Annotated in this window: 92 protein-coding genes and 4 pseudogenes (2 of these 96 cut by a window edge); 55 read left to right on the top strand and 41 right to left on the bottom strand. The window is 62.4% G+C overall.

Annotated elements, in window-relative coordinates; genetic code table 11:
• Positions 1–213: the beginning of a M16 family metallopeptidase gene (locus REH59_RS27225; protein WP_003249076.1), read on the bottom strand. 1,278 nt of this gene lie to the left of the window's left edge; 213 of the gene's 1,491 nt are visible here — the first part of the coding sequence; the start codon lies at positions 211–213; its stop codon lies beyond the left edge, outside the window.
• The gene (locus tag REH59_RS27220) at positions 206–1,561 is read right to left on the bottom strand and encodes a M16 family metallopeptidase (protein WP_004575476.1); all 1,356 of its coding nucleotides are present in this window, start codon (positions 1,559–1,561) and stop codon (positions 206–208) included. Before REH59_RS27220 ends, REH59_RS27225 begins: the two co-directional genes overlap by 8 nt.
• Before the next feature lie 231 nt (positions 1,562–1,792).
• On the opposite strand from REH59_RS27220, the gene ftsY reads away from it, so the two are divergent.
• The 4 genes from ftsY to rpoH all read left to right on the top strand — a co-directional run bounded on the left by ftsY (position 1,793) and on the right by rpoH (position 5,939).
• Positions 1,793–3,277: a signal recognition particle-docking protein FtsY gene (ftsY, locus tag REH59_RS27215; protein WP_003249078.1), complete on the top strand. Its 1,485-nt coding sequence runs from the start codon at positions 1,793–1,795 to the stop codon at positions 3,275–3,277.
• Positions 3,278–3,279: 2 nt separating this feature from the next.
• A complete protein-coding gene (gene ftsE / locus REH59_RS27210) occupies positions 3,280–3,951 on the top strand; it encodes a cell division ATP-binding protein FtsE (RefSeq protein ID WP_003249079.1) in 672 nt (223 codons plus the stop codon).
• Entirely contained in the window at positions 3,948–4,973 is a 1,026-nt protein-coding gene (gene ftsX / locus REH59_RS27205; protein WP_003249081.1) for a permease-like cell division protein FtsX, read from the top strand. Before ftsE ends, ftsX begins: the two co-directional genes overlap by 4 nt.
• Positions 4,974–5,084: 111 nt before the next feature.
• Positions 5,085–5,939 (top strand): RNA polymerase sigma factor RpoH, encoded by an 855-nt coding sequence (rpoH, locus tag REH59_RS27200; RefSeq protein WP_003249083.1) that lies wholly within the window; start codon positions 5,085–5,087, stop codon positions 5,937–5,939.
• Between the two features lie 204 nt (positions 5,940–6,143).
• Here the strand turns inward: rpoH and mtgA are convergent.
• Positions 6,144–6,889, bottom strand: a pseudogene (gene mtgA / locus REH59_RS27195) (monofunctional biosynthetic peptidoglycan transglycosylase).
• Positions 6,890–6,918: 29 nt separating this feature from the next.
• Here mtgA and REH59_RS27190 point away from each other — a divergent pair.
• The 4 genes from REH59_RS27190 (at position 6,919) to trmB (ending at position 9,192) form a co-directional block, all read left to right on the top strand.
• Positions 6,919–7,290 (top strand): DUF423 domain-containing protein, encoded by a 372-nt coding sequence (locus REH59_RS27190; RefSeq protein ID WP_010955645.1) that lies wholly within the window; start codon positions 6,919–6,921, stop codon positions 7,288–7,290.
• Between the two features lie 102 nt (positions 7,291–7,392).
• Entirely contained in the window at positions 7,393–7,593 is a 201-nt protein-coding gene (gene thiS, locus REH59_RS27185) for a sulfur carrier protein ThiS (RefSeq protein WP_003249090.1), read from the top strand.
• A 54-nt stretch (positions 7,594–7,647) separates the two neighbouring features.
• Positions 7,648–8,460: a thiazole synthase gene (locus tag REH59_RS27180; RefSeq protein WP_014861492.1), complete on the top strand. Its 813-nt coding sequence runs from the start codon at positions 7,648–7,650 to the stop codon at positions 8,458–8,460.
• A gap of 9 nt (positions 8,461–8,469) precedes the next feature.
• Positions 8,470–9,192, top strand: a complete 723-nt coding sequence (gene trmB / locus REH59_RS27175; RefSeq protein ID WP_004575478.1) for a tRNA (guanosine(46)-N7)-methyltransferase TrmB — start codon at positions 8,470–8,472, stop codon at positions 9,190–9,192.
• 208 nt (positions 9,193–9,400) lie between these two features.
• Here trmB and REH59_RS27170 read toward each other — a convergent pair whose 3' ends face one another.
• The 9 genes from REH59_RS27170 to REH59_RS27130 all read right to left on the bottom strand — a co-directional run bounded on the left by REH59_RS27170 (position 9,401) and on the right by REH59_RS27130 (position 15,970).
• On the bottom strand, positions 9,401–9,727 hold the full coding sequence (locus REH59_RS27170; RefSeq protein ID WP_003249095.1) for a DUF3392 domain-containing protein: 327 nt from the start codon (positions 9,725–9,727) through the stop codon (positions 9,401–9,403).
• A 9-nt stretch (positions 9,728–9,736) separates the two neighbouring features.
• Complete coding sequence (hemW, locus tag REH59_RS27165) at positions 9,737–10,912, bottom strand: radical SAM family heme chaperone HemW (protein ID WP_003249098.1); 1,176 nt, start codon at positions 10,910–10,912, stop codon at positions 9,737–9,739.
• Complete coding sequence (rdgB, locus tag REH59_RS27160; protein WP_003249101.1) at positions 10,909–11,505, bottom strand: RdgB/HAM1 family non-canonical purine NTP pyrophosphatase; 597 nt, start codon at positions 11,503–11,505, stop codon at positions 10,909–10,911. The genes hemW and rdgB overlap by 4 nt, the downstream gene beginning before the upstream one ends.
• Positions 11,502–11,936: a DUF4426 domain-containing protein gene (locus REH59_RS27155; RefSeq protein WP_012053961.1), complete on the bottom strand. Its 435-nt coding sequence runs from the start codon at positions 11,934–11,936 to the stop codon at positions 11,502–11,504. Before REH59_RS27155 ends, rdgB begins: the two co-directional genes overlap by 4 nt.
• A gap of 22 nt (positions 11,937–11,958) precedes the next feature.
• A complete protein-coding gene (metW, locus tag REH59_RS27150) occupies positions 11,959–12,579 on the bottom strand; it encodes a methionine biosynthesis protein MetW (RefSeq protein WP_003249106.1) in 621 nt (206 codons plus the stop codon).
• Between the two features lie 7 nt (positions 12,580–12,586).
• On the bottom strand, positions 12,587–13,726 hold the full coding sequence (gene metX / locus REH59_RS27145) for a homoserine O-succinyltransferase MetX (RefSeq protein ID WP_003249108.1): 1,140 nt from the start codon (positions 13,724–13,726) through the stop codon (positions 12,587–12,589).
• A gap of 99 nt (positions 13,727–13,825) precedes the next feature.
• A complete protein-coding gene (locus REH59_RS27140) occupies positions 13,826–14,416 on the bottom strand; it encodes a YggT family protein (protein WP_012053960.1) in 591 nt (196 codons plus the stop codon).
• A 10-nt stretch (positions 14,417–14,426) separates the two neighbouring features.
• Positions 14,427–15,245 carry a pyrroline-5-carboxylate reductase gene (proC, locus tag REH59_RS27135; RefSeq protein WP_004575483.1) on the bottom strand — a complete coding sequence of 273 codons (819 nt, stop codon included), beginning with the start codon at positions 15,243–15,245 and terminating at the stop codon, positions 14,427–14,429.
• A gap of 38 nt (positions 15,246–15,283) precedes the next feature.
• Positions 15,284–15,970 (bottom strand): YggS family pyridoxal phosphate-dependent enzyme, encoded by a 687-nt coding sequence (locus REH59_RS27130; RefSeq protein WP_004575484.1) that lies wholly within the window; start codon positions 15,968–15,970, stop codon positions 15,284–15,286.
• Between the two features lie 65 nt (positions 15,971–16,035).
• Here REH59_RS27130 and REH59_RS27125 point away from each other — a divergent pair, with 65 nt between their 5' ends.
• Entirely contained in the window at positions 16,036–17,034 is a 999-nt protein-coding gene (locus REH59_RS27125) for a type IV pilus twitching motility protein PilT (protein ID WP_265536565.1), read from the top strand.
• A 127-nt stretch (positions 17,035–17,161) separates the two neighbouring features.
• Here REH59_RS27125 and REH59_RS27120 read toward each other — a convergent pair whose 3' ends face one another.
• On the bottom strand, positions 17,162–17,788 hold the full coding sequence (locus REH59_RS27120; RefSeq protein ID WP_014859105.1) for a C40 family peptidase: 627 nt from the start codon (positions 17,786–17,788) through the stop codon (positions 17,162–17,164).
• A 166-nt stretch (positions 17,789–17,954) separates the two neighbouring features.
• On the opposite strand from REH59_RS27120, the gene REH59_RS27115 reads away from it, so the two are divergent.
• Positions 17,955–18,374, top strand: coding sequence for an NINE protein (locus REH59_RS27115; RefSeq protein ID WP_003249120.1), 420 nt, complete (start codon positions 17,955–17,957; stop codon positions 18,372–18,374).
• Between the two features lie 91 nt (positions 18,375–18,465).
• On the opposite strand, the gene REH59_RS27110 is transcribed toward REH59_RS27115, so the two are convergent.
• The 3 genes from REH59_RS27110 to REH59_RS27100 all read right to left on the bottom strand — a co-directional run bounded on the left by REH59_RS27110 (position 18,466) and on the right by REH59_RS27100 (position 23,309).
• Entirely contained in the window at positions 18,466–19,164 is a 699-nt protein-coding gene (locus REH59_RS27110; RefSeq protein WP_014859104.1) for an SPOR domain-containing protein, read from the bottom strand.
• Position 19,165: 1 nt separating this feature from the next.
• A complete protein-coding gene (gene argS / locus REH59_RS27105) occupies positions 19,166–20,902 on the bottom strand; it encodes an arginine--tRNA ligase (RefSeq protein WP_003249124.1) in 1,737 nt (578 codons plus the stop codon).
• A gap of 187 nt (positions 20,903–21,089) precedes the next feature.
• On the bottom strand, positions 21,090–23,309 hold the full coding sequence (locus REH59_RS27100) for a primosomal protein N' (protein ID WP_004575486.1): 2,220 nt from the start codon (positions 23,307–23,309) through the stop codon (positions 21,090–21,092).
• A gap of 167 nt (positions 23,310–23,476) precedes the next feature.
• On the opposite strand from REH59_RS27100, the gene rpmE reads away from it, so the two are divergent.
• The 3 genes from rpmE to REH59_RS27085 all read left to right on the top strand — a co-directional run bounded on the left by rpmE (position 23,477) and on the right by REH59_RS27085 (position 25,962).
• Positions 23,477–23,692, top strand: a complete 216-nt coding sequence (rpmE, locus tag REH59_RS27095; protein ID WP_003249127.1) for a 50S ribosomal protein L31 — start codon at positions 23,477–23,479, stop codon at positions 23,690–23,692.
• Between the two features lie 2 nt (positions 23,693–23,694).
• Positions 23,695–24,516 (top strand): thermonuclease family protein, encoded by an 822-nt coding sequence (locus REH59_RS27090; RefSeq protein ID WP_004575487.1) that lies wholly within the window; start codon positions 23,695–23,697, stop codon positions 24,514–24,516.
• Positions 24,517–24,693: 177 nt separating this feature from the next.
• Complete coding sequence (locus REH59_RS27085) at positions 24,694–25,962, top strand: malic enzyme-like NAD(P)-binding protein (RefSeq protein ID WP_004575488.1); 1,269 nt, start codon at positions 24,694–24,696, stop codon at positions 25,960–25,962.
• 181 nt (positions 25,963–26,143) lie between these two features.
• Here REH59_RS27085 and REH59_RS27080 read toward each other — a convergent pair whose 3' ends face one another.
• Entirely contained in the window at positions 26,144–28,594 is a 2,451-nt protein-coding gene (locus REH59_RS27080; RefSeq protein ID WP_405124604.1) for a penicillin-binding protein 1A, read from the bottom strand.
• 206 nt (positions 28,595–28,800) lie between these two features.
• On the opposite strand from REH59_RS27080, the gene pilM reads away from it, so the two are divergent.
• From pilM to REH59_RS27025, 11 genes are all read left to right on the top strand, one after another.
• On the top strand, positions 28,801–29,682 hold the full coding sequence (gene pilM, locus REH59_RS27075) for a type IV pilus biogenesis protein PilM (RefSeq protein WP_014859128.1): 882 nt from the start codon (positions 28,801–28,803) through the stop codon (positions 29,680–29,682).
• Positions 29,679–30,215 carry a PilN domain-containing protein gene (locus REH59_RS27070; protein ID WP_014859127.1) on the top strand — a complete coding sequence of 179 codons (537 nt, stop codon included), beginning with the start codon at positions 29,679–29,681 and terminating at the stop codon, positions 30,213–30,215. The genes pilM and REH59_RS27070 overlap by 4 nt, the downstream gene beginning before the upstream one ends.
• An 11-nt stretch (positions 30,216–30,226) precedes the next feature.
• On the top strand, positions 30,227–31,228 hold the full coding sequence (locus REH59_RS27065; protein WP_004575491.1) for a pilus assembly protein PilP: 1,002 nt from the start codon (positions 30,227–30,229) through the stop codon (positions 31,226–31,228).
• Positions 31,152–32,414 carry a type IV pilus secretin PilQ gene (locus REH59_RS27060; protein WP_128573554.1) on the top strand — a complete coding sequence of 421 codons (1,263 nt, stop codon included), beginning with the start codon at positions 31,152–31,154 and terminating at the stop codon, positions 32,412–32,414. The genes REH59_RS27065 and REH59_RS27060 overlap by 77 nt, the downstream gene beginning before the upstream one ends.
• 4 nt (positions 32,415–32,418) lie before the next feature.
• The gene (gene aroK, locus REH59_RS27055) at positions 32,419–32,937 is read left to right on the top strand and encodes a shikimate kinase AroK (protein WP_003249147.1); all 519 of its coding nucleotides are present in this window, start codon (positions 32,419–32,421) and stop codon (positions 32,935–32,937) included.
• 96 nt (positions 32,938–33,033) lie between these two features.
• Complete coding sequence (gene aroB / locus REH59_RS27050; RefSeq protein ID WP_003249149.1) at positions 33,034–34,131, top strand: 3-dehydroquinate synthase; 1,098 nt, start codon at positions 33,034–33,036, stop codon at positions 34,129–34,131.
• 15 nt (positions 34,132–34,146) lie between these two features.
• Positions 34,147–35,748, top strand: coding sequence for an SPOR domain-containing protein (locus REH59_RS27045; RefSeq protein WP_003249151.1), 1,602 nt, complete (start codon positions 34,147–34,149; stop codon positions 35,746–35,748).
• Between the two features lie 373 nt (positions 35,749–36,121).
• Positions 36,122–40,567 (top strand): glutamate synthase large subunit, encoded by a 4,446-nt coding sequence (gene gltB, locus REH59_RS27040; RefSeq protein ID WP_014859123.1) that lies wholly within the window; start codon positions 36,122–36,124, stop codon positions 40,565–40,567.
• Positions 40,568–40,690: 123 nt separating this feature from the next.
• Positions 40,691–42,109 (top strand): FAD-dependent oxidoreductase, encoded by a 1,419-nt coding sequence (locus REH59_RS27035; RefSeq protein WP_003249156.1) that lies wholly within the window; start codon positions 40,691–40,693, stop codon positions 42,107–42,109.
• A gap of 194 nt (positions 42,110–42,303) precedes the next feature.
• A complete protein-coding gene (hemE, locus tag REH59_RS27030; protein ID WP_014859121.1) occupies positions 42,304–43,368 on the top strand; it encodes a uroporphyrinogen decarboxylase in 1,065 nt (354 codons plus the stop codon).
• Positions 43,369–43,484: 116 nt separating this feature from the next.
• Positions 43,485–43,832, top strand: a complete 348-nt coding sequence (locus REH59_RS27025) for a YgiW/YdeI family stress tolerance OB fold protein (RefSeq protein ID WP_014859120.1) — start codon at positions 43,485–43,487, stop codon at positions 43,830–43,832.
• Between the two features lie 67 nt (positions 43,833–43,899).
• Here the strand turns inward: REH59_RS27025 and REH59_RS27020 are convergent, their stop codons facing one another.
• The gene (locus REH59_RS27020) at positions 43,900–45,087 is read right to left on the bottom strand and encodes an MFS transporter (RefSeq protein ID WP_227743112.1); all 1,188 of its coding nucleotides are present in this window, start codon (positions 45,085–45,087) and stop codon (positions 43,900–43,902) included.
• Positions 45,088–45,252: 165 nt separating this feature from the next.
• Between REH59_RS27020 and REH59_RS27015 the strand changes: the two genes are divergently transcribed.
• Both REH59_RS27015 and REH59_RS27010 read left to right on the top strand, forming a co-directional pair.
• On the top strand, positions 45,253–46,152 hold the full coding sequence (locus tag REH59_RS27015; protein ID WP_003249165.1) for a LysR family transcriptional regulator: 900 nt from the start codon (positions 45,253–45,255) through the stop codon (positions 46,150–46,152).
• A gap of 76 nt (positions 46,153–46,228) precedes the next feature.
• Positions 46,229–47,002 carry a ParA family protein gene (locus tag REH59_RS27010; RefSeq protein WP_003249168.1) on the top strand — a complete coding sequence of 258 codons (774 nt, stop codon included), beginning with the start codon at positions 46,229–46,231 and terminating at the stop codon, positions 47,000–47,002.
• Here REH59_RS27010 and trxC read toward each other — a convergent pair.
• The 4 genes from trxC to REH59_RS26990 all read right to left on the bottom strand — a co-directional run bounded on the left by trxC (position 46,999) and on the right by REH59_RS26990 (position 54,294).
• On the bottom strand, positions 46,999–47,433 hold the full coding sequence (trxC, locus tag REH59_RS27005) for a thioredoxin TrxC (RefSeq protein ID WP_003249170.1): 435 nt from the start codon (positions 47,431–47,433) through the stop codon (positions 46,999–47,001). The two genes, REH59_RS27010 and trxC, sit on opposite strands and share 4 nt — an antisense overlap.
• Positions 47,434–47,563: 130 nt before the next feature.
• On the bottom strand, positions 47,564–49,024 hold the full coding sequence (selO, locus tag REH59_RS27000) for a protein adenylyltransferase SelO (RefSeq protein WP_014859118.1): 1,461 nt from the start codon (positions 49,022–49,024) through the stop codon (positions 47,564–47,566).
• A gap of 183 nt (positions 49,025–49,207) precedes the next feature.
• Positions 49,208–52,516: a mechanosensitive channel MscK gene (gene mscK / locus REH59_RS26995; RefSeq protein ID WP_014859117.1), complete on the bottom strand. Its 3,309-nt coding sequence runs from the start codon at positions 52,514–52,516 to the stop codon at positions 49,208–49,210.
• A 35-nt stretch (positions 52,517–52,551) separates the two neighbouring features.
• The gene (locus REH59_RS26990) at positions 52,552–54,294 is read right to left on the bottom strand and encodes a potassium/proton antiporter (RefSeq protein WP_014859116.1); all 1,743 of its coding nucleotides are present in this window, start codon (positions 54,292–54,294) and stop codon (positions 52,552–52,554) included.
• A 177-nt stretch (positions 54,295–54,471) separates the two neighbouring features.
• Between REH59_RS26990 and REH59_RS26985 the strand changes: the two genes are divergently transcribed.
• A complete protein-coding gene (locus REH59_RS26985) occupies positions 54,472–56,628 on the top strand; it encodes a dermonecrotic toxin domain-containing protein (protein ID WP_014859115.1) in 2,157 nt (718 codons plus the stop codon).
• A 32-nt stretch (positions 56,629–56,660) separates the two neighbouring features.
• Here REH59_RS26985 and betA read toward each other — a convergent pair whose 3' ends face one another.
• The 3 genes from betA to betI all read right to left on the bottom strand — a co-directional run bounded on the left by betA (position 56,661) and on the right by betI (position 60,604).
• The gene (betA, locus tag REH59_RS26980; protein ID WP_014859114.1) at positions 56,661–58,358 is read right to left on the bottom strand and encodes a choline dehydrogenase; all 1,698 of its coding nucleotides are present in this window, start codon (positions 58,356–58,358) and stop codon (positions 56,661–56,663) included.
• A gap of 77 nt (positions 58,359–58,435) precedes the next feature.
• The gene (betB, locus tag REH59_RS26975; protein ID WP_003249182.1) at positions 58,436–59,908 is read right to left on the bottom strand and encodes a betaine-aldehyde dehydrogenase; all 1,473 of its coding nucleotides are present in this window, start codon (positions 59,906–59,908) and stop codon (positions 58,436–58,438) included.
• Between the two features lie 39 nt (positions 59,909–59,947).
• Entirely contained in the window at positions 59,948–60,604 is a 657-nt protein-coding gene (gene betI / locus REH59_RS26970; protein ID WP_014859113.1) for a transcriptional regulator BetI, read from the bottom strand.
• A gap of 532 nt (positions 60,605–61,136) precedes the next feature.
• Here betI and REH59_RS26965 point away from each other — a divergent pair.
• From REH59_RS26965 to REH59_RS26955, 3 genes and pseudogenes are all read left to right on the top strand, one after another.
• A pseudogene (locus REH59_RS26965) lies at positions 61,137–62,671 on the top strand (BCCT family transporter).
• On the top strand, positions 62,619–63,083 hold the full coding sequence (locus REH59_RS26960) for a hypothetical protein (RefSeq protein ID WP_177331254.1): 465 nt from the start codon (positions 62,619–62,621) through the stop codon (positions 63,081–63,083). Before REH59_RS26965 ends, REH59_RS26960 begins: the two are co-directional and overlap by 53 nt.
• Positions 63,084–63,200: 117 nt before the next feature.
• Entirely contained in the window at positions 63,201–67,886 is a 4,686-nt protein-coding gene (locus REH59_RS26955) for a dermonecrotic toxin domain-containing protein (RefSeq protein WP_014859111.1), read from the top strand.
• 39 nt (positions 67,887–67,925) lie between these two features.
• On the opposite strand, the gene REH59_RS26950 is transcribed toward REH59_RS26955, so the two are convergent.
• From REH59_RS26950 to gpmI, 4 genes are all read right to left on the bottom strand, one after another.
• The gene (locus REH59_RS26950) at positions 67,926–68,693 is read right to left on the bottom strand and encodes a divergent polysaccharide deacetylase family protein (protein WP_014859110.1); all 768 of its coding nucleotides are present in this window, start codon (positions 68,691–68,693) and stop codon (positions 67,926–67,928) included.
• 8 nt (positions 68,694–68,701) lie between these two features.
• Positions 68,702–70,018 carry a S41 family peptidase gene (locus REH59_RS26945; protein ID WP_004576741.1) on the bottom strand — a complete coding sequence of 439 codons (1,317 nt, stop codon included), beginning with the start codon at positions 70,016–70,018 and terminating at the stop codon, positions 68,702–68,704.
• A 234-nt stretch (positions 70,019–70,252) separates the two neighbouring features.
• Positions 70,253–71,569, bottom strand: coding sequence for a murein hydrolase activator EnvC family protein (locus REH59_RS26940; RefSeq protein WP_012053937.1), 1,317 nt, complete (start codon positions 71,567–71,569; stop codon positions 70,253–70,255).
• 140 nt (positions 71,570–71,709) lie between these two features.
• On the bottom strand, positions 71,710–73,245 hold the full coding sequence (gene gpmI, locus REH59_RS26935) for a 2,3-bisphosphoglycerate-independent phosphoglycerate mutase (RefSeq protein WP_014859109.1): 1,536 nt from the start codon (positions 73,243–73,245) through the stop codon (positions 71,710–71,712).
• Between the two features lie 207 nt (positions 73,246–73,452).
• On the opposite strand from gpmI, the gene REH59_RS26930 reads away from it, so the two are divergent.
• The 3 genes from REH59_RS26930 to secB are packed head-to-tail and all read left to right on the top strand — an operon-like array spanning position 73,453 to position 74,647.
• Positions 73,453–73,866, top strand: a complete 414-nt coding sequence (locus REH59_RS26930) for a rhodanese-like domain-containing protein (RefSeq protein WP_003249200.1) — start codon at positions 73,453–73,455, stop codon at positions 73,864–73,866.
• 1 nt (position 73,867) lies between these two features.
• Complete coding sequence (gene grxC / locus REH59_RS26925) at positions 73,868–74,122, top strand: glutaredoxin 3 (protein WP_003249204.1); 255 nt, start codon at positions 73,868–73,870, stop codon at positions 74,120–74,122.
• Between the two features lie 39 nt (positions 74,123–74,161).
• A complete protein-coding gene (gene secB, locus REH59_RS26920; RefSeq protein ID WP_003249206.1) occupies positions 74,162–74,647 on the top strand; it encodes a protein-export chaperone SecB in 486 nt (161 codons plus the stop codon).
• 155 nt (positions 74,648–74,802) lie between these two features.
• Here secB and trmL read toward each other — a convergent pair whose 3' ends face one another.
• Positions 74,803–75,264: a tRNA (uridine(34)/cytosine(34)/5-carboxymethylaminomethyluridine(34)-2'-O)-methyltransferase TrmL gene (gene trmL, locus REH59_RS26915; RefSeq protein ID WP_003249209.1), complete on the bottom strand. Its 462-nt coding sequence runs from the start codon at positions 75,262–75,264 to the stop codon at positions 74,803–74,805.
• Here trmL and REH59_RS26910 point away from each other — a divergent pair.
• Entirely contained in the window at positions 75,263–75,700 is a 438-nt protein-coding gene (locus REH59_RS26910) for a hypothetical protein (protein ID WP_003249211.1), read from the top strand. The genes trmL and REH59_RS26910 overlap by 2 nt on opposite strands.
• A gap of 460 nt (positions 75,701–76,160) precedes the next feature.
• On the opposite strand, the gene ntrC is transcribed toward REH59_RS26910, so the two are convergent.
• From ntrC to glnA, 3 genes are all read right to left on the bottom strand, one after another.
• The gene (gene ntrC / locus REH59_RS26905) at positions 76,161–77,597 is read right to left on the bottom strand and encodes a nitrogen regulation protein NR(I) (RefSeq protein WP_003249213.1); all 1,437 of its coding nucleotides are present in this window, start codon (positions 77,595–77,597) and stop codon (positions 76,161–76,163) included.
• A complete protein-coding gene (glnL, locus tag REH59_RS26900) occupies positions 77,594–78,679 on the bottom strand; it encodes a nitrogen regulation protein NR(II) (protein ID WP_003249215.1) in 1,086 nt (361 codons plus the stop codon). The genes ntrC and glnL overlap by 4 nt, the downstream gene beginning before the upstream one ends.
• 365 nt (positions 78,680–79,044) lie before the next feature.
• Positions 79,045–80,451, bottom strand: coding sequence for a type I glutamate--ammonia ligase (gene glnA / locus REH59_RS26895; RefSeq protein WP_003249219.1), 1,407 nt, complete (start codon positions 80,449–80,451; stop codon positions 79,045–79,047).
• A gap of 450 nt (positions 80,452–80,901) precedes the next feature.
• Between glnA and thiI the strand changes: the two genes are divergently transcribed.
• Together thiI and typA are read left to right on the top strand one after the other, a co-directional pair.
• A complete protein-coding gene (gene thiI / locus REH59_RS26890; protein ID WP_003249221.1) occupies positions 80,902–82,356 on the top strand; it encodes a tRNA uracil 4-sulfurtransferase ThiI in 1,455 nt (484 codons plus the stop codon).
• 128 nt (positions 82,357–82,484) lie between these two features.
• A complete protein-coding gene (gene typA, locus REH59_RS26885) occupies positions 82,485–84,305 on the top strand; it encodes a translational GTPase TypA (protein ID WP_003249222.1) in 1,821 nt (606 codons plus the stop codon).
• Positions 84,306–84,487: 182 nt separating this feature from the next.
• On the opposite strand, the gene REH59_RS26880 is transcribed toward typA, so the two are convergent.
• Positions 84,488–84,892, bottom strand: coding sequence for a YkgJ family cysteine cluster protein (locus REH59_RS26880; protein ID WP_003249225.1), 405 nt, complete (start codon positions 84,890–84,892; stop codon positions 84,488–84,490).
• 184 nt (positions 84,893–85,076) lie between these two features.
• On the opposite strand from REH59_RS26880, the gene REH59_RS26875 reads away from it, so the two are divergent.
• From REH59_RS26875 to REH59_RS26855, 5 genes are all read left to right on the top strand, one after another.
• Entirely contained in the window at positions 85,077–87,527 is a 2,451-nt protein-coding gene (locus REH59_RS26875; protein ID WP_012053932.1) for a glycogen/starch/alpha-glucan phosphorylase, read from the top strand.
• A 237-nt stretch (positions 87,528–87,764) separates the two neighbouring features.
• Positions 87,765–88,775: a class 1 fructose-bisphosphatase gene (locus tag REH59_RS26870; RefSeq protein ID WP_003249230.1), complete on the top strand. Its 1,011-nt coding sequence runs from the start codon at positions 87,765–87,767 to the stop codon at positions 88,773–88,775.
• A 3-nt stretch (positions 88,776–88,778) separates the two neighbouring features.
• Positions 88,779–89,375, top strand: a complete 597-nt coding sequence (locus tag REH59_RS26865; protein WP_003249232.1) for a DUF924 family protein — start codon at positions 88,779–88,781, stop codon at positions 89,373–89,375.
• Between the two features lie 227 nt (positions 89,376–89,602).
• Positions 89,603–89,857 (top strand): outer membrane protein assembly factor BamE domain-containing protein, encoded by a 255-nt coding sequence (bamE, locus tag REH59_RS26860; protein ID WP_003249234.1) that lies wholly within the window; start codon positions 89,603–89,605, stop codon positions 89,855–89,857.
• Positions 89,854–90,426, top strand: a complete 573-nt coding sequence (locus tag REH59_RS26855) for a lipocalin family protein (RefSeq protein WP_004576931.1) — start codon at positions 89,854–89,856, stop codon at positions 90,424–90,426. Before bamE ends, REH59_RS26855 begins: the two co-directional genes overlap by 4 nt.
• Before the next feature lie 149 nt (positions 90,427–90,575).
• On the opposite strand, the gene REH59_RS26850 is transcribed toward REH59_RS26855, so the two are convergent.
• On the bottom strand, positions 90,576–91,940 hold the full coding sequence (locus REH59_RS26850) for a formimidoylglutamate deiminase (RefSeq protein WP_014861511.1): 1,365 nt from the start codon (positions 91,938–91,940) through the stop codon (positions 90,576–90,578).
• Positions 91,941–92,084: 144 nt separating this feature from the next.
• On the opposite strand from REH59_RS26850, the gene hutC reads away from it, so the two are divergent.
• From hutC to REH59_RS26780, 14 genes are all read left to right on the top strand, one after another.
• Positions 92,085–92,795: a histidine utilization repressor gene (gene hutC / locus REH59_RS26845; protein WP_173881450.1), complete on the top strand. Its 711-nt coding sequence runs from the start codon at positions 92,085–92,087 to the stop codon at positions 92,793–92,795.
• Positions 92,792–93,364: a HutD family protein gene (locus tag REH59_RS26840; protein WP_014861510.1), complete on the top strand. Its 573-nt coding sequence runs from the start codon at positions 92,792–92,794 to the stop codon at positions 93,362–93,364. Before hutC ends, REH59_RS26840 begins: the two co-directional genes overlap by 4 nt.
• A 439-nt stretch (positions 93,365–93,803) precedes the next feature.
• Positions 93,804–95,477 (top strand): urocanate hydratase, encoded by a 1,674-nt coding sequence (gene hutU / locus REH59_RS26835; RefSeq protein WP_004577162.1) that lies wholly within the window; start codon positions 93,804–93,806, stop codon positions 95,475–95,477.
• 108 nt (positions 95,478–95,585) lie between these two features.
• Positions 95,586–97,118 (top strand): histidine ammonia-lyase, encoded by a 1,533-nt coding sequence (gene hutH, locus REH59_RS26830; protein WP_014860368.1) that lies wholly within the window; start codon positions 95,586–95,588, stop codon positions 97,116–97,118.
• 158 nt (positions 97,119–97,276) lie between these two features.
• On the top strand, positions 97,277–98,680 hold the full coding sequence (locus REH59_RS26825) for an amino acid permease (protein ID WP_003249253.1): 1,404 nt from the start codon (positions 97,277–97,279) through the stop codon (positions 98,678–98,680).
• A gap of 15 nt (positions 98,681–98,695) precedes the next feature.
• Positions 98,696–99,901 (top strand): imidazolonepropionase, encoded by a 1,206-nt coding sequence (hutI, locus tag REH59_RS26820; RefSeq protein ID WP_014860367.1) that lies wholly within the window; start codon positions 98,696–98,698, stop codon positions 99,899–99,901.
• 10 nt (positions 99,902–99,911) lie between these two features.
• On the top strand, positions 99,912–100,715 hold the full coding sequence (gene hutG, locus REH59_RS26815) for an N-formylglutamate deformylase (protein WP_003249258.1): 804 nt from the start codon (positions 99,912–99,914) through the stop codon (positions 100,713–100,715).
• 169 nt (positions 100,716–100,884) lie between these two features.
• Positions 100,885–101,856, top strand: coding sequence for a prolyl aminopeptidase (gene pip, locus REH59_RS26810; RefSeq protein WP_003249260.1), 972 nt, complete (start codon positions 100,885–100,887; stop codon positions 101,854–101,856).
• Positions 101,853–102,290: a D-aminoacyl-tRNA deacylase gene (gene dtd / locus REH59_RS26805; protein WP_320450372.1), complete on the top strand. Its 438-nt coding sequence runs from the start codon at positions 101,853–101,855 to the stop codon at positions 102,288–102,290. Before pip ends, dtd begins: the two co-directional genes overlap by 4 nt.
• Positions 102,291–102,553: 263 nt before the next feature.
• Complete coding sequence (locus tag REH59_RS26800; protein ID WP_003249263.1) at positions 102,554–104,293, top strand: glucan biosynthesis protein G; 1,740 nt, start codon at positions 102,554–102,556, stop codon at positions 104,291–104,293.
• Positions 104,286–106,859 (top strand): glucans biosynthesis glucosyltransferase MdoH, encoded by a 2,574-nt coding sequence (mdoH, locus tag REH59_RS26795; RefSeq protein WP_012053925.1) that lies wholly within the window; start codon positions 104,286–104,288, stop codon positions 106,857–106,859. The genes REH59_RS26800 and mdoH overlap by 8 nt, the downstream gene beginning before the upstream one ends.
• Before the next feature lie 426 nt (positions 106,860–107,285).
• Positions 107,286–108,083: a transporter substrate-binding domain-containing protein gene (locus REH59_RS26790; protein WP_029380729.1), complete on the top strand. Its 798-nt coding sequence runs from the start codon at positions 107,286–107,288 to the stop codon at positions 108,081–108,083.
• A gap of 79 nt (positions 108,084–108,162) precedes the next feature.
• Positions 108,163–109,125 (top strand): amino acid ABC transporter permease, encoded by a 963-nt coding sequence (locus REH59_RS26785; RefSeq protein ID WP_014860363.1) that lies wholly within the window; start codon positions 108,163–108,165, stop codon positions 109,123–109,125.
• Positions 109,118–109,852 carry an amino acid ABC transporter ATP-binding protein gene (locus tag REH59_RS26780; protein ID WP_003249271.1) on the top strand — a complete coding sequence of 245 codons (735 nt, stop codon included), beginning with the start codon at positions 109,118–109,120 and terminating at the stop codon, positions 109,850–109,852. The genes REH59_RS26785 and REH59_RS26780 overlap by 8 nt, the downstream gene beginning before the upstream one ends.
• Positions 109,853–109,961: 109 nt before the next feature.
• On the opposite strand, the gene REH59_RS28935 is transcribed toward REH59_RS26780, so the two are convergent.
• The 6 genes and pseudogenes from REH59_RS28935 to tatC form a co-directional block, all read right to left on the bottom strand.
• Entirely contained in the window at positions 109,962–110,666 is a 705-nt protein-coding gene (locus tag REH59_RS28935; RefSeq protein ID WP_370588338.1) for a methyl-accepting chemotaxis protein, read from the bottom strand.
• A gap of 198 nt (positions 110,667–110,864) precedes the next feature.
• Positions 110,865–111,905: pseudogene (locus tag REH59_RS28930) on the bottom strand (methyl-accepting chemotaxis protein); the annotation flags it as partial.
• Positions 111,906–112,230: 325 nt separating this feature from the next.
• Positions 112,231–112,935 (bottom strand): methyl-accepting chemotaxis protein, encoded by a 705-nt coding sequence (locus REH59_RS28925; protein WP_416236978.1) that lies wholly within the window; start codon positions 112,933–112,935, stop codon positions 112,231–112,233.
• 198 nt (positions 112,936–113,133) lie between these two features.
• Positions 113,134–114,030: pseudogene (locus tag REH59_RS28920) on the bottom strand (methyl-accepting chemotaxis protein); the annotation flags it as partial.
• A 217-nt stretch (positions 114,031–114,247) separates the two neighbouring features.
• A complete protein-coding gene (locus tag REH59_RS26765; RefSeq protein ID WP_014860360.1) occupies positions 114,248–114,955 on the bottom strand; it encodes a 16S rRNA (uracil(1498)-N(3))-methyltransferase in 708 nt (235 codons plus the stop codon).
• A protein-coding gene (tatC, locus tag REH59_RS26760) for a twin-arginine translocase subunit TatC (RefSeq protein WP_003249278.1) crosses the window boundary here: on the bottom strand, positions 114,952–115,343 show its end. 397 nt of this gene lie beyond the right edge of the window; 392 of the gene's 789 nt are visible here — the last part of the coding sequence; the start codon falls outside the window, past its right edge — the gene reads right to left on this strand; it ends in the stop codon at positions 114,952–114,954. Before tatC ends, REH59_RS26765 begins: the two co-directional genes overlap by 4 nt.

The raw sequence follows: 115,343 nt of genomic DNA, 5'->3' as shown, positions 1-115,343 counted from the left end.
GGTGTTCCAGTGCTGGATGTTCAGCTGACGCCGGCTGGGTGCCTTGCCATTCAGTTCGGCCAGCGACTGCAAGGTGTTGGCCGGGCGGGCTGCGCTGCTGTCGGCCTTGGCAGCGTTATCGGCCATGGCCGGAGCGGCCAGCACTGCCGCCAGCGCCAGGGCACGAATGCCCGTGGCCAGCAGGGTTGGGCGTGGTGCGCGGCGATCACTCATGGGCGGACTCCTCGGGCAGTACATGGGCAACGCTCAGGCGTTCGCGGGTGAAGTAGGTGCGCGCGGCGTTCTGGATGTCCTGCGGGGTGACGCGCTTGAGCTCGTCCAGTTCGCTGTCGATCAGCTTCCAGGACAGGCCGACGGTTTCCAGCTGGCCGATGGTGGTGGCCTGGCTGCTGATGGAGTCGCGGTCGTAGACCAGGCCGGCGATGACCTGGGCGCGTACGCGTTCCAGCTCTTCGGCGCTGGGCGGCGTGCTCTTGAGTTCTTCAAGCAGCTGCCAGATGCCTTTCTCGACGTCGGCGAGGGTTTTCTGCTTCTGCACATTCGGCGTCGCCGAGATCAGAAACAGGCTGTCGCCGCGGGTGAAGGCGTTGTAGCTGGACGACGCGCCGGCCACCAGTTCCTGGCCACGCTCCAGGCGGGCCGGCATGCGGGCGCTGTAGCCGCCGTCGAGCAGTGCCGAGATCAGGCGCAGGGCATGTACCGTCCGAGGGTCCTTGGCGGTGGGCAGACCGGGCACGTTGAAGCCGTAGATCAGGCTTGGCAGCTGGGTTCGCACGTGCAGGGTCAACTGGCGCCAACCAGGTTCGGCCAGCTCCAGAGGCAGCTTGGCTGGCGGTACGGCGCGTTTGGGAATATTGCCGAAATACTTCTGCGCCAGGCCCTTGACCTCGTCGGCGGTGACATCACCGACCACCACCAGGGTGGCGTTGTTGGGGGCGTACCAGGACTCGTACCAGTGGCGCAGTTCCTCAACTTTCATGCGCTCCAGGTCGGCCATCCAGCCAATGGTCGGCGTGTGGTAGCCGCTGGCGGGGTAGGCCATGGCGCGGAACAGCTCGAATGCCTTGGCATTGGGCTGGTCGTCGGTGCGCAGACGGCGTTCTTCCTTGATGACCTCGATTTCGCGGCTGAACTCGTCGGCAGGCAGGCGCAGGCTGGCAAGGCGGTCCGCCTCCAGTTCCAGGGCTACCGGCAGGCGGTCGCGGGCCAGCACTTGGTAATAGGCGGTGTAGTCGTCGCTGGTGAAGGCGTTTTCATCGGCGCCGAGGTCACGCAGAATGCGCGAGGCCTCGCCGGGGCCGACCTTGGCGCTGCCCTTGAACATCATGTGTTCCAGCGCATGGGACAAGCCGGTCTGGCCCGGGGTCTCGTAGCTGGAGCCGACCTTGTACCAAATCTGCGAGACCACCACCGGGGCGCGATGGTCTTCGCGGACCACGACCTTCAGGCCATTGTCGAGGATGAATTCGTGGGTGGGTTGCACATCGGCGGCAAAGGCCGCGAGCGGCAGGCAGAGCGTGCCGAGCAACAGGCCAGCGGCGCGGCGGGCTAGAGCGTTCATACGGTGTTTAACCTGTTCGGCGGCCCGCTGGGTTTAGCGTCGGCGGGCCAGGAGGTGCTAGGATACTGATCCGGTTGCCTGGCGACCATGCCTGTCGCCGTTCTGGCCCACAGGACACTAAGTCAAAACGTTGCGCATGAACCAGCCGGCTTCAAGATAGTCTGTTCTGCGTAGAGAGAATTCCCGATTGGCCATAGCTGGCCTATCGCTACCCTGAGATAGCCGTCTTCCATGTTTGGTTCCAACGACGACAAAAAAGCGCCGGCCGAGGCTGGTGAGAAGAAAGGCCTGTTCAGCTGGTTTCGCAAGAAGCCGCAGCCACCTGCGGGAGCGGGCGTGCCCGCGCATGAACCCCCCGCTGTCGAGCAGTCTGCAGCCGCTCCGGTCGAGGGATCTGCCGCCGAAGCGCCACAGGCCCCCGAACCCGTTCAGGCCCCTGCTGCCCCACAGCTGGCTGAGCCGCAGCCGGTCGCCGCACCGGCCCGGCCCCCGGTAGTCGAGGCCCCCGTCCCTGAGCCGGTTGCGTCGCAGCCGTTGCAGGCGCCTGAGCCAGAGCCGGTCGCATCCCAGCCGCTGGTGGCACCTGCACCTCAGCCGGTTGCGTCCATGCCCTTGCAGGCGGCCCCTGTCGAGTCTGCCCCTGTCGAGGCCGCAGCGCCGGTCAGCAACCTGGTGCTGCCGGTTGCCGAAGAGCCCGTGGCCCTGGTGCCGGACCTGGAGCCGAAGGCACCGCCCGCAATCCCGGAACGCGCGGCACCCGCCCCTGTTGCTGCACCCGTCGAACAGGCCAAGCCCGGCTTCTTCGCGCGCCTCAAGCAAGGCCTGTCCAAGACCAGTGCCAGCATCGGCGAGGGCATGGCCAGCCTGTTCCTCGGCAAGAAGGTCATCGACGACGACCTGCTCGACGAAATCGAGACGCGCCTGCTGACTGCCGACGTGGGTGTGGAGGCTACCTCGGCCATTGTCCAGAATCTGACCCAGAAGGTCGCGCGCAAGCAGTTGGCCGATGCCGATGCCCTGTACAAATCGTTGCAGGAAGAACTGGCTGCGCTGCTGCGCCCGGTCGAGCAGCCACTGAACGTACAGGCCCAGAACAAACCCTATGTGATCCTTGTGGTTGGCGTGAACGGCGCCGGCAAGACCACCACCATTGGCAAGCTGGCGAAAAAGCTGCAACTGGAAGGCAAGAAGGTCATGCTGGCTGCCGGTGATACCTTCCGCGCCGCCGCGGTCGAGCAGTTGCAGGTGTGGGGCGAGCGTAACCAGATTCCGGTGATCGCCCAGCACACGGGGGCCGACTCTGCTTCGGTCATCTTCGATGCCGTGCAGGCCGCCAAGGCCCGTGGCGTCGACGTGCTGATCGCCGACACTGCCGGCCGCCTGCACACCAAAGACAACCTGATGGAAGAGCTGAAGAAGGTCCGCCGGGTCATCGGCAAGCTCGACGTTGAGGCGCCGCACGAGGTGCTGCTGGTGCTTGACGCCGGCACCGGCCAGAACGCCATCAGTCAGGCCAAGTACTTCAACCAGAGCGTCGAGCTGACCGGCCTGGCCCTGACCAAGCTGGACGGCACTGCCAAGGGCGGGGTGATCTTCGCCCTGGCCAAGCAGTTCAACATCCCGATCCGTTTCATCGGCGTCGGTGAAGGCATCGACGACCTGCGTACCTTCGAAGCCGAGCCGTTCGTCAAGGCTCTGTTCGCCGAGCGAGATTGACCATGATCCGATTCGAGCAGGTTGCCAAGCGCTATCCCAACGGTCATGTGGGGTTGCATGAGCTGAGTTTCCGGGCGCGCCGGGGCGAATTCCTGTTCGTCACCGGCCACTCGGGCGCAGGCAAGAGCACCCTGCTGCGCCTGTTGCTGGCCATGGAGCGCCCGACCAGCGGCAAGCTGATGCTGGCAGGGCAGGACCTAGGCCAGATCAGCAATGCGCAAATCCCGTTCCTGCGCCGGCAAATCGGCGTGGTGTTCCAGAACCACCAGTTGTTGTTCGACCGCACCGTGTTCAACAACATTGCCTTGCCGTTGCAGATTCTCGGCCTGTCCAAGGTCGAGATCGCCAAGCGCGTGGACTCGGCGCTGGAGCGCGTGTCGCTGTCCGACAAGGGCGAGCTGTTCCCGGCCGACCTTTCCACCGGGCAGCAGCAGCGGGTGGGTATCGCCCGCGCCATCGTTCACCAGCCGGCTCTGCTGCTGGCCGACGAACCCACCGGTAACCTCGACCCGCGCCTGGCTGCAGAGATCATGGGCGTGTTCGAGGACATCAACCGCCTGGGCACGACGGTATTGATCGCCAGCCACGACCTGGCACTGATCGCGCGCATGCGCCACCGCATGCTGACCTTGCAACGCGGCCGCTTGATCGGCGATGGGGAGGCCGGGCAATGAACACTACACGCACGCCGAAGGTTTCCGAGCGGGTCGCACCGAAACCGGCCGATCCGCAACCTGCGAAGAAAAAGCGCGGTGAAGACGATGATGGCCCGGACTTCCGCACCCTGCTGCATGCCTGGCTGGAAAGCCACCGTGCCAGCTTGGCCGACAGCCTGCGCCGCCTGGGCAAGCAGCCGATCGGCAGCTTCTTCACTTGCCTGGTCATGGCCGTGGCGCTGAGCATGCCGATGGGCCTGTCCTTGTTGCTGAAGAACGTCGAGCAGCTGGGCGGTTCGTGGCAGCGCGCTGCGCAGATTTCGCTGTACCTCAAGCTTGATGCCGGCAGCCGCGATGGCGAAGCGCTGCGCGACGAGATCAAGGGCATGCCTGGCGTGGCGGACGCCCAGTATGTCAGCCGCGAGCAGGCCCTGGAGGAGTTCCAGCAGCAGTCCGGCCTGGGCGAGGCCTTGCGCGAACTGCCAGACAACCCACTGCCGGGTGTGGTGGTGGTAACCCCGACCGAGGTCGACAAGCCGGCCCTGGACGCCTTGCGTCAGCGCCTGGCGGAGCTGCCGCGGGTGGACGTGGCGCAACTGGACCTGGTCTGGGTCGAGCGCCTGGCAGCCATCCTCAAGCTGGGTGACCGCTTCGTCTTCGGCCTGGCCGTAATGCTGATTTCTGCCCTGCTGTTAGTAATCGGTAACACAATTCGTCTACACATTGAAAACCGTCGTATCGAGATCGAAGTGATCAAGCTGGTCGGCGGCACCGACGCCTACGTGCGCCGGCCGTTCCTGTACATGGGCGCCCTGTATGGCCTGGGCGCAGGCCTGCTGGCGTGGGGCATCCTGGCGTTTGGCCTGAACTGGCTGAACGAGGCGGTGGTAGGGCTTTCCGGGCTGTATGGCAGTGACTTCGCCCTGGGCGGCGTTCCGGCTTCCGATGGTCTGTCGCTCTTGATCGGAGCAGTGTTGTTGGGGTATATCGGTGCATGGATTGCAGTCGCCCGCCACTTGAACGAGCTGGCGCCGCGATAGTTTTTACGTGCCAGCATTGACATTTTCTTCACTGCGGAACTTGTACCGTCGTTCCAGGTCAATGTTGGCAGCGCCCACAAGGTGCGAGTTTTGTAAGTCGGAGGTTCTTGAATGACCACATCGTTGCAACCTGCCTATGCCCTGGTACCCGGTGCAAACCTGGAAGCCTATGTGCACACGGTCAACAGCATCCCGCTGCTGACGGTCGAGCAGGAGCGTGATCTGGGCGAGCGTCTCTATTATGAGCAGGATGTCGAGGCCGCTCGTCAGATGGTGATGGCCCACCTGCGTTTCGTCGTACATATCGCCCGTAGTTATGCCGGCTACGGGTTGGCCCAGGCTGACCTGATCCAGGAAGGCAATGTCGGCCTGATGAAAGCCGTCAAGCGCTTCAACCCTGAAATGGGTGTGCGCCTGGTGTCGTTCGCTGTGCACTGGATCAAGGCAGAGATCCACGAGTTCATTCTGCGCAACTGGCGCATCGTCAAAGTGGCTACCACCAAGGCTCAGCGCAAGCTGTTCTTCAACCTGCGTAGCCAGAAGAAGCGCCTGGCGTGGCTGAACAACGACGAAGTGCATCGCGTGGCGGAAAGCCTTGGCGTCGAGCCGCGCGAAGTGCGCGAGATGGAAAGCCGCCTCAGCGGCCAGGACATGGCTTTCGATCCGGCAGCGGAAGCTGACGACGACAGCGCCTTCCAGTCGCCTGCGCATTACCTGGAAGACCACCGTTACGATCCGGCGGTGCAGTTGGAGGATGCCGACTGGAGTGACAATTCCACCAGCAACCTGCACGAAGCGCTGCAAGGTCTGGACGAGCGTAGCCGCGACATTCTCTATCAGCGTTGGCTGGCGGAAGAGAAGGCCACGCTGCATGAACTGGCAGACAAGTACAGCGTATCGGCTGAGCGTATTCGCCAGCTGGAGAAGAATGCGATGAACAAGGTCAAGGCACTGATCGCTGCCTGATCGAGTCTGGGTTGTAAAGAAAAGCCGCTGGCCCGAATGGGGTGAGCGGCTTTTTTGTTTGTGCTGGCTTTGCCGGCCTCTTCGCGGGTAAACCCGCTCCTACAGGGGATGCGGTTGCCTGTACGCGCGGGTTTGCCCGCGAGGAGGCCGGGCACGCGGTTGCCCGTAGGAGCGGGTTTACCCGCGAAAGGGCCGGGCCTGCATTCAAAGCTTTCTGGATGAGTCCAGCTGCATCAGGTAGCTGGGCCCGCCCAGCTGGCTCATCTGCCGGCGAATCCAGCCGGCCCGGCTGGCCACGTAGGCACTCGGCCGGCTGGCACTCCATTTGATGGGGCTAGGCAGCACCGCAGCCAGCTGCGCCGCCTGCTGGCGGCTGAGCCGGCTGGCGTCGACACCAAAGTGATAACGCGCCGCCGCCTGGGCACCAAACACGCCCTTGCCCCACTCGGCGCTGTTCAAATAGACCTCGAGAATCCGCTCCTTCGACCAGAACAGCTCAATCAGTGCGGTGAACCAGGCCTCCAGCCCCTTGCGAAACCAGCTGCGGCCTGACCACAGAAACAGGTTTTTGGCCACTTGTTGGGTCAGGGTGCTGGCGCCGCGAATGTTGCCACCGCGCTCGTTGTGGGCCAACGCCGCCTGAATGGCCGGGAGGTCGAAGCCCCAGTGGTTGGCGAACTTCTGGTCCTCGCCAGCAATGACTGCAACCTTGAGCTCATCGGAGATGTTCTCCCATGGCTCCCAGTCGCGCTGCAGGTCGATCGGTTCACCATTCACCCAAGACTGTACCTTGCGCTCGACCATCAGCGCCGTGCCGGGCGGTGGTACCCAGCGGAACACCAGCACCAGCACGATGCTGCCGGCAACGAACCAGAGCAGGGCGCGGGAGAGGCGACGGATAAGCGTTGACAGCATGTCGATGGCTTGGCCCTAAGGGTGGAAGGGGCCATTATACAGACCCGATACAAGGAGTCGTCCCATGCTTCGCAGCTTCCTGATGCTTGCCGCCTTTTTTGGCTTTACCGGTGTCGCCTTGGGCGCCTTCGCCGCTCATGGCCTGAAAAACCGGCTGACGGCTGACTACCTGGCAATCTTCCATACCGGCGTGACTTACCAACTGGTCCATGCCTTGGCGATCTTCGGCGTTGCGGTGCTCTCGGCGCACCTGCCCGGGCGCCTGGTCGGGTGGGCTGGCGGCCTGTTTGCGTTGGGCATCGTGCTGTTCTCCGGCAGCCTGTACCTGCTGACCCTCAGTGGCCTTGGCAAGCTTGGCATCATCACCCCGATTGGTGGCTTGTGCTTCCTTGTCGGCTGGCTGTGCCTGGGCCTGGCAGCCTGGCGGCTGGGCTGACCGAGTGGTCCACAATCACGACTAATGGCGCGCACCGCCCTTGGGTTGCAGGGCGGTTCGGCGCTAGAATGCTGGCCCCAAAGAACAATGGTGGCCGTGCGCATGCGCATTAAATTGAACGGTGAACCTTACGAACTGCCTGCCGGCGAAAGCGTTGCAGCCCTGCTGGCGCGCCTGGAACTGACCGGGCGCCGTGTTGCAGTGGAACTGAACCTGGATATCGTGCCGCGTAGCCAGCACGACAGCACGCTGCTGAATGACGGCGACCAGGTAGAAGTGGTCCACGCCATCGGTGGCGGCTGACAGCAGCCCGGCGGTTCACAAGCAAGCCCTGCAACCTTTTCCCGAGGAACAACGATGAGCAACGTTCGTAGCGACAAGCCCTTCACCCTGGCCGGGCGTACTTTCCAGTCGCGCCTGCTGGTCGGTACCGGCAAGTACCGTGACATGGAAGAAACCCGCCTGGCCACCGAGGCCTCGGGTGCCGAAATCGTCACTGTCGCTGTGCGCCGCACCAACCTTGGCCAGAACGCGGGCGAGCCGAACCTGCTCGATGTACTGTCGCCCGACAAGTACACCATCCTGCCGAACACTGCAGGCTGCTTTGACTCGGTGGAAGCGGTACGCACTTGCCGTCTGGCCCGCGAACTGCTCGATGGGCGCAAATCGCACGAGTCCCGGACGCTGGTGAAGCTGGAAGTGCTGGCCGACCAGAAAACCCTGTTCCCCAACGTGATCGAAACCCTCAAGGCCGCCGAAGTGCTGGTCAAGGAAGGTTTCGATGTCATGGTCTACACCAGCGACGACCCGATCATCGCCCGTCAGCTGGCCGAAGTCGGCTGTATTGCTGTCATGCCGTTGGCTGGCCTGATTGGCACCGGCCTGGGTATCTGCAACCCCTACAACCTGCAGATCATCCTGGAAGAATCCAAGGTGCCGGTGCTGGTCGATGCTGGCGTGGGTACCGCATCCGACGCCACCATCGCCATGGAAATGGGCTGTGAGGCAGTGCTGATGAACTCGGCCATCGCCCACGCCCAGCAGCCGGTGCTGATGGCTGAGGCCATGAAACACGCCATTGTCGCGGGTCGCATGGCCTACCTGGCCGGCCGTATGCCGAAGAAACTCTATGCCAGCGCCTCTTCGCCGCTGGATGGTCTGATCAAGTAAGAGCAACTGATGACTGAATCGCACGATACGCCGATCACCCCCGACGGCGAAGCCCGCCCACACCGCCGCATCAAGAGCTTCGTGATGCGTGCCGGGCGCATGACCGAAGGCCAGCAACGCGGCCTGGACCAAGGCGGCCCGCTGTACATCCTGCCACTGGCTGACAGCCCGGTGGACTACGACCAGGTGTTCGGCCGTTCGGCCCCGCGCACCTTGGAGATCGGCTTCGGCATGGGCCATTCCCTGTTGGAAATGGCGGCCGCCGCCCCTGAGCAGGACTTCATCGGTGTGGAAGTGCACCGCCCAGGTGTTGGTGCGCTGCTCAATGGCGTGCTGACCCAAGGGCTGAAAAACCTGCGGGTGTATGACTGCGATGCTATCGAAGTGCTGAACCGCTGCGTGGCGGATAACAGCCTCGATCGGTTGATGCTGTTCTTCCCAGACCCTTGGCACAAGGCGCGTCATCACAAGCGCCGCATTGTCCAGCTGGAGTTCGCCGAGCTGGTACGTCGCAAGCTCAAGCCCGGTGGTGTGTTCCACATGGCCACCGATTGGGAGCCGTATGCCGAGTACATGCTGGAAGTGATGAGCGCAGCTCCTGGCTATCGCAACCGTGCGGCAGACGGCACCTATGTGCCGCGCCCCGAAGAGCGCCCGATCACCAAGTTCGAACGCCGCGGTGAGCGGCTGGGGCACGGGGTGTGGGACTTGAAGTTCGAGAAGGTCGATTGAGCGGCTGATACGGCTTCTCGATGTGCCGATGCTTGCAGGAATGCAGGCGAAAAAAACCGCCTTGAGAAGGGCGGTTTTTTCTTTGTAGGAGTGGGTTCACCCACGAATACGGTAGTGGCGGCAACGGTGAACGGCGGGTGGAGATTGGCCAGCACGGCCGGCCCTTTCGCGGGTGAACCCGCTCCTACAAGGGCCCGGGGCCATTGGCTCAGCCTCGGCGATCCGCCACCACGCCAATCAATACCAGCACCACCAGCAACACAGGCGCCAACGCATAGTTGTTGAACTGGCTGAGCCCCTTCACCACCCACGGTGTGGCATAGATCAGCGCAGCACCGCTGCCGATCATGACCATCAGCGCCATGAACGGCACGCGCAGGGCGCCCGCGAGGCCGCCCAGGCGCTGCTCGGCCCAGGCTTTGACATCGGTGCCGAACAGCACCAGCAGGCAGCCTACCAAGGCCAGTGAAATCTCCGACAGGTTGCTGCGGCTCCAGCGGGAAACCGTCGCGAGCAGATCAAGTACCAGATCCATGGGTCATCCTTAGGTCAAGAAATACTGCAGCAGGTCATTGAGGAACAACTGGCCCCTCGGCGTGGCTACCAGTCGATCCGGTTCGACCTGCAATAGGCCCTTTTGTTCGGCGGCACGGCGTGCTTCCTGCAGCTGTGACAGTGGCAAGCCGGTGCGTTGGGTGAACAGTTCGGCTTCCACGCCATCGGTCAGGCGCAGGGCGTTCATCAGGAACTCGAACGGCAGTTCATCGACTGGCAGCAGCTTCTCGCCGGCCTTGAACGGCTTGGCCAGGTTCAGGTAATCCTTGGGCAGGCGGGTCTTCCAGGTACGCAGGATGCGCCCGTCGGCAAAGGTGAGCTTGCCGTGAGCGCCAGCGCCAATGCCGATGAAGTCACCGAAGCGCCAGTAGTTGAGGTTGTGGCGGGCGGCGCGGCCTGCCTGGGCGTAGGCCGATACCTCGTACTGGCGGTAGCCGTGCTCGGCCATCAGCGCTTGGCCGGCTTCCTGAATATCCCAGAGGATATCGTCTTCGGGCAGCTCTGGCGGCTGGTTCCAGAACACCGTGTTCGGCTCCACGGTCAGCTGATACCACGACAGGTGTGTCGGCCCCAGATCGATGGCCTGGCGCAGGTCACCCAGCGCGTCGTCCAGCGACTGGTCGGGCAGGCCGTGCATCAGGTCCATGTTGAAATTGTCGAAACCGGCCGCGCGCGCCATGTCGGCGGCCCGCACCGCTTCGTCGCCATTGTGGATGCGCCCCAGTGCCTCCAGCTTGGCTGGCTGGAAGCTCTGCACGCCGATCGAAAGACGGTTGATACCGGTCTGCCGGTAGGCCTTGAACTTGTCCTGCTCGAAGGTGCCCGGGTTGGCTTCGAGGGTGATCTCGATGTCTGGCGCGAACGGAATACGTTGCTCTATGCCACGCAGTAGCCGGCCAAGGGCGTTGGCACTGAACAGGCTTGGCGTACCGCCACCGAAGAAGATCGAGCTGATCGGGCGACCTTGTACGGCAGCCAGTTCCTGGTCGAGGTCGTCGAGCAGGGCTGTGACGTAGGCATCTTCCGGTAGTTCAGGCCCGGCTGCGTGGGAGTTGAAGTCGCAATAAGGGCATTTGCGTACGCACCACGGAATGTGGATGTACAGCGCCAGCGGCGGCAGGCTGCTAAAGCCTGCCGCGCCGGGGGGCGACAGCATTTCGATCATGCCAGGCCCAGACGTTTGCGCAGCAGGGCCATGGCACGGGCGCGGTGGCTGAGCTGGTTCTTGTCTGCTGGGGCTAGATCGGCGCTGGAGCAGTTGCGCTCCGGTACCCAGAATAGCGGGTCGTAGCCAAAGCCCTGCTCGCCGCTGGCCTCGAACAGGATGCGCCCGTGCCACAGGCCTTCGCACAGGATCGGCAATGGGTCGTCGGCGTGGCGCACCAGCGCCAGAACGCAGACGAACTGTGCACTGCGCTCAGCTTCAGGCACGTCTTTCAAGGCTTCGAGCAGCTTGGCATTGTTTGCCGCGTCACCTTTGCCGTCGGCATAACGCGCCGAGTAGATGCCCGGCGCGCCGCCGAGGAAGTCCACTGCCAGGCCAGAGTCATCGGCCAGGGCCGGCAGGCCGGAAATGCGGGCGGCGTTGCGCGCCTTGAGGATGGCGTTCTCGACGAACGACAGGCCGGTTTCTTCCGGCTCCACCTGGCTGAACTCACCAATCGAGTGCAGTTGCACGGAATGGCCGAGCATGGCCTGGAGTTCCTTCAGTTTGCCGGCATTGTGGCTGGCCAATACGAGTTGCTGGAAATTCATCATTCGCCTGGGAACACTTCCTGGTTGAAGCTGAGAGAGTTGCTGATGCCGCCGGTTTCGATGGTCAGGTCGAAGGTGACGGTTTCTGGTTGTTCGATCTTGAACTGGGCGATGTAGTACACCGCGCCCGGTTCGGTAATCTGCTTGAACGACAGCGGGCTGATGCGCCCGGTCAGGTCTCTGACCTTACCGCTGACCAGTGCTGGGGTGGGTTTGCCGGCCTTGAGCACGGCAATGTTGAGCACGCCCTGGTTCTTGCTGCGAACCAGGCCGGTGGCCGCGGCCACCTCGGGTGTGAGCATGCTCGAGGTGAATGCGCTGTAGTGCACCGTCACGTCGCCAAATACCTCCTTGCGCTCGGGGCGTGCGGCATCGGCAGCCAATACTGGCAGGGCCAGGCACAGGCTGATCAGGAACAGGGCTAGGCGACGCATGGTGCGATTCCTCCGGTGGGCGTCAGACCGCGAGCTGATGCTCTTGCAGGCCCGGACTGCTGACGCGGTAGATGCCGATCTCACCTAGAAGATTAGGCCATAGCCGGCCACCCCACCCGTTGCGGTGCAAGTGGTCGACCGCCAGGCGGTCGAGTACCTTGGCTCGGCGTTCGTGCACAAGTTCTTCGAAGTCGGCGAAGGTGCAGAAGTGGATGTTCGGCGTGTTGTACCAGGTATACGGCATGAAGTCCGATACCGGCATGCGGCCTTTGGTCGCCAGGTACCAGCGGCAGCGCCAGTGGCCGAAGTTCGGGAAGGTGATGATGCACTGACGGCCCACTCGCAGCATTTCGTCGAGGATGCGGTCGGGGTATTCCACGGCCTGCAGGGCTTGGGTCATGATCACCACGTCGAAGCTGTTGCTGGCGAAGTTGCCCAGGCCTTTGTCCAGGTCCTGTTCGATGACGTTGACGCCCTTGGCCACGCAGGCGGCGATATTGTCGGCGTCGATTTCCAGGCCGTAGCCGGTGACCTGTTTGCGGTCACGCAGCGAGGCCAGCAGTTCGCCGCTACCGCAGCCCAGGTCGAGTACCCGGCTGCCGGCGGGGATCCAGTCGTGGATGATTTCCAGATCGGCTCTCATGCTGTCCTCAGATGGCAATGCGGTTCATGTAGTTCGAGAAACCCTGCATGTAGCGAGGTGTGGGGATCAGGAAGGCATCGTGCCCGTAGGGCGAATCGATCTCCAGGTAGCAGACGTTCTTGCGCGCGGCCATCAGCGCGTCGACGATCTCGCGCGAACGGGCCGGAGAGAAGCGCCAGTCGGTGGTGAACGACATGATGCAGTAGTCTGCCTTGACGTGGGCCAGGGTGGCGGCCAGATCACCACCGTGCGTGGCGGCCGGGTCGAAATAGTCCAGTGCCTTGGTCATCAGCAGGTAGGTGTTGGCGTCGAAACGGCCGGAAAACTCCTCGCCCTGATAGCGCAGGTAGCTTTCGACCTGGAACTCGACGCTGTGGAAGTCGTAGTTGAGCTTGTCGCTTTTCAGCTCTCGGCCGAATTTTTCACCCATCGAATCATCGGACAGATAGGTAATGTGGCCGACCATGCGTGCCAGCATCAGGCCGCGCTTGGGGATCACGCCCTGGTCCTGGAACGAGCCTCCATGGAACTCAGGGTCGGTAAGAATGGCCTGACGCGCCACCTCGTTGAAGGCGATGTTCTGCGCCGACAGCTTGGGTGCCGAGGCGATGTCGACGCAGTGGCGTACGCGCTCGGGGTAGGTCATCGTCCATTGCAGCGCCTGCATGCCACCCAGGCTACCGCCGACGATAGCTGCCCACTGCTGGATGCCCAGGCGGTCGGCCAGCCGTGCCTGGCTGTGCACCCAGTCTTCCACGGTCAATACCGGGAACTCGGCGCCATAGGGTTTACCGGTGGCTGGGTTGACACTGCTGGGGCCGGTGCTGCCGTTGCAGCCGCCGAGGTTGTTCAGGCTGACCACGAAGAAGCGGTTGGTATCGATCGGTTTTCCGGGGCCGATGCAGCTGTCCCACCAGCCCGGCTTGCGGTCGGTGGCGGCATGGTAGCCAGCGGCATGGTGGTGGCCGGACAGGGCATGGCAGATCAGCACGGCGTTGCTCGCGCTGGCGTTCAGGGTGCCATAGGTCTCGTAGACCAGTTCGTAACTGGCCAGTGAACGGCCACAGGCCAGTGCCAGCGGTTCATCGAACCGGGCGGTTTGCGGTACTACCAGACCGACGGAATCTTCGGGAAAGACAGTTGACATCGACCCTGCTCACGCTTGACGGAGGCGTAAGTCTAAAGAGCGCTACCCCCAGCGGCAAGCAAAGGCTTGCGACTGGGGGCACGCTGGCTCTGGCGAGCCTCAGATCATTCGCCACAGCTCTTGAGGCATGCCCGCGTAGGCGGCCAGCGGAGGCATGACAAACGACTGGATCACCTGGATCGCCAGGAAGGCGAAGATCGGCGAGATGTCCATGCCGCCCAGGTTTGGCACCAGGCGGCGGAACGGCGCCAGCACGGGCTCGCTGATCTGGTAGGCCAGTTCGGCCGCCGGGTTGTGGCTGTTGGGGGCAACCCAGGAAACGATCACCATGACGATCATCGCCACCCAGAAAATCTTCAGGAACAGCGAGGTGATGCCGATGATCGCCCACATCAGCAGGTGCAGGACGTCGCCGAAGGTACCGTAGGTGACCATCAGCACAAAGCCCATCAGCAAGGCCTGGATGACCACCGCCAGCAGTAGCGACGAGGTATCCAGCCCGCCAACGCTAGGGATGATCCGGCGGATCGGCTTGAGCAGCGGTTGGGTGGCACGAACGGCGAACTGGCACAGCGGGTTGTAGAAGTTGGCCTTGACCAGTTGCAGCACGAAGCGCAGCAGGACGATGACCAGGTAAAGGCTGACCAGGGTTTGCACCACGAAAATCGCGGCGCCTGACAGTGCATTCATCTAAAGCTCCTTATTTGCCCAGTTGTTCGGCCAGCTCGGCGGAGCGCGTGGCTGCAGCCTGCAGCGCCTGCTCGACGATGGCTTCGAAGCCGCTGGCCTGGAACGACTTGATCGCCGCTTCCGTGGTGCCGGCGGGCGAAGTGACGCGGCGGCGCAGTTCAGCGGCATCGACATCGCTTGCAACTGCCATGCGCGCGGCGCCCAGGGCCGTCTGCAAGGTCAGTTGGGAGGCCGTTTCGCGTGGCAGGCCGAGTTTTTCGCCTGCCGCGGTCATGGCCTCGATCAGCAGGAAGAAGTACGCTGGGCCACTGCCGGACACAGCTGTCACGGCGTCCAGTTGCTGTTCCTGCTCCAGCCACAGGGCGGTGCCCACGGCCGACAGCAGTTGTTCGGCCTGCTGACGCTGTTCGCCGGACACTTCAGCGGTGGCGTACAGGCCGCTCACGCCTTGGCGCAGCAATGCCGGGGTGTTGGGCATGCAGCGCACCACCGGGCGAGCACCCACCCAGCTTTGCAAGCTGGCGCACGTGATGCCGGCGGCGATTGAAACGATCAGCTGGCCATCCTGCAGGTTGGGTTGCAGTGCCTGACATACGGTTTTCATGACTTGTGGCTTGACCGCCAGCACGATGACGTCAGCGCCATCGATGGCCTGGGCGTTGTCCTCGAAGGCTTCAATGCCGTGCTCGGCCTGGATGCGACTGCGGGTCTCGGCGCCCGGGTCGCTGGCGCGGATCTGCGAGGCGTCCAGGCCCTGGGCACGCAGACCACCGATCAGGCTGGCGGCCATGTTGCCGGCGCCGATAAAGGCAATACGTGTCTTGCTCATGTCAGGTCCTTGTGGAAAAGAGTGAGTGAAGCATGGAATCAGGTGTTGCCGTAGTCGCGGGCGCCGAACAGGGCCGTGCCAATTCGTACCCACGTCGCGCCCTGGGCGATAGCCGCTTCCAGGTCGTGGCTCATGCCCATGGACAGGGTGTCCAGGCCAAACCCCAGGCCTTCCTGCAACTTGCGCAGGCTGGCGAAGGCGGCCTCCTGGGTGGCGCGGTCTTCGGTGGGTTCCGGGATTGCCATCAGCCCGCGCAGGCGCAGGTTGGGCAGTGCGGCTACGGCTTTGGCCAACGCGGGTAGGTCGGCCGGGGTGCAGCCGGATTTACTGTCTTCGCCGCTGACGTTTACCTGCAGGCAGATGTTCAGCGGCGCCAACCCGGCAGGGCGCTGTTCCGACAGGCGTTGGGCAATTTTCAGGCGGTCCACGGAATGCACCCAGTCGAAATGCTCGGCGATGGCTTTGGTCTTGTTCGACTGAATGGGGCCGATGAAGTGCCAGATCAAGGGCAAGTCGCTGAGGGCCTGCTGCTTTGTCAGTGCTTCCTGTAGGTAATTCTCCCCGAAGTCGCGCACACCGGCGGCATGGATCTCGCGGATAGCGCTGGCGGGCTTGGTCTTGCTCACGGCCAGCAACTGGACGCTGGCCGGATCACGCCCGACTGCCTGGGCAGCACTGGCGATACGGGCGGAAATCGCGGAAAGGTTGTCTGCTAGGGTGGACATGGATCGATGCCGGCAGCTGTAGGGTCTGCGGCATTCTACCTGCTTGAAGGCCTTTGGGGAGTCTCATGGATGTGACCGACCTGTTGGCCCGAGCTGTGGATGCGGGGGCTTCAGACCTGCACCTGGCGACGGGCCAGATTCCGATGCTGCGCCTGGATGGCGAGTTGCAGCGTATGGGCTTGCCGCCCTTGAGCCAGGGTGCCTTGATCCAGGGCATGGCGAGCGTGCTGGATGACGATCAGCGCCGGCAGTGGGCCCAAGGCGATGAAATGGACCTTGCGCTGGAGTTGCCGGCGCTTGGGCGCTTTCGGCTGAACCTGTTTCGCCAGTTGAATGGCCCGGCGGTTACCTTTCGGTTGATTCCGGGGCGCATTGCGACGGTGAGTGAGCTGGACCTTGCGGATGTGTTTCAAGCTGTTGCGCAATGCCGGGATGGCTTGATCCTCGTAGGCGGGCCGACCGGCAGTGGCAAGTCCAGTACCCTGGCAACGCTACTCGACCAGCTGAACCGCGAGCAAGCGCTGCACATCATCACCCTGGAAGACCCTGTCGAGGTCATCCATGCCAGCCAGCGCAGCCTGGTCAACCAACGTGAGATGGGGCGCCATAGTCGCGGCTTTGCTCAGGGGCTGCGCAGTGCGCTGCGCCAGGACCCGGACGTGATCATGATCGGCGAGTTGCGCGACCTTGAAACCATTCGCCTGGCCCTGCGCGCGGCCGAAACCGGGCACCTGGTGCTGGCAACCGTGCATGCGCGTTCGGCGACCAGCAGCATCGACAGGTTGGTGGAGGTTTTTGCTGCCGAGGAAAAGCCGTTGGTGCGGGCGATGCTGGCCGAGTCGCTGCGCCTGGTGGTCGCGCAGGTGCTGGTCAGGTGCGTGGGGGGTGGGCGGGTGGCTGCGCGGGAAGTGCTGGTGGCGACGCCGGCGGTGCGTAACCTGATTCGGGAGGGGCGGTTGGCGCAGTTGTCTTCGGTGATGCAGGGCGGGGCGGCGGAGGGGATGCTGACGATGGAGGGGGCGTTGCGGAGGCTGAGGGAGCGAGGGTTGATCAAAGGCTTGTAGTACCTGCAAAGGCCCCTTGGCGGGCGCGCCCGCTCCCACAGGTATGGCGCTGCCCGCGAGAGCGACGCGGTGGCTGTGGGAGCGGGCGTGCCCGCGAAGGGGCCGGTACCGGATAGCGCCGATCAGATTAACGCTTGGCCAGACTCAGCTGTTGCTGCTCTTTCGGCAGCACCCGTTTGGCCACCACGTAGTGCTTCTGCCAGTAAGGCTTGCTCAAGGTGTCGATACTCACCCGCTTGCCACGGCGTGGCGCGTGGATGAAGCGGTCGTTACCCAGGTAGATGGCGACGTGATTGACCCGACGGCTCTTGATGTTGAAGAAGATCAGGTCGCCAGGCTTCAGATCACCCTTGGCCACCTTCACCCCATGGCCCTGGGCCATGGCATTGGAGGTGCGCGGCAGGTCGACGTCGGCGACGTCGTTGAAGGCGTATTTGACCAGCCCGCTGCAGTCAAAGCCTTTTTTCGGGCTGCTGCCGCCCCAAACATAAGGGGTACCGAGCACATTTACCGCACGGCTCAGCACATCGCTGCTTTGCTTCGGCGACATGGCGGCGACACTCGCACCGCGGTTGCTGACGGCATTGCTTGGGCGGGCGCGCAGCGCGGTCTGCTTGGCGGGTGCGTGTTTCACCGACGCGTTGGTCGTGTAGCCGGTGAAACCATTGGGAAGACGTTGCTCACGATTGGTGGCGTGGGCGGCCAGGGGCAATAATAGGCAGAGGGTCAGCCATGTCTTGATCAAAGGCGGCATAGATGAAGCTCTTATGAATAGTTATGTGTTGGGCGCGCAACTTTATAACAGCTTTTTGATCAGTTATTGATCCGTTGGTCGATTGCCTAGGCGCCGTATGTCGGGTAGCGACGAGAAAGTCACATTTTTTCTTAGAAAATTTTCGGATAACCCACGGGGGCTATGAATGAACAGTTATCAACAGGGGGTGCCCTTTCACGACACCCACAGCAAAACCATTGGCTACCTGCTGTGGATTTTCGGCTTCACCGGGTCCCATCGTTTCTATTACGGCAGGCCGATTACCGGGACCATCTGGTTCTTCACCTTCGGCTTGCTGGGCATTGGTTGGTTGATCGACCTGTTCCTGATCCCGTCCATGGACCGTGAAGCCGACCTGAGGTTTCAGTCCGGGCGTATCGACTACAACATCGCCTGGATTCTGCTGACCTTCCTGGGGGTGTTTGGCCTGCACCGGCTGTATCAGGGCAAATGGATCACCGCGATCATCTACTTCTTTACCGGCGGGTTGTTCCTGGTGGGGGTGCTGTATGACTTCTGGACGTTGAACAGCCAGGTGTCCGAGAGGAATGCGGGGCGGGGCTGACGGTACCGGGGCTGTTTTAGAGCCCATTCAGGGGCAAGCCAGCCCCCCATGAAAAAGGCCTTGTCGCGTCGCCGCGGCAAGGCCTTCTTTGTTACTGGCGGGTCTGCCGCTGTTGCAGCAACAGGTTGCTGAATCCGGCCCCAGCCAGCTGCTTCTGTGCCCCGGTCAACTGCTCGCGGTTGCTGAACGGCCCGACCAGCACGCGGTACCAGGTTTCATCCTTGACCGTGCCCGACTCCACTTTCACGGACTGGCCCAGCAGGATGATCTGTGCCCGTACCTTGTCAGCATCGGCCTGCTTGCGGAACGAGCCGGCCTGAAGGAAGTACTGCGTGGTCGCCGCCGGCTTGATCACAGGCGGTGGTGGCGGCGGGGTCTGGCCGAGCAGCGCTGCCTGGGCCCTCGCCGTGTCGATTTTTGCCGCTTCTGCTGGTGTCACCGGGGTTACCGGCTGGGCCGGCACCGGTGGCGTTTTCTCCGGTACGGCTTCCGGCGGCACGATCACCTCAGACTCCGGCAGCAGGGTGTAGAAGTCGTACTTCGGCTTCACCGGCTGTTGCGGGGTAGCTTGCGCGGGCTTGCCGGCTTCGGCCGCTTTCGCCGGTTTCTCCTGCTCGGGCTTGGTGCGCTTGATGTCATCGCCACCGGGTTCGAGCTTCATCAGGAACACGATGAACGCGCCTACGGTCAGGCCGACCGCCAGCCATACCCAGCCGGGGATCGGCTGTTTGGCCGGTGCCGTCTGGCGGCTGGCGCCGCGTTTCGGGGCAGGTTTTTTCTTGGCAGCCAACTTACATGCGCTCCAGGGTTTCCAGGCCGAGCAGTTCCAGACCTTGTTTGAGGGTGCGGCCGGTCAGGGCGGCCAGGCGCAGCCGGCTCTGCTGCTGCGAAGGGGTTTCGGCAGCGAGGATCGGGCAGTTCTCGTAGAAGCTCGAGAACAGGCCGGCCAAGTCGTACAGGTAGCTGCACAATACGTGCGGCGTGCCTTTTTCGGCGACGTTGTTGAGGATTTCGCCAAACTGCGCCAGGCGCGCGGCCAAGTCCTGCTCGTGGGCTGCGTGCAGCACGATTTTGCCGTCGACTTCGTCAAAGCCTTTGCCCAGCTTGCGGAACACGCCGGCTACGCGGGTGTAAGCGTACAGCAGGTAAGGGGCGGTGTTGCCTTCGAAGTTGAGCATCAGCTCGAAGTTGAAGCTGTAGTCGCTGGTGCGGTGCTTGGACAGGTCGGCGTATTTCACCGCGCCAATGCCCACCACCTCGCCGATGTGGCGCAGTTCGTCGTCGGCCAGGCTCGGGTTCTTTTCCTTGACCAGCGCGTAGGCGCGCTCCTTGGCCTCGGTGAGCAGGTCGATCAGCTTCACGGTGCCGCCGTCACGGGTCTTGAACGGGCGGCCGTCGGCGCCGTTCATGGTGCCGAAGCCCATGTGCTCCATTTGCATCGGGTGGCCGACGAAGCCAGCGCGGCGGGCCACTTCGAACACCTGATTGAAGTGCAGGGCCTGGCGCTGGTCGACGAAGTACAGTGCGCGGTCAGCCTTCAACACGTTGCTGCGGTAACGCACGGCAGCCAGGTCGGTGGTGGCGTACAGATAGCCGCCGTCAGCCTTCTGCACGATCACCGGCAGGGGGTCGCCTTCGCTGTTCTTGAACTCGTCGAGGAACACGCATTGGGCGCCCTGGTCTTCGACCAGCAGGCCCTTGGCCTTGAGGTCGGCCACCACGTTGGCCAAGTCGTCGTTGTAGGCGCTTTCGCCCATCACGTCGGCCATGGTCAGTTTGACGTTGAGCAGCTCGTAGGTCTTCTGGCAGTGCGACAGCGAGATGTCCTTGAAGCGTGTCCAAAGGGCCAGGCACTCGGGGTCACCGGCTTGCAGCTTGACCACCAGGCCGCGGGCGCGAGTGGCGAACTCCTCCGATTCATCGAAGCGTTTCTTCGCCGCGCGGTAGAAGTTTTCCAGGTCCGACAGCTCGTCGCTGGTGATCGGGTTTTCCTGCAGGTAGGCCATCAGCATGCCGAACTGGGTACCCCAGTCGCCGACGTGGTTCTGGCGGATGACGTTGTCGCCCAGGAACTCCAGCACGCGCGCAACGCTGTCGCCGATGATGGTCGAGCGCAGGTGGCCGACGTGCATTTCCTTGGCCAGGTTGGGCGCCGACATGTCGATCACCACCTTTTGCGCCGGGCCGGCTTTGCGTGCACCCAGGTGGGCGTCGGCCAGAGCGGCATCCAGGCGGTTGGCCAGGGCGTCGGTGTTCTGGAAGAAGTTGAGGAAGCCGGGGCCTGCAATCTCGACCTTGCTGATGTCGGCGCTGGCCGGCAGGGCGTTGATCAGTTTTTCGGCGAGGTCGCGCGGCTTCATGCCGGCCGGCTTGGCCAGCATCATGGCGATGTTGCTGGCGAAGTCGCCGTGGGTCTTGTCCCGGGCGTTTTCCACCTGGATCGCCGGCGACAGCCCTTCAGGCAGCACACCGTCGGTGACGAGTTGGGTGAGGGCTTGCTGGATCAGCTGGCGAATGGTGTCTTTCATGGGGATCTCTTTTCGACCGCAAGCGCGGTGAGCGCCTGGATGCGCAGGTGGAAAAACTGGGCATTATCCGTTGCCGGGAGCAGGTTGCCAACCTTTGGGCGGCAAGCTGGGGGCCACAAGCGGCAAGAAAAAGCGGCATCGCACCCGCCCGGCGCTTGCTTGCCGCTGGTCACTCGCAGCTTGCAGCTCAATACAGGTCTACCGGGTCGACATCCAGCGACCAGCGCACCTGGCGCCCGCTCGGCAACTGTTCCAACACTAGCAACCAGGCGCTGATCAGTCGATGCAACGGCGCCCGGGTATTGGCCTGTATCAACAATTGTGCGCGGAATCGTCCGGCGCGGCGCTCCATGGGCGCCGGTACCGGGCCCAGCAGTTCGATGCCCGGCAGGTGCTGTTCGGCCACCAGGCGCTCGGCGGCGGCACAGGCTTCGTCGAGGAAACCTTCGGCCTGCCCCGGCTTGTGTGCTTCGGCACGCAGCAAGGCCAGGTGCGAGTAGGGCGGCAGCCCGGCGGCTCGGCGTTCGTCCAGGGCCTGTTCGGCGAAGGCGAAGTAGCCTTGCTCGGTTAGCTGGACCAACAGTGGGTGGTCGGCCAGGTGGGTCTGGATGATGACCTTGCCGGGCTCTTCGGCCCGCCCGGCCCGCCCGGCCACCTGTACGATAAGTTGTGCCATGCGCTCGCTGGCGCGGAAGTCACCGGAAAACAGCCCGCCATCGGCATCAAGGATGGCCACCAGGGTCACCCGCGGGAAGTGGTGGCCCTTGGCGAGCATCTGGGTGCCGACGAGGATGCTTGGCTGGCCGCGCTGGATGGTGCTGAACAGGTTGTGCATGGCGTCCTTGCGCGCCGTGCTGTCGCGGTCCACGCGCAGGATCGGGTAATCCGGGAACAGCACCTTCAGGCGCTCTTCGGCGCGCTCGGTACCGGCACCGACCGGGCGCAGGTCGACGTGGTTGCATTGCGGGCACTGGTGCGGCAGGCGTTCGTCATAGCCACAGTGGTGGCAGCGCAGCACGCCGGAGCGCTGGTGCACGGTCATGCGCGCATCGCAGCGTGGGCATTCGGACAGCCAGCCGCAATCGTGGCACAGCAAGGTTGGGGCAAAGCCGCGGCGGTTGAGGAACACCAGCACTTGTTGGCCAGCTTCCAGGGTCTGTCGGATAGCCTGCTGCAGCGGGCCACTGATGCCGCTGTCCAGTGGCAGGCTCTTCACATCAAGGCGCAGCATGCGCGGCGGGCGGGCCCCCCCTGCGCGTTGGTTCATACGCAGCAGGCGGTAGCGGCCGGTCAGGGCGTTATGCAGGGTTTCCAGCGACGGTGTGGCGGAGCCGAGCAGGATCGGGATGTTCTCCTGGTGAGCGCGTACCAGTGCCAGGTCGCGGGCGTGGTACCGCAGGCCTTCCTGCTGTTTATAGGAGCCGTCGTGCTCTTCGTCGATGATGATCAGGCCGGGGTTTTTCATCGGCGTGAACAATGCCGAGCGGGTGCCGATGATGATATCGGCCTCGCCGTCCCGTGCCGCCAGCCAGGCATCCAGGCGTTCGCGGTCGTTCACCGCAGAGTGCAGCAGGGCAATGCGCGCGTTGAAGCGTTGCTCGAAGCGCGCCAGGGTTTGCGGGCCGAGGTTGATCTCCGGGATCAGCACCAGCGCCTGCTTGCCGGCTTCCAGGGTTTCGCGGATCAGTTGCAGGTAGACCTCGGTCTTGCCACTGCCGGTGACGCCGGCCAGCAAGAACGCGCCGAAACCGCCAAAGCCCTCGCACACGGCGTCGAAGGCATCGCGTTGCTCTTCGTTGAGGGGGAGTTCCGGCTGTGCCAGCCAGTGCTCATGGCGCAGGGCCGGCAAGTGGCGGCGCGTCTCGATCTGCACCAGATCCTTGGCCAGCAGCAGGTCGAGGCTGTCCTTGTTCAGGTTGAGTTTGGCCAGCAGGCTGTGGGCCACGCCGTGCGGGTGCTGGGCCAGGGTCTTGAGGGCGTCGCGCTGGCGCGGCGCGCGGGCGATGCGCGGGTCCTCCAGGCGGGCGCCAGGGGCTATGTGCCAGAAGCGTTCCTGGCGCATTTCGGCAGCTTCGCCCTGGCGCAGTAGCGTGGGCAGCGCCCAGCTCAGGGTATCGCCCAGGCTGTGCTGGTAGTACTGGGCGGTCCACAGGCACAGCTTGAACAGCGACGCGGGGATGGGGGACACCGGGTCGAGCAGGGCAGTGGCCGGCTTCAGTTTGTCGGCGGGCACTTCGCTCTGCGTGCACACCTCTATCAGCACACCGATCATTTCGCGGCGGCCAAAGGGCACGCGGATGCGCATGCCAGGGGTCAAGGTCTGGCGCGCCATGCTCGCCGGCGCCTTGTAGTCGAACAGGCGCCGCAGCGGAGAGGGCAGGGCAAGGCGCAGGATGACGTCGGACACGCGGAAAGTCTCGGAGGGCGTTACAAGGACTGGCGAGCCTAGCAGACGACGGTCGGTGCAAGCGACATCTTGCGCTGACGGTGTGCTCTGGTATTATTCGCCGCCTAATTACGTGCGGTATTCAACAATTGGTGTTGGGTGGCGGCACGCAGCTCGAGGAAGTGACCATGAAAGAAGGTATCCACCCGAACTACGAAGTAGTTGCAGTCACCTGCAGCTGCGGTAACAAGTTCGAAACTCGTTCGACCCTGGGCAACGTCCTGTCGATCGACGTTTGCAACCTGTGCCACCCGTTCTACACCGGTAAGCAGAAAGTTCTGGACACCGGTGGTCGCGTACAGAAGTTCGCCGATCGCTTCGGCATGTTCGGTGCCAAGAAGTAATCATGCGCAGGGCGAATCCTTCGGGCTTCGCATTGTTGCTGAAGAAGGCGTCCCTTGTGGGCGCCTTTTTTGTGGGCGTTATCTGGCATTTCCCGGTCCTGGCGTTCTGCCCACAGCCGGATAAGCCCCAATGGGTAGCGGTACGACAGGTGGTTGATGGCGACACCTTGCGTCTGGTCGATGGCCGCAGTGTGCGGCTGATCGGTATCAATGCCCCGGAAATAGGCCGCAAGGGGCGTACCAGTGAGCCCTATGCCGAAGCTGCCAGGCGGCGATTGCAGGCCTTGGTAAAGGCCAATGACGATCGTGTCGGGCTGGTGCCTGGTGTTGAAGGTAAGGACAAGTACGGTCGCACACTGGCGCACATCTACAGCCGCAATGGCGACAATCTGGAAGCACAATTGCTTAGCGAGGGCTTGGGCTACCGCGTGGCCATTGCCCCTAATGTGCGTTTCAGTGGTTGCCAGCAGCTTGCCGAACAAGTAGCGCGCCAGGCTGGCGTTGGCCTGTGGCGGCGTTCGCCCGTAGTGGCTGCAAGCGATGTCAGGCAGTCAGGTTTCGCTGTTGTGCGTGGTCGTATCGAAGGCATCGAGCGAAATCGTGGTGGGGTCTGGCTTACCCTGGGCGGTACCCTGGTACTGCAGGTTCCCGCTCGTCTGCAGCGCAACTTTCCCGCCAGCTTCTTCGATAATCTCAAGGGACGCCAGGTCGAAGCGCGCGGCTGGGTGCTGGATCGTTCCCGCAGGGGTGGCCTCAAGCCCGGGCAGCGACGTTGGGTGTTGCCATTGACCGATCCAAGCATGTTGGAGCGCATTTCAGGTTAAAAGATGTAGACATTTCGCTACGAGATTGTACACACTGTTGGTCGTATGCCCCGTGGGTTGTAGCGTAAAGTCGTAGGCTAAAGGCCTTGACACAAGTGACCGGCCAGTCTTGTGGCTCCCCGGCTCTTTGCGTATCCTCGGCGGTCCGTCAGAACAGTAAATAGCGGAATGCCCACCATGTCAGACCTGAAAACCGCCGCTCTCGAATATCACGCTCAACCTCGTCCGGGGAAACTGAGCGTTGAACTCTCCAAGCCCACTGCCACCGCCCGTGACCTCGCCCTGGCCTACAGCCCAGGTGTTGCAGAGCCGGTGCGCGAAATTGGCCGTGATCCAGAGCTGGCTTACAAATACACCGGCAAAGGCAACCTGGTTGCGGTGATTTCCGATGGCACTGCCATCCTCGGTCTGGGTGACCTCGGCCCACTGGCTTCCAAGCCGGTCATGGAAGGCAAGGGTGTTCTGTTCAAGCGTTTCGCCGGTATCGATGTGTTCGACATCGAAGTCGAATCGGAAAGCCCGCAAGCGTTCATCGACACCGTTCGCCGCATTTCGATCACCTTCGGTGGCATCAACCTTGAAGACATCAAGGCGCCTGAGTGCTTTGAAATCGAACGTACCCTGATCGAACAGTGCGACATCCCGGTGTTCCACGATGACCAGCACGGTACTGCCATCGTGACTGCCGCCGGCATGATCAACGCCCTGGAAATCGCTGGCAAGAAACTGGAAGAAGCCAAGATCGTCTGCCTGGGCGCCGGCGCTGCTGCCATTTCCTGCATGAAGCTGCTGGTAAGCATGGGTGCGAAGGTCGAGAACATCTTCATGATCGACCGTAGTGGCGTGATCCACGCTGGCCGTGACGACCTGAACCAGTACAAGGCGCAGTTCGCCCACGCGACCGACAAGCGTACTCTGGCCGACGCCCTTGACGGTGCCGACGTGTTCGTAGGTCTGTCTGGCCCGAACCTGCTGAGCCCAGAAGGCCTGAAGTCGATGGCTGCCAACCCGATCGTGTTCGCCTGCTCGAACCCGGACCCGGAAATCTCGCCAGAGCTGGCGCACGCCACTCGCAACGACGTGATCATGGCGACCGGTCGTTCCGACTACCCGAACCAGGTCAACAACGTACTGGGCTTCCCGTTCATCTTCCGTGGTGCTCTGGACGTTCGCGCCAAGCGTATCAACGAAGAGATGAAGATCGCTGCCGCTATCGCCCTGAAAGACCTGGCCAAGCTGCCAGTGCCGAAGGAAGTTTGCGAAGCCTATGGCGTTGAAGGCCTGGAGTTCGGCCGTGAGTACATCATTCCGAAGCCGCTGGATGCACGCTTGATCACCGTCGTTTCCGATGCTGTGGCCAAGGCTGCCATCGAATCCGGCGTGGCTACCCTGCCATATCCGAAGCACTACCCGCTGACCAGCGTGGATGAAGTGTTCAACGGCTGATTGCCGCAAGCGACATAAAAAAGCCCCGGCTCGCATGAGCCGGGGCTTTTTGTTGGGGCTTGGGAATGTGTCAGGGCTGCAAGGTGTTCGTCAGGGCACTTGTGGCGCCTATCAGATCGAGCGCCGCGCGGGCGGCGCTCGATTCACGCGCCCACGCAAAACCTGAGTCAGGCGCCCTGCCTTAGAACAGATCCATCGGCGTCGCTTCATCGGCTGGCAGCGGGCTGCCCGGTGCCGCGCCATTGCCCAGCTCGTCCACCGACGGCGGCGAATCTTCGGCTTTGAACAGCTCGAAGTAGGCATTCGGTGTGCCCGGCGATGCCGCGCGCCCGCTGACCGGGTCGACGCGCAAGCTGAGAATGCCCTCCGGCTCTGCCGGGGCATGCGCAGGCTTGTCCTTGAGCGCCGCGCCCATGAAGTTCATCCAGATCGGCAGTGCCGCAGTCCCGCCATATTCGCGACGGCCGAGGGTTTCCGGTTGGTCGAAGCCGACCCAAACGGTAGTCACGTAATCGGCGTTGTAACCGGAGAACCAGGCGTCCTTGGATTCGTTGGTCGTACCCGTCTTGCCCGCCAGGTCGGTGCGGCCCAAGGCCAGCGCCCGGCGGCCGGTGCCGCGCTTGATCACGTCCTGCAGCATGCTGGTGAGGATGTAGGTGGTACGCCCGTCGATGATCTGTTCGGCCACTGCCGGCGCTTGCGGTGCCGCGGCCACCTGGCTCAAGGCAGAAGGTGCTTCGCCCGGCATGGCCGCAGTGCTGATTGGCTGCTCGGGTGCGGCCAGGCCCGCCTGGTCTTGGGCACCTTGCGGTACGCGGGCCGGGTTGGCGGTGAACAGTGTCTCGCCGCTGCGGCTCTCGATGCGCTCGATCAGGTACGGGGTGATCTTGTACCCACCGTTGGCAAAGGTGCTCCAGCCGGTGGCGATTTCCATCGGGGTCAGGGTGGCGGTGCCCAGGGCCAGCGACAGGTTGCGCGGCAGGTCCTGCTTGTTGAAGCCAAACTTGGCGATGTAGTCGATGGTGCGGTCCACGCCCATGGCTTGCAGCAGGCGGATCGACACCAGGTTACGTGACTTGTACAGCGCCTCACGCATGCGGATAGGGCCGAGGAAGGTGTTGGTATCGTTCTTCGGTCGCCACACTTTATCCACCGACTCGTCAACGAACACGATCGGCGCATCGTTGACCAGGCTGGAAGCGGTGTAGCCGCTGTCCAGCGCGGCGCTGTAGATGAAGGGTTTGAAACTCGAGCCCGGTTGGCGCTTGGCCTGCACGGCGCGGTTGTAATTGCTCTGTTCGAACGAGAAACCGCCGACCAGGGCGCGGATGGCGCCGTTGTTCGGGTCGAGGGTGACCAGGGCACTCTGCGCAACGGGCACCTGGCTGAACTTCAATGTGCCATCGTCAAGGCGTTGCAGGCGCACCAGGTCACCGACCTGGGCCACGTCGGACGGTGATTGCGGTGAACGGCCCTGGGCGTTGTTGTTGATGAACGGGCGCGCCCATTTCATGGTGTCCCAGGCAACCTGCGCCTCTTGGCCGTCACGGGTCAGCACCTTGAGGCCGGTGTGTTCCACCTGGGTGACAATGGCTGGCTCCAGGCCGCCAAGGGTGCGTTGCTTGCCCAGCTCCTGCAGCCAGGCTGCGTGGGTGCGGCCCGGGAAGCGTGCTTCAGGGCCACGGTAGCCGTGGCGCTCATCGTAATCGGAGAGGCCCTTGAGGACGGCCTTGTTGGCCATTTCCTGCATGTCGCTAGGCACGGTGGTCGTGACGCGGAAGCCTTCGGTGTAGGCGTCGCTGCCGTAGCGGCCGACCATTTCCGCGCGGGCCATTTCGGCGATGTACGGGGCATTCACCTCAGGCGTCGGCACGTGATAGCTGGCGTTGAGCGGCTCGGCCAGGGCGGCCTCGTAGCTGGCCTGGTCGATCTTGCCTAGCTTGTACATGCGCCCAAGGATCCAGTCGCGGCGCTCTTTGGCGCGCACCGGGTTGGCCAGCGGGTTGAAGCGCGACGGTGCCTTGGGCAGGCCGGCGATCATCGCCATCTGCGCCAGGCTCACGTCACGGATGGACTTGCCGTAATACACCTGTGCTGCTGCATCGATACCGTAGGCGCGGTTGCCCAGGTAGATCTTGTTCACGTACAGCTCAAGGATTTCGTCCTTGGTCAGCTCACGCTCGATCTGCAGGGCCAGCAGGATTTCGTTGGTCTTGCGTGAGAAGCTGCGTTCGCTGGTGAGGAAGAAGTTCTTCGCCACCTGCATGGTGATGGTGCTGCCGCCGGTCTGGATATGACCGGTTTTCACCAGCTGGGTCGCGGCGCGCATCAGGCTGCTGGGGTCGACACCGTAGTGGTTGAGGAAATTGTCGTCCTCGGCTGACAGCAGCGCCTGAATGAATTGTGGGGGAATTTCCGCGAAGCGGATCGGCGAGCGGCGCATTTCGCCGAATTCGGCAATCAGCTTGCCATCGCTGCTGTACACCCGGAGGGGGATCTGCAACTGGATGCTTCTGAGGGACTCGACCGAGGGCAGGCTGGGGCTAAGATACAGAAACGCACCGCTCACACCGAGTACGAGCGCGCAGATGACTGCGACGGAAGACCACCAGAAGAACTTCAGCAGACGTATCAAGGCTTTTCGGTGTCCAGGTTGGGAGTGGATTGCACGCAGGTCCGGTGGACCAAAAAACGCTGGGCATTATAAGCATTTTTCGCCTCTCCGGGTGACCGGCCAGGCTACCCGTCGACTCGATGAGTAGCCCCGGCTCAGTGTTGCCGCGGGGTTGCGACAGGTGGCTGCGCTTGGCAGCTGCAACAGACAGCAAAGGAGTCGCGATGTTTGGACGCTTCGGCAAGGATGCCGGTTCACTGGTGGGGGTGGAAATCACGCCCGACGCCGTTCGGATAATGCAACTGCAGCAGCGCAATCGACGCTGGCGTGTGATGGGGTCGGCACAAGAGCTGTTTCAGGCGCCGCTGGCCGATGACTGGGCTGAGGCGCCTGGCGGGGTGGTGGCTGCGCTGCAGCGCGCTTACCGGCGCAGCGGCCTCAGGCAACGCCGGGTAGCGCTGGCACTGCCGGCCAGTCAGGTTATCTGCAAGTTGTGCCATCTGCCGGTGGAGCAGAGCGGGGCGCAGTTGGAGGCACAACTGCTTGCCGATGCAGAGCGGCTGTTTCCGTTTCCGCTGGAAGACCTGGCCTTGGATTTTCAGGTCATGGGGGCTTCCCATGACCAGCCAGGTTGCTCAGAGGTAATGGTTGCTGCCTGTCGACAGAGTGCGCTGGCGTCACTCGAAGCCGTCGTCGAGGAGGCGGGCTTGCAGTTGGAAGCCGTCGAGGTCGACACCATTGCCTTGTGCCGCATGTTGCCACAGGGTGGCCTTGAGGGAGCAGCGCTGCTGCGTGTCGAAACCCGCAGTGTAACGCTTCATGACTGGCAGCCAGGCAGGGTGTACCAGCGCTGTGAACTACAAACGACTGGCCCGGATATGAACGGGCAATGGTCAGAGCGCCTGCAGGCTTTACTTGCCAGGCAGAGCCTGCCTGCGGGGTTGTGGGTTGCCAGCAGCTCATCGATCAATCCGGGCTGGCTGCAAGGCCTTGGCAGCCGGCTGAATGTGCGGTGCACGTACCTGCCTGGGCTGGCAGGGCTTGAGCATGTTGATGGGGCGATGCTCCTGGCCTGCGCCTTGGCCTTGGGAGGTTTGCGCCCATGATGCGACTGAACCTTCTACCCTGGCGCGAACGGCAGCGTCAGGCGGCGCTGCGGCGCTTTCGAGGCCAGCTGGTGGGTGGTGCACTCTTGGCTTTGTGCGCCGTGATGCTGGTCGATCAGCTGGCCCGTCAACGCGGGCATCAGCAGGTGCTGGCCAATACCCAGCGCCAAGCGACCCTTGATGCACAGGATGAGCAGTTGCAGCCGCTGGCCGAAGTGCGTGCACAGCATGAAGCGCTACTTGCCCGGGCGGTGGCCCTGGAAGGCCTGCGCGCCCATCAGGGAGTATTGGCCGGTGTCTTCGCCGACCTTGAAGGGGCGTTGCCTGAAGGTGTGCAGTTACTTGACCTGAGCCTTGATAGTGGCCGCTTGCAGATGACAGGGGTGGCTGCGTCCGGTGCTGTGGTTGCTCAGTTCATGCGCGACTTGAACCGCTCGAGCGTTTTGCTCGATCTGGAACTCAAACGCATCAAGAGCCTGCCGGACGGCGATGAGTTTCTGCTGACCGCTCGCGTTGCGGCGTTCTGGTCGTGAGTACTGCGCAGATGCTCGCTTGGCTGGCGGTGGTCGAGGGCTCAGGGCGCTTCCGACGGCTGGCGCCAGTGCTGGTGGCTGTTGTGTTGTTCAGCCTGGGCTGCGCGATGCGCCTGCCCGCCCTGTTGCAGCAGCAGGCGCGGGAGGATGCCAGGCATGTCGAGTTGAGCCAGCTGCAGGCAGCCAGTGCATCGCAGTTGGCCGAACTGGAGCGGCTGAAGGCTCTAACGGTGATTGCCGAACAGCGGTTGCAAGCGGCGCACTGGTATCTGGCCGCCGGGGAGAGCATGAGCGACCTGCTTGAGCGTCTGGCAGTGTCGGGGCATGCGCACGGCTTGCTTGTCGAGCGCCTCGATGTAGGTGAGGGCGAGCAACAGGCCGGATTCAGTAAGGTACCGCTGGTGGTGCAAGTGGTAGGGCGTTACTCGGCCTTGCGGCTGTGGCTGGGCGACTGGTTGGGGCAGGCGCGGATTCTGCGCAGCGGTGACATGAGCCTGGCAACCGTTGATCGCCAGCCTGGACTGTTGCGCCTGCAGTTGCGGGTTGATGCCTATCACGCGGCTACGCCCCTGAAGGCACCTGCAATGCTGGCGGACCTGCCGGCAAGGGCCGCAATGGTTGCACCTGAAGTGGACCCGTTTGCGCCGGCTGCTGCGCGAGTGGCCAGTGCCGGGCTGGTCGGCGTGCCGTTGGCGCAGCTGGAAATGGTCGGCAGCCTGGCGCGCGGGGCGGCACGCGAGGCACTGCTGATGGCGGCTGGCAAGCTCTATCGCGTACGCCCGGGCGACCGGGTAGGGCGTGATCAGGGGGTAGTGATGCATATAGACCAACGTCAGGTCGAAGTGCGTGAGCGGCTGTTCATGGCGGGGGTATGGCACGAGCGCACGGCGTTCATCACCCTCGCCAAGCGCCTGGGCAAGGAGGCCTCGGACCCGAATGAAAACGTGGATGAAATACCTGCTGGCAACCCTGCTGTCGATCCCGCTGGCTTCGGCGACGCCTTACCAGGGTGAACCCCTGTCGCTGAACTTCCAGGATGTAGAGGTGCGTGCGGTGCTGCAGGTGCTGGCTGACTACGCCGGCGTCAACCTGGTCGCCAGTGATGCGGTACAAGGTAGCGTCACTTTGCGCTTGCAGGACGTGCCGTGGGATCAGGCGCTCGACCTGGTGCTGCGCAGCAAGGGCCTGTCCCGGCGCCAGGAGGGCAATGTGCTGTTGGTGGCGCCTGCGGCCGAGTTTGCCGCGCAATCGGCAGACGCCCGGGTGAGCCAAGTGCTGGACGCGCAGCTGCAGCCATTGCGTCGGGAACTGCTGACCATTCACCACGCCAAGGCCGCCGATTTGGCGCAGTTGCTGCTGGCAAGTCTGGAGGGTGGCGGCATCTCCACGGGTAGCCTGAGTGTCGATGAGCGCACCAATACGCTGGTGGTGTACCTGCCCGCTGACCGCCTGGCCGAGATGCGCCAGTTGGTGGCGCAGTTGGACGTGCCGGTGCGTCAGGTAGCGATCGAGGCGCGTATCGTCGAGGCCAACGTCGATTATGAGAAAAGCCTGGGGGTACGCTGGGGTGGGCCGCTGTACGGCGAGAAACTGCGGCCCGGCAAGGAGCTGTTCGTCGACCTCGGTCTGGAGCGAGCCGGCAGCCGTATCGGCCTGGGTTTGTTGCGCGGTGACGTGTTGCTGGATCTGGAACTCAGTGCCATGGAAAAAAGCGGCAACGGCGAGATCATTTCGCAGCCCAAGGTGGTCACGGCTGACAAGGAAACGGCGAGGATCCTCAAGGGTACCGAGGTGCCTTACCAGGAAACCAGCCAAAGCGGCGCTACCTCGGTATCGTTTCGCGAAGCCTCGCTGTCGCTGGAAGTAACGCCACAGATCACTCCGGACAACAAGGTGATCATGACCGTCCGGGTGACCAAGGACGAGCCGGATTACGTCAATGCCTTGAACAACGTACCGCCGATCCGCAAGAACGAGGTCAATGCCAAGGTTCGTGTGGCTGACGGCGAAACGATCGTGATCGGTGGCGTCTACTCGACTTCGCAAAACAATGTGGTCGACAAGGTGCCATTTTTCGGCGATCTGCCGTATGTTGGGCGGCTGTTTCGACGCGATGCATTACAAGAGAAAAAATCCGAGCTGCTGGTCTTCCTGACTCCGCGTATCATGAGTGACCAGGCGATTGCTGTGAGTCGTTGATTCTGTGCGAAATTTGATACTTGTGGGGCCCATGGGCGCTGGTAAAAGCACCATCGGACGCCTGTTGGCCAAAGAGCTGCGCCTGCTGTTCAAGGATTCCGACAAGGAAATCGAACTGCGATGCGGCGCAAACATCCCGTGGATATTCGACAAGGAAGGCGAGCCGGGTTTCCGTGATCGCGAGCAAGCGATGATTGCCGAGTTGTGCGCGCTCGACGGTGTGGTGCTGGCCACCGGTGGTGGCGCGGTGATGCGCGAAGCCAACCGGCAGGCGCTGCATCAGGGTGGCCGGGTGATCTACCTGCATGCTTCGGTCGAGCAGCAAGTCGGTCGCACCGCGCGCGACCGCAATCGCCCGCTGCTGCGCACAGCCAATCCGGAGGCGACCTTGCGCACCTTGCTGGAAACCCGCGACCCGCTCTACCGCGAGATCGCCGACGTGGTGGTTGAAACCGACGAGCGGCCACCACGCATGGTGGTGATCGATATTCTCGAGCGCTTGCAGCAGTTGCCGCCCCGTTAACCCGGGACTATTCTCGGCCTCCAGCGCCGAGGCGAGGCTCAACGTTACCGCGCAGGTCGCCGGATGGCGCCGCGCCCAAGTACATTGTGGGGATACATGCAGACACTAAAGGTCGACCTGGGCGAGCGTAGCTACCCGATCTACATTGGCGAAGGCCTGCTGGACCAGCCTGAGCTGCTGGCGCCGCACATTGCGGGTCGGCAGGTAGCCATCGTTTCCAACGAGACCGTCGCGCCGCTGTATCTCGAACGCCTGAGCAAGGCCCTCGGAGCCTACTCGGTACTGCCAGTGGTGTTGCCCGATGGGGAAGCCCACAAGAACTGGGAAACATTGCAGTTGATCTTCGATGGCCTGCTGACAGCTCGGCATGATCGTCGTACTACTGTGGTCGCGCTTGGTGGTGGCGTGATTGGTGACATGGCTGGTTTCGCAGCCGCCTGCTACCAGCGCGGCGTCGACTTCATCCAGGTGCCGACTACCCTGTTGTCCCAGGTCGACTCTTCCGTGGGTGGCAAGACCGGCATCAATCATCCGCTGGGCAAGAACATGGTCGGTGCGTTCTATCAGCCCAATGCGGTGCTGATCGATACCACCAGCCTCAAGACCCTGCCAGCGCGCGAGCTGTCCGCAGGTCTGGCCGAAGTGATCAAGTACGGACTGATTTGCGACAAGCCGTTCCTCGCCTGGCTCGAAGACAATATGCAGGCACTGCGTGCCCTCGATTCGGCAGCCCTGACCGAGGCCATCCGCCGCTCTTGCGCGGCCAAGGCCGCAGTGGTGGGTGCTGACGAGCGCGAGTCGGGCGTACGGGCCACGCTGAACCTGGGGCATACCTTCGGGCATGCTATCGAAACCCACATGGGCTATGGCGTGTGGCTGCACGGCGAGGCTGTCGCGGCGGGCACAGTGATGGCCCTGGAAATGTCCATGCGCCTTGGCTGGATCGACCAGGCTGAGCGCGATCGTGGAATCCGCCTGTTGCAGGACGCAGGTTTGCCGGTGGTGCCACCACAGGAAATGACCCCGGCGCACTTCATGGAGCACATGGCGGTCGACAAGAAGGTGCTCGACGGTCGTTTGCGTTTGGTGCTGCTGCGCCAGATGGGCGAGGCCGTGGTGACCGACGACTATTCGAAAGAGATTCTTCAGGCCACGCTGTCGGCGGATTACCGCGCGATCGTGGCCCAGCTTTGAGGTTGTGACAGCGCAATGACAAGTTTGCATGCCGATGAGGCCTTTCTCGACCATTACCAGTTGAGCCATGATCCGTTCGCGCCCCGCGTACCTGGCTTCAAGTTCTTCCCGGCCCAGCGCAAACCGGTGCTTGGCCAACTGCACCACCTGGCGCGCTATAGCCAGTTGATGCTGGTGGTCAGCGGCCCGTTGGGCAGCGGCAAGTCGCTACTTCGCCAGGCCCTGGTGGCCAGCACCAACAAGCAGACTGTGCAAAGTGTGGTGGTGTCGGCCCGCAGCGCCAGCGACGCCTCCAGTATGCTCGCGCAGGTCGCGCAGGAGCTGGGTGTGGCCCAGCCCGAGGTGCAGGCGATCCTGTCGAAGGTGGTGCAGCTGGCACTGACCGGGCAGGAAGTGTATTTGCTGGTGGACGATGCGGAACAACTCGACGAGTCGGCACTCCAAGCGTTGCTGGAGTTGGCGGCGGGGGTTCCTGAAGGGCGTCCGCACGTGTTTCTGTTCGGTGAGCCATCGCTGATTGCCGGGCTGGATGAGCTCAATGTCGAGGAAGAACGTTTCCACATCATCGAGCTTGCGCCCTACAGTGAAGAAGAAACCCGCGAGTACCTGGAACAGCGCCTGGAAGGGGCTGGTCGGGGCATCGAGGTGTTCAGCCGTGAACAGATCGCCGATATCCATGAAAACTCCGACGGCTGGCCTGGCAACATCAATCAGGTCGCCCGTGACACTTTGATCGAAGCCATGATCGCCAGCCGCTCGACGGCCAAGCGACCAACCATGGGGTTCAAGATGCCTAAAAAACATGTGCTCGCACTGTCCGCTGTGGTCGTGGTTGCCGTTGCGGCCGCGGTATTGATGCCCAAAAAAGGCGACAAGGCCCCTGCCGAAGCGCCGGCCGCCCAGGCCCAGTTGCCGCTGGGTGACGGCAAGCAGGGTGCTGCCATCGAGTTCTCTGGCTCGTCCCAGCCAATGCCGCTGCCACTGGTTGGCCAGTCGCAGCCGGTGATGCGCGAGCCGCTGGCCCAAGCCGCAGGCATGGGCGAGGGTGAAGAGGGAGGCCCGGCTGTCGACACCGCGCTGCAGCCTGGCAACCCGCCACCCACCGTGACCACCATCGCTCCGCCACAAGGTGTGCCAGCTGGCCCGGCGCCTGCGCCGGCCCAGCCAGTTCAGTCGGTTGCGCCTGCGCCCAAGCCTGTTGCAACCCAGCCCGCGAAACCGGTTGCGCCGGCCAAGCCAGCACCAGCGCCGACCCAGGTCGCCGTGGCCAAGCCGGCCGCCAAAGCGGCCGAAAAACCAGCTGAAAAACCAGCCCCCGCTAGCGCTGGCAACAGCGGCTGGTATGCCGGACAGAAGCCGGGCAATTACGTGGTGCAGATCCTCGGTACCAGCTCCGAGGCGTCGGCCCAGGCTTACGTCAAGGCCCAGGGTGGCGACTATCGCTACTTCAAGAAAAACCTGCAGGGCAAACCCTTGTACGTCGTGACTTACGGCAGTTTCGCCAACCGCGACGCAGCGGTAGCGGCAATCAAGAACTTGCCAGCGAAGGTCCAGGCTGGTAAACCTTGGCCACGTACCGTCGGCAGCGTCCAACAAGAGCTGGCCACGGCCCGCTGATACCTTCCGGGCGGCATCACCCCGCCGCCCAGTAGCTAAGCGAATTCTAGCTTTCGACTAGCCTGCTGCGCCCGAGCGCGGCAGGCTTTTCTGTCCCGGACTGCCGGCCACAAGCCCCTAGTTGCAGTCATGGCTGAAACGCTTCAGACTCGAGCCAAGCCGCTATCACGGCGCATGGCGCAAAAACATTCAAAATTGCGACATAAATTTTCAATGATGAGACATGAAAATTTGTGGGCGTCGCTGTCGCTGTGCAACAATGGTTTTCCATGACCACCGCAAAAAAGCTGGCGTTTGATCGGCGTGGATGGTAAGTGGTTGTTAAAAAAGAGATTTACCTCCGTTGAGAGGTGAACCTGGTGAGAATGTGTCTATGAAAACAGGTCTGTACCATCCCGAAGAATTCAAGGACAACTGTGGTTTTGGCCTGATCGCCCATATGACGGGTGTGCCGAGCCACCACCTTCTGCAAACCGCCATGCAGGCGCTGACGTGCATGACCCACCGCGGTGGCATCAATGCCGACGGCAAGACCGGTGACGGTTGCGGTCTGCTCATGCAGAAGCCCGATCAATTCCTGCGTGCCATGGCCCAGGAGCACTTCGCTGTCGAGCTGCCCAAGCAGTACGCCGTCGGCATGGTGTTCTTCAACCAGGACCCGGTCAAAGCCGAAGCTGCCCGCGCCAACATGGACCGCGAGATCGTCGCCGCTGGCCTGAAACTGGTTGGCTGGCGCAAGGTGCCGATCGACACCAGCGTACTCGGCCGCCTGGCCCTCGAGCGCCTGCCGCAGATCGAGCAGGTGTTCATTGGCGGTGAAGGCCTGAGCGACCAGGAATTTGCCATCAAGCTGTTCAGTGCCCGTCGTCGTTCGTCGGTGGCCAACGCCCACGACGCCGACCACTACATCTGCAGCTTCTCGCACAAGACCATCATCTACAAAGGCCTGATGATGCCGCGCGATCTCGCGGCGTTTTATCCAGACCTGGGTGACGAGCGCCTGCAAACCGCGATCTGCGTGTTCCACCAGCGCTTCTCCACCAACACCCTGCCGAAATGGCCGCTGGCGCAGCCGTTCCGCTTCCTCGCCCATAACGGCGAGATCAACACCATCACCGGCAACCGTAACTGGGCCGTTGCTCGTCGCACCAAGTTCGCCAATGACCAGATCCCCGACCTCGAAGAGCTCGGCCCGCTGGTCAACCGCGTCGGTTCCGACTCGTCGAGCATGGACAACATGCTGGAACTGATGGTCACCGGTGGCATCGATCTGTTCCGCGGCGTGCGCATGCTGGTACCGCCAGCGTGGCAGAACGTCGAGACCATGGACGCCGACCTGCGCGCCTTCTACGAATACAACTCCATGCACATGGAGCCGTGGGATGGCCCGGCCGGTATCGTCATGACCGAAGGCCGCCACGCGGTGTGTCTGCTTGACCGCAACGGCCTGCGCCCGGCGCGTTGGGTCACCACCACCAATGGCTACATCACCATCGCCTCGGAAATCGGCGTATGGGGCTATCAGCCTGAGGAAGTGCTGGCCAAGGGCCGTGTCGGCCCGGGCCAGATCCTTGCCGTGGACACCGAAACCGGCCAGATCCTCGACACCGACGCCATCGACAACCGTCTGAAGTCGCGACACCCGTACAAGCGCTGGCTGCGTCAGCACGCCACCCGCATCCAGGCGACGCTGACCGACGACCAGGGCGTGGCCAGCTATGACGCTGACCAGCTCAAGCAATACATGAAGATGTTCCAGGTCACCTTCGAAGAGCGTGACCAGGTGCTGCGCCCGTTGGGTGAGCAGGGCCAGGAAGCCGTTGGCTCGATGGGTGACGACACGCCGATGGCCGTGCTGTCGCAGCGTGTGCGCTCGCCGTACGACTTCTTCCGCCAGCAGTTCGCTCAGGTAACCAACCCGCCGATCGACCCGCTGCGCGAAGCGATCGTGATGTCGCTGGAAATCTGCCTGGGTGCAGAGCGCAACATCTTCCAGGAGTCCCCGGAGCACGCTTCGCGGGTCATCCTCAGCTCGCCGGTCATCTCGCCCGCCAAGTGGCGTTCGCTGATGAGCCTGGAGCGCGAAGGCTTCGACCGCCAGCTGATCGACCTCAACTATGAGCAGAGCGTGGGCCTGGAAGCGGCCATCCGCAACATTGCCGACCAGGCCGAAGAAGCTGTGCGTGGGGGCAAGACCCAGCTGGTGCTGAGCGATCGTTATATCGCCCCGGGCAAGCTGCCGGTGCATGCTTCGCTGGCCGTTGGTGCAGTGCACCACCGCCTGACCGAACAGGGCCTGCGTTGCGACAGCAACATCCTGGTGGAAACCGCTACCGCCCGTGATCCGCATCACTTCGCCGTGCTGCTGGGCTTCGGTGCCTCGGCCGTTTACCCGTACCTGGCGTATGAAGTACTGGCTGACCTGATCCGTACCGGTGAAGTGCTGGGCGACCTGGACGAAGTGTTCAAGTACTACCGCAAAGGTATCTCCAAGGGCCTGCTGAAGATCCTGTCGAAGATGGGTATCTCCACCATCGCCTCGTACCGCGGTGCACAGCTGTTCGAAGCCATTGGCCTGGCCGAGGAAGTGGTCGGCCTGAGCTTCAAGGGCGTGTCCAGCCGCATCAAGGGTGCGCGCTTCGAAGACCTGGAGAACGACCAGAAGCTGCTGGCGGCCGAAGCCTGGAGCGCGCGTAAGCCGATCCAGCAAGGTGGCCTGCTGAAGTTCGTCCACGGTGGCGAATACCACGCTTACAACCCGGATGTGGTCAACACCCTGCAAGCCGCCGTGCAGCAGGGCGACTACGCCAAGTTCAAGGAATACACCACGCTGGTGGACCAGCGCCCGGTGTCGATGATTCGTGACTTGCTCAAGGTGAAAGTGGCCGACCAACCGCTGGCGCTGGAGCAGATCGAGCCGCTGGAGGCGATTCTCAAGCGTTTCGACTCGGCGGGTATCTCGCTGGGTGCACTGTCGCCGGAAGCCCACGAAGCGCTGGCCGAGGCCATGAACCGCCTGGGCGCACGCTCCAACTCGGGTGAAGGCGGCGAAGACCCGTCGCGCTATGGCACCATCAAGAGCTCGAAGATCAAGCAGGTGGCCACCGGCCGTTTTGGTGTGACCCCGGAGTATCTGGTCAACGCCGAAGTGCTGCAGATCAAGGTTGCCCAGGGCGCCAAGCCGGGTGAGGGCGGCCAGTTGCCGGGCGGAAAGGTCAACGGCCTGATCGCCAAGCTGCGTTATGCGGTACCGGGCGTGACCCTGATCTCGCCACCGCCCCACCATGACATCTACTCGATCGAAGATCTGGCGCAGCTGATCTACGACCTCAAGCAGGTCAACCCGCAGGCGCTGGTATCGGTCAAGCTGGTAGCCGAAGCGGGCGTGGGCACCATCGCCGCAGGTGTGGCCAAGGCCTATGCCGACCTGATCACCATCTCCGGTTACGACGGTGGTACCGGTGCTTCGCCGCTGACCTCGATCAAATACGCCGGCGCCCCTTGGGAGCTGGGCCTTGCGGAAACCCACCAGACCCTGCGCGGCAACGACCTGCGTGGCAAGGTGCGGGTGCAGACTGATGGTGGTCTGAAAACTGGCCTGGATGTGATCAAGGCGGCCATTCTCGGCGCCGAAAGCTTCGGCTTTGGTACCGCGCCAATGATTGCCCTGGGCTGCAAGTACCTGCGCATCTGCCACCTGAACAACTGCGCCACCGGCGTGGCCACCCAGAACGACAAGCTGCGCAAGGACCACTACATCGGCACCGTCGACATGGTGATCAACTTCTTCACCTTTGTCGCCGAAGAAACCCGCGAGTGGTTGGCCAAGCTGGGTGTGCGCAGCCTTGGCGAGTTGATCGGCCGTACCGACCTGCTCGAAGTGCTGCCAGGTGACACCGAACGCCAGCAGTACCTGGACCTGTCGCCGCTGCTGGGCAGCTCGCACATTCCGGCGGACAAACCGCAGTTCTGCGAAGTCGACAAGAACCCGCCGTTCGACCTGGGCGAGTTGGCCGAGAAGATGGTTGATATGGCTATGCCGGCCATCCGCGACCAGGCGGGTGGCGAGTTCAGCCTCGACATCTGCAACTGCGACCGCTCCATTGGTGCGCGTGTGTCGGGCGAAATCGCCCGCCTGCACGGCAACCAGGGCATGGCCGCGGCGCCGATCACCTTCCGCTTCAAGGGGACTGCGGGCCAGAGCTTTGGCGTGTGGAACGCTGGTGGCCTTAACCTGCACCTGGAAGGCGACGCCAACGATTACGTCGGCAAAGGCATGACCGGTGGTAAGGTCACCATCGTGCCGCCAGCCGGCAGCCCGTTCGAAACCCAGCACAGCGCCATCGTCGGCAACACCTGCCTGTACGGTGCCACTGGCGGCAAGCTGTTTGCCGCAGGTACTGCGGGCGAGCGCTTCGCTGTGCGTAACTCCGGCGCCCATGCTGTTGTCGAGGGCACTGGCGATCACTGCTGTGAATACATGACCGGCGGCTTTGTCTGCGTTCTGGGCAAGACCGGTTACAACTTCGGTTCTGGCATGACTGGCGGCTTTGCCTACGTGCTCGACATGGACAATAGCTTCGTCGACAAGCTCAACCACGAGCTGGTGGAAATCCAGCGTATCAGTGGCGAAGCGATGGAGGCCTACCGTAGCCACCTGGCGCGTGTCCTTGCCGAGTATGTGGATGAGACCGGCAGCGAGTGGGGGCGTGAGCTCTCGGAGAACCTGGACGACTACGTGCGGCGCTTCTGGCTGGTCAAGCCGAAGGCAGCCAACCTGAAGCAGCTGCTGTCCAGCACCCGTGCCAACCCGCAGTAAAAACAGCTGCAAGTGGCAAGCCTCAAGCTGCACGTAATGGCAGTGAGAGGTTTGCCCGGCTTAAGTGATCGTCTTGCGGCTTGCAGCGTGTAGCTTGCAGCTGCTGTAAAGAGGTTTTGAAAAATGGCTGAACGTCTGAACAACGACTTCCAGTTCATCGAAGTGGGCCGAAAGGATCCGAAAAAAAAGCTGTTGCGCCAGCGCAAGAAGGAGTTCGTGGAAATCTACGAACCGTTCAAGCCGCAGCAGTCCGTGGAGCAGGCGCACCGCTGCCTGGGCTGCGGTAACCCGTATTGCGAGTGGAAGTGCCCGGTACACAACTTCATCCCCAACTGGTTGAAGCTGGTCTCCGAAGGCAACATCCTGGCCGCGGCGGAACTGTCGCACCAGACCAACACCCTGCCGGAAGTATGCGGCCGTGTTTGCCCGCAAGACCGCCTGTGCGAGGGTGCCTGCACCCTGAACGACGGTTTCGGCGCGGTGACCATCGGCTCGGTGGAGAAGTACATCACCGACACCGCCTTCGCCATGGGCTGGCGCCCGGACATGTCCAAGGTCAAGCCCACCGGCAAGCGCGTCGCCATCATCGGCGCAGGCCCGGCTGGCCTGGGCTGCGCCGATGTGCTGGTGCGCGCCGGGGTAACCCCGGTGGTGTTCGACAAAAACCCTGAGATCGGTGGCCTGCTGACTTTCGGTATCCCCGAGTTCAAGCTGGAAAAGACCGTGCTCAGCAACCGCCGTGAAGTGTTCACCGGCATGGGCATCGAGTTCCGCCTGAACACCGAGGTGGGCAAGGACGTGACCATGGAACAGCTGCTCGCCGAGTACGACGCGGTGTTCATGGGCATGGGTACCTACACCTACATGAAGGGCGGCTTCCCGGGTGAAGACCTGCCGGGCGTGCATGACGCACTGGACTTCCTGATCGCCAACGTCAACCGCAACCTGGGCTTCGAGAAGTCGCCGGAAGACTTCGTCGACATGCAGGGCAAGAAAGTGGTGGTGCTGGGTGGTGGTGACACCGCGATGGACTGCAACCGTACCTCGATCCGTCAGGGTGCCAAGGCAGTGACCTGTGCTTATCGTCGTGACGAAGCCAACATGCCGGGTTCGCGCAAAGAGGTGAAGAACGCCAAGGAAGAGGGTGTGAAGTTCCTCTACAACCGCCAGCCCATCGCCATTGTGGGTGAGGACAAGGTCGAAGGCGTCAAAGTGGTCGAGACTCGCCTGGGCGAGCCTGATGCCCGTGGGCGCCGCAGCCCTGAGCCAATCCCGGGCTCCGAAGAGATCCTGCCGGCAGACGCCGTGGTAATCGCCTTCGGCTTCCGCCCGAGCCCGGCGCCGTGGTTTGAGCAGCATGGCATTCAGCTGGACAGCCAGGGCCGTGTGGTTGCCCCGGAGAAGGGCAAGTTCAAGCACCAGACCAGCAACCCGAAAGTGTTTGCCGGTGGCGACATGGTGCGTGGTTCGGACCTGGTGGTGACTGCGATCTTCGAAGGGCGTACGGCCGCCGAGGGTATCCTGGACTACCTCGAAGTCTGATTTTCGGCCTGTTCGCGGGCATGCCCGCTCCCACAGGGTTAAGCGTAGAACCCGTGGTAGCGGGCATGCCCGCGAAGCTTTTGTATACAAAAACGCTTGATCTGTGGCATCCAATAGACAAAACACATGGTCATGGCCGTGCCTTTTGCGCTGGTGTCTGAGAAAATGCCCGCACTATTTTTCCGGATGCCGACATGACTGCCCTGAAGAACGATCGTTTCCTGCGTGCACTGCTCAAGCAACCCGTAGACGTCACCCCGGTGTGGATGATGCGCCAGGCCGGCCGCTACCTGCCGGAGTACCGCGCCAGCCGCGCCAAGGCCGGTGACTTCATGAGCCTGTGCATGAACCCGCAGTTCGCCTGCGAGGTCACCCTGCAGCCGCTGGACCGCTACCCGCTGGACGCAGCGATCCTGTTCTCGGACATCCTTACCATTCCCGATGCCATGGGCCTGGGCCTGTACTTCGAAACCGGCGAAGGCCCGCGTTTCAAGAAGGTCATCAGCACCCCCGCTGACATCGAAGCGCTGCCAGTCCCGGACCCACAGAAAGACCTCGGCTACGTGATGGACGCGGTCAGCACCATTCGCCGTGAGCTCAATGGCCGTGTGCCGTTGATCGGCTTCTCCGGCAGCCCGTGGACCCTGGCCACCTACATGGTCGAAGGCGGCTCGTCGAAGGACTTCCGCAAGACCAAGGCCATGGCCTACGACAATCCGCAAGCCCTGCACCTGCTGCTGGACAAGCTGGCCCAGTCGGTCACCAGCTACCTTAACGGTCAGATCCTGGCCGGCGCCCAGGCCGTGCAGATCTTCGACACCTGGGGCGGCAACCTGTCGGCGGCGGCCTACCAGGAGTTCTCCCTGGCCTACATGCGCAAGATCGTCAGCGGCCTGATCCGCGAGCACGAGGGGCGCAAGGTGCCGGTGATCCTGTTCACCAAGAATGGTGGTTTGTGGCTGGAAAGCATCGCCGACGCAGGTGCCGACGCACTGGGCCTGGACTGGACCTGCGAGATCGGCGACGCCCGCCGCCGCGTGGGTGACAAAGTAGCCTTGCAAGGCAACATGGATCCGACCGTGCTGTACGCCAAGCCCGAGGCCATTCGCAAGGAAGTGGCGCGCATCCTGGCCAGTTATGGCCACGGCACTGGCCATGTGTTCAACCTTGGTCATGGCATCACGCCGGAAGTTGATCCGGAACATGCGGGTGCATTCATCAACGCCGTGCACGAACTGTCGGCGCAGTACCACCAGTGACTTGATGCACTGCACAGTAAACCCGGCTTCGATGCCGGGTTTTTTGTACGTTAAGTTTGAATTCAGCGATCGTCGCTAATCTGGTCCCATCGAAACCGAAACAGGACCCGATTATCATGAAAATCCGTTATCTCGCCCTCATCCTCGCCCCCTTGTTCAGCACTGGCGCATTTGCCGCTGGCTACACCGGCCCTGGCGCCCAGTCGGTAACCACGGTTGCCGCCGCCAACGACGCCGCCGATGACACTCCGGTTGTGCTGCAAGGCTTCGTGACCAAGAAGATCAACAACGACGACAAGTACGAGTTCAAGGACAACACCGGCACCATCACTGTCGAGATCGACGATGAGGACCTGCCGCCGACGCCGTTCAACGACAAGACCAAGGTGAAGCTGACCGGTGAGGTGGAAAAGCACCTGATGAGCCGGGAAGTGGATGTGGATATTGTCGAGATCATCAACTGATCTGATGGACTCTTCGTGGTCACGCCCGCTCCCACAGGTTGTGGGTGCAGGCATGCCCGCGAATGCCTCACACCGTTTTGGGTGGTAACTTGCTCAGGTGCAATGCCACCAGCAATGCCACCGCCAGCAAGCTGCCAATGAACAGCCCGATCCCGTTCCAGCCCCACTGGTGCCAGAACACCCCGCCCGCCGTACCGGCCACGCTGGAGCCAGCGTAGTAGCAGAACAGGTACAGCGACGACGCCTGCCCCTTGGCCTTCAGCGCCCGGCGGCCGATCCAGCTGCTGGCCACCGAGTGCGCACCAAAGAAGCCGAAGGTGAACACCAGCATGCCCACGATCACCATCACCAGCGGACTGGCCAATGTCATCAGCAAGCCACCCGCCATTACCACGATACTGGCCCAGAACACCTTGCGCCGGCCCAGTTTGTCCGCCAGCGCGCCGACCTGTGCCGAACTGTAGATACCCGACAGGTAAACCACCGACAGCAAGCCGACCAGCGCCTGGTTCATGTGGTAGGGCTCGGCCAGCAGGCGGTAGCCGATGTAGTTGAACAGGGTGACGAAGGCGCCCATCAGCAAGAAGGCTTCAAGAAACAGCCAGGGCAGGCCTGCATCTTTGAAGTGCATGACAAAACCGTCCAGCAGGCTGCGTGGGTTCATCGTCTGTGCGCGGAAATTGCGTGATTCCGGCAGCACCTTCCAGAACACCAGCGCGGCCACCAGGGCCAGGCCGCCAATGGTCAGCATCGCCGTGTGCCAGCTGACGAAGTCGATCAGTACGCCAGTGATGAGCCGCCCGCTCATGCCGCCAATCGCGTTGCCGCCGATGTACAGGCCCATGGCCAGGCCAATGTGTTGCGGGTGAATCTCTTCGCTCAGGTAGGTCATCGCCACTGCCGCCAGGCCGCTCAGCGACAGGCCGACCAAGGCGCGGGTGGCCAGTACCAGCTCCCAGCTGGGCATCACTGCGCTGGCCAAGGTGGACAGGGCGGCGCAGACCAGCGCGAACACCATCACGGGTTTGCGCCCTATGCGGTCAGAAATGGGGCCGGTGATCAGCAGGCCGAACGCCAGCATGGCGGTGGACACCGACAGTACCAGGCTGCTCTGCGCCGCGTTGATGGAAAACTCGTTGGATAGCAGAGGCATCATTGGCTGTACGCAGTACAGCAAGGCGAAGGTGGCGAAACCGCCGCTGAACAAGGCCAGCACGGTTTTCATGAAAGCGGGTGTGCCTTTTTCGATCCACATTTCGGTCAGGATGGCAGGTTTTGGCTCAAGGAGGAGGGGGGCTACTGCAGTTTTCACGGGCGGGTACCTCTGGCGCAATGAAAAAAGCATATAGCTGGCTAACGATTAGATCCAATATATTGTTCGACCTATTTGAGATGTTTGGCGACTTGTTTGGAGCAGATCATGGAATTGCGTCATCTGCGTTACTTCATTGCTGTGGCCGAAGAGCTGCACTTTGGCCGCGCCGCCCAGCAGCTGGGTATTTCCCAGCCGCCCTTGAGTCAGCAGATCCAGGCTCTGGAGCAGGAGTTGGGGGCCCGGTTGTTCGACCGTACCAATCGTCGTGTCGAACTGAGCGAGGCCGGGCGATTGTTCCTCGAGGAAGCGCGCCAGGTATTGGCGCAGGTGGAGAAGGCCGCGGATGTAGCCCGGCGTGCGCAGTTGGGCGAGCTGGGCGAGATGAAAATCGGTTTCACTTCCTCGGCCCCGTTCACCTCGAAAATCCCCAAGGCCATTCATGCTTTCCGTCAGCGCTTTCCGGCGGTGCACCTGAACCTCAAGGAAATGAGCAGCCGTGATGTTGCCGAAGGGGTATTCGACGAGTCCATCGAGGTGGGGTTGATGCGGCCGATGCCGCTGCCGGAGGGGTTGGTGGCCACCGAGTTGTTCCGAGAACCGTTGGTGGCGGTGATCAATGCTTCGCATCCGCTGGCTGAGGGCACTGAGCAAGGCGTCTACATGGCGGCGTTGGCCCCTGAGCCCTTCGTGTTCTTCCCGCGCAGTTATGGCAGCGGCTTGCATGCACAATTGCTGAGCCTGGCGCGGCATGCGGGTTTCAGCCCCCATTTTGCGCAAGAGGCAGGGGAAGCGATGACCATCATCGGCCTGGTCTCGGCGGGGCTGGGGGTGTCGGTGCTGCCGGCGTCGTTCCAGCGCATGCGTATAGAAGGTGTGGTGTACCGCACCTTGCTCGATGAAGAGGCGATGTCGGCGGTGTGGCTGGTGCAGCGTGAGCGCGGCCATTCGGTCATGGCCAAGGCATTTGCCGAGTTGTTGACAGGGCAGGTGGTCGGTCAGGCGTGATGCCGGTCAAATGGCACTGGTCATTGCCCCACTGCCGCCACATACTCGGGCATTCGTTGATACACGGAGGTCAATCATGCGGCGCGTGGTGTTCAATCAGAAAGGTGGCGTGGGCAAGTCGAGCATTGCCTGCAACCTGGCGGCGGTCAGTGCCAATGAAGGCTACCGGACCTTGTTGATCGACCTGGATGCCCAGGCGAACTCGACCCAATACCTCACCGGCCTGACCGGCGAGGACATCCCCATGGGCATCGCCGACTTCTTCAAGCAAAGCCTTTCCAGCGGGCCGTTCAGCAAGAAGAACAAGGTCGATATCTACGAAACCCCATTCGACAACCTGCATGTGGTCACCGCCACTGCCGAGCTGGCCGACCTGCAGCCAAAGCTGGAGGCAAAACACAAGATCAACAAGCTGCGCAAGTTGCTCGACGAGCTGGACGAGGATTACGAGCGTATTTACATCGATACCCCGCCGGCGCTTAATTTCTATGCGGTTTCTGCGCTGATCGCTGCCGATCGCGTGCTGATCCCCTTCGACTGCGACAGCTTTTCGCGCCAGGCCCTGTATGGCCTGCTGGCCGAGATCGAAGACCTCAAGGAAGACCACAACGAAGACCTGGTGGTCGAAGGCATCGTGGTCAACCAGTTCCAGTCACGTGCCAGCCTGCCACAGCAGATGCTCGACGAACTGCTGGCCGAAGGGTTACCGGTGCTGCCGGTGTACTTGGGCAGCTCAGTGAAAATGCGCGAATCGCACCACGCCAGCCTGCCGCTGATTCACCTGGAGCCGCGGCACAAGCTGACTCTGCAGTTTGTCGAGTTGCATTCGCTGCTTGAGGAGAATGCTTAAACCCCGTGGTTACGCAGCCACTCCAGCAGGGACTGGAGTGGAAACGCCCCGGCCTGGCGGCTGACTTCGCGGCCGTTCTTGAACAGCAGCAGGCTGGGGATCGAGCGTATGCCCAGTTGCCCTGCGAGGTTACGGTTGGCTTCGCTGTCGAGCTTGGCCAGGCGGCAGCGGCCTGCAAGCTTCCGGGCGGCCTCTTCGAAGGTGGGGGCAAATGACTTGCACGGGCCGCACCAGTCGGCCCAGATGTCGACCAGCAGCGGCAGGTCGCCTTTGATCTGGCTGGCATAGCTGGCTTCGGTGAGCTCGAAAGGGGTGCTCAACAGCACGTCCTGTTTGCAGCGACCGCATTTCGGCGCATCGCCCAGGCGCTCGGCGGGCAGGCGGTTGAGGCCGTTGCAGTGGGGGCAGGGGATTACCAGTGGGTCGGTCATTTCATCTCCGGTGTTGGGTTCACGGTTTCCTTGTGGGAGCGGGCGTGCCCGCGAACACCGGCGAAGCCGGTGCAATCCATCACGTTGCCTGCTTCGCGGGCAAGCCCGCTCCCACAGGATTCGGCGCTAATCAGGAAGAGCAGCTGATTTCCAGGTGCTTGCCCCACTCCGGCGGTCGCTCGGCGTAGGCCTGCATCCCGGGCTGTTCCTCGAACGGCCTGGTCAGGACTTGGTGCAGCCGTCGAACTTCACTGTAATCCCCCGCCTCGGCCGCTTCGATGGCTTTCTGCGCCAGGTAGTTGCGCAGCACGTACAGCGGGTTTACCGCATGCATCCGCTCACGGCGGCCTTCGGCATTGCCGGGTTCACGCCCACAGCGGGCCAGGTAGTCTGCGCCCCAGGCATCGAAGCCGGCCAGGTCGATAAAGTCATCGCGCACTGCCTTCAGCGCCTCGGCCACCGGCTGCTCACCCAGTTTGCGGAAGAACAGGCTGTAGTCCACGCCACCGCGTTGCATGCACTGCAGCAGGCGCTCGACCAGCGCCATGTCATCATCTTCGGCGTTGGTCAGCCCCAGGCGCCGGCGCATCAGGTCCAGGTAATGGGCCTGGTACAGCGGCAGGAACAGGCCCAACGCTTCCTTCAGTGGCTCAACTTCGATCACGGTGGTCAGTGCCTGGGCCAGCGCGCTGAGGTTCCAGTGGGCGATGGGCACTTGGTTGGCGTAGCTGTAGCGGCCTCGATCGTCGGAGTGGTTGCAGATGAAGTTGGCGTCGAAGTCATCCAGGAACGCATAGGGGCCAAAATCGAAGGTGATGCCGAGGATCGACATGTTATCGGTGTTCATCACGCCGTGGCAGAAGCCATACGCCTGCCAGCGGGCGATCAGTTCGGCATTGCGCTCGACGATGGTGCGGAACATGGCCAGGTAAGGCTGCTCGGCGTCACGGCATTCGGGATAGTGCTGTTCCAGCACATGGTCGATCAACACGCGCTGCTGCTCGGGCTGCTTGGTGTAGTAGAAGTACTCGAAATGACCGAAACGCACATGGCTCTGCGCCAGGCGCGTCAGCATGGCCGCGCTTTCACGGGTTTCGCGCCACACCGGGGTGCTGGAACCGATCACGCACAGTGCCCGGCTGGTAGCGATGCCCAGAGCGTGCAGGGCTTCGGAGGCGAGGAACTCGCGAATCGACGAGCGCAGCACGGCGCGGCCGTCACCCATGCGGGAGTAGGGTGTCTGGCCGGCGCCCTTGAGGTGCAGGTCCCAGTGTTCGCCTGCGTCGTTGAGCACTTCGGCCAGCAGCAGGCCACGGCCGTCGCCCAGACGTGGGTTGTACGAGCCGAACTGGTGGCCGGAATAAACCATCGCCCGAGGGTCGGCCTCTTCCCACAGTTTGTGGCCGCTGAACAGTTCGGCGAACACCGGCAGCTCGGCCTGGGCGGGGTCGAGGTCGAGCAAGGCCATGGCCGACTCGCTCGCTACCACCAGGCGCGGGTCTGCAATGGGCTCGGGCAGCACCTGGGTGGAGAACGCATCGCCCAGGCGGGCGAAGCGGTTGTCGAAGGTGAGTTGGTCGAGGGCTTTCACGGGACTGCTCCTTGGAATCGGTGCCAATGGGGCCGCTTGGCGGCCTTTCGCGGGTGAACCCGCCCCTACAAAGAACATGCAGCGCCTGAAAGCCGTGCGGTCCCTGTGTAGGAGCGGGTTCACCCGCGAACGAGGGCGAAGCCCTCGCAGCCATTTTGCACACAATAAAGTATTCGAGCCCATTCAGGCCGAAGCAGTGCCATCCGATTTCGGCTGTTCCATCGGAATCAATTGCTGTTTGCCGCCCTTCGCGTCCATCAGGAATACCTCTACCTGGCGTACCGAGATCTTGATGTTGTGGGCCTTGAACTCGCGGTTGATGTAGCGGTTGATCTCGTCCAGCGTCGGGTTGCGGTCGCCCAGGTCACGTACGTGCATGCGCAGTTCGTGGTCCAGCGAGCTTTCGCCGAAGTTGAGGAAGTACACGATCGGTTCCGGGTCCTTGAGCACGCGTGGGTTCTCATGCGCGCCCTTGAGCAGCAGGTCGCGCACCAGGTCGAGGTCTGAGCCATAGTCGATGCCCAGCTTCAGCGTCACCCGGGTGACCGTATCGGTCAGCGACCAGTTGATCAGTTGGCCAGTGATGAAGGTCTTGTTGGGGACGATGATGTCCTTGCGGTCGAAGTCGGTGATGGTGGTGGCACGGATGCGGATCTTGCTTACCGTGCCCGACAGGTTGCCGATGGTGATGGTGTCGCCAATCCGTACCGGGCGCTCGAACAGGATCATGATGCCGGAGATGAAGTTGGCGAAGATTTCCTGCATGCCGAAGCCCAGCCCTACTGACAGCGCGGCCACCAGCCATTGCAGCTTGTCCCAGCTCACCCCCAGGGTCGACAGGGTGCTGACGATGCCGATGCCGACGATGGTGTACGACAACAGCGTGGTGGTGGCGTAGGCACTGCCCTGGGCCAGGTTCAGGCGAGACAGCACCAGTACTTCCAGCAAACCTGGCAAGTTGCCGGCCAGGGCGAAAGTGATGCCGACGATCACCAGCGCGCCGAGCAGGTCGCCGAGGCTGATCGGTACCATGCTGGCGGCGGCGCCGGTGCCGCTGGTGTATTCGTAGAGGACGAAATTGTTGAGGTAGGCGAACACCGAGATCAGGTCGGCCCATACCCAGTACAGGCCGGCGATGAAGCCGCCGAGCAGGGCCAGGCGGATCAGGCGCAGCGACTGCTGGTTGACCTGTTCGATATCCAGCGTTGGCTCTTCGGTGATGACTTCGCCATCCAGCCCTTCCTTGGCTGCCGCACGTTTGGTCAACGCACGCTGGTAGGCCAGGCGTCGTGCAGCCACCGACAGGCCGCGCACGAAGGCAGCCTCGATCACCAGCCAGAACAGCAGCAGGTACAGGGTGTAGATGAGTCGGTCGGTAAGCTTCAGTGCGGTGTAGTAGTAGCCGAAGCACACGGCGACGAACAGGGCGATGGGCAGGGCGGTGAATGCTACTCCCACCGCCCTGCGGAACAGCGAGGTGTCACGGTGCGCCGGGCTGCTGAGCAGCAGGCGGCTGAGCAGCCAGGCCATCAACGCATAGCAGGTCAGCACCACGCCGATGCCCAACACGTCGTCTGCCAATGCCGAAGGCTGGTGCTCGGCCACCGCCACCACGCCGACCAGTGCCAGCACCACGGTGCCCAGGCGGCGAACCCAGCCGCGCAGGAACTCGACCTGTGGTTTGTGCCAGCGGAAGTGGACTTCCGCCACGCCACCGGGTGCGAGGATACGGTAGGCGGTGTAGAACACCAGCCAGGCCTGGGCCAGCTGCCAGAGTGCGGCGCCCAGGTTGGCATTCTGCCCGCGGGCGTCGATCTGCAGGGCGTAGCTGCACAGCGCCAGACCAAGGCTGACCGGCATCGCCAGCAGAATGTTGATTAGGATTGCCTGGGGCGTGTGCCATTGGCTGTCACGGCGGAAGTGGCCGATATCCTGGTGCACTTTGCCTAACCGTTGGTAAAGGTATTTGCGCCGCCACAACAGCGCGCCGATCACCAACAGCAGCGGCAGGAACAGCAACGGGCGCTGGCTCAGGCCATCGGCCAGCTCTTTCAGGCTGGAGCCCCACGGCAGGTTGGCGACCTGGTCGGCCAGGCGCTCCGGCACGTATTGCAGCCAGTCCCAGTCCAGCGGCTTGTTGCTGGGGATCCAGAACATTTGCTCGTCGAGGGTGGTGCGCAGGCTCTGCGCGGTGCCCAGTAGCTGCTTCTGGTTGAGCTGCAGGGTGATCGATTCGTTGAGCAGCGCCGACAGCTCGCGGTTCAGCCGCTCCAACAGGTCGCTGCGGGTGATGGCCACTTCCAGCAGGGCCTTGCGCAGCTGCGGGGTCACATCTTCCTGCGGTTGCGCCGCCAGCAGCTTGTCGACGTAGGTGACCGGGCTGCTCATCTGCTCGCGCTGCTGGTTGACTTCGAACTGGTACAGGCGGGTGTCGGCGATCTGGTCGGCCAGGTCGCGGTCGACCTTCAGGTGCGGCAGGGTCTGCTTCTGCTTGTAGAGAATCTTCGACAGCAGCAGGCTTCCCTTGAGCACGTTGATCTGCTCGTCAAGCGCCTGGTCGGCCTGGGTCAGGCTGTCGAGTTGCTGCTTGGTGCGCAGGTTCTGCTGGGTCAGTTCGTTAAGGCGGTCGGTGCTCTTGAGCAGGTAGTCGGAAAGCTTGAGGTTGATCGCGCTTTCAGTGGCCAGCAGGCTGCTGCCACCGGCCTTCTGAGCCTCGATCGACTGCTGGGTGACGGCTTCCTGGGACTGGGCCAGGCGTTTGGCGTTGATCAGCGTCTGCAGGTCCTGGATTTCCTGCTCCAGGCGCGCAGCGCGCTCGACCAGCAGGTCGTGACGCGCATTGCCGAGGTCTTGCAGCAGGCTGTTGCCGGCCAGTTCCTGGCGGCGCAGCAGGGTCAGCGCGTTGAGCGAGGCCAACTCGGCGTTGAGCTGGTTGCGCTGGTCGGCATTGATGGCTTTGCCACCGTCCTTGCCGGTTTTGAGGATGTTGTTGATCTGCTGGGTGCGGGTCTGGCTGCTGCTGATCTCGGCCTGGGCGCGCTCGGGGCGGGTTTGCGAGTTGATGATCAGGCTGTTGGCTTCAGACAACGCCTTTTGCAGCTCGCCCTGCAGCGTGTTGCGTTCGCTGAGCATCTGTTCAAGCTGTGGCACGGTGAGGTTGGCGTAGCGCTGTGCCACCGGTTGTGCCTTGGTTTCCTTGAGCCTGGCCAACTCCTTCTGGCTGTCGCTGGTCTCCTTGGGGGCGCTGCTCAGCTGCTGCTTGAGTGCAGCCAGTTTCTTTTCGTTGTCTTCCTTGGCAGCAAGCAGGCTCAACGTTTGTTCGAGCACCTGCTGCAGCGCCTTCTGGTCTGCCTCGGGCAGCTTGCGCTCGGCGATCTTGTCGAGGCTGTTCTGGATACTGGCGGTGGTCGGGGCTTCTGCCGCGCTAGCCGCAAAAGAAAGGGACAGGCACAACCCGAGCAGGGCTGTGCGAAGGTACACGCGCAGGGACATAGGCAGACTACTTGTGGATCCGGCTGAAACGAAGTTTAGAGGAACAATCCTGGTCCGGGTCGCGTTCCTTCGGGGAATCTGACGCCTACTTTCTGGATCTTGTTCCCGTCCATGGTTGCCACGGTCCAGATCGTGCCATGCCATTCGACCTGGTCCCCTACTACTGGAGCGCCTCCGACCTTCTGTCGGATGAACTGCGCCAACGGCATTTTCGCGTCGAGGCCATCGAGCTTCAGGCCATACAAGGCTGCCACCGCACCCAGTTCGGCATCGCCTTCGAGCACGAAGTCGCCGAAGAAACGCAGATCCAGGCCACGCTGTGGCGCCTGGCTGAACAACTTGCCGAGGGCCGGCAGGTTGTGTTCGTGGCCGATCACGCAGAGCATGTCGCCAACCTCCAGCACCGTGCTGCCCGACGGGTGCAGCAGTTGCTCACCACGGAACAGCGCGGCAATCCGTGTGCCTTCGGGCATTTTCAGCTCGCGCAGGGCGGCACCGATGCACCACTTTTCGGCGCCCAGGCGGTAGACGAACATTTCCCACTCGCTGGTGATGTGCACCTCAAGGGCGGAGCGGGAGATTGGCGCCGGGTCTGGCGGAACCGTCACTTTCAGCAGCTTGGCCACCCACGGCAGGCTGGTGCCTTGCACCAGCAACGATACCAGCACGATGAAGAAGGCCAGGTTGAAGAACAGCTGGGCGTCTGGCAGGCCCGCCATCAGGGGGAACACCGCCAGAATGATCGGTACCGCGCCGCGCAGGCCGACCCACGAAATGAAGCCCTTTTCGCGGCCATGGAAAGCCTTGAACGGCAGCAGGGCCGCGACCACCGACAGTGGCCGCGCCACCAGGATCATCCACAGCGCCAGGCCCAGTGCCGGCAGGGCGATGGGCAGTAGGTCGTGCGGCGTGACCAGCAACCCCAGCACCAGGAACATGCCGATCTGCGCCAGCCAGGCCATGCCGTCGAGCATGTGCAGGATGCCGTGGCGGCTGCGGATAGGCTTGTTGCCCAGCACCAGGCCGCACAGGTAAACGGCGAGGAAGCCGCTACCATGCAGGGCGTTGGTCAGCGAGAACACCACCAGGCCACCGGCCACTACCAGAATGGGGTAAAGGCCGCCGGCCAGGTTGATGCGGTTGACCAGTTGCAGCATCAGCCAGCCACCGCCCAAGCCCAGCAGCCCGCCGATACCGAACTCACGCAACAAGTGGCCCAGCAGGCCCCAGTGCAGCCCGGTCTGGCCGCTGGCAATCATGTCGATCAAGGTGACAGTGAGGAACACCGCCATCGGGTCGTTGCTGCCCGACTCGATCTCGAGGGTAGCCGTAACCCGCTCGTTCAGGCCTTTGCCGCCGAGCAGCGAGAACACTGCAGCGGCGTCGGTGGAGCCGACGATCGCACCGATCAGCAAGCCCTGAATCAGGCTCAGGTTGAACAGCCAGGCGGCAACCAGGCCGGTGAGGGCGGTGGTGATCATCACCCCGACCGTGGCCAGCGACAGCGCCGGCCACAGCGCCACGCGGAAGCTTGCCACCCGCGTACGCAGGCCACCGTCAAGCAGGATGACGGCCAGTGCCAGGTTGCCCACCAGGTAGGCGGTTGGGTAATTGTTGAAGATGATGCCGCCACCATCGACACCGGCGACCATGCCGACGGCGAGGATGATGACCAGAATAGGGATGCCCAGGCGCGACGACAGCGAGCTGACCAGGATACTTGCACCCACCAGCAATGCGCCGATCAGGAACAGGCTGTTGATGGTGCTTGCATCCAAAGGCAGGTACTCCGAGACAGCGGGGAAGGGACGTGGTAGCGCATTTTCCAGCAAAAGCTAGCAGGTCGCGTGCCAATCGATTCTAACCTGAGGCCGACGCAGGCTGTAAAGCGATACCGCATCGTCGCTGCGGCTTGCGGCTGTAATGGTTTGCCCACTGTCAGGCAGCCAAGTGACATGAATGTCAAAGAAACCATTTCTCTCGCCCAGGTGGCCCAGCGCCTGCTCGGGCAATTTCCTGATTTGCACAGTTTGGCGCGCCAGGCGGCGGGCCATGTGCTTCGCCGCCAACTGGGGTACTGGCTGGATCCGGACGGGCTCTATTGGCATGAGTTCCAGTCGGCGGCCAGCAGTTCGTTGAGCTTCACCGGCTGGCGCCACAGTGGGCCGCCACGACGCTCTTTGAGCCTTACCGAACTGGTCATCCAGCGATTTAGCCCGCAGCAGCAGGCCAGTGCTGACGAGTTAAGTATTTATGGTGGCTTCTACCGGGTGGATGCCAGCCACGCAGTTTACGACGAACGCAACGAAGTGCGGCTCGACCCTCAGCAAGTACTGACGGCGTTCTGGCGGCTGGACTTTGCAGGGCGCTACACCGAGGCGCTGAGCACGTTTCGAGCACGGCATGGCGAAGACTACTGTGTGCTGGCCCGTGCCCGCTTCATGGCTGCTGTGGGCCAATCTGGGTTGAGCGAACCTGAGCGCCAGGAGCTGATGGGGGTGACACTCGCTGCACCCGCACTGCCGACTACCGTACAAGCCTTGCGACTGGCCCGGGAAGCGAGTGCTCAATCTGGGTGGAACGCGCTTGTCATTGGCAGTATCAGCGCCAAGCTGATGTTCTTGCGCAAGCTGAAGACTGGCAGGCTGTGCCTCTATCTTGCCGATGTTCAGGCTGTGGTGCAGGTGTTCGACGATCGTCATGCGTTTCAGGAGTGGATGGCTGACCAGGCCGCCACGACGGTGGGGCGAGAGCGGCTGGTCAGGCTGTTCGTCGGGGACGGGGTACTGGCGCAGTCGCTACGCCCGCGACTACGCAATTACTTCAAGTTGCTCGCTCAGTCGCGAGGTGACACCGCCATCTTGGGGCAGTCCATTGAAGGGGACCTGTTCGTTCGTCTACGTGATGCGGTGATGGATGATCTGACCCGCGACGCTCACGAACGGCTGACCACCAATGCCCAGCTGCGAAAGGCCGAGTGGCTGGCGGGCGTGCAAGCGGCGAGCTTCGTGATAGCACCGATGGCGCCGTTTGGCTGGCCAGTGATATTGGCATCGCTCGGTCTAGGCACCGCCAGCCTGGCGCTGCATCTGGACCGGGCAATCAATGGCAAGCAGGGCTGGCGCGCAGCAGCATGGTGGTCAGTACTGACGGATATCCTGTTCATCCTGCTTGATATAGCCATGCTGCGAGCCAGCGAGCTGTTTACCGATGGTCACGTCCCCCCGCGGGTGGCTGGTCAGGCGCAAGCCTCTGCCGCCAAGGTCGACTGGGGGCTTTACATGGCCCCGGCGGCGGATGAATTGCTGGCGGTGTCGGATCAGGCGCTGGCCCGCCAGCAAGCTCTGTTGGGCGCGGTACCGTGGGCTGATCTCGATGCCTTGGGGCCCAATGGCGAGTATCTGGATGCCTTCAGTGAACCCTACCCCGTGTTTCGCGATGAGCACGGCTTTGGCTCGCCCGCCATTGCCGAGTACACCAGCTCGCCGGAGCGTTACAACAACCTGTGGCGGGGTATGCCGCTAGAGGGCACGCGCGCCGCGCATATCCAGCGCAGCCATGCGCTTTCTCACGCACTTGGGCAAATCGGCGTGACTAATCAAGTGAGGCTGTATCGGGCTGCCTCCAGCCTGCGGGGCACGGGTTTTCAGGCAGTTGGTGAGGGCGCCGTTGAAGTGGGTGACGTGCTGGTGACCACCGACTTCACGTCATTCACTGAAAACCCCTATGCCCTCTGGGAGGTTTTCAACGACCCGCAGGCTCAAATCAGTGGCAGGGATGTTTTTGATGAAAACGCGTTGGTTTATGTGTTGGAGCCGGGCGAGGATATGCAGGCGACGCCTATCGGGCCCTTCTCAAGGCGACCGGATGAGGCGGAGTCTTTGATGATGCCCGGGCGCTACCTGCAAGTGGAAAAGGTGACGGCCGTTCAAGGGCACAATTATCGCTTTACCGAGGTGTGCCTGAAGGCGCTGGCGCAGGCGCCAAGCGGGAAGGCAGTGCGTGATATGCGCACAGGCAAGCTGTTCGATCGCCAGGCACTGGCGATGCGGCTGGGCACGGAGGATGATTCGTTGATGCGCACATTCTTTGCGCTGCCTGAGCGCACGTGAAAGGGGCCGCTGAGCGGCCCCTGATCAAGGCCTCAGCCCTGCTTCACTTCACGCATCGGCTTGCCTTTCACTGGCGCATCGCCCGCCACGTAGTACTTGGCAGTGCTGCGCGGCAGTGGCTTGCGGCCACGGATCTTGTCCGAAATCTTCTCGGCGATCATGATCGTGGTGGCGTTGAGGTTGCCGGTGATGATCAGCGGCATGATCGAGGCATCGACCACGCGTAGGCCCTTCATGCCGTGCACGCGGCCTTCGCCGTCGACCACCGCCATGTCGTCGGTGCCCATCTTGCACGAGCAGGACGGGTGGAAGGCAGTTTCGGCGTGCTCGCGGATGAACTTGTCCAGCTGTTCGTCGGTTTGCACGTCGGCGCCTGGGCTGATTTCGCGGCCACGGTACGGGTCCAGCGCCGGCTGGGCCATGATTTCACGGGTCAGGCGAATGCCGTCACGGAATTCCTGCCAGTCCTGCTCGGTGGACATGTAGTTGAACAGGATGCTCGGGTGCTGGCGCGGGTCTTTCGACTTGACCTGAATGCGGCCACGGGCAGGCGAGCGCATGGAGCCCATGTGCGCCTGGAAGCCATGTTCCTTCACGCCATTGGAGCCGTTGTAGTTAATCGCAACCGGCAGGAAGTGGTACTGGATGTTCGGCCACTTGAATTCCGGACGAGTCCGGATGAAACCCCCGGCCTCGAACTGGTTGCTGGCGCCGATACCGGTGCCGTTGAACATCCACTCGGCACCGATCGCCGGCTGGTTCCACCACAGCAGCGACGGGTATAGCGAAACCGGCTGGGTGCAGGCGTACTGCAGGTACAGTTCCAGGTGGTCCTGAAGGTTTTCACCAACGCCCGGCAGGTCGTGCACAACCGGGATGTCGAGGCTTTCCAGCAGGGCGCGCGGGCCGACGCCGGAGCGCTGCAGCAGCTGCGGCGAAGCGATGGCGCCAGAGCTGACGATCACTTCCTTGCGGGCGCGGGCTTCGACGCGCTCTTCGCTGTCGCCGACCAGGTAGGTCACGCCGATGGCGCGCTTGCCGTCGAACAGAACGCGATCCGTGAGGGCGTGGGTGACGATGGTCAGGTTCGGGCGCTTCTTGGCCTGGTCCAGGTAACCACGGGCAGTGCTGGAGCGGCGGCCGTTCTTGGTCACGGTGCGGTCCATCGGACCGAAGCCTTCCTGCTGGTAACCGTTGAGGTCTTCTGTGCGTGGGTAACCGGCCTGTACGCCGGCTTCGACCATGGCATGGAACAGCGGGTTGTTGCCGGCTTTCGGCGTGGTCACGCTGACCGGGCCTTCGCCGCCATGGTAGTCGTTCGGGCCGATGTCACGGGTTTCGGCCTTGCGGAAGTACGGCAGGCAGTCCAGGTAGGTCCAGTCTTCCAGGCCTGGCATTTCTGCCCAGCCGTCGAAGTCCATGGCGTTGCCGCGGATGTAGCACATGCCGTTGATCAGCGACGAGCCACCCAGGCCCTTGCCACGGCCACATTCCATGCGGCGGCCGTCCATGTAAGGTTCCGGGTCGGTCTCGTAGGCCCAGTTGTAGCGGCGGCCTTGCAGCGGGAAGGCCAGGGCGGCTGGCATCTGGGTGCGGAAGTCGAAGCGGTAGTCGGGGCCACCGGCTTCCAGCAGCAATACGGTGACGCCGGCATCTTCGGTCAGGCGGGTCGCCAGGGTGTTACCGGCCGAGCCGGCACCGACGATGATGTAATCGAATTCTTGGGACATGAAAGTACCCTCGTGTTGGCGGTGATCGGGGAGCGGGTACGCCCGTGCGCGGTGGCACGGGCGGGGCTAGACAGGGTTTAGAAAACCGAGTTGTAGCCGCCCAGCTCGACCTGGACCGACTTGATGCGAGTGTATTGAGCCAGCGAGCTGACGCCGTTTTCACGGCCGACGCCCGACTGCTTGTAGCCACCTACCGGCATTTCGGCCGGCGATTCACCCCAGGCGTTGATCCAGCAGATACCGGCTTCGAGCTTGTGGATGATGCGGTGGGCGCGGGTGATGTCGTTGGTGCAGACGCCGGCGGCCAGGCCGTAGTCGGTGTCGTTGGCACGGCGGATCACTTCTTCTTCGGTTTCGTAGGTGAGGATGCTCATCACCGGGCCGAAGATCTCTTCCTTGACGATGGTCATGTCGTCGGTGCAGTCGGTGAACACGGTCGGCGCAACGAAGGCACCTTTGGCGAAGTCACCGGCAGTCAGACGCTCGCCGCCGCACAGCACGCGGGCACCTTCTTCCTTGCCTTTGGCGATGTAGCCCAGCACGCTTTCCATGTGCTGGAAGCTGACCAGCGGGCCGAAGTTGGTGTTTTCGTCTTCCGGGTTGCCAACGCGGATGCGGGCAACGCGCTCGGCGATCTTGGCTTCGAAGGCCGCCTTCATTTCAGCCGGGATGAACACGCGGGTGCCGTTGGTGCACACCTGGCCCGAGCTGTAGAAGTTGGCCATCATGGCGATGTCAGCGGCCTTGTCCAGGTCGGCGTCGGCACAGATGATCAGTGGCGACTTGCCGCCCAGCTCCATGGTGACTTCCTTCAGCGAAGAGCTGGAGGCGCTGGCCATGACTTTCTTGCCGGTGGTGGTGCCGCCGGTGAAGGACACTTTTTCGATGCGCGGGTGCTCGGTCAGCCAGGTGCCGACTTCGCGGCCGCTGCCGGTCAGAACGTTGAATACGCCGTTTGGCAGGCCGGCTTCGGTGTAGATCTCGGCCAGTTTCAGGGTGGTCAGCGAGGTGACTTCCGACGGTTTGAAGATCATCGCGTTGCCAGCGGCCAGGGCCGGGGCAGATTTCCACAGGGCGATCTGGATCGGGTAGTTCCAGGCACCGATACCCACGGTCACGCCCAGCGGCTCGCGGCGGGTGTAGACGAAGGACGATTCGCGCAGCGGGATCTGCTCGCCTTCGATGGCCGGTACCAGGCCTGCGTAGTATTCCAGCACGTCGGCGCCGGTGACGATGTCGACGTAGCGGGTTTCGGAGTACGACTTGCCGGTGTCCAGGGTTTCCAGCATGGCCAGCTCATCGTTGCGCTCGCGCAGGATGTCGACGGCGCGGCGCAGGATGCGCGAACGCTGCATGGCAGTCATCGCAGCCCAGACTTTCTGGCCACGCTCGGCGCTTTCCACGGCCTTCTCGACGTCAGCCTCGGTAGCACGCTGTACGTGGGCGAGGACTTCGCCGGTGGCCGGGTTGATGGCTTCGAAAGTGGCATCGCTGCCAGCGTCGACGTAAGCGCCATCAATGTAGAGTTTTTGCGTTCCGAAACGGGCCATAGTGTCCTCGCAAGTGCAGTGTGTGGTTTGGCTTGCGCGTCATGCTCCTGCCGGGTTGGCAAGGGCCCTGCGCGCATTGTCAGCAGCCTGGTCGTTTGTGCCCAGGGTGTGCTGCTTGGCCAGTTGTAGTTCCATGTATTCGTAAGCAATCCGTATCGCCTGGTCGGTGTCGAATGCATCACCCGACAGGGCGCCACGCAGCCACAAACCGTCGATCAGGGCTGCCAGGCCGCGGGCTGCCTTGCGCGCATGGTAGAGCGGCAGGGCGCGGCGGAACTGGCAGCACAGGTTGGAATACAAGCGGTGGTCGTTGATCCGCTGCAACCTGTGCAAATCGGGCTGGTGCATGCTGGAAGCCCAGAAGGCCAACCAGGTTTTCATTGCCGGGCCGTTTACCTGGCTGGCATCGAAGTTGCCCTCGATGATCACTTTCAGGTGAGCGCGCGGGCTGTCGTCTTTCAGGGCCTGGCGACGTGCTCTGACGCCTTCGTTGAGCATGCTCATGATGTAACCCATCGTCGCTGCGATCAGGCCGTTCTTGTCCCGAAAGTAGTGACTGATGATGCCGTTCGACACACCGGCCAAACGGGCAATCAGCGCAATGCTGGCGTCCCCCAGTCCGACCTGATCGACCGCCTGCAATGTGGCTTCGATCAACTGCTGGCGCCGGATGGGTTGCATACCGACCTTGGGCATCTTGCTATCTCCTCAGGCCTGCGAGCAGACGACAGGCGGCTGACTCGGCGAAGGCCAGTCTATTTTGTTTTGATTGAACGTTCAATCAATAAAGAATAAGCTCTGCGACAATTTGTGCCATTGACAGTTTTTCAGGCGGTCGAGACGGCACGGATTGACACCCCAGGAAATCGCGTAACCCCCGGAATACAAGGTGTTGACGGGCATGAGCGATGCGAAATGCAGATTCTGCCGTACGGCCATTGGCCCTGCGACAGGCCCTTGGAGCGGGCGGGGTGATCTGTGACGAATGCGCGCACCTCCGTTGAGGCGTGGCATTTTCAGCAGGCCACCTGTCTGTTTTTGGCAACGTATCGATTCGGGATCACGGTTTCCAGGGTTCTTTTATAACACCTGATGCAGTGGGGATATTCCACCAATTGCTCGGGAAAGACTGATTAGCCTCCACAGCCGCACTGCCCGGAGCATTCGTGCAATGAGTTCTGCCTCACTTACCAAGCCCCCCGCCGAGAGGGTACGGGTCAACCGCGTGGTGTTTTTCACCTCCGCGCTGATGATCCTTGTTCTGACTGCCTTGCTGATCGCTGTACCCGAAACCGCCGGCCAGGTGCTGGGCGTGGCCCAGAAGTGGCTGACGCGCACCTTTGGCTGGTACTACATGCTGGTCATCTGCGGATACCTGCTGTTCGTCGTCTACCTGGCCTTCTCCGACTACGGCAACCTCAAGCTGGGTGGCAAGGACGACCAGCCTGACTTCAGCTACGGCGCCTGGGCCGGCATGCTGTTCTCGTCCGGTATCGGTATTTCGCTGCTGTACTTCGGCGCCTCCGAGCCCCTGGACCACTACTTCAACCCACCGGAGGGCACTCCTGCCAGCCTCGAGGCCGCGCGCCAGGGCCTGCAGCTGACCTTCCTGCACTGGGGCCTGCACGGCTGGGCGATCTATGCCCTGGTGGGCCTGGCCGTGGGTTACTTTGCCTACCGTCACAACCAGCCGCTGGCACTGCGTTCGGCGCTGTACCCGCTGGTGGGCGAGCGTTGGGTCAAGGGCGCTGCCGGCAACGCCGTCGACATCTTCGGCATGTTCGTCACCCTGCTGGGCCTGGTGACCAACTTGGGCATCGGCTCGATGCAGGTGTCGTCCGGCCTGGAATACCTGTTCGGCATGGACCACAGCAAGACCAACCTGCTGGTGGTGATCCTGGTCATGGCTGGCGTGGCTACCGTGGCAGCGGTATCGGGTGTGGAAAACGGCATTCGCCGCCTGTCCAACCTGAACATCATGCTGTTCAGTGGCCTGTTGATCTTCGTGCTGCTGGGCGGCGAGACCCTGCACCTGCTCAACGGCTTCGTGCAGAACGTTGGCGACTACCTCAACGGCATCGTGCTGAAAACCTTCGACCTCTATGTGTATGAAGGCGAAGCCGGCAAGTCGGAGCGCTGGCTGGGCCTGTGGACCGTGTTCTACTGGGCCTGGTGGATCTCCTGGGGCCCGTTCGTCGGCATGTTCATTGCGCGTATTTCCAAGGGCCGCACCGTGCGCCAACTGGTGATGGGTGTGCTGCTGATCCCGCTGGGCTTCACCCTGGCTTGGCTGTCGATCTTCGGCAACACCGCACTGGACCTGGTGATCAACCAGGGCGCCGTGGAGCTGGGCAAGACTGCGCTGGAACAGCCATCGATGTCGATCTACCAGTTGCTGGAATACTTCCCGGCAGCCAAGATCGTCATTGGTGTGGCAGTGTTCGTCGGGTTCGTACTGTTCCTCACCCCGGCCGACTCCGGCGCGGTGATGATGGCCAACCTGTCGTGCACAGGCGGCAAGGTCGACGAGGATGCCCCGCACTGGATGGTGGTGTTCTGGTCCGTGGTGATCACCCTGGTCACGATCGGCCTGCTGTTTGCCGGTAACTTCGAAGCCATGCAGACCATGGTCGTGCTGGCGGGCCTGCCATTCTCGGTGGTGCTGGTGCTGTTCATGTTCGGCCTGTACAAGGCCATGAAGCAGGACGTGGTGATCGAGCAGGAGCGCGCCGAACTGGCCGCCCGTGGCCGTCGCGGCTTTAGCGAGCGCCTGACCCAGCTGGAACTGCAGCCGACCCAGGCCGTGGTACAGCGCTTCATGGACAAGCAGGTCAGCCCGGCGTTGAAAGAAGCCGCTGCACAGCTGCAGACGCAGGGCTTCGAGGTGGAAACCCGCGTTGGCCAGTCGCGCAACCTGATGGGCTTGCGGGTGATGATGGAAGAAGGCAACCCTTTCGTCTACGAAGTGAGCCTTGACGGCTATATGGCCGCGTCGAGCGAGCCGCCGGTCGAGGGTGAGCCTGAACTGCGCCAGCGCTTCTACCGCGCCGAGGTCTACCTGCATGACGGCAGTCAGGAGTACGACCTGATGGGCTTTGCCCCAGACCAGATCGTGCGTGATGTGCTCGATCAGTTCGAGAGCCATCGCCAGGTGCTTGGCCGCGTCTATAGCTGACTTCCCGGCAGGCCGCCGCACTGCCAGGTGTCGCGGCTTGCCAGCAGCAATATGTAGCACCTCATTCGATAACATCTCCAGGACGCTTTGTGGTTCATTCCACAACGAGTCCTGGTCATGCCCGCCACTCACGCGCACAACCTCAATCACGCAGTCGCCGCCCAGTTCGCCAGCCGTCCTACATTCCGGCAGGTCGCAGGTGAACAGATCATGAAGGTGATTCTGGAGCACTATCCTCTGGTTGGCGTGCATCGCCCTGAAATGACCTCTGCTGCACCGCTATACCTGATGTCCCTGCAGCCGGATGGTGTCTGGCACCCTCAGCCGCTGGTGGATGTTGTGCTGCAGGCCCTGCTTGCGGCTAAACCACTGGACCTCACCCCAGCGGGTGACTACCGCCTTAGCCTGAACCCGCCCCGGCGCTTTTTCGCCATCGAGTCGAGCTTCGAAACTGCTGAGGGCGATTTGATCGAGCCCGCGCGCCTGGCCGATGGCCTCAACGCGTTGCTGCCGATACTGCTTTGGCACTTCCAGCAAGCGCAGATCGGCTATTGGAACGGCGACGCCACGATCGACCGGGACCTGTGGTTGCAGCAGTTGTTGCGCGCCAACCTGCTCGATGGCCTGAAGGACGAAGCGCTGGACGACGAACAACGCAAGCTGCTGCGTGACCTGATGATGGGCAACCGTACCGGGCTCGATGTGCAGCTGGTGCGGGTAGCGTTACGTGAGGGCGAAGACACTTTCCATGAACTGTTGCCCGGTTTGCTGATTACCGCCTCCAGTGAAGTTCGCGAACTGACACTCTGGTGTTCTCCCGAAGGCCTGGTCCGCAGTTTCGACGCCCAGGCTGCGTTCGGCTCGGCGTTGCAAATGCAGATGGCGGGACGTTACCGGTTTGATGAGTTGAGCTGGCAAGGCCTGACGGTGGAAGGCGACGCTTTCGCCCTGTACAGCGCCTTGTTGCTGGAAATCTTGCTCGAGCGCGTGGCCCGCCTGCGCTGGAGTGCGATCGACAGCGTCGACCAACTGGAGCATTACTGCCATTTGGCCTGCGACCCCGCGTCCTTTTTTGCCGAGTTCAGTGACTATGGCTCCGGTGGGCTGGGCTTGGCGCTCCCCAAGGGCCTGTCGCGAGCCGATACGGATAGCCAGACCGCCTACCTACAAGCCATGCTCGACTTGTCGCTACTGCAACAGCACACTCCAGCCCAGGGCATTGAGGACGGTCTGCCGGACTTGCACACCTATGCGGCGACGCGCCTGCGCGAGGAGATGCTGCATGACCACCCGGTAGACGCCAATTACTTTCCTGATGACCTTATCCTCACTGTCGAGAGCTTTGTCAGTGACGGTCACGGGCTGGGCTTCGGCCAGAAGACCGGTGAAAAAAAAATGACCCTGACACAGCTGGCGATCGGCCGCCTGGATGCCACCGCAGGAGGGGTGGTGACACACATCGCGCACCGGGAAAACCAGCTGATCATGAAGTGGATGACCATTGATTACGTCCGTGAGCTGGTGCAGCGAGTCGACATCGGCGGCAGTTATCCACGTCATGTACAGTCGATGCTCGATCGCTCGGCGAGCCGGGCCGAACACATCTCGGCATTTGCCATACGCTGGCGTATCACCCTGATGTTCGATGCTGCGCGAGCGCGTGCCGTCAAACGGCTCGACAAGTTCGCCTACGGCGCCCTGGCAGAATTCTGCCGTAGCGGCCAAGAAGGTGCAGCCGCTGTGCGGATTGCACCGCTTGCGTTCAAACGCTCGCCGACATCAGAGAGGGTCGACGTGGCGCATGGTTTCTACGTGATCGAAATCATCGAGTTGGGTGTTTATCTGTTGTACTGCCCGCTGTACACCGAAAAGGCGCTGATTCAGTTCGGCAGCGCTCAGGCACTGTTGGATGCGATCAGCCGCCCGGGGGCGCTGCAGGACAGCGTGCTGCTGTGGATCGAGCAAGCTCAGCGCGCGGTCTACGATAATGGCGGCTTCCGGGAGCCGCACCTGCCCCAATGGCTGCTCGACCCTTACACCCTCCCGGAGAAACCGCAGCCTGTTCAGTTGGCGCTGCAATTCTGGGCGCGGGACGTGGATCGGCAGATGTTCGAAGCCAAGGGCCGGATGTTGCTGGAGCTGGCGGATCGCAGCGCCATGAGCAACAGCGAGGTGCGTTGGCGACTGGTCACGGCATTTTCCTGGGAGCTGCTGAATGTTGTGTTTCCGGTGTTACCGGGGCCGCTCACCTCGGTTGCCTGGCTCTATATCGGCATGCGCAGCTTGATCAACGATGTGCATGGCCTGGCCAGTTCACATTTCGACGAGCGCATCCAGGCGATGGTCGATGTGCTGAACAACACCTTGCTGGCGCTGATACACCTGCAGACGCCGAAACTGGCAGCCCCGCCCGTCTCTGGCGACCTGCCGCCATCGCTGCTCCAGGGGCCAGCTGCAGGCGATGGGATCGAGCTGGCGACCCTTTCCACCGCGACGCGGGAGCCCAGCGTTTCGGTCGACAGCCTGCAGGCGATGGCCAACACCCACCTCGACTTTTCCTGGCGTGGGGCTGGGGGGCTCAACGGCCTGTCGAGTGCCCAGCGCGACCAAATGCGGGCGTTGGCGGCCAGCGTTTCGCTGGAGGGGCGTGAACCGCAGAAGCAGGGCGTGGCTGCGGGGCTGGTGCGGATTGGGGATGATTTCTATGTGTCTCTGGACGGTAATGTCTACCGAGTCAGCCTTGATAACGCAGCGTTTCGCATTATCGGTCCGGACGGCACGGTTGGGCCCTACCTGATGCGCGACGGCGATGTCTGGCACCTCAATAATTCGCGCTTGCACGGTGGCAATGATCGCTCCGGCGAGTTGGCCCGCGAGCGACTGCGCAAGAAGCTTAGCGGGCCGATCGCCAAGGCTCAGGCCGAGATAGAGCGGCTTATCCTGGCAGCAGAGGCTGCCACGAAGGATTTCAACGCGCTGAGCGAGCAGATTGTCGGTCTGCGTGATCCGGTAAGAAAAGTCGAGGATCGGTTGCAAAAGGCGCCACCCACCGACCCAGACGAACGTGCGCAATTCGAGCAGGCTACCGCGTTGTTCAAGCTCAAGTTCCAGCAGTTGCAAGAGCAGACGAATACGCTGCGCAACCAGCGCCTGCCCTTGAACGAGAGATTGTTCCTTGGTTATCTCGAGGCCGAACGCAACATTACCTACGTGCTTGACAAGTCGAGCGCCTCGACGCACGTCGGCAGCGTGAGAGATCAACGGATACTCTTGGGCCAGGTCCGCAAGAACCTGATCAGCTTTGGCATGTTCTTCATTGATGAGCTCCTGGCCTTGGGTGGGTTCAGGGAATACGACCAACTCACCAATGCGCTCAATGACGCAACGCCAGAGAAACAGGCCGAGTTGTATGTCAGGTTCCGGACGATGTTGGAGAAGTTGCTTGAAGAGCAGCCCAGGATCATCAATGTCTCCAGCCAGCTGGATCGCCTGTTGGCCATCACCGATATCGACATGCAAGTGCCTTACATCAATTCCACTCTGACCGTCTCGAGCATTATCGCGAGCCGTAAGACGACCACGATCAACATCCGGTTTTTCCAGGCCATGGGCCTGGTCGAGCTGGCCCTGCAGTGGCACAAAGGCACGCCTACCCAGCACTACATGATCTTCCGCCATGCACTCGCCAGTCAGCGTCTGCGGGTGGCCGCACAAACGCATCATCTGCTGATGTTCTGTGACTTGCCTGTCGCCGAACGAATCGAGGTGCTGCAAAGTGCGTGGGACGAATACCTCGCGGCGATTCTCAACGCCGAACGGATCAAGACACTCGGCAGCAAGCTCATCGATGTCCAGCGCCTTGAGGCCTACAAGCAACAGATGGTGGAACTGAAAACCATAGCCGGTGAGGCGTTGGTCGAGGCCATGCGCGAGCAGGCGGACGGGCAGGTCCGTGGCACACGTCGTGCGGTTTATTCACGAAAGAGCCTGCAGGTGGCCCATACGCGGGCTGGTCAGATAGTCATCGGCAGCGAATCGGTGGTCGAGGGGCAGGCTGTGCTGCAAGTTGTAGCGGCTTTCAACAAGAGCGCGTTGCATCGCTTCCAGAAACAGGGAAACACCTGGGTTGAAGAGGTAGCCGCGGGCGAACCGGAACAGCCATCGCGGACTTCTACGCCGGAGTCCGAAAGGAACAACCGGGAGCTGGCCGAGGCCATGCTGGCACAGAACGAAAATGTCATCGCTCAAGCCAGAGCCCTGGTTGCCAAGGATGCTGACGACATGGGCCTGATGTCGATGCTGGACGGCCAGATCAACGAAGTGGCCGAGCTACGTGAACAGCTCAGCGATGCCGACGCCGAGCACGCGCTGCTGGCGGGCATGGACGATGCGTTGATTCATTTGCGTCAGGCCCGCCGCGACTGTTTGGTAGCGCTTTACAGCAAGACGCGCTATCCAGGTGCCAGAGGGCTCAATTTTCTCCATCAACAGGGGTTGCTCGCCGTGGAATATGTCGGGCCTCGGCAGGTGGTCTCCGATGGCTATCTGGACGAGTACCGGATCAGCCTGTTGCGTGCTCCCGGTGAGGGTCGAGGTAAACCCTTGTGGGCCGCACATTTCCATTTTGCCGACTCGCAGGCGGCGCCGACGGCGTTTGGCAAAGGCCATCTCAAGCTGTGGAGCCAGCGCAAGATGGGGTATCGCGAGCAAATGAAGGCGGCGAGCGAGGGGCAGGTACTGAGCATTTATCGGGGTAACCTGACCTACGCACAGGCCAAGGATGTCATTCCGTTCAACCTCTGAACCTTCGCCCGGGTGGCCCAGCGCCGCGATCAGCGAATGTTAGCGGTTGCTGTAACGGCCATGCTTGCCGTGTGCAGGCATGGCCTGGTTGCCACGTGTGGCGATCATCTGTGGCAGCGTGACCAGTTCGATCCCCAATTGCTTGAGCCGTGGAATTTGACTTTCCAGTACCGCTAGCGTCTGCGGGTAGGGGTGGCCGATCAATACGGCCGAGCCTTGCTTGCGGGCCAGTGCAATACCCTGTTGCAGCTGAGCGTCGATGGCTTCCGGCGTGCGCACGTCATCCAGAAATACATCCCGTGACACATGCGCGACATCGTGTGCTTGAGCCTCGGCTGCGGCGACCGTGGCGGCACTGGTGCGGCTGTCGACAAAGAACAGATGGCGCCGCTGCAGCTCACCCATCAACCACGCCATGGGTTCACGCTGTGCGGTCATGCGGCTGCCCATGTGGTTGTTGATGCCGGCGGCGTAGGGCACCTTGACCAATGCTGCGTCCAGGCGCCGCGCCAGCTCTTCGATGGCGATGCCCGGGTGCCAGGCATAGGGCCCGGTGGCCGGGTCCATGGGCATGTGCAGGATCACCGTCTTGCCGGCCTTGTGCGCCTGGCGGGCAAAGTCGGTGGCATGCGGGGTGTCGGGCATGATCGCCATGGTCACCGGCCCGGGCAGGGCCAGGGTACGGCTGTCGCGCTCGGGGCTCTGGCCCAGGTCGTCGATGATGATGCTCATGTAGGCCTTGTTGGCCGGCGCCGCTTGCGCGATTCCGGCCATCAGGCAAAACAACAGACACAGCAGAAAACGCATAGGGTGGCTCAGTCGCCCTTGGTGATGTTCAGGCCCTTGAGCAGGCTCAGTGCCTGGCTCAGCTGGAAGTCGTCATCCTGCGGGCGCTCCTTGCGCTTGCTGCTGCCGGTCGGGCGGTCGGCGCCGCCGTTGCCGTTGCCCAGGTGGCCCTGCAGGTCGGCTTCCTTGAAGTTTTCGGTGTCGGCTTCGGCGGTGAGCTTGGCCGGGCGCACCTCGATGTCCGGGACAATGCCCTGAGCCTGGATCGAGCGGCCGTTGGGGGTGTAGTACAGCGCAGTGGTGAGCTTCAGGGCGCGGTCGTTGGCCAGTGGCAGCACGGTCTGCACCGAGCCTTTGCCGAAACTGTCGGTGCCCATCAGCACGGCGCGCTTCTGGTCCTGCAGGGCGCCGGCGACAATTTCCGATGCCGATGCACTGCCACCGTTGATCAGTACCACCAGCGGCACGCCTGCGCTGGCATCGGCCGGGTCGGCCGAGAAACGCAGCTCGGAGTTGGCGATGCGGCCCTTGGTGTAGACGATCAGACCTTTGGTCAGGAAGTGGTCGGCCACTTCCACTGCCGACTGCAACACGCCGCCTGGGTTGTTGCGCAGGTCCAGCACCACCCCGCGCAGCTTCTTGCCGTTGTCCTTGCGCAGCTTGGCCAGGGCCTTGCCCACTTCGTCACCGGTCTTGACCTGGAACTGGGTGATACGGATGTAGCCGTAATCGTTCTCCAGCAGCTGGCTCTTCACGCTCTTGACCTGAATGACTGCACGGGTCAGGTTCACGTCGAACGGGTTGCCGCCGTCGCGTACCAAGGTCAGGGTGATTTTCTCGCCGACCTTGCCGCGCATCTTGTCGACCGCTTCGGTCATGGTCTGGCCGCGGGTCGGGGCGCCGTTGATCTTGACGATCAAGTCACCGGCCTGCACGCCGGCCCGCGAGGCTGGGGTGTCGTCGATTGGCGAAACCACCTTGATGAAGCCGTCTTCCTGGCCTACTTCAATACCCAGCCCGCCGAACTCGCCGCTGGTGCTTTCCTGCAGCTCCTGGAAGTCCTCGGGGCCAAGGTAGGCCGAATGCGGGTCAAGGTTGCTGAGCATGCCCTTGATGGCGTTTTCCAGCAGGGTCTTGTCGTCAACCGGTTCGACGTAGGCGGCCTTGATGCGGTCCAGGACCTCGGCGAAGGTGCGCAGTTCTTCCAGCGGCAGTGGCGCCTTGGCGGTCACCTCGGTGGCTGGCACTGCGGCGGCCTTGGCCGGCTCTGCGGCGGTGGCCAGGGGCGCGCCGACCGCCAGGGCGATGGACAGGGCCAGCTGGGTGAGACGAGGCGAGTGCAGCATGTCGAACGAACTCCTGATCCTGTAAGCGCTCCCTGGGGAGCATCGGCGCAGCACTCAGGCTGCGCCGTAGAAATGTGACTAGGCTTTGTACGAAAAGCCTTGATACTTGTTCATGCTGCGTTGAAAACAGCCTCGGAATGCTCATGTACTCCAGTACAGTCGGGCGCGACCCCGGCCGTTCCTCGGCTGTTTTCGCCTTGCCTGACCTGCGTCTCAAGACTTTTCGTACAGAGCCTAGCCACGGCACCACTGCGAAGGGTCGGCAGGCCGGCCTTGCTGGCGGATAGCGAAATACAAGCCTGCCGCGTCCTGGCCACCGCTGTCGCCAACGGTGGAAATGGCTTCACCGGCCTTGACGATATCACCGGCATTCTTGAGCAGGCTCTGGTTGTGGCCGTACAGGCTCAGGTAACCGTTGCCATGGTCGAGAATGACCAGAAGCCCGGCGCCGCGCAACCAGTCCGCGAATACCACACGCCCGCCGTGCACGGCACGTACCTGGGTGCCTGGGTTGGCGCTGATCATAACCCCGTCCCACTTGGCACGAGCGTCGCTACCGCGGGCATCACCGAAGCGTGCCAGCAATCGACCATTGACTGGCCATGGAAGTTTGCCCCGCGCAGCAGAAAATGCGCCGCCGTAGTTCGCGCCATCGCTGGAAACCATCGGCCCGAGGGTGGTGCGGGCCTTTTTCGGCGGTTCCACTGGCTCTGCGGGCTCACGGGCCCGGTCGCGGGCAGCGGCGGCGGCCAGCGCTTCCTGCTGGCGGCGTTTTTCTGCTTCCTGCTGTGCCAGCAGGGCCTTCTTGCGTGCCTCTTCAGCTTCACGCGCCTGGCGGGCGAGGGTTTCCTCGATGGTCTTCAGGACTTTGGCCAGGTCGGCCTGGTCCTGTTCGCGCGCTTGCAGCTTCTGATCGCGGTCTTTTACATCGCTGTTGAGCTTTGCCAGTACCTGCTGGCGCTTGGCGCGCTCGGTTTCCAGGGCCTGGCGGCGGCTATCGAGGTCGGTGCGCTGGGCCAGCAGTTGTTGTTGCTGGCTGGAAATTTCCTGTTCGACGTTGGCCAGTTGGCGCAAGGTCTCGTTGAAGGTGCGCAATTGCTCCAGGCGCGCCTTGCTCAGGTAGTCGTAATAGGTGAGGGTGCGGGCGAATTTCTCGGGGTTCTGCTGGTTGAGCAGCAGCTTGAGGTATTCCTCGCGACCGTTGTTCTGGTAAGCCGAACGGGCCTGAATGGCGATCAGTCGTTGTTGTTCAACGCGGGCGCTCTGGAGTTTTTTTTTCTCGGTATCAAGGCGCTCCAGCTCGCCTTCAGTCTTTTTTAGTTCTTGCTGCAGGGCCTCCACCTGCTTTTCGAGGTTGCCGATGTCGGTTTCGGTGGCTTTGAGGTCTTTTTGCACACCTGCCTTTTCTTCCTGGAGCTTGCTCAGCGTTTTCTTGAGCTCGGCAATGTCCTGGCGGGTGGCATCCAGTTGCTGCTGGGTCTGCGCACGCTCATCGGCGAAGGCCGGGCTGAGCAGGCAAGACAGGGCTAGGAGGATCAGGGCGCGAAGCATGGGGTTTGGCGTACCAAGGATGGAGACTGGCCTAGTATGCCCGCCTGGGCAGGCAAAAAAAACGCCTCGCTGCGGATGCAGGGGGGCGTTTGTCTGGAATTCATGTGCAATTGGGGCTGCAACGCAGCCCCTTTCGGCATTCAGGCGTCGACCAGAATCGAGGTACCGGTCATTTCCACCGGCTTTTCCAGCCCAAGCAGCTTCAGCATGGTCGGCGCCACGTCTGCCAGCACGCCGCCTTCACGCACTTTCACGTTGCGCTTGCCCACATAGATGAACGGTACCGGCTCGGTCGTGTGCGCGGTGTGCGCCTGGCCGGTGCACTCGTCTTCCATCTGCTCGACGTTGCCGTGGTCAGCGGTGATCAGGGCCTCGCCGCCGACCTTGTCCAGTGCATCGACAATGCGCCCTACACAGGTATCCAGTGCTTCGACGGCCTTGACCGCCGCCTCGAACACGCCGGTGTGGCCGACCATGTCGCCGTTGGCGTAGTTGACCACGATGACGTCGAAGCGCTGCTGTTCGATGGCTTCGACGATGCGATCGGTCACCTCTGGTGCGCTCATTTCCGGTTGCAGGTCATAGGTGGCGACCTTCGGCGACGGGATCAGGATGCGTTCTTCGCCTTCGAACGGCTCTTCACGGCCACCCGAGAAGAAGAAGGTGACGTGGGCGTATTTCTCGGTTTCGGCGATGCGCAGCTGGGTCTTGCCGTTTTTCGCCAGGTATTCGCCCAGCACGTTGTTCAGGCTGGACGGGGCAAAGGCTGCCGGTGCCGGGATCTTCGCCGAATACTGGGTCAGGCCGATGTACGCCGCCATCTTCGGCAGGCGCGCACGGGCGAATTCCGTAAAGTCTGGCTCTACGAATGCACGCGACAGTTCGCGAGCGCGGTCGGCGCGGAAGTTCATGAAAATCACGGCATCGCCATCTTCGACCTTGACGGCTTCGCCAATGCGCGTGGCCTTGACGAACTCGTCGCTTTCGTCGCGGGCGTAAGCCGCTTCAAGGCCTGCCAGGGCCGTGTCAGCGGTGTACTCGGCAGTGCTGTCGACGATGAGGTTGTAGGCGGCGCTGACGCGGTCCCAGCGATTGTCGCGGTCCATGGCGTAGTAGCGGCCGATCAGGCTGGCAATGCGGCCCTTGCCCAGTTTGGCGAAGGTGGCGTCGAGCAGTTCGATGGGCGACTGCGCGCTGCGTGGCGGGGTGTCCCGGCCATCGAGGAAGGCGTGCAGGTAGATCTTTTCAGCGCCACGCTTGGCGGCCAGTTCGGCCATGGCCACCAAGTGCTCCTGGTGGCTGTGTACGCCACCATCGGACAGCAGGCCGAGGATGTGCACGGCCTTGCCAGCACCGACTGCCTTGTCCACAGCACCGGTCAGTACCGGGTTTTCGAAGAACTCGCCGTCGCGGATGGCCTTGGTCACCCGGGTGAAGTCCTGATAGACGACACGACCTGCGCCGAGGTTCATATGACCGACTTCGGAGTTGCCCATCTGCCCGTCCGGCAGGCCGACATCCATACCCGAGCCGGAAATGAGGCCATGCGGCTGGGTGGCGCACAGGCGGTCATAGACCGGTTTATTGGCGGCAAAGATGGCGTTGTGTTCGGGGATATCACTATGGCCGAAGCCATCCAGGATAATCAGGACCAGGGGTTTGGGCGTGCTCGTCATCAATCAAACTCACGGTTGTTCAAAGATGATAAAGACACGCATTTTAGGGCAAATACGCCACCTGCGGCGAATATTCGTCCCATTCCACCGACCGGCGCACCTGTGGTAGCAACATGAAGGTGGTTTTGTGGCCGGCCCGTCGGGCTTTGGTGGCACCAAGGGGCTGTGTATACTGGCCGGCATTTTCAATCGCCTGGAACACCGCTGATGGTTGCTCACCTGATTCAATTCGCGACAGATCACTACATCCTGGTTGCGATCTTCCTCATTCTGCTGGTCCTGCTGCTCGTCAATGAAATCCGTCGTGGTGGCCAGAGCCTGACTAATGGCCAACTGACAGCCCTGGTCAATGCCGAGAAGGCCCTGGTGATCGATATTCGCCCGGCCAAGGAATACTCCGCCGGTCACATCGTCGGCGCGGTGAACATCCCGCAGGACAAGCTGGCCAACCGCATGACCGAGCTGGACAAGCATAAAGAAAAGACCTTGATCGTCGTCGACGCGATGGGCCAGCAGTCCGGCACCATTTGCCGCGAGCTGCTCAAAGCTGGTTACAACGCCGCCAAACTGAGCGGTGGCGTTTCCAGCTGGAAAGCCGATAACCTGCCCCTGGTGAAGTGATATGAAGCCTGTCATCGTCTATTCCAGCGACTACTGCCCCTACTGCATGCGCGCCAAGTACCTGCTCGAGAGCAAGGGCGTGGCCTTCGAGGAAATCAAGGTCGACGGCAAACCGCAGGTTCGCGCCGAGATGAGTCAGAAAGCCGGCCGTACGTCGGTGCCGCAGATCTGGATCGGCAGTACCCATGTCGGTGGATGCGATGACCTCTATGCCCTGGAGCGCGCGGGCAAGCTCGACGCGTTGCTGGCGGCCTGATTTGCACTGCATTCAAAAACATTAGGATAAGGATCTGACATGACTGACCAACAGACCAACGGCGCTGCTGCAGAAGACAACAGCCCTCAGTTCTCCCTGCAGCGCATCTATGTGCGCGACCTGTCGTTCGAGGCCCCGAAAAGCCCGCAGATCTTCCGTCAGACCTGGGAACCGAGCGTTGCCCTGGACCTGAACACCAAGCAGAAATCCCTGGAAGGCGACTTCCACGAGGTCGTGCTGACCCTGTCGGTTACCGTCAAGAACGGTGATGAAGTGGCCTTCATTGCTGAAGTGCAGCAGGCCGGTATCTTCCTGATCGCCAATCTCGATGCGCCTTCGATGAGCCACACCCTGGGTGCGTTCTGCCCGAACATCCTGTTCCCTTATGCCCGTGAGGCCCTGGACAGCCTGGTGACCCGCGGTTCGTTCCCGGCGCTGATGCTGTCGCCGGTCAACTTCGACGCCCTGTACGCGCAAGAAATGCAGCGTATGCAGGAAGCGGGTGAAGCGCCTACTGTGCAGTAATTACTGCCGGTATCAAGAAAGCGCCTCTCGGGGCGCTTTTTTGTTGCCTGTGCGGGCCTCTTCGCGGGTAAACCCGCTCCTACAGGGGATTGCGCCGTTCTCTCGGCCTGCGTAGGAGCGGGTTTACCCGCGAAGAGGCCCGCACAGGCAACACATCAGCTGCCGGCAAACCCGTTCTGCCGCCACGCCTCATACACCGTCACCGCCACGGTATTGGACAGGTTCAGGCTACGGCACCCTGGCCGCATCGGCAGGCGCAGGCGATGCTCGGCCGGCAGGCTGTCCAGCACCTCGGCCGGCAACCCGCGGCTCTCTGGCCCGAACAGGAAGGCGTCGCCCGGCTGGAAGGCCACTTCGTGGAACGGGTGCGAGCCCTTGGTGGTAAAGGCGAACAACCGTGGGTTGCCAAGGCTTTCCAGGCATCCGGCCAGGCTCTCGTGGCGCTTGAGCGTGGCATACTCGTGGTAGTCCAGCCCTGCGCGGCGCAGGCGCTTGTCATCCAGTTCGAAGCTGATGGGTTCGATCAGGTGCAAGGCACAGCCGCTGTTGGCGCATAGACGAATGATGTTGCCGGTATTCGGCGGAATTTCTGGTTGAAAAAGGATGACGTGAAACATGCACGGCTCCAAACGTGAAGATGACGGGCATTCTACCCCTGAACCGGACGTGCGTTCGAAGGCCTTCCCACGGGTGATGCTGTCATTGGCGATCGTTGGCTTGATGGTAGGGCTGATGATCGGGCGCCTGACTACGCCGGACGAGCGTGAGCTGCAACAGGTGCAAGCGACGCAGGATGGCCTGGAGCTGTGGTTCAACGAAGAGCCCAAGCTGCATGGCGAGAACGTGGAAGGGACGGTGGCGTTGCTGTTTCAGGCCCAGGGCAAGGCTCAGCAAGGGCAGCTCAGCCTGCAGGGCAAGCCGGTGAGCTGGCGGGTACAGCACAGCAAGGAAGGTTTGTTGTTGACGGTGGTGGCCGCGCGCCCCCTGCACGGCGAATGGGCCGGTGCAGAGGACGCTGGGCGCTGGCGGGTGCAAGTGAAACTGCACGAATAAAAGAGGGGATATCCCGGCCTGCCTGTACCAGGGTCCCCAAAAGGGGTGCTGCGTATAAAGGGGGGATGTCCCGGCCTGCCTGTACCGAGGTCCCCAAAAGCGGCGGTGCTGCAAATAAAAGAGGGGTTCACCCGGCCTGCCTGTACCAGGGCCCCCGAAACTGGAGATGTATTGCTTATTGCAGGGGGCGTGCCAGTTTTGCAAAAGCCGTGAATACTGGGCTTTGCGGGTGATTTGGCCGGATTTTGAGGGGATTTGTGCCTTCGAGAGGTGCAGCCGGCACAGGAACGGTGCATTCAGAAGGCTGAAATGACTGGGGCCGCTTTGCGCCCCATCGCGACACAAGGCCGCTCCCACAGGATCGCATCAGCCTTGGGGGCAGAGGTGATCCTGTGGGAGCGGCCTTGTGTCGCGATGGGCTGCAAAGCAGCCCCAGCAATCTAAAAAGCTAATTCAGAGCTCAGTGGTCATCACCTTCCTCATCATCCCCCCCGGCCACATTCATCCCCAGCTCCTTGATCTTGCGCGTCAGGGTATTGCGCCCCCAACCCAGCAACAGCGCTGCATCGCGACGGCGGCCGGCGGTGTGCTTGAGTGCCGTTTCGATCATGATCCGTTCAAAGCTCGGCACTGCACTGTCCAGCAGGCTGGTCTGCCCGCGCGCCAATGCCTGGTCGGCCCACTGGCGCAGGGCCTGCTCCCAGTTGGTTACCGGCGCGGCGTCTTGTGGCAGGTTCAGCAGTTCGGGTGGCAGGTCGCCGATCAGCACTTCGCGGCTGGAGGCCATCACGGTGATCCAGCGGCAGGTGTTCTCCATCTGCCGCACATTGCCCGGCCATGGCAGGTTGCGGATGAACTCTTCAGTCTCCGGCTTGAGGATCTTCGGCTCGACTGCCAGCTCCTGGGCCGCCCGGGCAAGGAAGTGGCGGGCGAGGGCGGGGATATCCTCGCGGCGGTCGGCCAGGCGCGGAATATGGATGCGGATCACGTTCAGGCGGTGGAACAAGTCCTCACGAAACTTGCCGGCCTGCACCAGTGACTCCAGGTTCTGGTGGGTGGCGGCGATGATGCGCACGTCGACCTTGACCGGCACATGGCCGCCCACGCGGTAGAACTCGCCATCGGCCAGCACACGCAGCAGGCGGGTCTGGGTGTCGGCAGGCATGTCCCCGATTTCGTCGAGGAACAGCGTGCCACCATCGGCCTGCTCGAAACGGCCGCGACGCAAGTTGGCAGCACCTGTGAAGGCGCCTTTCTCATGGCCGAACAGCTCCGACTCCATCAAGTCCTTGGGGATGGCGGCCATGTTCAGGGCAATGAACGGCGATGCTGCGCGTGGGCTGTGCCGGTGCAGGGCGTGGGCTACCAGTTCTTTGCCGGTGCCGGACTCGCCATTGATCAGCACGGTGATGTTGGAGTGGCTGAGGCGGCCGATGGCGCGGAACACCTCCTGCATCGCCGGGGCTTCACCAATGATTTCCGGGGTGCGCGCCAGGTTCTGTGGCACATCCAGGCCTTGCTGCTCCTGGGCGTGCTGGTTGGCGCGCTTGACCAGTGATACCGCTTCGTCGACGTCGAATGGCTTGGGCAGGTACTCGAAGGCACCGCCTTGGTACGAGGCCACGGCGCTGTCCAGGTCGGAGTGGGCGGTCATGATGATGACCGGCAGGCGCGGGTGCTGCTCGCGGATCTGCGCCAGCAGGTCGAGGCCGCTGGTGCCAGGCATGCGAATGTCGGAAATGATCACGTCGGGTTGCTGGCGTGCCAGGCGTCCCATGACACCGTCTGCGCTGTCGAAGCTCTGGGTGGTCATGCCTTCCTGTTGCAGGGCTTTTTCCAGGACCCAGCGGATGGAACGATCATCGTCGACGATCCATACGGTTTCACTTCGGCTCATGAGGCGGTGGCTCCTTGTTCCAGAGGCAGGTAAATCGAGAAGGCGGTATGGCCAGCGTGGCTTTCACACTCGATCAGGCCCTGGTGCTGGCTGATGATGTTCTGGGTAATGGCCAGGCCCAGCCCGGTACCGTCCGGGCGGCCACTGACCATGGGATAGAAGAGGGTGTCCTGCAGTTCCGGCGGGATGCCCGGGCCGTTGTCGATGATTTCTACCCGCGCTACCAGGCGGTGACGCACGTGGCCGATGGTGAACTGGCGAAGGGCACGGCTGCGCAAGGTGATGCGACCCAGGCGCAGCTCATTCTGCGAGCTGATCGCCTGCATGGCGTTGCGCACGATGTTGAGTACGGCCTGAATCATCTGTTCTCGGTCGATCAGCACGTCCGGCAGGCTTGGGTCGTAATCGCGCACCAAAGTGATGCACCCCTGGCTTTCGGCATCGACCAGGCTGCACACCCGCTCCAGCACTTCGTGAATATTGGTCATGGCCAGCGACGGCAGCTTGTTCGAGCCGAGCATGCGGTCGACCAGGTTACGCAAGCGGTCGGCCTCTTCGATGATCACATTGGTGTAGTCGCGCAGCCCTTCCTCGGGCAGTTCGCGGGCCAGTAGCTGGGCCGCTCCGCGGATGCCGCCAAGGGGGTTCTTGATTTCGTGGGCCAGGCCGCGCACCAGCATCTTGGTGGTTTCCTGCTTGCTCAGTTGGGCCTCTTCCTTGGTGATGCGCAGCAGACGGTCCCGCGGATGCACCTCGAGCAACAGCAGGGTCTGGCCTTGATGCAGTATCGGCGTTACCGCGTAGTCGACGGTGATGGTCTGCCCGGTCAGCGATGTGAGCTGCGCTTCACGCTTGGTGAACGGGTGCGCCTGCTCGACCGCCTGGCGCAGCGAACTGAGCGCCTCGGTCGATTCGGTGAACAGCTCGCTGATGAATTGCCCATGGCTGCGCTGGCCGCTGACGGCCAGTAGCATTTCTGCGGCCGGGTTCATGTACTCCAGGCGCAGCTCGGCGTTGAGCAGCAACGTGGCGGTGGTCAGGTTGTCCAGAAGCAGACGGTGCTGTGCATCGCTGATGGTCATAAGGCGTCGTTGACCTCGTTTGGCGCTTGCCTGGCACTGCTTTGGTCAGGGCCGGACGCGGGGTGGATCCACTGATGCGAGACTCTGGATAAGAAAATGCAAGAAACAAACCAAAGCTCCGAAAAGAAGCGGGATTTACCGATAAAGGCCTGAATCTGCGCAAATTCGGATCAGAAAGTCTTGGTGAAACGTTTAATCTGAACCAGATTGGGGAGCAATTGAGGGCATGGCGTGAATTAGTGCACCAAGATAGAGCATAGCGTGGCAGGCGAATCAGTGGTGCTTCTGCAAGGTGCGCAGAAACAAAAACGGCCTCCCGAGGGAGGCCGTTGTGATCATGTCATCGGCGCGAGGCGCCAATCAGATCAGCAGCTGTAGTACAGCTCGTATTCCAGCGGGTGTACGAAGGTACGGACCTTGATTTCTTCTTCGCTCTTCAGTTCGATGAAGGCGTCGATGAAGTCATCGGAGAACACGCCGCCCTTGGTCAGGAACGCACGGCCTTTATCCAGCTCTTCCAGAGCTTCTTTCAGGCTGCCGCACACTTGCGGGATGTTCTTGGCTTCTTCTGGCGGCAGGTCGTACAGGTTCTTGTCGGCCGCGTCGCCTGGGTGGATCTTGTTCTGGATGCCGTCCAGGCCAGCCATCAGCAGGGCCGCGAACGCCAGGTACGGGTTGGCCGATGGGTCCGGGAAACGTGCTTCGATACGGCGGGCTTTCGGGCTGCCAACGTAAGGAATACGGATCGAGGCGGAACGGTTGCGAGCCGAGTAGGCCAGCATTACCGGGGCTTCGAAGCCTGGGACCAGACGCTTGTACGAGTTGGTCGACGGGTTGGTGAAGCCGTTCAGGGCCTTACCGTGCTTGATGATACCGCCGATGAAGTACAGGGCGGTGTCGGACAGGCCGGCATAGCCTTCACCCGAGAAGGTGTTCTTGCCGTCTTTCCAGATCGACATGTGCACGTGCATGCCCGAGCCGTTGTCGCCGTACAGTGGCTTCGGCATGAAGGTGGCGGTACGGCCGTAAGCGTCGGCAACGTTGTGCACGACGTATTTCAGCGCCTGTACTTCGTCAGCCTTCTTCACCAGGGTGTTGAACTTGACGCCGATTTCGTTCTGGCCGGCAGTCGCCACTTCGTGGTGGTGAACTTCAACGGTCTGGCCCATTTCTTCCAGGGCGTTGCACATGGCAGTACGGATTTCGTGGTCGTGGTCGAACGGCGGAACCGGGAAGTAGCCGCCTTTCACGCCTGGACGGTGGCCTTTGTTGCCGCCTTCCACGTCAGCGCCGGTCATCCACGAGCCCTGCTCGGAGAAGATCTTGAACATCGAACCGGAGATGTCCGAGTGGAACTTCACTTCGTCGAAGATGAAGAACTCAGGCTCTGGGCCGGCGAATACGGTGTCACCGATGCCGGTGCTCTTCAGGTACTCTTCAGCGCGCTTGGCGATGGCGCGTGGGTCGCGATCGTAGCCCTGCATGCTCGACGGGTCGACGATGTCGCAGGTGATGATCAGGGTTGGTTCTTCGGTGAACGGGTCCAGAACGGCGGTTTCGTCGACCGGCATCAGGATCATGTCGGAAGCTTCGATGCCTTTCCAGCCAGCGATGGAGGAACCGTCGAACATCTTGCCGACTTCGAAGAAGTCTTCGTCCAGCGCATCACGCGACGGCATGGTCACGTGGTGCTGAATGCCTTTGGTGTCCGTGAAACGCAGATCAATCCACTTGACGTCATGATCTTTGATGAGTTGAACCGACTTCGACATGTTGTCCTCCGGATGGTCTAGAGCGCGGTGGGCCGCTGCCCTGGAAAAAGGGTGTTGCCGGGCGCGGATAGTCGGCCAAGCTTACCTGCCTCACAAGGGAGCAAATTGCATGCCAGTGCCCGAAAATGGCGAGGGTGGGATAAAAGGGGGCGTTTGCGGGCATTTGGCGTTGGGTTGGCGGGTAAAAGTGCACCCTTACGATGCGTTTTTTGATCGTCTCGCACCAATTGGGTGCGTGGCGTGAGTGGTGTGCTAGCTTCTAGGGCCTCTTCGCGGGTAAACCCGCTCCTACGGGCGGGTTTACCCGCGAAAGGGCCGGAACAGGCACTGCAAAACCTGGGCTCTGCATTTATCTCAAAGCTTCTGATCAAAAGTTGGTCAAATCCTGAGCAATTTCCGATATAATTCGCGCCCCTCATTTTCGGCAGGCCCTGCGCGCGCTGTTAACCAATGAAACTTATCGTCAAAGTCTTCCCAGAAATCACCATCAAAAGCCGGCCGGTGCGCAAGCGCTTCATCCGCCAGCTTGGCAAGAACATCCGCAACGTGCTCAAGGATCTCGACCCTGAGCTCGCGGTCGATGGTGTCTGGGACAATCTCGAGGTGGTCACCCGCGTCGAAGACGAAAAAGTCCAGCGCGAGATGATCGAACGCCTCACCTGCACCCCGGGTATCACCCACTTCCTGCAGGTAGAGGAATACCCGCTGGGTGACTTCGACGACATCGTCGCCAAGTGCAAGCACCACTTCGGCCACCTGCTGGCCGGCAAGCACTTCGCCGTGCGCTGCAAGCGCGGTGGCCACCATGACTTCACCTCGATGGACGTCGACCGTTACGTCGGCAGCCAGCTGCGCCAGCAGTGTGGCGCCGCCGGGATCGAGCTGAAAAAGCCTGAAGTGCTGGTGCGCATCGAAATCCGCGACCAGCGCCTGTACGTGATCCACAACCAGCACAACGGCATCGGCGGTTATCCGCTGGGTGCCCTGGAGCAGACCCTGGTGCTGATGTCCGGTGGTTTCGACTCCACCGTTGCGGCCTACCAGATGATGCGCCGCGGCCTGATGACCCACTTCTGCTTCTTCAACCTCGGCGGCCGTGCCCACGAGCTGGGCGTAATGGAAGTGGCCCATTACCTGTGGAAAAAATACGGCAGCAGCCAGCGCGTACTGTTCATCAGCGTGCCGTTCGAAGAAGTGGTTGGCGAGATCCTCAACAAGGTCGACAACAGTTACATGGGCGTTACCCTCAAGCGCATGATGCTGCGCGGCGCCGCCCATATGGCCGACCGCCTGCAGATCGACGCGCTGGTGACTGGCGAAGCGATTTCCCAGGTGTCCAGCCAGACCCTGCCGAACCTGTCGATCATCGACTCGGCCACCGACAAGCTGGTGCTGCGCCCGCTGCTGGCCAGCCACAAGCAGGACATCATCGACCAGGCCACCGAAATCGGCACCGCGGACTTTGCCAAGCACATGCCGGAATACTGCGGCGTGATCTCGGTAAACCCGACCACCCATGCCAAGCGTCACCGCATGGAGCACGAAGAAAAGCAGTTCGACATGGCCGTGCTGGAGCGCGCTCTTGAGCGCGCCAAGTTCATTTCCATCGACCATGTGATCGATGAGCTGGGCAAGGACATCGAAATCGAGGAAGTGGCCGAGGCGCTGCCAGGCCAGATCGTCATCGACATTCGCCACCCCGATGCCCAGGAAGACGAACCTCTGGTGCTGGAAGGTATCGAAGTCCAGGCCATGCCGTTCTACGCCATCAACAGCAAGTTCAAGCACCTGGACCCCACGCGCCAGTACTTGCTGTATTGCGACAAGGGTGTGATGAGCCGTTTGCACGCACACCACCTGCTCAGTGAGGGACATGCCAATGTGCGTGTTTATCGTCCGACATAAGATGCCGGGGCTGTATGGCGGCAGTATCCGCCATCGCCCTCCCGACCGCCGGGCCCGCTGAGCCTTAAACAGTACATATTGGCCGCCTACACTGGGCGGCAACCGAATCCTCTGATCGAGATACACTTGTGATCGAAAATCTGCGTAACATCGCCATCATCGCCCACGTTGACCATGGTAAAACCACTCTGGTCGACAAACTCCTGCGTCAGTCCGGCACTCTGGAGCGTAACGAGCTCAATGACGAGCGCGTCATGGACTCCAACGACCAGGAAAAAGAGCGCGGTATTACCATTCTGGCGAAAAACACCGCCATCAACTGGAACGGCTACCACATCAACATCGTCGACACCCCCGGCCACGCCGACTTCGGTGGCGAGGTTGAGCGTGTAATGTCGATGGTCGACTCCGTGCTGCTGCTGGTCGACGCCCAGGACGGCCCGATGCCGCAAACTCGCTTCGTGACCAAGAAGGCTTTCGAAGCCGGCCTGAAGCCAATCGTCGTGATCAACAAGGTTGACCGTCCGGGCGCACGTCCTGACTGGGTTCTGGACCAGATCTTCGACCTGTTCGACAACCTCGGTGCCACCGACGAACAGCTGGACTTCAAAGTGGTCTACGCCTCGGCCCTGAACGGCATTGCCGGCCTGGACCACACTGCCATGGCCGAAGACATGACCCCGCTGTACCAGTCGATCATCGACAACGTACCTGCACCGTCTGTTGACCGCGACGGCCCGTTCCAGATGCAGATCTCCGCACTGGACTACAACAGCTTCCTCGGCGTGATCGGTGTTGGCCGCATCGCCCGTGGCCGCGTCAAGCCGAACACCCCGGTTGTCGCCATCGACACCAACGGCAAGAAGCGTAACGGCCGTATCCTGAAGCTGATGGGTCACCACGGTCTGCACCGCGTTGACGTCGAAGAAGCCCAGGCTGGCGATATCGTCTGCATCAGCGGTTTCGATGAGCTGTTCATCTCCGACACCCTGTGCGCCCCGGATGCGGTAGAAGCGATGAAGCCGCTGACCGTTGACGAGCCGACCGTTTCGATGACCTTCCAGGTCAACGACTCGCCGTTCTGCGGTAAAGAAGGCAAGTTCGTCACCAGCCGTAACATCAAGGACCGTCTGGACAAGGAGCTGCTGTACAACGTTGCCCTGCGCGTTCAGGAGACCGACTCCCCAGACAAGTTCAAGGTTTCGGGCCGTGGTGAGCTGCACCTGTCGGTGCTGATCGAAACCATGCGTCGTGAAGGCTTCGAAATGGCCGTGGGCCGTCCTGAAGTGATCATCCGCGAAGTCGACGGCGTGAAGCAGGAGCCGTTCGAGAACGTCACCATCGACATCCCTGAAGAATCCCAGGGCAAGGTCATGGAAGAGATGGGTCTGCGTAAAGGCGACCTGACCAACATGGTTCCGGATGGCAAGGGCCGTGTTCGTCTGGAGTACAACATTCCAGCCCGTGGTCTGATCGGTTTCCGTAACCAGTTCCTGACCCTGACCAACGGTGCAGGCATCCTGACCTCGATCTTCGATCGCTACGACACCATGAAGTCGGGCCAGATGTCCGGCCGCCTCAACGGCGTACTGGTTTCGGTCGAGACCGGCAAGGCACTGACCTACTCGCTGGAAACCCTGCAGGCTCGCGGCAAGCTGTTCGTTGAACACGGCCAGGAGATCTACAACGGTCAGATCATCGGCCTGAACAGCCGTGACAACGACCTGGGCGTGAACCCGACCAAAGGCAAGAAGCTCGACAACATGCGTGCTTCGGGCAAAGACGAAGTCATCGCCCTGGTGCCACCAGTTCGCCACACCCTCGAGCAGGCCCTGGAATTCATCCAGGACGACGAGCTGTGCGAAGTGACGCCTAAGTCGATTCGTCTGCGCAAGAAGATCCTGGACGAAGGCGAGCGTACCCGCGCAGCCAAGAAAGCCAAGAACTGAGTTAGCTCAGGCTGAATGAAAACGCCCCCGGTCGAAAGGCCGGGGGCGTTTTTGTTTGTCTGGGTTTTTTGTGCTGGTAGTACCGGCCTCTTCGCGGGTAAACCCGCTCCTACAGGATATCCACAAAGGTCAAGACCTGTAGGAGCGGGTTTACCCGCGAAGAGGCCGCTGCAGGCAATAGATCAGCGCCCAACCACCTTGGGCTTGTAGGCGCAATACCCTGGCCGCGGCCCGACCTTGGGGTGGTTGCGGCAGGTATCCGGGCGCTTGTCATAAATGGTGCACAGCCGGCTTTTACGATCCAGGTACATGCAATCGTCGTTGCTCATCCGGGTGAGGGTGAAGATCCCGGACTTCTGGTTGAAGCGCTCGATGATGCCTTCTTTTTGCAGGCGCTTGGCCACGTTCTTGGGGGGTTCGTCTTTTTCGAACTCGTCGACCACGCCGATACGGATCAGATCCTTGATCTTCACCTCCACCGGCAGGGTGCAGCAGGTCGAATGGCAGCCATGGCACATGTTGCTGGTATAGCGCTGCCAGGTCTCCAGGCGGTCGACTTCGGCCGCGGCGATCAGGGTCGTTTTCATCTTTATAGGGTGGATCACGGTCTTGGGGCGCGCGATGATACCGGAATTGTTCAATTTATGAACAACCTTTTGCCGGAATCGCAGAGTGGGCATGAAAACTGCGAACCGTAACTGTCGCTCTCTGTCGAAGGGTCTAGTCTCAACACTCTCCCTCCGCTTTCGTCAACTTGCCCGAGGATGCCGCATGTCCCAGGAACCCAAAGCACGTGACGCCGAAGTCGCGGATTTTCGCGCTGCTGTACTGAACAAGCTGACCTACGCGGTCGGCAAGGACCCCGAGCACGCCTTCGACCATGACTGGTTCGAAGCCATTGCCCTGGCTGCGCGCGATCACATGGTCGACCACTGGATGGATCACACCCGGCAGGCCTATCGGCGCAGCCAGAAGCGTGTCTACTACCTTTCCCTGGAGTTTCTCATCGGCCGCTTGCTGTACGACAGCCTGAGCAACCTGGGCCTGCTGGACGTCGCCCGCGATGCGCTGGAAGGGCTGAATGTGGACCTCGAACGCATTCGCCTGCTCGAGCCGGACGCCGCGCTAGGCAATGGTGGCCTTGGCCGTCTGGCTGCGTGCTTCATGGAGAGCATGTCTACCCTGGGTATCGCTGCCCATGGTTACGGCATCCGCTACGAGCACGGGCTGTTCCGTCAGGCCGTGGTCGATGGCTGGCAGCAGGAACAGACCGAGAACTGGCTGGATTTCGGCAACCCCTGGGAGTTCGAGCGCGCCGAGGTGATCTACCCGATCAGCTTTGGCGGCAGTGTCGAAACGGTGCACGATGCAAGCGGTAGCCAGCGCCAGGTATGGTGGCCTGGCGAGACGGTGCGGGCGGTGGCCTACGACACGCCGGTAGTCGGCTGGCGAGGATCCAGCGTCAACACCCTGCGCCTGTGGCGTGCGCGGGCGCTGGAAGAGCTGCACCTGGAGCGCTTCAACGCCGGTGACCATTTGGGGGCTGTGGCTGAAGTGGCGCGTGCCGAGAGCATTTCGCGTGTGCTTTACCCCGCCGACAGTACCGAGGCCGGTCAGGAACTGCGCCTTCGCCAGGAGTACTTTTTCGTCTCGGCTTCGCTGCAGGACTTGCTGCGGCGCCACCTGAACATGCACAAGGACCTGCTCAACTTGCCTGATGCAGCGGCCATCCAGCTAAACGACACCCATCCCTCGATTGCGGTGGCGGAGCTGATGCGGTTGCTGGTGGATCAGCACGAAGTGCCTTGGGAAAAGGCCTGGGAGCTGACCGTCGGCACGCTCGCCTACACCAACCATACCCTGTTGCCAGAAGCCCTGGAAACCTGGCCGGTAGCGCTGATGGAGCGCATGCTGCCGCGGCACATGCAGATTATCTACCTGATCAATGCCTACCATATCGATGCGTTGCGGGCCAAAGGCCTGCACGACTTCGACGTGCTGCGCGCGGTTTCGCTGATTGAGGAAGACAACGGCCGACGGGTGCGCATGGGCAACCTGGCGTTTCTCGGCTCGCACAGCGTCAACGGCGTGTCGGCGCTGCACAGCAAGTTGATGAAAAGCACGGTGTTCTCCGAACTGCACAAGCTCTACCCGCAACGGATCAACAACAAGACCAACGGCATTACCTTCCGCCGCTGGTTGTACCAGTCCAACCCTCAACTGACCGAGATGCTGGTCGAGGCGCTTGGGCCGGAACTCAAGGACGACCCACAGACGCGTCTGGCGGGCTTGGTGCCGTTCGCCGAAAAAGCCGGTTTCCGCAAGCAGTTCGCTGCCCAGCGGCTGCACAGCAAGCGCGCCTTGGCCAGCATCATTCAGGATCGTATCGGCGTCACGGTCAACCCCGAGGCGCTATTCGACGTTCAGGTCAAACGTATTCACGAATACAAGCGCCAGTTGCTCAACCTGCTGCACACCGTTGCACTGTACCAGGCCATACGCAACGACCCTGGCACCAACTGGGTGCCGCGGGTGAAGATCTTCGCTGGCAAGGCTGCGGCCAGTTACCACCAGGCCAAACTGATCATCAAGCTGGCCAACGACATCGCCCGGGTGGTGAACAACGACCCGACGGTGCGCGGCCTGCTGAAGGTGGTGTTCCTGCCCAACTACAACGTCAGCCTGGCCGAGAGCATCATCCCGGCGGCGGACCTTTCCGAGCAGATATCCACCGCGGGTTACGAAGCTTCCGGTACCAGTAACATGAAGTTCGGCCTCAATGGTGCGCTGACCATCGGCACCCTGGATGGCGCCAACGTGGAGATGTGCGAACAGGTGGGGGCCGACAACATGTTCATCTTTGGCCTGACCGCGCAGCAGGTTGAAGCGCGCAAGCGTGCCGGTGATTTTGGCGCCAATGCCGCCATAGCTGCTTCCAACCGCTTGACCGATGTGTTGCAGGCCATCCGCAGTGGTGTGTTCTCGCCAGACGACCCTTCTCGGTACACCGGGTTGATCGACGGCCTGGTGGCCTACGATCGCTTCCTGGTGTGTGCCGATTTCGATGCCTACTGGGATGCCCAGCGGCGGGTCGAGGATCTGTGGCACACACCGCAGGAGTGGTGGCGCAAGGCGGTGCTCAATACCGCGCGGATGGGCTGGTTCTCCTCGGATCGGACCATTCGCGAGTATGCGACCGAGATCTGGAAGGCGCTGGACTGAGGCGGGCCTGTGCTGGCTTGTTCGCGGGTAAACCCGCGCCTACAGGGCCCTTATCCACCTGTAGGCGCGGGCGCGTCCGCGAATGGCCCCACAACCAGACCACCGGCCTGGCGAAGGCTGAACTACCGACCTATTGTGCCGTCTGAGAGCCGTGGCGAGTCTCATCACTCGCTAGCCCGTCACTCTCCCTGTAAACTGCGGGGGTTTTTCATCCCCCCAATCCGTTCGGAGCCATACATGTCCCGCGTTACCCTGAGTCGCTATCTGATTGAGCAGACCCGCAGCAACAATACCCCTGCCGATCTGCGCTTCCTGATCGAAGTGGTAGCGCGTGCGTGCAAGGAAATCAGCCATCACGTGTCCAAAGGCGCCCTCGGTGGTGTGCTGGGCAGCATGGGCACTGAAAACGTGCAGGGCGAGGTCCAGAAGAAACTGGACGTGATTTCCAACGATATTCTGCTGGAAGCCAACGAGTGGGGCGGTCACCTGGCTGGCATGGCTTCCGAAGAAATGGACAACGCGTACCAGATCCCGGGCAAGTACCCGAAAGGCGCCTACCTGCTGGTCTTCGACCCGCTGGACGGTTCGTCGAACATCGACGTCAACGTGTCGGTCGGTACCATCTTCTCGGTTCTGCGTTGCCCTAACCAGTACCTGAGCCAGAACGAAAGCCTCAACGAAGAAGCGTTCCTGCAGCCAGGTACCGAGCAGGTTGCTGCCGGTTATGCCATCTACGGCCCGCAGACCATGCTGATCCTGACTCTGGGCAACGGCGTCAAGGGCTTCACCCTGGATCGCGAACTGGGCAGCTTCGTGCTGACTCACGAAAACATCCGCGTACCGGAGACCACCGCCGAGTTCGCCATCAACATGTCCAACCAGCGCCACTGGGAAGCCCCGGTACAGCGCTATGTGGGCGAACTGCTGGCAGGCGAGACCGGCCCGCTGAAGAAGAACTACAACATGCGCTGGATCGCCTCGATGGTGGCCGACGTGCACCGCATCCTGACCCGTGGCGGCCTGTTCATGTACCCACGTGACGCCCGCGAACCAAGCAAGCCGGGCAAGCTGCGCCTGATGTATGAAGCCAACCCGATGTCGTTCATCATCGAACAGGCCGGTGGCGCTTCCACCAACGGTTACGATCGCATCCTCGACATCAAGCCAGAAAGCCTGCACCAGCGCGTGTCGGTGATTCTCGGCTCGAAGGAAGAGGTCGAGCGCGTCACCGCTTACCACAAGGAGTAAGTCATGCTCGCACCTTGGCAGCCGTTGCTGGAGTGGTGGTTCGGTTGGGGCACCAGTGCCCAGGCCGTGGCTGACGAGAAGAGCACGCTGTGGTTCGGCAAACATTACGATGCCGAGGCCCATGCGCTGTTTGGCGACCTGGTCGAGCATGCCCTGGCGGGTGGGCTCGAAGAGTGGCAGCAAAGCCCGCAGGGCTGGCTGGGCCTGCTGATTTTGCTCGACCAGCTGCCACGCATGATCTACCGCGACACGCAGCGTGCCTTCGAGGGCGACCGGCGTGCCCAGGTGGTGGCCATGCAGGGCCTGCAGAAGGGCTGGGATTACCAGCTGCTGCCGATCCAGCGCGTGTTCGTGCTGCTGGTACTGGAGCATGCCGAAGTGCTGGACTGGCAGAACCTGTGCGTGGAGCGTTATCGAATGCTGCTGGACGAACAGCCCGAGGCCAACCGCCGGCTGTTTGAAGGCTTCCTCGACTATGCCGAGCAGCACCAGCGGGTAATTGCTCGCTTCGGGCGCTTCCCGCACCGCAACCTGGTGCTGGAGCGGCCGAGCACCAGCGAAGAGATGGACTTTTTGCTGGAGCCTGGGTCCCGGTTCTGAGGCCCAAGGGGCCTGCTGTGCAGGCATCGCGACGCAAGGCCGCTCCCATTGGGGGCGGCCTTTTTTATTGGGCGCATGATTAGTGCTTTGTGATTAATCGCACAGTAGTGGCCATCCGACCAATGGTGTAGGGACATAGGGGGTGGGGCAGGGAACCTGGGAGGGATTTTCACGTCGAAGGTCACTGCAGGCCACTCGCCTGTATCATCTTTCAGGAGTGTCCCTTCATGTCGTTGCGTTCCCTCGCCCTGTTGTCGCTGTGCGTCGTGCTGACTGCCTGCAGCAAGATCAATCAGGAAAACTATTCCAAGATCAAGGCCGGTATGAACAAGGCCGAGGTCGAGCAGTTGCTCGGCACGCCGACCGAGTGTTCTGGCGCGTTGGGCATGAGCAGCTGCACCTGGGGGGACGAGAAGAGCTTCATAAGCGTGCAGTACGCAGCTGACAAGGTGCTGATGTATTCCGGGCAGGGCCTCAAATGAGGCGTGCGTACCTGCTGATGGGGGTATGCCTGGCGTTGCTGCTGGGCGGTTGTGCAGGTTCCGTGCACGACCCGCTGGCGCCGAAAACTGCCGGCCATGTCGACCTCAAGCGCTACCAGGGCAAATGGTACGAGCTGGCGCGCCTGCCCATGCGCTTCCAGGAAGGCTGCGAGCAGTCCGAGGCCCATTACAACCTCAGGCCTGATGGCAGTTATGGCGTGCTCAACCGCTGCCGCACCATGGGTGATGAATGGCTTCGCGCAGAAGGGCATGCGAATATCCAGGAGCCGGGGCACACCGACAAGCTGTGGGTCGAGTTCGATAACTGGTTCACCAGGCTGGTGCCAGGCGTGGCGCGGGGTGAGTACTGGATTCTTTATGTGGACGACCACTACCGTACGGCCATCGTCGGCAGCCCGGACCGCAAATACCTTTGGATTCTGTCGCGCACACCGACACTGCCGGCCTGGGAGCGTGAGAACCTGCTGTCCAGGGCGCGGCAGCAGGGGTATGACACCAGCCGCTTGATCTGGCGGGCGTCCGATCAGCAAATAGTAAAAATGCACTGAGTTTTTTGGGGTTGGTTTGCAACCTTTCGCGGGCAAGCCCGCTCCCACAGGTTCTGCGCTGAACCCTGGGCTGCCCCCAAGAGATTTTGTGGGGCAGTCCAACCTGTGCGGGCTTGCCCGCGAAGGGCTGCAACGCAGCCCCGGTACACTCAGCCCAAAAGCTGGCGCAACACCTCGGCAAACGCCCGCCCGCTTTCTTCTTCTTGCGCATGCCGCCCCTGGCGCACCACCCACTGCCCATTCACCATCACATCGCGCACCTGGCGATCGCCGCCGGCAAACAGCCAACGGTTGAGAATGGCATCACCCTCCGCCATGGCGATGTAGGGGTCCTGCCCATCGAGCACCAGCCAGTCGGCACGCTTGCCCACCGCCAACTCGCCGACCGCCTGCCCCAGCGCCTGTGCACCACCGGCCAACGCCGCGTCATACAGCGTGCGTCCGACCATCGGTTGGTCGCCGCGATACAGGCGGTTGCGCCGCTGGTCCCGCAGGCGCTGGCCATATTCCAGCCAGCGCAGCTCCTCCACCACGCTCAACGACACATGGCTGTCCGAGCCAATGCCCATACGTCCGCCCTGTGTCAGGAAGTCCACTGCCGGGAAGATCCCATCGCCCAGGTTGGCTTCGGTGGTCAGGCACAACCCGGCCACTGCGCCGCTGCGGGCCATGGCAGTGACTTCGTCCGGTTCGGCATGGGTAGCGTGTACCAGGCACCAGCGGCGGTCCACGTCCACGTGCTCGTACAGCCACTGCAGCGGGCGCAGGCCGCTCCAGGCCAGGCAGTCGTCGACTTCCTTCTGCTGTTCGGCGATGTGGATATGCACTGGGCACTGCCTGTCGCTGGCCGCCAACACTTCGGCGATCTGCCCAGGCGTTACCGCCCGCAGTGAGTGGAAGCACAGGCCCAGTTGCTGCGCCGGTTGCGCGGCCAGCAGCGGGGCGAGCTGGGCTTGCAGCTGCAGGTACTGCCCGGTGGAGTTGATGAAGCGCCGCTGCCCGTCGTTCGGCGCCTGGCCGCCAAAGCCTGCATGGCTGTACAGCACCGGCAGCAAGGTCAGGCCGATGCCGCTGTCGGCTGCGGCCGCGCTGATGCGTCGCGACAGCTCGGCCGGGTCGGCGTAGGGCTTGCCGGCCTGGTCGTGGTGCACGTAGTGGAACTCCGCCACCGAGGTATAACCGGCCTTGAGCATCTCGATGTACAACTGGCGGGCGATGACCTGAAGCTGCTCTGGGCTGATCTGCCCGACCAGGCGGTACATCAGGTCTCGCCAGGTCCAGAAACTGTCGTTGGGGTTGCCGGCAACTTCCGCCAGGCCTGCCATGGCGCGCTGGAAGGCATGCGAGTGCAGGTTGGGCATGCCGGGCAGCAGCGGGCCGGCCAGGCGCTCGGCGCCTTCGGCCGAAGCGCCAGGCTCGATGCTGGCCACGCGGCCATCGCGGGCGACCTCGATACGCACATGGCTGGCCCAACCCGTAGGTAGCAGGGCGCGTTCGGCGAAGTAGGCTGACATCGGTGGAATCCTGTTATTGTTAACTTGTATATACATATACAGGCGTTTGCCTGCCGGGTAAACTGCGGCAAGCTACCGCTCATTTCATTTGCACAAGGATCCATCGCCGTGCCGACACCTCCTGTCTCCGTGCTGGTTGCCCAGATGGGCGAGGGCCCGGCGCCGCTCTACGCCCGGGTCAAACAGATGATCATCCAGCAGATCGACAACGGCAGCTGGCCACCGCATCACCGGGTACCCTCCGAGAGCGAGTTGGTCAACGAGCTGGGTTTCAGCCGCATGACCATCAACCGCGCCCTGCGTGAACTCACCGCCGAGGGCCTGCTGGTGCGCATGCAAGGGGTCGGCACCTTCGTGGCCGAGCCCAAGGGCCGTTCGGCGCTGTTCGAGGTCAACAACATTGCCGATGAAATTGCCGCGCGCGGGCACCAGCATAGCTGCCAGGTGATCACGCTTGCCGAAGAAGCGGCCGGCTCCGAGCGGGCGCTGGCTCTGGACATGCGTGAAGGTCAGCGGGTGTTCCATTCGCTGATCGTGCATTTCGAGAACGGCGTGCCGGTGCAGATCGAGGACCGCTACGTTAACGCGGCCATCGCCCCCGACTACCTCAAGCAGGACTTTACTCGGCAGACGCCTTACGCCTACCTGTCCCAGGTGGCGCCGTTGACCGAAGGTGAGCATGTGGTCGAGGCGATCCTGGCCGAGCCGGAAGAATGCCGCCTGTTGCAGATCGAGCGGGGCGAGCCTTGCCTGCTGATTCGTCGTCGCACCTGGTCCGGCCGCCAGCCGGTGACCGCTGCACGGCTGATCCACCCCGGTTCCCGTCATCGCCTGGAAGGACGTTTCAGCAAATGAGTCAGCTGCAGTTGTTGCGTGCGCATGATTACCCGCGCATGCCTTGGAAGAACGGTGGTGGTTTCACCGAAGAGATCACCCGCGACAGTGGCGAGGGCCTGGACGGTTTTGGCTGGCGTCTGTCGATTGCCGACATCGAAGAGTCGGGCGGCTTTTCCACCTTCGCCGGCTACCAGCGGATCATCACCGTGCTGCAGGGCGACGGCATGCGCCTGCTGGTCGACGGCCAGGCCAGTCGGCCATTGCTGGCGTTCGATGCGTTTGCGTTCAGCGGCGAGAGCCAGGTCAGCTGCAAGTTGCTGGGCGGGGCGATCCGCGATTTCAACCTGATCTATGCACCTGAGCGATATAGGGCGCGGCTGCAGTGGCTGGATGGCACCAGCCGGGTGTACAGCTCGGCGTCGACGGTGTTGTTGTTTGCTGCCAGCAGCCTGGTCGAAGTCACTATTGCCGGGCGCGAGACGCAGCGGTTGGGGTTGTTCGACTGCTTGCGTCTGGAAGGCAATGATGAATTGCTGGGGTTGGAGGTTCAGGGGCGGTTCTGCCTGATCGAACTGGTTGAGTGCTGAGGGCCTGGCTGTAGGTTTTTGTCGCCTGTGAGATCGAGCGCCGCCAGGTGTCCGCCTCGACACATTCTGCGCCTGTGAGATCGAGCGCCGCCCGCGCGGCGCTTCGCGGGTAAACCCGCTCCTACGTTTGTTTCAGGCCAATTATGCCTGTGGGATTTGCGCGCGAACGCCTTGGTGCATGCCTCGATATCGCGTCGTACCAACAAGGCGGTCGCGCGCGCCAGGCACAGAATGGACTGGCCCGAAACAAACGTAGGAGCGGGTTTACCCGCGAAGCGCCGCGCGGGCGGCGCTCGATCTATACCCCAACATAAATCTCAAGCCAGGAACGGCAAGGTCCAATTATTTTGGTTGTCCATGCTTGTACATACAAGTAAAGGTGTGTTTGTATATTGACCACGACATACCCGCCCGCGGACGACCGCAGAGGACCTTTCCCGTGACCGACAACAACAAATACCGTGACGTTGAAATCCGTGCCCCACGTGGCAACAAGCTGACCGCCAAAAGCTGGCTGACCGAAGCGCCACTGCGCATGCTGATGAACAACCTCGATCCGCAGGTCGCGGAAAACCCGAAAGAGCTGGTGGTATACGGCGGTATCGGCCGCGCCGCGCGCAACTGGGCGTGCTACGACAAGATCGTCGAAACCCTGACCCGCCTGGAAGACGACGAAACCCTGCTGGTGCAGTCGGGCAAGCCGGTCGGTGTGTTCAAGACCCACAGCAACGCACCGCGCGTGCTGATTGCCAACTCCAACCTGGTGCCACACTGGGCCAACTGGGAACACTTCAACGAACTGGACGCCAAGGGCCTGGCCATGTACGGCCAGATGACCGCCGGCAGCTGGATCTACATCGGCAGCCAGGGCATCGTCCAGGGCACCTATGAAACCTTCGTCGAAGCCGGTCGCCAGCACTACGGCGGCAGCCTGAAAGGCAAGTGGGTACTCACCGCTGGCCTGGGCGGCATGGGCGGCGCCCAGCCACTGGCCGCGACCCTGGCCGGGGCTTGCTCGCTCAACATCGAATGCCAGCAGAGCCGTATCGACTTCCGCCTGGAAACCCGCTACGTCGACGAGCAGGCCACTGACCTCGACGACGCCCTGGCACGCATCGCCAAGTACACCGCCGAAGGCAAGGCCATCTCCATCGCCCTGCATGGCAACGCCGCCGAAATCCTCCCAGAGCTGGTCAAACGTGGCGTGCGCCCGGACATGGTCACCGACCAGACCAGCGCCCACGACCCACTGAACGGCTACCTGCCTGCCGGCTGGACCTGGGAACAGTACCGCGACCGCGCGCAGACCGAACCAGCTGCAGTGGTCAAGGCTGCCAAGCAGTCGATGGCCGTGCACGTGCAGGCCATGCTGGACTTCCAGAAGCAGGGCATCCCGACCTTCGACTACGGCAACAACATCCGCCAGATGGCCAAGGAAGAGGGCGTGGCCAATGCCTTCGACTTCCCAGGCTTCGTCCCGGCCTACATCCGCCCACTGTTCTGCCGCGGGGTCGGCCCGTTCCGCTGGGCGGCGCTGTCCGGTGAAGCCGAGGACATCTACAAGACCGACGCCAAGGTCAAGGAACTGATCCCCGACGACGCCCACCTGCACCGCTGGCTGGACATGGCCCGCGAGCGCATCAGCTTCCAGGGCCTGCCGGCACGTATCTGCTGGGTGGGGCTGGGCCTTCGCGCCAAGCTGGGCCTGGCTTTCAACGAAATGGTCCGCAGCGGCGAGCTGTCGGCACCGGTGGTGATCGGCCGTGACCACCTCGACTCCGGCTCGGTATCCAGCCCGAACCGCGAAACCGAGGCCATGCGTGATGGTTCGGACGCTGTTTCCGACTGGCCGCTGCTCAACGCCCTGCTGAACACCGCAGGCGGCGCCACCTGGGTCTCGCTGCACCATGGCGGTGGCGTGGGCATGGGCTTCTCGCAGCACTCGGGCATGGTCATCGTCTGCGACGGTACCGATGAGGCCGCCGAGCGCATCGCCCGGGTACTGACCAACGACCCAGGGACTGGCGTCATGCGTCACGCCGATGCCGGTTATGACATCGCCATCGACTGCGCCAAGGAGCAGGGCCTGGACCTGCCGATGATCACCGGCTGATCACCACGCTTTGGATCGCACCCTGCAAGGGGTGATACTGAACAACAAGAAGGAGCGCGCAGGCACCCACAAGCGGGCCTGCGGCTCCACGCGATTTGGAGTAGTAACGTGACCGAACTCACCCTCAAGCCTGGCACCCTGACCCTGGCCCAGCTGCGCGCTATCCATGCCGCGCCCGTGCGCCTGCAACTGGATGCCAGCGCCGCACCGGCCATCGACGCCAGCGTCGCCTGTGTCGAACAGATCATTGCCGAAGACCGTACTGCCTACGGCATCAACACCGGCTTCGGCCTGCTGGCCTCGACCCGCATCGCCAGCCATGACCTGGAGAACCTGCAGCGTTCGCTGGTGCTGTCCCACGCCGCCGGTATCGGCGCGCCGCTGGATGACGACTTGGTGCGGTTGATCATGGTGCTGAAGATCAACAGCCTCAGCCGTGGCTTCTCCGGCATCCGCCGCAAAGTCATCGACGCGCTGATTGCCCTGGTCAACGCCGAAGTCTACCCGCACATCCCGCTGAAAGGCTCGGTCGGCGCATCCGGTGACCTTGCGCCGCTTGCGCATATGTCGCTGGTGCTGCTGGGTGAAGGCAAGGCACGCTACAAGGGCCAGTGGCTGCCGGCCACCGAGGCCTTGTCGATTGCCGGCCTCGAGCCGCTGACCCTGGCCGCCAAAGAGGGCCTGGCCCTGCTCAACGGTACCCAGGCCTCCACCGCCTATGCCTTGCGTGGCCTGTTCCAGGGCGAAGACCTGTATGCCGCTGCCATCGCCTGCGGTGGCCTGAGCGTCGAAGCTGCGCTGGGCTCGCGTTCGCCGTTCGATGCGCGTATCCACGAAGTGCGTGGCCAGCGCGGCCAGATCGACACCGCTGCCTGCTTCCGCGACCTGCTGGGCGACTCCAGCGAAGTGTCGCTGTCGCACAAGAACTGCGACAAGGTCCAGGACCCGTACTCGCTGCGCTGCCAGCCGCAGGTCATGGGTGCCTGCCTGACCCAGCTGCGCCAGGCCGCCGAGGTACTGGGCATCGAAGCCAACGCCGTGTCGGACAACCCGCTGGTGTTCGCTGCCGAAGGTGATGTGATCTCCGGCGGCAACTTCCACGCCGAACCGGTGGCCATGGCCGCCGACAACCTGGCCCTGGCCATCGCCGAAATCGGTTCGCTCAGCGAGCGCCGCATCTCGCTGATGATGGACAAGCACATGTCCCAATTGCCGCCGTTCCTGGTGGAAAACGGCGGGGTCAACTCTGGCTTCATGATCGCCCAGGTCACCGCTGCCGCCCTGGCCAGCGAGAACAAGGCTTTGTCGCACCCGCACAGTGTCGACAGCCTGCCAACTTCGGCCAACCAGGAAGACCACGTGTCGATGGCCCCGGCTGCCGGCAAGCGCCTGTGGGAAATGGCCGAAAACACCCGTGGCGTGCTGGCCATCGAATGGCTGGGCGCGTGCCAGGGCCTGGACCTGCGCAAAGGCCTGAAGACTTCGGCCAAGCTGGAGCAGGCGCGCCAGGCGCTGCGCAGCGAGGTGCCGCATTACGACCGTGACCGTTTCTTCGCGCCGGATATCGAAAAGGCCGTGGACCTGTTGGCCAAGGGTAGTCTGACCGGCTTGCTGCCGGCGGGTGTGCTGCCAAGCCTGTAATGCCCCTTGGGGCCGCTTGGCGGCCCTTCGCGGTCAAGCCCGCTCCTACACAGCTTGCGATCTGCAAACGCTATCCATGTAGGAGCGGGCTTGCCCGCGAAGGGGCTGCGCAGCAGCCGCTCAATCTCACGACCACAAAAACAATTCAAGGACGTGACATGCAACAAGCTCAAGGTCTCAAGCGCGGGCTAAGTGCCCGCCACATCCGTTTCATGGCCCTCGGCTCCGCCATCGGCACCGGCCTGTTCTACGGTTCTGCCTCGGCCATCCAGATGGCAGGCCCGGCCGTGCTGCTGGCCTACCTGATCGGCGGCGCCGCCGTGTTCATGGTCATGCGCGCCCTTGGCGAAATGGCCGTGCACAACCCGGTGGCCGGCTCCTTCGGCCACTACGCCACGACCTACCTCGGCCCAATGGCCGGTTTCATCCTTGGCTGGACCTACGCTTTCGAGATGGTCATCGTCGCCATCGCCGACGTCACCGCGTTCGGTATCTACATGGGCTTCTGGTTCCCGGAGGTAGCCCGCTGGATCTGGGTGCTGGGCATCGTTTTCCTGATCGGCGGCCTCAACCTGTGCAACGTCAAGGTATTCGGCGAAATGGAATTCTGGCTGTCGCTGCTCAAGGTCGGCGCCATCGTGGCGATGATCCTGGCCGGCCTCGGCATCATGGCCTTCGGTTTCAGCCAGGTGGGTACCGGGCATGCCGTAGGCATGAGCAACTTGTTCGACCACGGCGGCTTCATGCCTAACGGCGTGGGGGGCTTGATTGCGTCGTTTGCCGTGGTGATGTTCGCCTTCGGCGGTATCGAGATCATCGGCGTCACCGCCGGTGAGGCAAAAGACCCGCAGCGCGTCATTCCCAAAGCGATCAACGCGGTGCCACTGCGTATCCTGCTGTTCTACGTGCTCACCCTGTTCGTGCTGATGTGCCTGTACCCATGGCCGCAGATCGGTAGCCAGGGCAGCCCGTTCGTGCAGATCTTCAGCAACCTGGGCATTGGTTCTGCCGCTGCCGTGCTGAACGTCGTGGTGATTTCCGCTGCCATCTCTGCCATCAACAGCGACATCTTTGGCGCTGGCCGCATGATGTATGGCCTGGCCCAGCAAGGCCACGCCCCGCGCGGCTTCAGCAAGTTGTCGAAACATGGCGTACCGTGGATGACCGTCGTGGTGATGGGGGCTGCGCTGCTGATCGGCGTATTGCTCAACTACCTGATCCCGGAAAATGTGTTCCTGCTGATTGCCTCGATCGCCACCTTCGCCACGGTGTGGGTGTGGCTGATGATCCTGCTCACCCAGGTAGCCATGCGCCGCAGCATGAGCCGCGAGGAAGTGGCCCAGCTCAAGTTCCCGGTACCGTTCTGGCCATACGGCCCGGCCATGGCCATTGCGTTCATGGTGTTCATCTTTGGCGTGCTCGGTTACTTCCCGGACACCCAGGCGGCATTGATCGTCGGCGTGATCTGGGTGGTGTTCCTGGTGGCGTCCTACCTGCTGTGGTGCAAGCCGCGCGCAGGGCAGGGCCAGCCGGTAGCGGAGCCGGCCGAGCTGCACCGCTAGCAAAGGAGATTGTGCATGAGAACCCTCTGGCAGCATTGCCATGTTGCAACCATGGCCGATGGCCGTTACTCGGCCATCGAGGACGCGGCGATCGTCACCAGCGCCGGGCTGATCGAGTGGATAGGCCCACGCGCCGAGCTGGCACCGGTCGAAGCTGACCGCACGGTTGACCTGGGGGGTGCCTGGGTCACCCCCGGCCTGATCGACTGCCACACCCATGCGGTGTTCGGTGGCAACCGCAGCGGCGAGTTCGAGCAGCGCCTGCAGGGCGTGAGCTATGCCGAAATCGCCGCGCAGGGTGGGGGTATCGCGAGTACCGTGCGGGCTACCCGGGCGGCCAGCGAAGACGAGCTGTTCGCCAGTGCTCGCCAGCGCGTTCAGGCACTGATGCGCGATGGCGTGACCACCCTCGAGGTCAAGTCCGGCTACGGCCTGGACTTGGCCAATGAGCGCAAGATGCTGCGAGTGGCCCGGCGCCTGGCCGACGAGCTGCCGCTGACGGTGCGTGCCACGTGCCTGGCAGCGCACGCTTTGCCCCCGGAGTACGCAGGCCGGGCCGATGACTACATCGCGCACATCTGCGATGAAATGTTGCCGGCCCTGGCCGCCGAAGGCCTGGTAGATGCGGTGGATGCCTTCTGCGAACACCTCGCGTTCTCGCCGGCCCAGGTCGAGCGGCTGTTCATCAAGGCGCGCGAACTGGGCCTGCCGGTCAAGCTGCATGCCGAACAGCTGTCATCGTTGCACGGCTCAAGCCTGGCCGCGCGTTACCAGGCACTGTCGGCTGACCACCTGGAGTTCATGACAGAGGAAGACGCCGTGGCCATGGCAAACGCCGGCACGGTCGCCGTGCTGTTACCGGGTGCTTTCTACTTCCTGCGTGAAACCCAGCTGCCGCCAATGGATGCATTGCGCCGCCACGGGGTAAAGATTGCCCTGGCCAGCGACCTCAACCCCGGCACCTCGCCAGGCTTGTCGCTGCGGTTGATGCTGAACATGGGCTGCACCTGCTTCCGCATGACACCGGAAGAGGCCCTGGCAGGCGTTACGGTGCACGCCGCCACGGCGCTGGGCCTGGGTGACAGTCACGGCTCACTGCAAGTGGGCAAGGTGGCCGACTTCGTTGCCTGGCAAATCGAACGCCCCGCCGACCTGGCCTACTGGCTGGGTGGCGACCTGCCCAAGCGCGTAGTGCGCATGGGCCACGAAATCTCCAACTGAGCGAGGCACGATGGACAAGGTATTGAGTTTTCACCAAGGTCGCCTGCCGCTGCTGATCAGCATGCCGCACGCTGGCTTGCGTCTGACCGACGCCGTGCGCGACGGCCTGGTCGACCAGGCGCAAAGCTTGCCGGACACCGACTGGCACATCCCGCAGTTGTACGACTTTGCCCGTGACTTGGGTGCCAGCGTGGTAGCCGCAGAGTACTCACGCTTCGTCATCGACCTGAACCGTCCGGACGACGACAAGCCGCTGTACGCCGGCGCCACCACGGGCTTGTACCCGGCGACCTTGTTCGGCGGCGAGCCCCTCTTCAAAGACGGGCTGGCGCCGTCTGGCGAAGAGCGCAAACGCTATCTGGAGCAAATCTGGCGCCCTTATCACGCGACCATTCGTCGTGAACTGGACCGCTTGCGTGAGCAGTTTGGCTATGCGCTGCTGTGGGATGCCCATTCGATCCGTTCGCTGATCCCGCACCTGTTCGACGGCAAGTTACCGGACTTCAACCTGGGTACTTTCAACGGCGCCAGTTGCGATCCGGCACTGGCTGAGCGGCTGCAGGGTGTGTGCGCCGAGGTGCAAGGTTACAGCCACGTGCTTAATGGTCGGTTCAAAGGCGGTCACATCACCCGGCATTATGGCGACCCGGCCAACCATATCCATGCTGTGCAACTGGAGCTGGCGCAAAGCACCTATATGGAGGAAGTCGAGCCGTTTGCCTACCGGGAAGACTTGGCGCAGCCGACGCAAGCGGTCTTGAGGCAGCTACTGCAAGCGCTGCTGGCCTGGGGCGACGCGCGTTACAAGCGTTGAGTGGAGGCGGCGACGCTATCGGCGTCGCCAGGCACCGTGGGAGGCAGTTGCCGGAAATCTGCGCAAGGGTCAATTCGCGCCATTCGAACGCGTCAGCAAGGACGGTGCTGAAAGCGCAATTCAGGTTTATGATGGCCCACGGCCGAATAATCCTCACACGGAGTGCGCAATGCAGACCCTCTACCCGCAGATCAAACCCTACGCCAGGCACGATCTGGCCGTGGAAGCGCCGCATGTGCTTTATGTCGATGAAAGCGGCTCGCCGGAAGGTTTGCCCGTGGTGTTCATCCACGGAGGCCCTGGCGCTGGCTGCGACGCCCAGAGCCGCTGCTACTTTGATCCCAACCTGTACCGCATCATCACCTTCGACCAGCGCGGCTGTGGCCGCTCCACGCCCCATGCGAGCCTGGAGAACAACACCACCTGGCACCTGGTCGAAGACCTGGAGCGCATTCGCGAACACCTTGGCATAGACAAGTGGGTGCTGTTTGGTGGCTCTTGGGGCTCGACCCTGGCCCTGGCCTACGCTCAGGCTCACCCAGAACGCGTGCACGGCCTGATCCTGCGCGGCATCTTCCTGTGCCGGCCGCAGGAAATCGAGTGGTTCTACCAGGAAGGCGCCAGCCGCCTTTTCCCCGACTACTGGCAGGACTACATCGCACCGATTCCACCGGAGGAACGCGGCGATCTGGTCAGGGCCTTCCACAAACGCCTGACCGGTAACGACCAGATCGCCCAGATGCACGCCGCCAAGGCGTGGTCCACCTGGGAAGGCCGTACCGCCACCCTGCGCCCCAACCCGCTGGTGGTCGACCGCTTTTCCGAACCGCAGCGGGCGCTGTCGATCGCCCGCATCGAATGCCACTACTTCATGAACAACGCCTTCCTCGAACCGGACCAGCTGATCCGCGATCTGCCCAAAATCGCCCACCTGCCGGCGGTGATCGTGCATGGGCGCTACGATGTGATCTGCCCCTTGGACAACGCCTGGGCGTTGCACCAGGCCTGGCCGAACAGTGAGTTGAAAGTGATCCGTGACGCCGGTCACGCGGCTTCCGAGCCTGGCATCACCGATGCCTTGGTGCGTGCCGCCGACCAGATGGCCCGGCGCCTGCTCGACCTGCCCTTGGAAGAAGCATGAGGGGCCTGCTGCAGCGCGTGCGCGGTGCGCGGGTTGAAGTGGCGGGGGAGGTGATCGGCGCCATCGACCAAGGGTTGCTGGTGCTGGTCGCGGTCGAGCCTGAAGATTCCCGTGAACAGGCCGATAAGCTGTTGCACAAGCTGCTGAACTACCGTGTGTTCAGTGACGAGCAGGGCAAGATGAACCTGTCGCTCAAGGATGTCGGGGGTGGCCTCCTACTGGTGTCACAGTTCACCTTGGCGGCCGACACCCGCAACGGCATGCGCCCAAGCTTCTCGACCGCAGCGCCACCGGCCCTCGGCGCCGAGTTGTTCGACTATCTTTTGCAACAGGCAAAAGCTCAGCACGCCGACGTGGCCAGCGGCCGTTTCGGCGCGGATATGCAGGTGCACCTGGTCAATGATGGCCCCGTAACATTTATGTTACAAATATGACGTCAAAAAACCCTTTGTTCACAGGAAAACAAGGGGTTTTGTACGATAAATAGTTGCTCCAGCCTGATGCGTTGTCACGCAACCTGCTGGATAATCGCGCGCTGCATGGACCTGCGTTCGTAGGTCCGTTTCACTCTGACTCGAGCATTGTCTGGATCCGTTTGGGGAATCATTACGCCCTCGCGGGGTCCGAACAGTGCTCGCCAACCCGGCATTTGTCGCTGGCCGTTGGTTTCATGATCTGTTTTCGGCGAGGGTTGCTCGTGATTGTTAGTCCCCAAAAAGCATCAAGAATCCCCAGCGTCGGGCTACGCAAGGCGCTGATGGCCAGTGTGGCTCTGGTCGGCCTGATGAGCGCGGGCCAGCTGTGGGCATTCAATCTTGACGATGTTGCTGCCAAGGCAAAGGATCTGGCCGGCCAGAAGTACGACGCGCCCAAAAGCAACCTGCCGGCCGTGTTCCGCGACATGAAGTTCGCGGACTACCAGAAAATCCGTTTCCTGCAGGAAAAGGCCGAGTGGGCCAAGGACAAGACCCCGTTCAAACTGTCGTTCTATCATCAGGGCATGCACTTCGACACCCCGGTGAAAATCAACGAGGTCACCGCCACCAAGGTCGAGGAAATCAAGTACGACCCGGACCGCTTCGAGTTCGGTGACGTGCCGCACGACCCGGAAACCACGAAAAACCTCGGTTATGCCGGTTTCCGCGTGCTGTACCCGATCAACAAGGCCGACAAGCAGGACGAGATCATGACCCTGCTTGGCGCCAGCTATTTCCGCGTAGTCGGCAAGGGCCACGTGTACGGCCTGTCTGCCCGTGGCCTGGCCATCGACACCGCCCTGCCGTCGGGCGAAGAATTCCCGCGCTTCACCGAGTTCTGGGTTGAAAAGCCCAAGCCAGCCGACAAGCACCTGGTGATCTACGCGCTGCTGGATTCGCCGCGCTCTACCGGCGCCTACAAGCTGACCTTGCGTCCAGGCAACGACACCGTGGTCGACGTGCAGTCCCGCGTGTTCCTGCGTGACCATGTCAGCCGCCTGGGCATTGCGCCGCTGACCAGCATGTACCTGTTCGGCCCCAACCAGCCGTCCAAGGTGCTCAACTACCGCCCGGCACTGCATGACTCCGAAGGCCTGTCGATCCATGCCGGCAACGGCGAGTGGCTGTGGCGCCCGCTGAACAACCCGAAACACCTGGCTGTAAGTAACTTCAGCGTCGAGAACCCGCGTGGTTTCGGCCTGATGCAGCGTCAGCGTGCTTTCAGCGACTACGAAGACCTCGACGACAACTACCAGAAGCGCCCAAGCGCCTGGATCGAGCCGAAGGGTGACTGGGGCAAGGGTAGCGTCGACCTGGTCGAAATCCCGACCGCCGATGAGACCAACGACAATATCGTGGCCTTCTGGAGCCCGGAGAAACTGCCGGAGCCAGGTAAACCGTTCGAGTACGCCTACCGCCTGCACTGGACCATCGACGAGCCGAAGTTCCAGGCCCCTGACCTGGGCTCGGTCAAGCAGACCCTGCGTTCCACGGGTGATGTCAAGCAGTCCAACCTGATCCGCCAGCCAGATGGCAGCGTGGCATTCCTGGTCGACTTCGCCGGCCCGGCGCTTGCCGCCCTGCCGGAAGACACCGCCGTGCGCAGCCAGATCAGCGTGGGCGACAACGCCGAGGTGGTCGAGAACAATCTGCGCTATAACCCTGAGACCAAGGGCTGGCGCCTGACCCTGCGCCTGAAGGTCAAGGAAGCCAACAAGTCGACCGAAATGCGCGCCGCACTGGTGCGTGATGTACCGGTCGAGCCCGCCAAGCCTGCCCAGGACGCCAAGCAGGACAAGGCCGCAGCCAAGCATGCCAAGGCCGAGAAAGCCGTCAAGGCTGAGCAATCTGCCAAGGCCGAACAACCTGCCGCCGATGCGGCGCCCACCAACGGGGCCCCGGCCACCACCGAGAAGGTGCTGACCGAGACCTGGAGCTATCAGTTGCCTGCCGATGAGTAACTCAAGCGCAAGGCCGGAATCGCTTGGCGAGTACCTGGCCCACCTACCCCTGAGCGACGAGCAGCGGGCTGAACTTGCCAGCTGCACCTCGTTCAGTGAGCTACACCAACGCTTGGCGGCCAACCCGGCCGCCAGCTCTGCCGAGGCCGTGCAGGCCTCGGTGGGCCCGCGCCTGACCGTGGGCAGCGCCGCCGAGCTGGAAGATGCTGAAATGCTCGGCGTCGACGGCAGCGGTCGCCTGTGCCTGAAGATCGCCCCACCGATCAAGCGCACCAAGGTCGTGCCCGAGCCATGGCGCACCAATGTGCTGATCCGCATGTGGCGACGCATGACCGGCCGCCCCAACGCCCCGCAGCCGCCCAAGCGCGAGCTGCCGCCGGCCCGCTGGCGCACGGTTGGCTCGATCCGCCGTTACATCCTGCTGGCGCTGATGATCGGCCAGACCATCGTCGCTGGCTGGTACATGAAAGGCATCCTGCCGTACCAGGGCTGGTCGTTCGTGGACTTTGACGAAATCGTCAACCAGCCGCTGTGGGACACGGTGGTGCAGGTGTGGCCGTATGCCCTGCAAACCTCCATCCTGATCCTCTTCGGCATCCTGTTCTGCTGGGTGTCGGCGGGCTTCTGGACCGCGCTGATGGGCTTCCTCGAGCTGCTCACCGGGCGCGACAAATACAAGATTTCCGGTAGCAGCGCAGGCAACGAGCCGATCGCACCCGAGGCGCGTACCGCGCTGGTGATGCCGATTTGCAACGAAGACGTGCCGCGGGTGTTCGCCGGCCTGCGCGCAACGTTCGAGTCGGTGGCTGCCAGCGGCAACCTCGACCGGTTCGACTTCTTTGTGCTCAGCGACACCAACGACACCGACATTGCCGTGGCCGAGCAACAGGCCTGGCTAGATGTGTGCCGCGAAACCAAAGGCTTTGGCCGCATCTTCTACCGCCGCCGTCGGCGCCGTGTGAAGCGCAAGAGCGGCAACCTCGACGACTTCTGCCGTCGCTGGGGTGGCGAGTACAAGTACATGGTCGTGCTCGACGCCGACAGCGTCATGAGTGGCGAGTGCCTGAGCAGCCTGGTGCGCCTGATGGAGGCCAACCCGGACGCCGGCATCATCCAGACTGGGCCGAAAGCCTCGGGCATGGATACCCTGTATGCACGCATGCAACAGTTCGCTACCCGCGTGTACGGCCCACTGTTCACTGCCGGTCTGCACTTCTGGCAGTTGGGTGAGTCGCACTACTGGGGCCACAACGCGATCATCCGCATGAAGCCGTTCATCGAGCACTGCGCCCTGGCGCCGTTGCCGGGCAAGGGCGCGTTCGCCGGTGCCATCCTTTCCCACGACTTCGTCGAAGCCGCGCTGATGCGCCGTGCCGGCTGGGGTGTGTGGATTGCCTACGACTTGCCGGGCAGCTACGAAGAACTGCCGCCAAACCTGCTCGACGAGCTCAAGCGCGACCGCCGCTGGTGCCACGGCAACCTGATGAACTTCCGCCTGTTCCTGGTCAAGGGTATGCACCCGGTTCACCGTGCGGTGTTTCTCACCGGGGTGATGTCTTACCTGTCGGCGCCGCTGTGGTTCCTGTTCCTGGTGCTGTCGACCGCGCTGCTGGCGACCAACACGCTGATGGAGCCGCAGTATTTCATCGAGCCGTACCAGCTTTACCCGCTGTGGCCGCAGTGGCACCCGGAGAAGGCTGTGGCGCTGTTCTCCACCACCATTGTGCTGCTGTTCCTGCCCAAGCTGCTTAGCGTCATCCTGATCTGGGCCAAGGGCGCCGTCGAGTACGGTGGACGCGTCAAGGTCACCTTGTCGATGCTGATGGAGATGCTGTTCTCCATGTTGCTGGCACCGGTACGCATGATCTTCCACACCCGCTTCGTGCTGGCCGCGTTCCTCGGCTGGGCTGCGACCTGGAACTCGCCGCAGCGTGACGACGACTCCACGCCGTGGGGCGAAGCCGTGCGCCGGCATGGCCCGCAGACGCTGCTGGGCGTTGCCTGGGCCGCACTGGTGGCGTGGTTGAACCCGAGCTTCCTGTGGTGGCTGGCGCCTATCGTCGGTTCGCTGGTGCTGTCGATCCCTGTATCGGTGATTTCCAGCCGCACCCGCCTGGGCCTGGCGGCCAAGGACGAGAAGCTGTTCCTCATCCCAGAGGAATACGCCACCCCACAAGAGCTGTTGGCTACCGACCAGTACACCCACGAAAACCGTTGGCATGCCTTGCATGATGGTTTCGTGCGGGCCGTGGTCGACCCGCGGCAGAACGCCCTGGCCTGCGCCATGGCCACTGCCCGCCATGGCCAGGCGGCACCGATCGAAGCGTTGCGTGCCGAGCGCGTTGCCAAGGCAATTGAAGTCGGGCCAAAAGGCCTGGACCTCAATACTCGCCTGGCCCTGCTCAGCGACCCGGTGGCACTGAGCCGCCTGCACGAGCAGGTGTGGGCCGAGCACAATGCGGCCTGGATCGATGTGTGGCGTGCGTCGATCAACAATGACCCGCATTCGCCGCTGTTGCCGTTGCACCCGGAAAACGCAGGCCAACCGGCACTCGTCGGCGCTTGATCGGGCCTGTTCGCGGCGGTTCGGCGCCCCGGTGGACCCGCTCCTACGGGGCGCCTGATAGGGCCTCTTCGCGGGTGAACCCGCTCCTACGGGGCGCCTGACAGGGCCTCTTCGCGGGTGAACCCGGTCCTACAGGGCGCCTGATCGGGCCTCTTCGCGGGTGAACGCGCTCCTACAGGGCGCCTGATCGGGCCTCTTCGCGGGTGAACGCGCTCCTACCAGGGATACACATTCCCTTGTAGGCGCGGGTTCACCCGCGAAGCTTTTTGGCCTAGCCCCCTCATTTTGGCCAACAAAGTCCCCCCGCGGCTCTAGGTCCTCGGGCCGCCATGCGTTAGCATCCTTCTCCGATACGACGCTTCGGCCAGTACGGCCGTGCCAACACAATAAGATTCGCTACTTTTCTTGCTAGGGGACTTGGTGATGATCAAGAAATACCTTTCGCGACTGCTGGTCGGTGTGACCGCCCTGGTCGCCGTGACCGCGGCCCAGGCGGGCGCCATCGATGACGCGGTCAAGCGCGGCACCTTGCGGGTGGGCATGGACCCAACCTACATGCCGTTCCAGATGACCAACAAACGTGGCGAGATCATCGGCTTCGAAGTCGATATCCTCAAAGCCATGGCCAAGTCCATGGGCGTGAAGTTCGAGGCAGTGTCCACCGCCTATGACGGCATCATCCCGGCCTTGCTGACCGACAAGTTCGACATGATCGGCAGCGGCATGACCCTGACCCAGGAGCGCAACCTGCGCCTGAACTTCAGCGAACCCTTCATCGTGGTTGGCCAGACCCTGCTGATCCGCAAGGAGCTGGCTGGCGAGATCAAGTCGTACAAGGACCTGAACAACGAGAAGTACCGCCTGACCTCCAAGCTTGGCACCACCGGCGAAATGGTGTCCAAGAAGCTGATCAGCAAAGCCAAGTACCACGGTTACGACAACGAGCAGGAAGCGGTGATGGACGTGGTCAATGGCAAGGCCGACGCCTTTGTCTATGACGCGCCTTACAACGTGGTGGCGGTAGAGAAAGCCGGCGCCGGCAAGCTGCTGTTCCTCGAAGAACCCTTCACCTACGAGCCGCTGGCCTTCGGCCTGAAGAAAGGCGACTACGACAGCATCAACTTCATCAACAACTTCCTGCACCAGATCAAGCACGACGGGACCTACGATCGTATTCACGATAAGTGGTTCAAGAACAAGGACTGGCTGAAGGAAATGGAATAAGGCTCAGGCCACAAGCCCGGCTTTATGACCCCGACGCGCAGGCAAACCCTGCGCGTTCGCATTTACGGAAGTACCCCACGTGATCAAACACAAGAAAGCCCAGTGGCCTTGGCATGGGTTGACTGCCCTGGTCCTGGTAGGCCTGGCGCTCAGCCTTTACATGGCCACCTCGATGATTTCCTACGAGTGGCGCTGGAACCGCGTACCGCAGTACTTCGCCTACAAGGCCGAGGAAACACAACGCGCTACCGGCTACGGCACTGTGCAGGAAGTCGTCATCTCCGGTGACAACGCTCGCGTCACGCTGAAGGACGAAAGTGGTGCCGAGCAAGTGCTCGATGTGGCCAAGGACAGCCTGCAACTGAGCCGCGGCGACGATGTTGCCGAAGGCGACCAGATTGGGGTAACCCGCCATTGGGCCGCTGGCCCGCTGGCATGGGGCCTGTGGACCACCTTGTGGATCTCGGTGGTGTCCGGGGCGCTGGGCCTGGTGATCGGCCTGTTCGCCGGATTGTGCCGGTTGTCGAACAACCCGACCCTGCGCGACCTGTCGACCGTCTATGTCGAACTGGTGCGCGGCACGCCGCTGCTGGTGCAGATCTTCATCTTCTACTTCTTCATCGGCACCGTGCTCAACCTGTCCCGCGAGTTTGCCGGGGTAGCGGCGCTGGCATTGTTTACTGGTGCTTACGTGGCCGAAATCGTCCGTGCTGGCGTGCAGTCGATCGCCAAGGGCCAGAACGAGGCTGCGCGGTCGCTGGGCCTGAACGCTGGCCAGTCGATGCGTCATGTGATCTTGCCGCAGGCGTTCAAGCGCGTGCTTCCGCCCCTGGCCGGCCAGTTCATCAGCCTGGTCAAGGACACCTCGCTGGTCTCGGTGATCGCCATCACCGAACTGACCAAGAGTGGCCGTGAGGCCATCACCACCTCGTTCTCTACCTTCGAGATCTGGTTCTGCGTGGCAGGCCTGTACCTGCTGATCAACCTGCCGCTGTCGCACATTGCCAGCCGGCTCGAGCGGAGGCTTGCGCAAAGTGATTGAAGTCCGTGATTTGCTGAAAGTCTTCGACACCCGTGGCCAGGTGGTAAGGGCTGTGGATAACGTCACCACTCAGGTCGCCAAGGGCGAAGTGGTGGTCGTGCTCGGCCCGTCGGGGTCGGGCAAATCGACGTTCCTGCGCTGCCTCAACGGCCTGGAGCATTTCGACCAAGGCCATGTGGCCATCGATGGCCTGCAACTGGCCGACCCCAAGACCGACATCAATGCCTACCGCCGCGAAGTCGGCATGGTGTTCCAGCACTTCAACCTGTTCCCGCACATGACTGTGCTGGAAAACCTGTGCCTGGCGCAGAAGGTGGTGCGCAAGCGCAACAAGGCTGACCGCGAGGCCAAGGCCCGGGCGCTGCTGGAAAAGGTCGGTATCGCGCAGAAGGCCAACGAATTCCCGTCCCGGCTTTCTGGCGGCCAGCAGCAGCGGGTCGCGATTGCCCGGGCCCTGGCGATGGACCCGAAAGTGATGCTGTTCGACGAGCCTACCTCGGCGCTTGACCCGGAAATGGTCGGTGAGGTGCTGGACGTGATGAAGACCCTGGCCCAGGAAGGCATGACCATGGTTTGCGTCACCCACGAAATGGGCTTCGCCCGCGAAGTGGCTGACCGCGTGCTGTTCTTCGACCACGGCAAACTGCTGGAAGATTCGGCCCCGGCCGCGTTCTTCGCTGCGCCGAAAGACCCGCGTGCGCAGGCATTCCTGCGCCAGGTGCTGTAACCGCGCTGGCTTCTTCGCGGGCAAGCTCGCTCCTGCATGTCCACCACTGCCTTGATGGGGGTGATGTACCTGTGTGAGCGGGCTTGCCCGCGAAGAGGGCGAGGCGAAGTCAGAGGCTGAACCGCCCCACCATCCCCCGCAATTGCTGCCCCAGATGCTCCAGTTCTCCACTCGAGGCTGCCGTCTGCTCACTGGCCGCGCTGGTCTGATCCGAAACATCCCGCACATTGATCACACTTCGGTTGATCTGCTCGGCCACCACGCTTTGCTCTTCACTGGCGGTGGCGATCTGTTGGTTCATGCCCTGAATGCTCGACACCGTGTCGGTGATCTGGCTCAGTGCGTGCCCGGCCCTGCGGCTCAGCTCCACACTCTGTTCGGTCAGGCTCTTGCTGCTGTCCAGCAAGCGGGTCACTTCGTCGGTACCGTTGTGCAGGCTGTCGATCAGTTGGCCGATCTCTTCGGTCGCCGTCGACGTGCGCTGTGCCAGGCCACGCACCTCATCGGCCACCACGGCAAAGCCACGCCCGGCTTCACCGGCCCGTGCCGCTTCGATCGCTGCGTTCAGCGCCAGCAGGTTGGTCTGTTCGGACACCGACTTGATCACATCGAGAATGCTGCCAATCCGCTGGCTCTCGCCTGCCAGGTGCTGCATGGCCGCCAGGCAATGGTCCATCTGCCCGGCCAGCTGTTCGATACGGCCGATGGCTTCGGCGACTACCTGGTCACCCACCTGTGCCTGCTGGTCAGCGCTGGTCGCGGCCAGGGAGGCTTGCTCGGCGTTCTGTGCCACTTCCTGCACGGTGGCGCTCATCTGGTTCATGGCAGTGGCCACCTGGTCAGTTTCCTCGCGCTGCTGATTGATGCGCAGCTTGGTGTCTTCGCTACTGGCCGCCAACTGCGTCGCGGCCTGTGACAGCTGGCCGACACCCTGATCAATGCCACCGATCAGCTCGCGCAGGCTCAAGGTCATCTCGCGCATGCTGGTTTGCAGCTGGCCCATTTCGTCGCGACGTTGCACGGTGTCGACCTGGCTCAGGTCACCCTTGGCGATGCGGGCAGCCACGGCCAGTGTCTGGCGCAACGGCTGGGTGATCTGCAAGGTGATCAGCCAAGCGGCCAGCGCCCCTACCACCATGGCCAGCAGCGCCACACTGGTCAGCAGCGACCGGGCGGCCAAGGCCTCTCTGTCGCGTTGTTCGACCTTGCGTTTGCCCAGTTCGAGGCTCAACGTTCGCAGCTCGTTGCCCATGTTTTCCATGTTGTTCTGCAACTGCTCCACACGTACGGCGGCGCGGCGGTACTGATCCAGGCTGGTGCGGTACTTGCTCAGCTCGACACCCGGTTGCTCAGTGATGGCGCGTGGCAAGCCCAACGGCGCAAGGCCTTCAAGCAGTTGCGCAAGGCTATTGTCGGCGGCATCCAGGGCGTTATCACCGACTTTGGCAAAATCCTCGACCGGGGCGAAGGTGTAGGCGGGAACCAGGCTTTGCTGGTTGGCACCTTCGACATGCCGGCTGAGGGTATCCATCAGGCCCAGCACACCACTTTGCTGACTGTTGTCAGGCATTTTCAGCAAGGCCTGGGTCTGCAGTTGGTCAATCGCCTCGCTGAGTGCATGCTCCTGTGACTGCAGGGCTTCGCGCAGGGCTACACGGCTGGCGACGCTGCGCTGCAGTTCGCTGAAGGTGTCGCGCAGGCTCTGCAACAATGCCATTTTTTCTGTCAGCAACTGCCGTGACTCATCGACGTTGCTGCGTTGTTGCAGGGTGGTCAGCATGCTGTTGAGCTGGTCGAGGATATTGCTGATGCGTGCTCTGCTGGCATCGTCGTTGAGCACGCGGTAGGTGATGCGTTCCGCGCGCAGGTCTTTTGTCAGGTCGTTGATCAGGCCTATTTCGCTGAGTTGCTGTGAGCGCACGATGGCACCATCCAGGGCACGCCAGCCGCTGATGGTGGTGGCCAGGGTGAGCAGCAGGACCACGGCGAAGCCGAGGGCCAGCTTGGCGGCGACACTGATGTTGCCGAGCTTGCGGTTGAGGGAGCCAAGCATGGGGAATCTCCGAGCGAGTGAGAGAAAGGATGCAGGCGCATGGCCGGCATCACATCTCTGCCCATCGGCAGCGGAGCTGTAGGACTTGACCTGATAATCAGGTAGGAAAGTTCGCCGCGAACAGTAGGATATATTTCGTCCTGTGCCGTCCTCTTCGCGGGTAAACCCGCTCCTACGACGGTCTGTGCGTGTGTGTAGGAGCGGGTTTACCCGCGAATACGTTGGCGGCGGCAACGGTGAACGGCGGGTGGAGATCGGCCAGCCGGCTTGGCCCATTGGCGGGTTTACCCGCGAAGAGGCCCGACCGGGCGACCGCTGGTTCAGATCACAGCCGGAACCGCCCAACCAGCCCTTGCAAATGGGTACCCAACCGCGCCAGTTCCACGCTGGAGCTGGCCGTCTCCTCACTCGCCGCCGAGGTCTGGTCGGAAATATCACGCACATTCATCACGCTGCGGTTGATTTCTTCGGCCACCGCCGTCTGCTCCTCGGCCGCTGTGGCAATCTGCTGGTTCATTGCCTGGATCGACGACACCGTGCGGGTGATGGTTTCCAGCGAGCTGCCGGCGCGGCGGGTCAGCTCGACGCTGCTGTCGGTCAGTTGGCGGCTGTTGTCCATCACGCTGGCCACCCGTTGGGTGCCGCTTTGCAGGCCGGCAATCAACTCTTCGATCTCTTCAGTCGACTGCTGTGTGCGTTGGGCCAAGCTGCGCACTTCGTCGGCAACCACGGCAAAGCCACGCCCGGCCTCTCCGGCGCGGGCGGCTTCGATTGCCGCGTTGAGGGCCAGCAGGTTGGTTTGCTGGGCCACCGATTTGATTACGTCGAGTACGCTGCCGATCTTGTCGCTCTCGGTCTTGAGCAGGTTCATCGCTTCGCTGGAGTTGATCACTTCGCTTGCCAGGCGCTCGATCTGTGCCACTGCCTCGCCCACCACGCGATCGCCCTCGCGGGCCTGCTGGTCGGCCATCAAGGCGGCTTCCGAAGCCTGCTCGGCATTGCGTGCCACTTCGTGCACGGTGGCAGTCATCTGGTTCATCGCGGTCGCCACCTGGTCGGTTTCGACCTTTTGGTTGTTGACCCCGGCGCTGGTCTGCTCTGTGACCGCCGACAGCTCCTCGGCAGCGCTGGCGATCTGCGTCACGCCATCGCCAATACCGCCGATCAGTTCACGCAAACCTTGGGTCATACGATGCATGCTGGCCTGCAATTGGCCCAGTTCGTCGCGGCGTTGCACCTGCAGGCTCTGGGTCAGGTCTCCGCTGGCCACACGCTCTGCGGCGCGCAGTGTTTGGCGCAGAGGGATGATGATCTGCCGGGTAATGGCCCAGGCGGCCAGCAGGCCAAGGGCCAGTGCCAGCACGGTGGCAACTGCCAGCAGTGTTTTGGCCTGCGCGGCCGCGGCATCGCGCACCTCAGTTTGCGAGGTGGTCATCATCTGGCTGGCCTGCAGCAGTACCGTGCCTTGTTCAACCATGCGTTGCAGCGCTTGCTCACTGGCAAGCTGGGCATTGCCGAATTGGGTCACCGCATCGCGGTAGCCGCCCATGGCCGTGGCGGCATCATCCAGGCTGGCAGCATGTTCGGCTGGCACTTTGGCCGGCAGTGCACGCAGCTCGGCCAAGGCCTGGTCGATGGCCTTCAGTGCCGTTTGCTGGTAATCGGCATTGCCGCTGTAGGTGTAGCCACGCACCTGGAAACGCGCTTGTTGCAGCAGGGCGCTGACGTCCACCGCGTGCTGGTACTGGTTGATGTTTGCGCCTTGCAGCAGGCTACGCTGTACGCGGCCTATCAACTCCACGGCTTTATCGGCGCTGCTACCCAGTACATCACGGCTGGCTTCGCGACGTTGGTCGGCTTGCTTAAGCTCGTTGAATGCCTGCTGGTAGGTGCGCACTGCCTCGCGTTGCTGTTCGAGGCGTTGGCGGTCGGCGGGTTGTTCGATCTGGCCAAGCATCCGCTGCACCTGGCGGTCGAGGTTGCTCAGGGCTTTTTCCAGTTCTGCCAGCGAAGCGTCGTCGCGGCGGCGATCGTAATGCTGTCGGGCGATGCGCAATTCCTGGGTGTATTGCTGGATGACAGAGATGTTTCCCAGCTTGTCGCCACGGTCGATGATGCTGTCCATGCCGTGCCAGCCGGTCAGGGTAATCGCCAGGGTAAACAGCAGCACCAGGCCGAAACCCAGCCCCAGTTTGCGATTGACGCTCACATCGCCCAGCGATTGGGCTAACCATTGATACATGTTCGACTCCCGGCGGCTTGGCAGCACAAATAATTGTATTGTTGCCAAGGCCATCGGCCCGGGAGAGGGAAACTTGATGGGCGAAAAAGTGGTGTTTGTGTCAGAAAATACGCGAAAGCAGCGCAGTAACGGCGGTCTCCACCCGCAAGATGCGATCACCCAGCTGTACCGGCGCCAGGCCTGCCTTGCCCAGCAGGTCGATCTCGTAGGGGATCCAGCCACCCTCGGGGCCAATGGCCAGGGTAACGGTTTGTTCTACGGCGCGCGGACAGGCTGGGTAGGGGCCGGGATGGCCGACCAGGCCCAGGGTGCCGGCGGCGATGGTGGGCAGGCGGTCTTCGACAAAAGGCTTGAAGCGTTTTTCAATGATCACCTCGGGCAGCACGGTGTCGCGTGCCTGTTCCAGGCCCAGGATCAGGTTTTCGCGAATGCTCTCGGGCTGTAGAAAAGGTGTTTGCCAGAAGCTTTTCTCGACCTTGTAGCTGTTCAGCAGGATCAGCCGCGGCACGCCCAATGTGGCCACGGTCTGGAACAGCCGTCGCAGCATTTTTGGTCGAGGCACTGCCAGCACCAGGGTCAGCGGCAGCTTGGCCGGTGGCTGCTGGTCGAAGGCCACTTCAAGTTCGGCTTCGTGCTTTTCCAGGCGCAGCACCGTGGCCTTGCCCATCAGGCCATTGATACGGCCCACGCGCAGGTTGTCGCCCACTGCCACGCGGTGGATATCCTGCATATGGGTGAAGCGCCGATCAGCAAGAACGACGCGGTTGGCCGAGACGAAGTCGGCCTCTTCAAGAAGCAGCAGGTTCACGGTTGGGTCGCTGGTGGCTGGTCGTTATGGTCGTCGGCGGTTTCGTCGTGGGCGCTGCGCTTGCGGATCAGGCTGCCGCACAGCACGCCGATCTCGAACAGCAGCCACATGGGCACGGCCAGCAGGGTCTGGGAGAAGATGTCCGGTGGGGTGAGGACCATGCCGACCACGAAGCAGCCGATGATCACATACGGGCGGACTTTCTTCAGGTACTTCACGTCGACCACGCCGATCCACACCAGCAGTACGACCGCCACCGGGATTTCGAAGGCCACGCCAAAGGCGAAGAACAGCGTCATCACGAAGTCGAGGTAGCTTGCGATGTCGGTCATCATCGAAACGCCTTCTGGCGTGGCGCTGGCGAAGAAACCGAAGATCAGCGGGAATA

It is taken from the genome of Pseudomonas sp. BO3-4, from assembly GCF_034044115.1.
Lineage (GTDB): Bacteria > Pseudomonadota > Gammaproteobacteria > Pseudomonadales > Pseudomonadaceae > Aquipseudomonas > Aquipseudomonas alloputida.
The sequence above is the reverse complement of the archived record's forward strand: the minus strand, read 5'-3'. Positions and strand labels throughout refer to the sequence as shown.

What these genes read in the sequence shown, in the direction of transcription:
- REH59_RS27035 (WP_003249156.1), top strand. Translation starts at nt 40,691, where the DNA reads ATGGCTGAACGTCTGAACAACGACTTCCAGTTCATCGAAGTGGGCCGA.
- REH59_RS27115 (WP_003249120.1), top strand. Translation starts at nt 17,955, where the DNA reads ATGAACAGTTATCAACAGGGGGTGCCCTTTCACGACACCCACAGCAAA.
- REH59_RS26855 (WP_004576931.1), top strand. Translation starts at nt 89,854, where the DNA reads ATGAGGCGTGCGTACCTGCTGATGGGGGTATGCCTGGCGTTGCTGCTG.
- REH59_RS27180 (WP_014861492.1), top strand. Translation starts at nt 7,648, where the DNA reads ATGAGCAACGTTCGTAGCGACAAGCCCTTCACCCTGGCCGGGCGTACT.
- REH59_RS27220 (WP_004575476.1), bottom strand. Translation starts at nt 1,561, where the DNA reads ATGAACGCTCTAGCCCGCCGCGCCGCTGGCCTGTTGCTCGGCACGCTC.
- REH59_RS27140 (WP_012053960.1), bottom strand. Translation starts at nt 14,416, where the DNA reads ATGAATGCACTGTCAGGCGCCGCGATTTTCGTGGTGCAAACCCTGGTC.
- glnA (WP_003249219.1), bottom strand. Translation starts at nt 80,451, where the DNA reads ATGTCGAAGTCGGTTCAACTCATCAAAGATCATGACGTCAAGTGGATT.
- metX (WP_003249108.1), bottom strand. Translation starts at nt 13,726, where the DNA reads ATGTCAACTGTCTTTCCCGAAGATTCCGTCGGTCTGGTAGTACCGCAA.
- REH59_RS28935 (WP_370588338.1), bottom strand. Translation starts at nt 110,666, where the DNA reads ATGAGCGCCACCGTGCAGGAAGTGGCACAGAACGCCGAGCAAGCCTCC.
- REH59_RS27025 (WP_014859120.1), top strand. Translation starts at nt 43,485, where the DNA reads ATGAAAATCCGTTATCTCGCCCTCATCCTCGCCCCCTTGTTCAGCACT.
- trmL (WP_003249209.1), bottom strand. Translation starts at nt 75,264, where the DNA reads ATGTTTCACGTCATCCTTTTTCAACCAGAAATTCCGCCGAATACCGGC.
- argS (WP_003249124.1), bottom strand. Translation starts at nt 20,902, where the DNA reads ATGAAAGACACCATTCGCCAGCTGATCCAGCAAGCCCTCACCCAACTC.
- ftsE (WP_003249079.1), top strand. Translation starts at nt 3,280, where the DNA reads ATGATCCGATTCGAGCAGGTTGCCAAGCGCTATCCCAACGGTCATGTG.
- REH59_RS26930 (WP_003249200.1), top strand. Translation starts at nt 73,453, where the DNA reads ATGGTTGCTCACCTGATTCAATTCGCGACAGATCACTACATCCTGGTT.
- REH59_RS26865 (WP_003249232.1), top strand. Translation starts at nt 88,779, where the DNA reads ATGCTCGCACCTTGGCAGCCGTTGCTGGAGTGGTGGTTCGGTTGGGGC.
- gltB (WP_014859123.1), top strand. Translation starts at nt 36,122, where the DNA reads ATGAAAACAGGTCTGTACCATCCCGAAGAATTCAAGGACAACTGTGGT.
- REH59_RS26850 (WP_014861511.1), bottom strand. Translation starts at nt 91,940, where the DNA reads ATGTCAGCCTACTTCGCCGAACGCGCCCTGCTACCTACGGGTTGGGCC.
- trxC (WP_003249170.1), bottom strand. Translation starts at nt 47,433, where the DNA reads ATGACCGACCCACTGGTAATCCCCTGCCCCCACTGCAACGGCCTCAAC.
- rdgB (WP_003249101.1), bottom strand. Translation starts at nt 11,505, where the DNA reads ATGATGAATTTCCAGCAACTCGTATTGGCCAGCCACAATGCCGGCAAA.
- REH59_RS27190 (WP_010955645.1), top strand. Translation starts at nt 6,919, where the DNA reads ATGCTTCGCAGCTTCCTGATGCTTGCCGCCTTTTTTGGCTTTACCGGT.
- metW (WP_003249106.1), bottom strand. Translation starts at nt 12,579, where the DNA reads ATGAGAGCCGATCTGGAAATCATCCACGACTGGATCCCCGCCGGCAGC.
- REH59_RS26940 (WP_012053937.1), bottom strand. Translation starts at nt 71,569, where the DNA reads ATGCTTCGCGCCCTGATCCTCCTAGCCCTGTCTTGCCTGCTCAGCCCG.
- REH59_RS26875 (WP_012053932.1), top strand. Translation starts at nt 85,077, where the DNA reads ATGTCCCAGGAACCCAAAGCACGTGACGCCGAAGTCGCGGATTTTCGC.
- REH59_RS27125 (WP_265536565.1), top strand. Translation starts at nt 16,036, where the DNA reads ATGGATGTGACCGACCTGTTGGCCCGAGCTGTGGATGCGGGGGCTTCA.
- ntrC (WP_003249213.1), bottom strand. Translation starts at nt 77,597, where the DNA reads ATGAGCCGAAGTGAAACCGTATGGATCGTCGACGATGATCGTTCCATC.
- betB (WP_003249182.1), bottom strand. Translation starts at nt 59,908, where the DNA reads ATGGCCCGTTTCGGAACGCAAAAACTCTACATTGATGGCGCTTACGTC.
- pilM (WP_014859128.1), top strand. Translation starts at nt 28,801, where the DNA reads ATGTTTGGACGCTTCGGCAAGGATGCCGGTTCACTGGTGGGGGTGGAA.
- REH59_RS27120 (WP_014859105.1), bottom strand. Translation starts at nt 17,788, where the DNA reads ATGCCGCCTTTGATCAAGACATGGCTGACCCTCTGCCTATTATTGCCC.
- REH59_RS27060 (WP_128573554.1), top strand. Translation starts at nt 31,152, where the DNA reads ATGAAAACGTGGATGAAATACCTGCTGGCAACCCTGCTGTCGATCCCG.
- pip (WP_003249260.1), top strand. Translation starts at nt 100,885, where the DNA reads ATGCAGACCCTCTACCCGCAGATCAAACCCTACGCCAGGCACGATCTG.
- gpmI (WP_014859109.1), bottom strand. Translation starts at nt 73,245, where the DNA reads ATGACGAGCACGCCCAAACCCCTGGTCCTGATTATCCTGGATGGCTTC.
- hemE (WP_014859121.1), top strand. Translation starts at nt 42,304, where the DNA reads ATGACTGCCCTGAAGAACGATCGTTTCCTGCGTGCACTGCTCAAGCAA.
- dtd (WP_320450372.1), top strand. Translation starts at nt 101,853, where the DNA reads ATGAGGGGCCTGCTGCAGCGCGTGCGCGGTGCGCGGGTTGAAGTGGCG.
- REH59_RS26870 (WP_003249230.1), top strand. Translation starts at nt 87,765, where the DNA reads ATGTCCCGCGTTACCCTGAGTCGCTATCTGATTGAGCAGACCCGCAGC.
- REH59_RS26910 (WP_003249211.1), top strand. Translation starts at nt 75,263, where the DNA reads ATGCACGGCTCCAAACGTGAAGATGACGGGCATTCTACCCCTGAACCG.
- REH59_RS26955 (WP_014859111.1), top strand. Translation starts at nt 63,201, where the DNA reads ATGCCCGCCACTCACGCGCACAACCTCAATCACGCAGTCGCCGCCCAG.
- REH59_RS27010 (WP_003249168.1), top strand. Translation starts at nt 46,229, where the DNA reads ATGCGGCGCGTGGTGTTCAATCAGAAAGGTGGCGTGGGCAAGTCGAGC.
- REH59_RS27130 (WP_004575484.1), bottom strand. Translation starts at nt 15,970, where the DNA reads ATGTCCACCCTAGCAGACAACCTTTCCGCGATTTCCGCCCGTATCGCC.
- secB (WP_003249206.1), top strand. Translation starts at nt 74,162, where the DNA reads ATGACTGACCAACAGACCAACGGCGCTGCTGCAGAAGACAACAGCCCT.
- REH59_RS27085 (WP_004575488.1), top strand. Translation starts at nt 24,694, where the DNA reads ATGTCAGACCTGAAAACCGCCGCTCTCGAATATCACGCTCAACCTCGT.
- REH59_RS26840 (WP_014861510.1), top strand. Translation starts at nt 92,792, where the DNA reads ATGAGTCAGCTGCAGTTGTTGCGTGCGCATGATTACCCGCGCATGCCT.
- grxC (WP_003249204.1), top strand. Translation starts at nt 73,868, where the DNA reads ATGAAGCCTGTCATCGTCTATTCCAGCGACTACTGCCCCTACTGCATG.
- ftsX (WP_003249081.1), top strand. Translation starts at nt 3,948, where the DNA reads ATGAACACTACACGCACGCCGAAGGTTTCCGAGCGGGTCGCACCGAAA.
- betA (WP_014859114.1), bottom strand. Translation starts at nt 58,358, where the DNA reads ATGTCCCAAGAATTCGATTACATCATCGTCGGTGCCGGCTCGGCCGGT.
- REH59_RS27170 (WP_003249095.1), bottom strand. Translation starts at nt 9,727, where the DNA reads ATGGATCTGGTACTTGATCTGCTCGCGACGGTTTCCCGCTGGAGCCGC.
- REH59_RS26825 (WP_003249253.1), top strand. Translation starts at nt 97,277, where the DNA reads ATGCAACAAGCTCAAGGTCTCAAGCGCGGGCTAAGTGCCCGCCACATC.
- REH59_RS26880 (WP_003249225.1), bottom strand. Translation starts at nt 84,892, where the DNA reads ATGAAAACGACCCTGATCGCCGCGGCCGAAGTCGACCGCCTGGAGACC.
- hutC (WP_173881450.1), top strand. Translation starts at nt 92,085, where the DNA reads ATGGGCGAGGGCCCGGCGCCGCTCTACGCCCGGGTCAAACAGATGATC.
- REH59_RS26950 (WP_014859110.1), bottom strand. Translation starts at nt 68,693, where the DNA reads ATGCGTTTTCTGCTGTGTCTGTTGTTTTGCCTGATGGCCGGAATCGCG.
- REH59_RS27020 (WP_227743112.1), bottom strand. Translation starts at nt 45,087, where the DNA reads ATGTGGATCGAAAAAGGCACACCCGCTTTCATGAAAACCGTGCTGGCC.
- REH59_RS27015 (WP_003249165.1), top strand. Translation starts at nt 45,253, where the DNA reads ATGGAATTGCGTCATCTGCGTTACTTCATTGCTGTGGCCGAAGAGCTG.
- REH59_RS28925 (WP_416236978.1), bottom strand. Translation starts at nt 112,935, where the DNA reads ATGACTGCCACCGTGCACGAAGTGGCACGCAATGCCGAGCAGGCTTCG.
- proC (WP_004575483.1), bottom strand. Translation starts at nt 15,245, where the DNA reads ATGAGCAAGACACGTATTGCCTTTATCGGCGCCGGCAACATGGCCGCC.
- hutG (WP_003249258.1), top strand. Translation starts at nt 99,912, where the DNA reads ATGGACAAGGTATTGAGTTTTCACCAAGGTCGCCTGCCGCTGCTGATC.
- aroB (WP_003249149.1), top strand. Translation starts at nt 33,034, where the DNA reads ATGCAGACACTAAAGGTCGACCTGGGCGAGCGTAGCTACCCGATCTAC.
- thiS (WP_003249090.1), top strand. Translation starts at nt 7,393, where the DNA reads ATGCGCATTAAATTGAACGGTGAACCTTACGAACTGCCTGCCGGCGAA.
- REH59_RS27045 (WP_003249151.1), top strand. Translation starts at nt 34,147, where the DNA reads ATGACAAGTTTGCATGCCGATGAGGCCTTTCTCGACCATTACCAGTTG.
- rpoH (WP_003249083.1), top strand. Translation starts at nt 5,085, where the DNA reads ATGACCACATCGTTGCAACCTGCCTATGCCCTGGTACCCGGTGCAAAC.
- betI (WP_014859113.1), bottom strand. Translation starts at nt 60,604, where the DNA reads ATGCCCAAGGTCGGTATGCAACCCATCCGGCGCCAGCAGTTGATCGAA.
- rpmE (WP_003249127.1), top strand. Translation starts at nt 23,477, where the DNA reads ATGAAAGAAGGTATCCACCCGAACTACGAAGTAGTTGCAGTCACCTGC.
- bamE (WP_003249234.1), top strand. Translation starts at nt 89,603, where the DNA reads ATGTCGTTGCGTTCCCTCGCCCTGTTGTCGCTGTGCGTCGTGCTGACT.
- mdoH (WP_012053925.1), top strand. Translation starts at nt 104,286, where the DNA reads ATGAGTAACTCAAGCGCAAGGCCGGAATCGCTTGGCGAGTACCTGGCC.
- mscK (WP_014859117.1), bottom strand. Translation starts at nt 52,516, where the DNA reads ATGTCCCTGCGCGTGTACCTTCGCACAGCCCTGCTCGGGTTGTGCCTG.
- ftsY (WP_003249078.1), top strand. Translation starts at nt 1,793, where the DNA reads ATGTTTGGTTCCAACGACGACAAAAAAGCGCCGGCCGAGGCTGGTGAG.
- REH59_RS27090 (WP_004575487.1), top strand. Translation starts at nt 23,695, where the DNA reads ATGCGCAGGGCGAATCCTTCGGGCTTCGCATTGTTGCTGAAGAAGGCG.
- trmB (WP_004575478.1), top strand. Translation starts at nt 8,470, where the DNA reads ATGACTGAATCGCACGATACGCCGATCACCCCCGACGGCGAAGCCCGC.
- REH59_RS26945 (WP_004576741.1), bottom strand. Translation starts at nt 70,018, where the DNA reads ATGCTGCACTCGCCTCGTCTCACCCAGCTGGCCCTGTCCATCGCCCTG.
- thiI (WP_003249221.1), top strand. Translation starts at nt 80,902, where the DNA reads ATGAAACTTATCGTCAAAGTCTTCCCAGAAATCACCATCAAAAGCCGG.
- hutI (WP_014860367.1), top strand. Translation starts at nt 98,696, where the DNA reads ATGAGAACCCTCTGGCAGCATTGCCATGTTGCAACCATGGCCGATGGC.
- REH59_RS26985 (WP_014859115.1), top strand. Translation starts at nt 54,472, where the DNA reads ATGAATGTCAAAGAAACCATTTCTCTCGCCCAGGTGGCCCAGCGCCTG.
- REH59_RS27070 (WP_014859127.1), top strand. Translation starts at nt 29,679, where the DNA reads ATGATGCGACTGAACCTTCTACCCTGGCGCGAACGGCAGCGTCAGGCG.
- REH59_RS27155 (WP_012053961.1), bottom strand. Translation starts at nt 11,936, where the DNA reads ATGCGTCGCCTAGCCCTGTTCCTGATCAGCCTGTGCCTGGCCCTGCCA.
- hemW (WP_003249098.1), bottom strand. Translation starts at nt 10,912, where the DNA reads ATGATCGAAATGCTGTCGCCCCCCGGCGCGGCAGGCTTTAGCAGCCTG.
- REH59_RS27065 (WP_004575491.1), top strand. Translation starts at nt 30,227, where the DNA reads ATGCTCGCTTGGCTGGCGGTGGTCGAGGGCTCAGGGCGCTTCCGACGG.
- glnL (WP_003249215.1), bottom strand. Translation starts at nt 78,679, where the DNA reads ATGACCATCAGCGATGCACAGCACCGTCTGCTTCTGGACAACCTGACC.